The 109215-nt window shown below is 64.7% G+C and carries 116 protein-coding genes, 1 tRNA gene and 1 pseudogene (1 of these 118 only partly in view); 73 read left to right on the top strand and 45 right to left on the bottom strand.

Features of this window, described 5'->3' with window-relative positions:
• The 22 genes and pseudogenes from tuf to rplO form a co-directional block, all read left to right on the top strand.
• A pseudogene (gene tuf, locus ACT6Q8_RS13685) lies at positions 1-323 on the top strand (elongation factor Tu); the annotation flags it as partial.
• Between the two features lie 106 nt (positions 324-429).
• Positions 430-738, top strand: a complete 309-nt coding sequence (gene rpsJ / locus ACT6Q8_RS13690) for a 30S ribosomal protein S10 (protein WP_029013602.1) — start codon at positions 430-432, stop codon at positions 736-738.
• Positions 739-803: 65 nt separating this feature from the next.
• Positions 804-1508, top strand: a complete 705-nt coding sequence (gene rplC / locus ACT6Q8_RS13695; protein ID WP_054168366.1) for a 50S ribosomal protein L3 — start codon at positions 804-806, stop codon at positions 1506-1508.
• A gap of 3 nt (positions 1509-1511) precedes the next feature.
• Positions 1512-2132: a 50S ribosomal protein L4 gene (rplD, locus tag ACT6Q8_RS13700; protein WP_054168365.1), complete on the top strand. Its 621-nt coding sequence runs from the start codon at positions 1512-1514 to the stop codon at positions 2130-2132.
• Positions 2129-2443 carry a 50S ribosomal protein L23 gene (locus tag ACT6Q8_RS13705; protein ID WP_054168364.1) on the top strand — a complete coding sequence of 105 codons (315 nt, stop codon included), beginning with the start codon at positions 2129-2131 and terminating at the stop codon, positions 2441-2443. Before rplD ends, ACT6Q8_RS13705 begins: the two co-directional genes overlap by 4 nt.
• Positions 2444-2453: 10 nt before the next feature.
• Positions 2454-3278 carry a 50S ribosomal protein L2 gene (gene rplB, locus ACT6Q8_RS13710; RefSeq protein ID WP_444733300.1) on the top strand — a complete coding sequence of 275 codons (825 nt, stop codon included), beginning with the start codon at positions 2454-2456 and terminating at the stop codon, positions 3276-3278.
• Between the two features lie 12 nt (positions 3279-3290).
• Positions 3291-3569 carry a 30S ribosomal protein S19 gene (gene rpsS, locus ACT6Q8_RS13715; RefSeq protein WP_054168362.1) on the top strand — a complete coding sequence of 93 codons (279 nt, stop codon included), beginning with the start codon at positions 3291-3293 and terminating at the stop codon, positions 3567-3569.
• A 2-nt stretch (positions 3570-3571) separates the two neighbouring features.
• Positions 3572-3970, top strand: coding sequence for a 50S ribosomal protein L22 (gene rplV, locus ACT6Q8_RS13720; RefSeq protein ID WP_054168361.1), 399 nt, complete (start codon positions 3572-3574; stop codon positions 3968-3970).
• Complete coding sequence (gene rpsC, locus ACT6Q8_RS13725) at positions 3970-4647, top strand: 30S ribosomal protein S3 (protein ID WP_054168360.1); 678 nt, start codon at positions 3970-3972, stop codon at positions 4645-4647. Before rplV ends, rpsC begins: the two co-directional genes overlap by 1 nt.
• Positions 4648-4689: 42 nt before the next feature.
• On the top strand, positions 4690-5115 hold the full coding sequence (gene rplP / locus ACT6Q8_RS13730; RefSeq protein ID WP_054168359.1) for a 50S ribosomal protein L16: 426 nt from the start codon (positions 4690-4692) through the stop codon (positions 5113-5115).
• A complete protein-coding gene (gene rpmC, locus ACT6Q8_RS13735; protein ID WP_054168358.1) occupies positions 5112-5318 on the top strand; it encodes a 50S ribosomal protein L29 in 207 nt (68 codons plus the stop codon). Before rplP ends, rpmC begins: the two co-directional genes overlap by 4 nt.
• 13 nt (positions 5319-5331) lie before the next feature.
• Positions 5332-5589: a 30S ribosomal protein S17 gene (rpsQ, locus tag ACT6Q8_RS13740; protein WP_054168357.1), complete on the top strand. Its 258-nt coding sequence runs from the start codon at positions 5332-5334 to the stop codon at positions 5587-5589.
• An 18-nt stretch (positions 5590-5607) separates the two neighbouring features.
• Positions 5608-5976, top strand: coding sequence for a 50S ribosomal protein L14 (gene rplN / locus ACT6Q8_RS13745; protein WP_054168356.1), 369 nt, complete (start codon positions 5608-5610; stop codon positions 5974-5976).
• Positions 5973-6290, top strand: coding sequence for a 50S ribosomal protein L24 (gene rplX, locus ACT6Q8_RS13750; RefSeq protein ID WP_444733451.1), 318 nt, complete (start codon positions 5973-5975; stop codon positions 6288-6290). Before rplN ends, rplX begins: the two co-directional genes overlap by 4 nt.
• 8 nt (positions 6291-6298) lie before the next feature.
• The gene (rplE, locus tag ACT6Q8_RS13755) at positions 6299-6859 is read left to right on the top strand and encodes a 50S ribosomal protein L5 (protein WP_054168354.1); all 561 of its coding nucleotides are present in this window, start codon (positions 6299-6301) and stop codon (positions 6857-6859) included.
• A complete protein-coding gene (gene rpsN, locus ACT6Q8_RS13760) occupies positions 6852-7157 on the top strand; it encodes a 30S ribosomal protein S14 (protein WP_054168353.1) in 306 nt (101 codons plus the stop codon). Before rplE ends, rpsN begins: the two co-directional genes overlap by 8 nt.
• 13 nt (positions 7158-7170) lie before the next feature.
• Complete coding sequence (gene rpsH, locus ACT6Q8_RS13765) at positions 7171-7569, top strand: 30S ribosomal protein S8 (RefSeq protein WP_054168352.1); 399 nt, start codon at positions 7171-7173, stop codon at positions 7567-7569.
• Positions 7570-7582: 13 nt separating this feature from the next.
• Positions 7583-8116, top strand: a complete 534-nt coding sequence (gene rplF / locus ACT6Q8_RS13770; protein WP_054168351.1) for a 50S ribosomal protein L6 — start codon at positions 7583-7585, stop codon at positions 8114-8116.
• Between the two features lie 11 nt (positions 8117-8127).
• Positions 8128-8490, top strand: coding sequence for a 50S ribosomal protein L18 (gene rplR / locus ACT6Q8_RS13775; protein WP_054168350.1), 363 nt, complete (start codon positions 8128-8130; stop codon positions 8488-8490).
• Positions 8491-8500: 10 nt separating this feature from the next.
• Positions 8501-9118, top strand: a complete 618-nt coding sequence (rpsE, locus tag ACT6Q8_RS13780; protein ID WP_054168349.1) for a 30S ribosomal protein S5 — start codon at positions 8501-8503, stop codon at positions 9116-9118.
• Positions 9119-9310: a 50S ribosomal protein L30 gene (rpmD, locus tag ACT6Q8_RS13785; RefSeq protein ID WP_054168348.1), complete on the top strand. Its 192-nt coding sequence runs from the start codon at positions 9119-9121 to the stop codon at positions 9308-9310.
• A gap of 35 nt (positions 9311-9345) precedes the next feature.
• Positions 9346-9816 (top strand): 50S ribosomal protein L15, encoded by a 471-nt coding sequence (rplO, locus tag ACT6Q8_RS13790; RefSeq protein WP_054168347.1) that lies wholly within the window; start codon positions 9346-9348, stop codon positions 9814-9816.
• Positions 9817-10204: 388 nt separating this feature from the next.
• Here the strand turns inward: rplO and ACT6Q8_RS13795 are convergent, their stop codons facing one another.
• Positions 10205-10642, bottom strand: coding sequence for a MarR family winged helix-turn-helix transcriptional regulator (locus tag ACT6Q8_RS13795; protein WP_054168346.1), 438 nt, complete (start codon positions 10640-10642; stop codon positions 10205-10207).
• Positions 10643-10702: 60 nt separating this feature from the next.
• Here ACT6Q8_RS13795 and ACT6Q8_RS13800 point away from each other — a divergent pair, with 60 nt between their 5' ends.
• The 3 genes from ACT6Q8_RS13800 to ACT6Q8_RS13810 all read left to right on the top strand — a co-directional run bounded on the left by ACT6Q8_RS13800 (position 10703) and on the right by ACT6Q8_RS13810 (position 13343).
• On the top strand, positions 10703-11080 hold the full coding sequence (locus tag ACT6Q8_RS13800) for a VOC family protein (RefSeq protein WP_444733301.1): 378 nt from the start codon (positions 10703-10705) through the stop codon (positions 11078-11080).
• Positions 11081-11358: 278 nt separating this feature from the next.
• Positions 11359-12702, top strand: coding sequence for a preprotein translocase subunit SecY (gene secY, locus ACT6Q8_RS13805; protein ID WP_054168344.1), 1344 nt, complete (start codon positions 11359-11361; stop codon positions 12700-12702).
• Positions 12699-13343 (top strand): adenylate kinase, encoded by a 645-nt coding sequence (locus tag ACT6Q8_RS13810; protein ID WP_054168343.1) that lies wholly within the window; start codon positions 12699-12701, stop codon positions 13341-13343. The genes secY and ACT6Q8_RS13810 overlap by 4 nt, the downstream gene beginning before the upstream one ends.
• A gap of 99 nt (positions 13344-13442) precedes the next feature.
• On the opposite strand, the gene ACT6Q8_RS13815 is transcribed toward ACT6Q8_RS13810, so the two are convergent.
• The 13 genes from ACT6Q8_RS13815 to ACT6Q8_RS13875 all read right to left on the bottom strand — a co-directional run bounded on the left by ACT6Q8_RS13815 (position 13443) and on the right by ACT6Q8_RS13875 (position 26591).
• Positions 13443-14468, bottom strand: a complete 1026-nt coding sequence (locus ACT6Q8_RS13815; protein ID WP_444733302.1) for a Rieske 2Fe-2S domain-containing protein — start codon at positions 14466-14468, stop codon at positions 13443-13445.
• Positions 14469-14764: 296 nt separating this feature from the next.
• Positions 14765-16558, bottom strand: a complete 1794-nt coding sequence (locus ACT6Q8_RS13820; RefSeq protein ID WP_444733303.1) for an acyl-CoA dehydrogenase — start codon at positions 16556-16558, stop codon at positions 14765-14767.
• A gap of 98 nt (positions 16559-16656) precedes the next feature.
• Positions 16657-18111: a TrkH family potassium uptake protein gene (locus ACT6Q8_RS13825; protein WP_054168340.1), complete on the bottom strand. Its 1455-nt coding sequence runs from the start codon at positions 18109-18111 to the stop codon at positions 16657-16659.
• Between the two features lie 158 nt (positions 18112-18269).
• Positions 18270-18533 (bottom strand): DUF2312 domain-containing protein, encoded by a 264-nt coding sequence (locus ACT6Q8_RS13830; RefSeq protein WP_054168339.1) that lies wholly within the window; start codon positions 18531-18533, stop codon positions 18270-18272.
• A 93-nt stretch (positions 18534-18626) separates the two neighbouring features.
• Positions 18627-19304: an FkbM family methyltransferase gene (locus ACT6Q8_RS13835; RefSeq protein WP_444733304.1), complete on the bottom strand. Its 678-nt coding sequence runs from the start codon at positions 19302-19304 to the stop codon at positions 18627-18629.
• A gap of 77 nt (positions 19305-19381) precedes the next feature.
• A complete protein-coding gene (locus ACT6Q8_RS13840) occupies positions 19382-20281 on the bottom strand; it encodes a DMT family transporter (protein ID WP_444733305.1) in 900 nt (299 codons plus the stop codon).
• A 91-nt stretch (positions 20282-20372) separates the two neighbouring features.
• The gene (gene fusA, locus ACT6Q8_RS13845) at positions 20373-22514 is read right to left on the bottom strand and encodes an elongation factor G (RefSeq protein WP_054168336.1); all 2142 of its coding nucleotides are present in this window, start codon (positions 22512-22514) and stop codon (positions 20373-20375) included.
• A 400-nt stretch (positions 22515-22914) separates the two neighbouring features.
• Complete coding sequence (gene rplQ / locus ACT6Q8_RS13850) at positions 22915-23343, bottom strand: 50S ribosomal protein L17 (RefSeq protein ID WP_054168335.1); 429 nt, start codon at positions 23341-23343, stop codon at positions 22915-22917.
• 155 nt (positions 23344-23498) lie between these two features.
• The gene (locus ACT6Q8_RS13855; protein WP_054168334.1) at positions 23499-24515 is read right to left on the bottom strand and encodes a DNA-directed RNA polymerase subunit alpha; all 1017 of its coding nucleotides are present in this window, start codon (positions 24513-24515) and stop codon (positions 23499-23501) included.
• Positions 24516-24647: 132 nt separating this feature from the next.
• Positions 24648-25046 (bottom strand): 30S ribosomal protein S11, encoded by a 399-nt coding sequence (gene rpsK, locus ACT6Q8_RS13860; protein ID WP_054168333.1) that lies wholly within the window; start codon positions 25044-25046, stop codon positions 24648-24650.
• Positions 25047-25064: 18 nt separating this feature from the next.
• A complete protein-coding gene (gene rpsM, locus ACT6Q8_RS13865) occupies positions 25065-25433 on the bottom strand; it encodes a 30S ribosomal protein S13 (RefSeq protein WP_054168332.1) in 369 nt (122 codons plus the stop codon).
• Positions 25434-25782: 349 nt separating this feature from the next.
• Positions 25783-26259, bottom strand: a complete 477-nt coding sequence (locus ACT6Q8_RS13870) for a thermonuclease family protein (RefSeq protein WP_444733306.1) — start codon at positions 26257-26259, stop codon at positions 25783-25785.
• A gap of 155 nt (positions 26260-26414) precedes the next feature.
• Positions 26415-26591: a succinate dehydrogenase assembly factor 4 gene (locus ACT6Q8_RS13875; RefSeq protein ID WP_444733307.1), complete on the bottom strand. Its 177-nt coding sequence runs from the start codon at positions 26589-26591 to the stop codon at positions 26415-26417.
• A gap of 133 nt (positions 26592-26724) precedes the next feature.
• Here ACT6Q8_RS13875 and htpX point away from each other — a divergent pair, with 133 nt between their 5' ends.
• Complete coding sequence (gene htpX, locus ACT6Q8_RS13880; RefSeq protein WP_444733452.1) at positions 26725-27684, top strand: zinc metalloprotease HtpX; 960 nt, start codon at positions 26725-26727, stop codon at positions 27682-27684.
• Here htpX and ACT6Q8_RS13885 read toward each other — a convergent pair whose 3' ends face one another.
• The gene (locus ACT6Q8_RS13885) at positions 27685-28842 is read right to left on the bottom strand and encodes a serine hydrolase domain-containing protein (protein WP_444733308.1); all 1158 of its coding nucleotides are present in this window, start codon (positions 28840-28842) and stop codon (positions 27685-27687) included.
• A gap of 12 nt (positions 28843-28854) precedes the next feature.
• Positions 28855-29739: a ribose-phosphate diphosphokinase gene (locus tag ACT6Q8_RS13890; protein ID WP_444733309.1), complete on the bottom strand. Its 885-nt coding sequence runs from the start codon at positions 29737-29739 to the stop codon at positions 28855-28857.
• Between the two features lie 254 nt (positions 29740-29993).
• Here ACT6Q8_RS13890 and ACT6Q8_RS13895 point away from each other — a divergent pair, with 254 nt between their 5' ends.
• On the top strand, positions 29994-30986 hold the full coding sequence (locus ACT6Q8_RS13895) for a protein phosphatase CheZ (protein ID WP_054168327.1): 993 nt from the start codon (positions 29994-29996) through the stop codon (positions 30984-30986).
• A 6-nt stretch (positions 30987-30992) separates the two neighbouring features.
• The gene (locus tag ACT6Q8_RS13900; protein ID WP_444733310.1) at positions 30993-32267 is read left to right on the top strand and encodes a pentapeptide repeat-containing protein; all 1275 of its coding nucleotides are present in this window, start codon (positions 30993-30995) and stop codon (positions 32265-32267) included.
• Between the two features lie 304 nt (positions 32268-32571).
• Here the strand turns inward: ACT6Q8_RS13900 and acs are convergent, their stop codons facing one another.
• Positions 32572-34512 carry an acetate--CoA ligase gene (gene acs / locus ACT6Q8_RS13905; RefSeq protein WP_444733311.1) on the bottom strand — a complete coding sequence of 647 codons (1941 nt, stop codon included), beginning with the start codon at positions 34510-34512 and terminating at the stop codon, positions 32572-32574.
• A gap of 281 nt (positions 34513-34793) precedes the next feature.
• On the opposite strand from acs, the gene ACT6Q8_RS13910 reads away from it, so the two are divergent.
• Positions 34794-35015, top strand: a complete 222-nt coding sequence (locus ACT6Q8_RS13910; RefSeq protein ID WP_054168324.1) for a hypothetical protein — start codon at positions 34794-34796, stop codon at positions 35013-35015.
• Positions 35016-35021: 6 nt separating this feature from the next.
• On the opposite strand, the gene ACT6Q8_RS13915 is transcribed toward ACT6Q8_RS13910, so the two are convergent.
• From ACT6Q8_RS13915 to msrA, 4 genes are all read right to left on the bottom strand, one after another.
• Entirely contained in the window at positions 35022-35360 is a 339-nt protein-coding gene (locus ACT6Q8_RS13915) for a Rieske (2Fe-2S) protein (protein ID WP_054168323.1), read from the bottom strand.
• On the bottom strand, positions 35357-35770 hold the full coding sequence (locus ACT6Q8_RS13920) for an EVE domain-containing protein (RefSeq protein WP_444733312.1): 414 nt from the start codon (positions 35768-35770) through the stop codon (positions 35357-35359). Before ACT6Q8_RS13920 ends, ACT6Q8_RS13915 begins: the two co-directional genes overlap by 4 nt.
• 114 nt (positions 35771-35884) lie before the next feature.
• Positions 35885-36163 (bottom strand): YciI family protein, encoded by a 279-nt coding sequence (locus ACT6Q8_RS13925; protein WP_054168321.1) that lies wholly within the window; start codon positions 36161-36163, stop codon positions 35885-35887.
• A 75-nt stretch (positions 36164-36238) separates the two neighbouring features.
• Positions 36239-36748, bottom strand: a complete 510-nt coding sequence (gene msrA, locus ACT6Q8_RS13930) for a peptide-methionine (S)-S-oxide reductase MsrA (RefSeq protein WP_054168320.1) — start codon at positions 36746-36748, stop codon at positions 36239-36241.
• Between the two features lie 136 nt (positions 36749-36884).
• Between msrA and ACT6Q8_RS13935 the strand changes: the two genes are divergently transcribed.
• A complete protein-coding gene (locus ACT6Q8_RS13935) occupies positions 36885-38207 on the top strand; it encodes an RsmB/NOP family class I SAM-dependent RNA methyltransferase (RefSeq protein ID WP_054168319.1) in 1323 nt (440 codons plus the stop codon).
• A 1-nt stretch (position 38208) separates the two neighbouring features.
• Here the strand turns inward: ACT6Q8_RS13935 and ACT6Q8_RS13940 are convergent, their stop codons facing one another.
• Entirely contained in the window at positions 38209-38592 is a 384-nt protein-coding gene (locus tag ACT6Q8_RS13940) for a YraN family protein (RefSeq protein ID WP_054168783.1), read from the bottom strand.
• Positions 38576-39535, bottom strand: coding sequence for a 16S rRNA (cytidine(1402)-2'-O)-methyltransferase (gene rsmI, locus ACT6Q8_RS13945; protein WP_444733313.1), 960 nt, complete (start codon positions 39533-39535; stop codon positions 38576-38578). The genes ACT6Q8_RS13940 and rsmI overlap by 17 nt, the downstream gene beginning before the upstream one ends.
• Positions 39536-39566: 31 nt before the next feature.
• Here rsmI and ACT6Q8_RS13950 point away from each other — a divergent pair, with 31 nt between their 5' ends.
• On the top strand, positions 39567-40898 hold the full coding sequence (locus ACT6Q8_RS13950) for a penicillin-binding protein activator (protein ID WP_444733314.1): 1332 nt from the start codon (positions 39567-39569) through the stop codon (positions 40896-40898).
• Between the two features lie 8 nt (positions 40899-40906).
• Positions 40907-41476, top strand: a complete 570-nt coding sequence (locus ACT6Q8_RS13955; protein ID WP_444733315.1) for a L,D-transpeptidase family protein — start codon at positions 40907-40909, stop codon at positions 41474-41476.
• Positions 41477-41482: 6 nt separating this feature from the next.
• On the opposite strand, the gene ACT6Q8_RS13960 is transcribed toward ACT6Q8_RS13955, so the two are convergent.
• Positions 41483-42646 carry an iron-containing alcohol dehydrogenase gene (locus ACT6Q8_RS13960; protein WP_444733316.1) on the bottom strand — a complete coding sequence of 388 codons (1164 nt, stop codon included), beginning with the start codon at positions 42644-42646 and terminating at the stop codon, positions 41483-41485.
• A 174-nt stretch (positions 42647-42820) separates the two neighbouring features.
• Between ACT6Q8_RS13960 and cdd the strand changes: the two genes are divergently transcribed.
• Positions 42821-43234: a cytidine deaminase gene (cdd, locus tag ACT6Q8_RS13965; protein ID WP_444733317.1), complete on the top strand. Its 414-nt coding sequence runs from the start codon at positions 42821-42823 to the stop codon at positions 43232-43234.
• A 1-nt stretch (position 43235) separates the two neighbouring features.
• Positions 43236-44015 (top strand): deoxyribose-phosphate aldolase, encoded by a 780-nt coding sequence (gene deoC, locus ACT6Q8_RS13970; protein WP_444733318.1) that lies wholly within the window; start codon positions 43236-43238, stop codon positions 44013-44015.
• On the opposite strand, the gene ACT6Q8_RS13975 is transcribed toward deoC, so the two are convergent.
• The 4 genes from ACT6Q8_RS13975 to ACT6Q8_RS13990 all read right to left on the bottom strand — a co-directional run bounded on the left by ACT6Q8_RS13975 (position 44009) and on the right by ACT6Q8_RS13990 (position 47050).
• Positions 44009-44653: an ATP-binding cassette domain-containing protein gene (locus ACT6Q8_RS13975; protein ID WP_444733319.1), complete on the bottom strand. Its 645-nt coding sequence runs from the start codon at positions 44651-44653 to the stop codon at positions 44009-44011. The two genes, deoC and ACT6Q8_RS13975, sit on opposite strands and share 7 nt — an antisense overlap.
• Entirely contained in the window at positions 44646-45344 is a 699-nt protein-coding gene (modB, locus tag ACT6Q8_RS13980; protein ID WP_444733320.1) for a molybdate ABC transporter permease subunit, read from the bottom strand. The genes ACT6Q8_RS13975 and modB overlap by 8 nt, the downstream gene beginning before the upstream one ends.
• Complete coding sequence (modA, locus tag ACT6Q8_RS13985) at positions 45344-46111, bottom strand: molybdate ABC transporter substrate-binding protein (RefSeq protein ID WP_444733321.1); 768 nt, start codon at positions 46109-46111, stop codon at positions 45344-45346. Before modA ends, modB begins: the two co-directional genes overlap by 1 nt.
• Positions 46112-46441: 330 nt before the next feature.
• Positions 46442-47050, bottom strand: a complete 609-nt coding sequence (locus ACT6Q8_RS13990; protein WP_054168910.1) for a DUF938 domain-containing protein — start codon at positions 47048-47050, stop codon at positions 46442-46444.
• A 156-nt stretch (positions 47051-47206) separates the two neighbouring features.
• On the opposite strand from ACT6Q8_RS13990, the gene fdxA reads away from it, so the two are divergent.
• From fdxA to ACT6Q8_RS14010, 4 genes are all read left to right on the top strand, one after another.
• Positions 47207-47539: a ferredoxin FdxA gene (gene fdxA, locus ACT6Q8_RS13995; protein WP_054168789.1), complete on the top strand. Its 333-nt coding sequence runs from the start codon at positions 47207-47209 to the stop codon at positions 47537-47539.
• A gap of 353 nt (positions 47540-47892) precedes the next feature.
• The gene (locus ACT6Q8_RS14000; protein ID WP_054168790.1) at positions 47893-48393 is read left to right on the top strand and encodes a CarD family transcriptional regulator; all 501 of its coding nucleotides are present in this window, start codon (positions 47893-47895) and stop codon (positions 48391-48393) included.
• A gap of 147 nt (positions 48394-48540) precedes the next feature.
• Positions 48541-49359, top strand: coding sequence for a hypothetical protein (locus ACT6Q8_RS14005; RefSeq protein ID WP_054168791.1), 819 nt, complete (start codon positions 48541-48543; stop codon positions 49357-49359).
• Positions 49360-49458: 99 nt separating this feature from the next.
• The gene (locus tag ACT6Q8_RS14010) at positions 49459-50346 is read left to right on the top strand and encodes an RNA polymerase factor sigma-32 (RefSeq protein ID WP_054168792.1); all 888 of its coding nucleotides are present in this window, start codon (positions 49459-49461) and stop codon (positions 50344-50346) included.
• A 7-nt stretch (positions 50347-50353) separates the two neighbouring features.
• Here ACT6Q8_RS14010 and ACT6Q8_RS14015 read toward each other — a convergent pair whose 3' ends face one another.
• The 5 genes from ACT6Q8_RS14015 to typA form a co-directional block, all read right to left on the bottom strand.
• Positions 50354-51124, bottom strand: coding sequence for a hypothetical protein (locus ACT6Q8_RS14015; RefSeq protein WP_444733323.1), 771 nt, complete (start codon positions 51122-51124; stop codon positions 50354-50356).
• Positions 51121-52401: a hypothetical protein gene (locus ACT6Q8_RS14020; protein WP_444733324.1), complete on the bottom strand. Its 1281-nt coding sequence runs from the start codon at positions 52399-52401 to the stop codon at positions 51121-51123. The genes ACT6Q8_RS14015 and ACT6Q8_RS14020 overlap by 4 nt, the downstream gene beginning before the upstream one ends.
• A gap of 154 nt (positions 52402-52555) precedes the next feature.
• The gene (locus tag ACT6Q8_RS14025; protein ID WP_444733325.1) at positions 52556-52858 is read right to left on the bottom strand and encodes a type II toxin-antitoxin system RelE/ParE family toxin; all 303 of its coding nucleotides are present in this window, start codon (positions 52856-52858) and stop codon (positions 52556-52558) included.
• A 3-nt stretch (positions 52859-52861) separates the two neighbouring features.
• Positions 52862-53107, bottom strand: a complete 246-nt coding sequence (locus tag ACT6Q8_RS14030) for a ribbon-helix-helix domain-containing protein (protein ID WP_444733326.1) — start codon at positions 53105-53107, stop codon at positions 52862-52864.
• 142 nt (positions 53108-53249) lie between these two features.
• Positions 53250-55073 carry a translational GTPase TypA gene (gene typA, locus ACT6Q8_RS14035; RefSeq protein WP_054168911.1) on the bottom strand — a complete coding sequence of 608 codons (1824 nt, stop codon included), beginning with the start codon at positions 55071-55073 and terminating at the stop codon, positions 53250-53252.
• A 379-nt stretch (positions 55074-55452) separates the two neighbouring features.
• Between typA and ACT6Q8_RS14040 the strand changes: the two genes are divergently transcribed.
• From ACT6Q8_RS14040 to glcF, 4 genes are all read left to right on the top strand, one after another.
• Positions 55453-57264 carry an autotransporter assembly complex protein TamA gene (locus ACT6Q8_RS14040; RefSeq protein WP_444739393.1) on the top strand — a complete coding sequence of 604 codons (1812 nt, stop codon included), beginning with the start codon at positions 55453-55455 and terminating at the stop codon, positions 57262-57264.
• Between the two features lie 7 nt (positions 57265-57271).
• The gene (locus tag ACT6Q8_RS14045) at positions 57272-61633 is read left to right on the top strand and encodes a translocation/assembly module TamB domain-containing protein (protein WP_444733328.1); all 4362 of its coding nucleotides are present in this window, start codon (positions 57272-57274) and stop codon (positions 61631-61633) included.
• A 67-nt stretch (positions 61634-61700) separates the two neighbouring features.
• Entirely contained in the window at positions 61701-62879 is a 1179-nt protein-coding gene (locus ACT6Q8_RS14050) for an FAD-binding protein (RefSeq protein WP_444733329.1), read from the top strand.
• On the top strand, positions 62879-64162 hold the full coding sequence (gene glcF / locus ACT6Q8_RS14055; protein ID WP_444739394.1) for a glycolate oxidase subunit GlcF: 1284 nt from the start codon (positions 62879-62881) through the stop codon (positions 64160-64162). The genes ACT6Q8_RS14050 and glcF overlap by 1 nt, the downstream gene beginning before the upstream one ends.
• A 57-nt stretch (positions 64163-64219) precedes the next feature.
• Here glcF and ACT6Q8_RS14060 read toward each other — a convergent pair whose 3' ends face one another.
• A complete protein-coding gene (locus tag ACT6Q8_RS14060) occupies positions 64220-65050 on the bottom strand; it encodes an inositol monophosphatase family protein (RefSeq protein WP_054168799.1) in 831 nt (276 codons plus the stop codon).
• Between the two features lie 223 nt (positions 65051-65273).
• A complete protein-coding gene (gene efp / locus ACT6Q8_RS14065) occupies positions 65274-65840 on the bottom strand; it encodes an elongation factor P (protein ID WP_054168800.1) in 567 nt (188 codons plus the stop codon).
• Between the two features lie 203 nt (positions 65841-66043).
• Here efp and lspA point away from each other — a divergent pair, with 203 nt between their 5' ends.
• The 7 genes from lspA to ACT6Q8_RS14100 all read left to right on the top strand — a co-directional run bounded on the left by lspA (position 66044) and on the right by ACT6Q8_RS14100 (position 71964).
• Positions 66044-66610, top strand: coding sequence for a signal peptidase II (lspA, locus tag ACT6Q8_RS14070; RefSeq protein WP_444733331.1), 567 nt, complete (start codon positions 66044-66046; stop codon positions 66608-66610).
• Positions 66611-66683: 73 nt separating this feature from the next.
• On the top strand, positions 66684-67187 hold the full coding sequence (locus ACT6Q8_RS14075; RefSeq protein WP_444733332.1) for a DUF3035 domain-containing protein: 504 nt from the start codon (positions 66684-66686) through the stop codon (positions 67185-67187).
• Positions 67188-67333: 146 nt separating this feature from the next.
• The gene (locus ACT6Q8_RS14080; RefSeq protein ID WP_444733333.1) at positions 67334-68137 is read left to right on the top strand and encodes a class I SAM-dependent methyltransferase; all 804 of its coding nucleotides are present in this window, start codon (positions 67334-67336) and stop codon (positions 68135-68137) included.
• A 2-nt stretch (positions 68138-68139) separates the two neighbouring features.
• Complete coding sequence (gene ubiB, locus ACT6Q8_RS14085) at positions 68140-69687, top strand: 2-polyprenylphenol 6-hydroxylase (RefSeq protein ID WP_444733334.1); 1548 nt, start codon at positions 68140-68142, stop codon at positions 69685-69687.
• 80 nt (positions 69688-69767) lie between these two features.
• Complete coding sequence (mobB, locus tag ACT6Q8_RS14090) at positions 69768-70289, top strand: molybdopterin-guanine dinucleotide biosynthesis protein B (protein WP_444733335.1); 522 nt, start codon at positions 69768-69770, stop codon at positions 70287-70289.
• Complete coding sequence (locus ACT6Q8_RS14095) at positions 70279-71505, top strand: molybdopterin molybdotransferase MoeA (protein ID WP_444733336.1); 1227 nt, start codon at positions 70279-70281, stop codon at positions 71503-71505. Before mobB ends, ACT6Q8_RS14095 begins: the two co-directional genes overlap by 11 nt.
• A gap of 195 nt (positions 71506-71700) precedes the next feature.
• A complete protein-coding gene (locus tag ACT6Q8_RS14100) occupies positions 71701-71964 on the top strand; it encodes a YjhX family toxin (protein WP_444733337.1) in 264 nt (87 codons plus the stop codon).
• A 47-nt stretch (positions 71965-72011) separates the two neighbouring features.
• Here ACT6Q8_RS14100 and ACT6Q8_RS14105 read toward each other — a convergent pair whose 3' ends face one another.
• Entirely contained in the window at positions 72012-73673 is a 1662-nt protein-coding gene (locus ACT6Q8_RS14105) for an electron transfer flavoprotein-ubiquinone oxidoreductase (RefSeq protein WP_054168806.1), read from the bottom strand.
• 157 nt (positions 73674-73830) lie between these two features.
• On the opposite strand from ACT6Q8_RS14105, the gene ACT6Q8_RS14110 reads away from it, so the two are divergent.
• Positions 73831-74703 carry a uracil-DNA glycosylase family protein gene (locus tag ACT6Q8_RS14110; RefSeq protein ID WP_444733338.1) on the top strand — a complete coding sequence of 291 codons (873 nt, stop codon included), beginning with the start codon at positions 73831-73833 and terminating at the stop codon, positions 74701-74703.
• Here ACT6Q8_RS14110 and ACT6Q8_RS14115 read toward each other — a convergent pair.
• Positions 74686-75153, bottom strand: a complete 468-nt coding sequence (locus ACT6Q8_RS14115) for a GNAT family N-acetyltransferase (protein WP_054168808.1) — start codon at positions 75151-75153, stop codon at positions 74686-74688. The genes ACT6Q8_RS14110 and ACT6Q8_RS14115 overlap by 18 nt on opposite strands.
• A 126-nt stretch (positions 75154-75279) precedes the next feature.
• Entirely contained in the window at positions 75280-76158 is an 879-nt protein-coding gene (locus tag ACT6Q8_RS14120) for an N-acetylmuramic acid 6-phosphate etherase (protein ID WP_444733339.1), read from the bottom strand.
• 144 nt (positions 76159-76302) lie between these two features.
• Between ACT6Q8_RS14120 and ACT6Q8_RS14125 the strand changes: the two genes are divergently transcribed.
• From ACT6Q8_RS14125 to ACT6Q8_RS14145, 5 genes are all read left to right on the top strand, one after another.
• On the top strand, positions 76303-77178 hold the full coding sequence (locus ACT6Q8_RS14125; RefSeq protein WP_444733340.1) for a BadF/BadG/BcrA/BcrD ATPase family protein: 876 nt from the start codon (positions 76303-76305) through the stop codon (positions 77176-77178).
• Entirely contained in the window at positions 77175-77942 is a 768-nt protein-coding gene (locus ACT6Q8_RS14130; protein ID WP_054168811.1) for a GntR family transcriptional regulator, read from the top strand. Before ACT6Q8_RS14125 ends, ACT6Q8_RS14130 begins: the two co-directional genes overlap by 4 nt.
• A 16-nt stretch (positions 77943-77958) precedes the next feature.
• The gene (locus ACT6Q8_RS14135; protein WP_444733341.1) at positions 77959-78999 is read left to right on the top strand and encodes an SIS domain-containing protein; all 1041 of its coding nucleotides are present in this window, start codon (positions 77959-77961) and stop codon (positions 78997-78999) included.
• On the top strand, positions 78999-80177 hold the full coding sequence (nagA, locus tag ACT6Q8_RS14140; protein WP_444733342.1) for an N-acetylglucosamine-6-phosphate deacetylase: 1179 nt from the start codon (positions 78999-79001) through the stop codon (positions 80175-80177). Before ACT6Q8_RS14135 ends, nagA begins: the two co-directional genes overlap by 1 nt.
• Positions 80178-80297: 120 nt before the next feature.
• On the top strand, positions 80298-80570 hold the full coding sequence (locus tag ACT6Q8_RS14145) for a transposase (RefSeq protein WP_444733343.1): 273 nt from the start codon (positions 80298-80300) through the stop codon (positions 80568-80570).
• A 3-nt stretch (positions 80571-80573) separates the two neighbouring features.
• Here ACT6Q8_RS14145 and ACT6Q8_RS14150 read toward each other — a convergent pair whose 3' ends face one another.
• Genes ACT6Q8_RS14150 through thrC form a run of 3 tightly spaced genes read right to left on the bottom strand, consistent with a single transcriptional unit; the run spans position 80574 to position 83953 of the window.
• On the bottom strand, positions 80574-81182 hold the full coding sequence (locus tag ACT6Q8_RS14150) for a GNAT family N-acetyltransferase (RefSeq protein WP_054168815.1): 609 nt from the start codon (positions 81180-81182) through the stop codon (positions 80574-80576).
• 60 nt (positions 81183-81242) lie between these two features.
• Positions 81243-82526, bottom strand: coding sequence for a M16 family metallopeptidase (locus tag ACT6Q8_RS14155; RefSeq protein WP_444733344.1), 1284 nt, complete (start codon positions 82524-82526; stop codon positions 81243-81245).
• Positions 82527-82543: 17 nt separating this feature from the next.
• On the bottom strand, positions 82544-83953 hold the full coding sequence (gene thrC, locus ACT6Q8_RS14160) for a threonine synthase (protein ID WP_444733453.1): 1410 nt from the start codon (positions 83951-83953) through the stop codon (positions 82544-82546).
• Positions 83954-84249: 296 nt separating this feature from the next.
• Between thrC and ACT6Q8_RS14165 the strand changes: the two genes are divergently transcribed.
• Both ACT6Q8_RS14165 and ACT6Q8_RS14170 read left to right on the top strand, forming a co-directional pair.
• Entirely contained in the window at positions 84250-84813 is a 564-nt protein-coding gene (locus tag ACT6Q8_RS14165; protein ID WP_102113083.1) for a hypothetical protein, read from the top strand.
• A gap of 8 nt (positions 84814-84821) precedes the next feature.
• Positions 84822-85355: a hypothetical protein gene (locus ACT6Q8_RS14170; protein WP_444733345.1), complete on the top strand. Its 534-nt coding sequence runs from the start codon at positions 84822-84824 to the stop codon at positions 85353-85355.
• Between the two features lie 49 nt (positions 85356-85404).
• Here ACT6Q8_RS14170 and ACT6Q8_RS14175 read toward each other — a convergent pair whose 3' ends face one another.
• On the bottom strand, positions 85405-86034 hold the full coding sequence (locus ACT6Q8_RS14175; RefSeq protein ID WP_444733346.1) for a 2-hydroxychromene-2-carboxylate isomerase: 630 nt from the start codon (positions 86032-86034) through the stop codon (positions 85405-85407).
• Positions 86035-86224: 190 nt separating this feature from the next.
• On the opposite strand from ACT6Q8_RS14175, the gene ACT6Q8_RS14180 reads away from it, so the two are divergent.
• From ACT6Q8_RS14180 to ACT6Q8_RS14215, 8 genes are all read left to right on the top strand, one after another.
• Positions 86225-86300: transfer RNA gene (locus ACT6Q8_RS14180), tRNA-Ile, on the top strand.
• 443 nt (positions 86301-86743) lie between these two features.
• Positions 86744-89038 carry a TonB-dependent receptor gene (locus tag ACT6Q8_RS14185; RefSeq protein ID WP_082372440.1) on the top strand — a complete coding sequence of 765 codons (2295 nt, stop codon included), beginning with the start codon at positions 86744-86746 and terminating at the stop codon, positions 89036-89038.
• A gap of 182 nt (positions 89039-89220) precedes the next feature.
• A complete protein-coding gene (locus tag ACT6Q8_RS14190; RefSeq protein WP_054168820.1) occupies positions 89221-89790 on the top strand; it encodes a nuclear transport factor 2 family protein in 570 nt (189 codons plus the stop codon).
• Positions 89790-91160 (top strand): spinster family MFS transporter, encoded by a 1371-nt coding sequence (locus ACT6Q8_RS14195; protein WP_444733347.1) that lies wholly within the window; start codon positions 89790-89792, stop codon positions 91158-91160. Before ACT6Q8_RS14190 ends, ACT6Q8_RS14195 begins: the two co-directional genes overlap by 1 nt.
• On the top strand, positions 91157-92056 hold the full coding sequence (locus tag ACT6Q8_RS14200; protein ID WP_054168822.1) for an SDR family oxidoreductase: 900 nt from the start codon (positions 91157-91159) through the stop codon (positions 92054-92056). Before ACT6Q8_RS14195 ends, ACT6Q8_RS14200 begins: the two co-directional genes overlap by 4 nt.
• Positions 92057-92159: 103 nt before the next feature.
• Complete coding sequence (locus ACT6Q8_RS14205) at positions 92160-92882, top strand: response regulator (protein ID WP_054168823.1); 723 nt, start codon at positions 92160-92162, stop codon at positions 92880-92882.
• Positions 92879-94453 carry a hypothetical protein gene (locus ACT6Q8_RS14210; RefSeq protein WP_444733348.1) on the top strand — a complete coding sequence of 525 codons (1575 nt, stop codon included), beginning with the start codon at positions 92879-92881 and terminating at the stop codon, positions 94451-94453. Before ACT6Q8_RS14205 ends, ACT6Q8_RS14210 begins: the two co-directional genes overlap by 4 nt.
• Positions 94454-94705: 252 nt before the next feature.
• Entirely contained in the window at positions 94706-96124 is a 1419-nt protein-coding gene (locus ACT6Q8_RS14215; protein ID WP_444733349.1) for a mannose-1-phosphate guanylyltransferase/mannose-6-phosphate isomerase, read from the top strand.
• A 13-nt stretch (positions 96125-96137) separates the two neighbouring features.
• Here the strand turns inward: ACT6Q8_RS14215 and ACT6Q8_RS14220 are convergent, their stop codons facing one another.
• On the bottom strand, positions 96138-97139 hold the full coding sequence (locus tag ACT6Q8_RS14220) for a glycoside hydrolase family 113 (RefSeq protein WP_444733350.1): 1002 nt from the start codon (positions 97137-97139) through the stop codon (positions 96138-96140).
• Between the two features lie 74 nt (positions 97140-97213).
• On the opposite strand from ACT6Q8_RS14220, the gene ACT6Q8_RS14225 reads away from it, so the two are divergent.
• The 8 genes from ACT6Q8_RS14225 to ACT6Q8_RS14260 all read left to right on the top strand — a co-directional run bounded on the left by ACT6Q8_RS14225 (position 97214) and on the right by ACT6Q8_RS14260 (position 107298).
• Positions 97214-99253, top strand: a complete 2040-nt coding sequence (locus tag ACT6Q8_RS14225) for a cellulose biosynthesis cyclic di-GMP-binding regulatory protein BcsB (protein ID WP_444733351.1) — start codon at positions 97214-97216, stop codon at positions 99251-99253.
• Positions 99254-99259: 6 nt separating this feature from the next.
• Entirely contained in the window at positions 99260-101173 is a 1914-nt protein-coding gene (locus ACT6Q8_RS14230; protein WP_444733352.1) for a glycosyltransferase family 2 protein, read from the top strand.
• The gene (locus ACT6Q8_RS14235; RefSeq protein ID WP_444733353.1) at positions 101170-102729 is read left to right on the top strand and encodes a hypothetical protein; all 1560 of its coding nucleotides are present in this window, start codon (positions 101170-101172) and stop codon (positions 102727-102729) included. Before ACT6Q8_RS14230 ends, ACT6Q8_RS14235 begins: the two co-directional genes overlap by 4 nt.
• Position 102730: 1 nt before the next feature.
• Positions 102731-103684: a response regulator gene (locus ACT6Q8_RS14240; RefSeq protein ID WP_054168830.1), complete on the top strand. Its 954-nt coding sequence runs from the start codon at positions 102731-102733 to the stop codon at positions 103682-103684.
• A gap of 3 nt (positions 103685-103687) precedes the next feature.
• On the top strand, positions 103688-104485 hold the full coding sequence (locus ACT6Q8_RS14245) for a hypothetical protein (protein ID WP_444733354.1): 798 nt from the start codon (positions 103688-103690) through the stop codon (positions 104483-104485).
• 18 nt (positions 104486-104503) lie between these two features.
• Positions 104504-106147 carry a diguanylate cyclase domain-containing protein gene (locus ACT6Q8_RS14250; protein WP_054168832.1) on the top strand — a complete coding sequence of 548 codons (1644 nt, stop codon included), beginning with the start codon at positions 104504-104506 and terminating at the stop codon, positions 106145-106147.
• Positions 106148-106267: 120 nt separating this feature from the next.
• The gene (locus tag ACT6Q8_RS14255) at positions 106268-106600 is read left to right on the top strand and encodes a YbjQ family protein (protein WP_054168833.1); all 333 of its coding nucleotides are present in this window, start codon (positions 106268-106270) and stop codon (positions 106598-106600) included.
• A complete protein-coding gene (locus ACT6Q8_RS14260; protein WP_054168834.1) occupies positions 106597-107298 on the top strand; it encodes a heavy metal-binding domain-containing protein in 702 nt (233 codons plus the stop codon). Before ACT6Q8_RS14255 ends, ACT6Q8_RS14260 begins: the two co-directional genes overlap by 4 nt.
• Positions 107299-107302: 4 nt before the next feature.
• Here the strand turns inward: ACT6Q8_RS14260 and ACT6Q8_RS14265 are convergent, their stop codons facing one another.
• Both ACT6Q8_RS14265 and ACT6Q8_RS14270 read right to left on the bottom strand, forming a co-directional pair.
• Positions 107303-108370 carry a PepSY-associated TM helix domain-containing protein gene (locus tag ACT6Q8_RS14265; RefSeq protein ID WP_054168835.1) on the bottom strand — a complete coding sequence of 356 codons (1068 nt, stop codon included), beginning with the start codon at positions 108368-108370 and terminating at the stop codon, positions 107303-107305.
• Positions 108370-109215, bottom strand: the 3' end of a protein-coding gene (locus ACT6Q8_RS14270) for a TonB-dependent receptor (protein ID WP_054168836.1). The gene runs 1293 nt beyond the window's last position; the window shows 846 of its 2139 coding nt (coding positions 1294-2139); the start codon falls outside the window, past its right edge; the stop codon is at positions 108370-108372. Before ACT6Q8_RS14270 ends, ACT6Q8_RS14265 begins: the two co-directional genes overlap by 1 nt.

The raw sequence follows: 109215 nt of genomic DNA on the forward strand, positions 1-109215 counted from the left end.
AGCGCGGTCAGGTTCTGGCCAAGCCCGGCTCGATCAACCCGCACACGGACTTCGAGGCCGAGACCTACATCCTGACGAAGGAAGAAGGCGGTCGTCACACCCCGTTCTTCGCCAACTATCGTCCGCAGTTCTACTTCCGCACCACGGACGTCACCGGTTCGGTGACCCTGCCGGAAGGTACGGAAATGGTGATGCCCGGCGACAACATCCGCTTCGCCGTGAAGCTGATCGCCCCGATCGCCATGGACGAAGGCCTGCGCTTCGCCATCCGTGAAGGCGGTCGTACCGTCGGCGCCGGCGTTGTGTCGAAGATCGTCAAGTAAGCCTATCGCTTCGACGCATCACAGCAATGTGGTGGGGCCGGCCCGAAAGTACTTGGGGTCGGCCCACTCTTTGGGTATAAACCCTGCTCTTTTTGGGGTCTAGGACATGGACAATCAGAATATCCGGATCCGCCTTAAGGCGTTTGATCATCGCGTGCTCGACCAGAGCACCAGCGAGATCGTCAACACCGCGAAGCGGACCGGTGCGCGCGTCCGCGGTCCGATTCCGCTGCCCACGCAGCTGGAAAAGTTCACGGTGAACCGCAGCCCGCACATCGACAAGAAGTCGCGTGAGCAGTTCGAGATTCGCACCCACAAGCGTCTGCTGGATATCGTCGATCCGACGCCCCAGACGGTTGATGCGCTGATGAAGCTCGACCTGGCTGCCGGCGTCGACGTCGAAATCAAGCTGTAATCTAGTTTGGTGGAGTACGGGACCTCTCCCGATCTGAGGATGTCCCGAGTTATGGAGAAAAACAGATGCGATCCGGATTGATCGCGCAGAAGGTCGGCATGACCCGCGTCTTCACAGACGAGGGTGAAAGCGTGCCGGTGACTGTGCTGAAGCTGGACCAGGTCCAGGTCGTCGCCCACAAGACGGAAGAGAAGGATGGCTACACCGCCCTCCAGCTCGGCGCCGTCAAGGCCAAGGTGAAGAACGTCGCCAAGGCCCAGCGTGAGGTGTTCGCCAAGGCCAAGGTCGAGCCGAAGAAGAAGCTCGTCGAGTTCCGCGTGGCTCCCGCTAACCTGATTGAGGTTGGTGCTGAGCTGACCGCGGATCATTTCGTTTCCGGCCAGTTCGTGGACGTGCAGGGCACTACCCTGGGTAAGGGTTTTGCCGGCGGTATGAAGCGCTGGAATTTCGGCGGTCTGCGTGCGACCCACGGCGTGTCCGTGTCGCACCGCTCCATCGGTTCGACCGGTGGCCGTCAGGATCCCGGTAAGACCTTCAAGAACAAGAAGATGCCCGGTCACATGGGTGTCGACACCGTCACCGTCCAGAACCTGAAGGTCGTGTCGGTCGACGCCGAGCGCGGTCTGATCCTGGTCAAGGGCGCTGTCCCGGGCCATGAGGGCGCTTTCGTCCTCGTCAAGGACGCCGTCAAGAAGAAGCTGCCCGAGGGCGTGCCGTTCCCCGGCGCCTTCCGTGCTCCGGCTGCTGAAGCTGTCGCGGCGGAGGGCTGATAAATGAAGACGTCCATCAAGAATCTGAACAACGAAACCGTCGGCGAGATTGAGCTGTCGGAAGACGTGTTCGGCCTCCCGGCCCGTCAGGACATCCTGGCTCGCATGGTGCTGTGGCAGCTGGCCAAGCGCCGCGCTGGTACCCACAAGGCCAAGACGATCTCCGAGATCTCCGGCACCACCAAGAAGCCGTGGCGCCAGAAGGGCACCGGTCGCGCCCGTCAGGGTTCGCTGCGTTCGCCGCAGTTCCGCGGTGGCGCGCGTATTTTCGGGCCGGTCGTTCGTTCCCACGAACATGACCTGACCAAGAAGGTCCGCAAGCTGGCCCTGAAGACCGCCCTGTCGGTCAAGGCCGCCGAAGGCAAGCTGGTCGTGCTTGAGGCCGCTAAGGCCGATAGCCACAAGACCAAGGTGCTGTTCGGTCAGCTGCAGGCCCTGGGTCTGAAGTCGGCGCTGATCATCGACGGTTCCAACGTTGATGTGAATTTCGCCCGTGCCGCCGGTAACATCCCGCACATTGACGTGCTGCCGGAACAGGGCGCCAACGTGTACGACATCCTGCGCAGGGACGTTCTCGTCCTGACGCGCAACGCTGTCGAGCAGCTGGAGGCTCGCCTGAAATGAGCACGAGCAAGAAGACAATCTCGGCCGAGCGCATGTACGACGTCGTCGTCGCGCCCGTGATAACCGAGAAGGCCACCATGGGTTCCGAGCACAATCAGGTCACCTTCAAGGTGCGCATGGATGCGACGAAGCCCGAGATCAAGGCCGCGGTTGAAGGCCTGTTCAAGGTGACGGTCACGGCGGTGAATACCTCCGTGGTCAAGGGGAAGACCAAGCGCTTCCGTGGGACGATCGGTCGCCGGTCGGACTACAAGAAGGCCGTGGTTACCCTCGCCGAGGGCAGCTCCATCGACGTGACCACCGGCGTGTGAGGGTAGAGCTATGGCTTTGAAGACTTTCCGTCCGATTACGCCGAGCCTCCGCCAGCTGGTACTGGTGGACCGTTCGGAACTGCACAAGGGCAAGCCCGTCAAGATGCTGACCGAGGGCCTCTCCGGCTCCGGCGGTCGCAACAACACGGGTCGCATCACCGCCCGCCGCATGGGTGGCGGTCACAAGCGCACGTACCGCATCATCGACTTCAAGCGTACGAAGTTTGATATGCCGGCGACCGTTGAGCGCCTGGAATATGACCCCAACCGTACCGGCTTCATCGCTCTGGTGAAGTACACGGACGGCACCCTCTCTTACATTCTGGCTCCGCAGCGCCTGAAGGCCGGTGACGTTGTCATCTCCGGCGAGAAGGTGGACGTGAAGCCCGGCAACGCGATGCCGCTGAAGAACATCCCCGTCGGAACCATCGTCCACAATGTGGAGCTGAAGGCCGGCAAGGGTGGTCAGCTGGCTCGTTCCGCCGGCACGTACCTGCAGCTGGTCGGTCGCGACCAGGGCTATGCTCAGCTGAAGCTCCCCTCGGGCGAGCTGCGCATGGTCCGTGGCGAGTGCATGGCCACCATCGGCGCTGTGTCCAATCCGGACCAGTCCAACGTGGTCATCGCCAAGGCCGGTCGTAACCGCTGGCTGGGCAAGCGTCCGTCCGTTCGCGGCGTCGCCATGAACCCGATCGATCACCCGCACGGTGGTGGTGAAGGCCGCACCTCCGGTGGCCGTCACCCGGTTACGCCGTGGGGCAAGCCGACCAAGGGTAAGAAGACGCGTCAGAACAAGGGCACGGATAAGCTCATTATCCGCCGCCGCGCTAAGTAAGGGAGTGCTGCCGTGACTCGTTCCGTTTGGAAGGGGCCGTTCGTTGACGGCTACCTGTTGAAGAAGGCAGACAAGGCGCGTGCGTCGGGCCGCAACGAGATCATCAAGATCTGGTCGCGTCGTTCCACGATCCTGCCGCATTTCGTTGGTCTGACCTTCGGCGTCTACAATGGCCAGAAGTTCGTGCCGGTGCTGGTGACCGAGAATATGATCGGTCACAAGTTCGGTGAGTTCTCGCCGACCCGTACGTTCTACGGCCATGCGGCCGACAAGAAGGCGAAGAGGAAGTAATCATGGGAAAGCCGGCTGCAGAACGGCGCCTCAGCGAGACTGAGGCCAAGGCGTTCGGCGGAATGATCCGCACGAGCCCGCAGAAGCTGAACCTGGTTGCACAGCTGATCCGTGGAAAGTCCGCTGGTGAAGCTGTCGCCCTTCTGACATTTTCCAAGCGTCGTATCGCTGGCGAAGTGAAGAAGGTCCTCCAGTCCGCCATCGCGAACGCCGAGAACAACCACCAGCTGGACGTTGACCGCCTGTTCGTGTCCCACGCGACGGTCGGCAAGGCTCTGGTCATGAAGCGTTTCCATGCCCGCGCTCGCGGTCGTGGCGCCCGTGTCGAGAAGCTGTTCAGCAACCTGACCGTGATCGTGCGTGAGCGCGCTGAGGACAAGGCCGAGGGGGCCGCTGAATAATGGGTCAGAAAGTCAATCCGATCGGCCTGCGCGTCGGTATCAACCGGACGTGGGACAGCCGCTGGTACGCTGGTCGTGACTATGCAAAGCTGCTCCATCAGGATCTGAAGCTGCGCGGTTACCTGCAGACTCGTCTGCAGGCAGCCGGCGTCAGCCGCGTCATCATCGAGCGTCCGGCCAAGAAGGCCCGCGTCACCATCCACACGGCCCGTCCGGGTGTGGTGATCGGCAAGAAGGGTGCGGACATCGAAAAGCTGCGTCTCGAACTCAGCAAGATGGCCGGTTCCGAGGTCAATCTGAACATCGTCGAGATCCGCAAGCCGGAGCTGGACGCCCGCCTGATCGCCGAGAACATCGCCAGCCAGCTGGAGCGCCGCGTGGCGTTCCGTCGCGCCATGAAGCGCGCAGTGCAGTCGGCGATGCGTCTGGGCGCCCAGGGCATCCGTATTAACTGCTCCGGCCGTCTGGGCGGCGCGGAAATTGCGCGTATCGAATGGTACCGCGAAGGCCGCGTTCCGCTGCACACCCTGCGTGCTGACATCGACTATGGTGTTGGCACCGCGAAGACCACCTACGGCACCTGCGGTGTCAAGGTGTGGGTGTTCAAGGGTGAAGTGCTGGCCCATGATCCGATGGCGCAGGACAAGCGCGCCGCGGAACAGACGGCTGCTCGCTGATCATCCGGATACTGGCAAGGGATATAGAGAAGGCTACATGCCATGCTGAGTCCGAAGCGTACTAAGTACCGCAAGGCGCACAAGGGTCGTATCCACGGCGCCTCCAAGGGCGGTACCACACTGAATTTCGGCGCTTTCGGCTTGAAAGCTGTCGAGCCGATGCGTATTACGGCCCGTCAGATCGAGTCGGCGCGTCGCGCTATCACCCGCCACCTGAAGCGTCAGGGCCGCGTTTGGATCCGGATTTTCCCGGATCTGCCCGTGTCCTCGAAGCCGGCGGAAGTGCGCATGGGTTCCGGTAAGGGTTCGCCCGAATTCTGGGCCGCGCGCGTTGCGCCGGGCCGTATCATGTTCGAAGTCGATGGTGTGCCTGCTGAGCTGGCCACCCGCGCTTTCGAGCTGGCTGCTGCAAAGCTGCCGATCAAGGTGCGTATGGTCACCCGTCTGGGTGAAGGGGGTGAGGCATGACGAAGGCTACTGACCTTCGCGGCAAGAGCACGGACGAGCTGAACGATCAGCTCCTCCAGCTCAAGAAGGAACAGTTCAACCTGCGTTTCCAGAAGGCTTCCGGCCAGCTGGAGAATACTGCGCGGGTTCGTGTGGTGCGTCGCGACATCGCCCGCATCAAGACCATCCTGGGCCAGCAGGTTTCTGCTGCGTCCGCGTCCTGAGGAGGGGTTAACGATGCCCCGTCGCGTCCTGCAGGGTACCGTGGTGTCCGACAAGGGTGACAAGACCGTCACCGTGCTCGTCGAACGTCGCGTTATGCATCCTGTGTATAAGAAGTTCATCAAACAGTCCAAGAAGTACGCCGCCCACGACGAGGCGAACGCGTTCAAGATCGGCGACACCGTCCAGATCGAAGAATGCCGTCCGATCTCCAAGTCGAAGCGGTGGACCGTCGTCGTGGCTCCGGCCGCTGGCGACACTCCGAACGCCTGAAGATAAGGAAGACATTCCATGATTCAGATGCAAACCAACCTGGAAGTCGCGGACAATAGCGGCGCGCGCCGGGTGCAGTGCATCAAGGTGCTGGGCGGCGCTGGTCGTCGCTTCGCCGCCATCGGCGATGTTATCGTCGTGTCGGTGAAGGAGGCCATCCCGCGCGGCCGTGTTAAGAAGGGTGACGTGCAGCGCGCGGTCATCGTTCGCACCGCCAAGGAACTGCGCCGTGAGGACGGTTCCGTCATCCGCTTCGACCGTAACGCTGCCGTGCTGATCAACAAGCAGGGCGAGCCGATCGGTACGCGCATTTTCGGGCCCGTGACCCGTGAGCTGCGTGGCAAGAAGTTCATGAAGATCATTTCGCTGGCGCCGGAGGTGCTCTGATGGCTGCGAAGATCCGTAAGGGCGACAAGGTCGCTGTCATCACCGGTAAGGACAAGGGCAAGACCGGCGAAGTTATTGCCGTTCTGCCATCCGAGGGCCGTGTCAAGGTGCGCGGTGTCAACCTGGTGAAGAAGCACCAGCGTCAGACCCCGATGCAGCAGGGCGGCATCGTCGAGATCGAAGCGGCACTGGACCTGTCCAACGTCGCCATTCTCGACCCGAAGACCAACAAGCCGACCCGCGTCGGCTTCCGGACGCTGGAAGACGGCCGCAAGGTCCGTTTCGCCAGGGCTTCCGGCGAAGTGATCGAGTGAGGCGCGCCATGGCTGCTCGTATGAAAGAACGCTACGACGCGACCCTGCGTGCAAAGTTGAAGGCGGAGTTCAACTACGCCAACGACATGCAGATTCCGCGTCTCGAAAAGATCGTGATCAACATGGGCGTTGGCGAAGCCGCCAGCGACGGCAAGAAGGTGACGCAGGCTGCCGCTGAGCTGGCTGCGATCACCGGCCAGAAGCCCGTGATCACGAAGGCTCGCAAGTCCATCGCCCAGTTCAAGCTGCGCGAAGGCATGCCGATCGGTTGCAAGGTCACCCTGCGCGCCGATCGCATGTATGAGTTCCTGGATCGTCTGGTCACCATCGCGCTGCCGCGCGTCCGCGACTTCCGCGGTATTAACGGCAACGCGTTCGATGGCCGCGGGAACTACGCGCTGGGCCTGAAGGAACAGCTGATTTTCCCGGAAATCGACTACGATAAGGTGGACGATATCCGCGGCATGGACATCATCTTCGTCACCACGGCCAAGACCGACAAGGAAGCCAAGGCTCTCCTGAAGGGTTTTGACATGCCTTTCGCCGGGGAGGCGGGGACCAATGGCTAAGAAGAGCTCTATCGAGAAGAACAAGCGCCGCACCGAACTGGCGGCCAAGCACCGGGAAAAGCGCACCGCCCTCAAGGCGACCGCTAAGAACCGCGAACTCTCCGATGAGGAGCGTTTCACGGCTGTCCTGAAGCTGGCGCAGCTGCCCCGCAATGGCAGCCGTACCCGCATCCGGAACCGTTGCGAGCTGACGGGGCGTCCGCGCGCCTTCTATCGCAAGTTCCGTTTGTGCCGTGTCGCCCTGCGTGATCTCGCCAGCAATGGCCAGATCCCGGGCATGACCAAGTCCAGCTGGTAAGGAGGGTCGGGTAATGAGCCTGAGCGATCCCCTGGGCGATATGCTGACCCGTATTCGTAACGGTCAGAAAGCCCGTATGTCGGTCGTGACGAGCCCCGCGTCGAAGCTCCGCACCAATGTGCTGGAAGTCCTGAAGCGTGAAGGTTACATCCGCGGTTATGCCGTGGAGGAAGACCGTCCCGGTGTGCAGTCCCTGCGCATCGAACTGAAGTACTTCGAAGGCGAGCCGGTTATCAAGGAAGTGCACCGCGTTTCCAAGCCGGGCCGCCGCATCTATTCGAAGATCGCCGATCTGCCGCGGGTCTATAATGGCCTCGGTATTTCGATCCTGTCGACGCCTCGCGGCGTCATGTCTGATGTAGAGGCCCGCGCTGCCAATGTTGGCGGCGAAGTCCTCTGCAAGGTGTTCTAAGGAGCACGGCCACATGTCCCGTATCGGAAAGCATCCGGTGCCGGTGCCGGCCGGCGTTACCGTCCAGGTCACCGGTCAGACTGTCACCGCCAAGGGCAAGCTGGGTCAGCTCAGCTTGAACTTGATCGACGAAATCGAGGCCAAGCTGGAGGGCGGCAATGTTGTCGTCCTGCCGCGGACCGAAACGGTCCGCGCTCGCCAGAACTGGGCCACCGCCCGTACCAACGTTGCCAACCTGGTGACCGGTGTGGACAAGGGTTTCACCCGCAATCTCGAAATCACCGGCGTCGGCTACAAGGCCGCCGTTGCTGGTTCGGAGCTGGTGCTGAACCTGGGTTTCTCGCACGACATCCGCTACCCCATTCCCGCGGGTATCACGATGAAGTGCGACAAGCCGACGTCCATCTCGATCAGCGGTGCTGACAAGCAGCAAGTTGGTCAGATCGCTGCGGAGATCCGCTCCTATCGTCCGCCTGAGCCCTACAAGGGCAAGGGCGTCAAGTACGATAATGAGACGATCATCCGCAAAGAAGGCAAGAAGAAGTAAGGCGGACGACGATGAGCAAGCAAAAAGATCTCAACCAGCGCCGCAAGGCGCGGGTGCGCGCCCGGCTCCGCAAGGTCGGCAGCGGGCGCGCTCGTCTCTCGGTCTTCCGGTCGAGCCAGCACATCTATGCCCAGATCATCGACGACGAGGCCGGCCGTACGCTGGTTTCTGCGTCGACCCTGGAAAAGGATCTGCGCGAAGGCCTGAAGACCGGGGCGGACACCGAGGCGGCAAAGTCCGTCGGCAAGCTGATTGCCGAACGCGCTGTCGCCGCAGGCGTCACCACCGTTTACTTCGATCGTGGTCAGTACCTGTATCACGGGCGTGTGAAGGCTTTGGCCGACGCCGCCCGCGAAGCCGGCCTGCAGTTCTAAGGGGGTTAGCATGGCTCGTAATGAGAACAGCGCGGCCGGCGGCGAGAATGAGCGGCGTGGCCGCGATCGTGGCGAGCGCCGCGATCGCGACAACCGTGATCGTCGTGAGGAACGCGAGGGCGATGATCTCGTCGAAAAGCTCGTCGGGATCAACCGCGTCGCCAAGGTGGTCAAGGGTGGCCGTCGCTTCGGCTTCGCTGCCATTGTGGTTGTCGGCGACGCGAAGGGTCGCGTCGGCGTCGGTTCGGGCAAGGCCCGCGAAGTGCCGGAGGCCATCCGCAAGGCTACTGAGCAGGCCAAGCGTTCGATGATCCGCGTGCCGCTGCGCGAGGGTCGCACGTTGCATCATGACGTTTTCGGTCACTTCGGTGCCGGCAAGGTCGTGCTCCGTGCCGCTCCTCCGGGTACCGGCATCATCGCGGGTGGCCCGATGCGCGCCATCTTCGAAGCCCTGGGCGTGGCGGACGTGGTGACCAAGTCGGTCGGTACTTCCAACCCGCACAACATGATCAAGGCGACCTTCGACGCTCTGACGCAGTGCGTCAGCCCGCGTTCGGTGGCTGCCCGTCGTGGTCGTCGCGTGTCCGATATCCTGGGCAAGCGCGAAGGCGAGAAGGAGGCCGCGTAAATGGCTGACAAGAACACCGTCATCGTGACCCAGACGGGGAGCCCGATTGGCCGCCAGGGCGACCAGCGTGCGACCCTGATCGGTCTGGGTCTCAACAAGCTGAACCGCACCCGCGAGCTGGAAGATACGCCGGCTGTTCGTGGGATGATCAACAAGGTTCGGCACCTCGTGCGCGTCGAGGAGGCCTCGTAAGAGGTTTCCCCGATACGGCCTGAAGGATCAAGACCATGAAGCTCAACGAAATCAGTGAAAACCCGGGCGCACGCAAGCTTCGCATGCGCATCGGTCGCGGTATCGGGTCCGGTAAGGGCAAGACCGGTGGCCGTGGCGTCAAGGGTCAGAAGTCCCGTACGGGCGTCTCGATCAAGGGCTTCGAAGGCGGCCAGATGCCCCTGCATCGCCGTCTGCCGAAGCGTGGCTTCTCCAACGTTCCGTTCGCCAAGGATTACTCCGTGGTCAACGTGGGCGCTGTGCAGAAGGCCATCGATGACGGTCGTCTGAACGCTGCCGAGACGGTAAACGCCGAAGCGCTGGTCAAGGCCGGCCTGGTGCGTGTCTCCGCCGACGGCGTGCGTCTGCTGAACAAGGGCGCCATCAAGGCCGCCGTGACCTTCGACGTGGCTGGCGCTTCCGCCGGTGCCGTCGCCGCGGTCGAGGCTGCTGGTGGCAAGGTGAACCTGCCGGCCGTTGAGGCCTGATCGGTTCTGCCAACGCCGTTGGTAAAGTACGTGACAGGGCCCCGGAGCGATCCGGGGCCTTGTTGCGTTTCGGCCCTCCGCCCCGGCCAAGCAGGCATGTGACATTCGATGCCACTATGATAAACGACTTGACGTTAGTAAGTTGCTTATGTTGTTATCAAGGCGTGGCACCGATGGTGACGCACTGGGGCGGCAAAGGCGGCAAACACCGCTAGGCACTGCCCGGTCACCATCCGCATCGGCGCATTACAGCCGAGGCATTTGGAGTGCCCAGCATGTTTGGCGTTCAAGATTTCAAATGTGGCGGGAATTCTTGAGATATGGCTGCGAAGGGCGCCCGGCTTGATTGAGCCGGGCGTCTTTGCGTTTGGCATTCATGGATGGCGCGTCAGCGCAGAACGCGCTCCAGAATCTCCACGCCACGCTGCAATACCTGCCGCTCTTCCACCGTCAATGGCGCCAGTCGCGCCTCCAGTGCGGCAACCCGGCGGGCCCGTCCGGCCAGGAGCAGGGCGCGTCCGGCCTCCGTTGCGGTGATGCGAACCCCGCGCCGGTCTGTCGGGTCGGGATCACGGCTGACCAGTGCCGCCGCCGCCAGCGCATCGACGATCCGGCTCATGGTGGGCGGGCGCACCTGTTCCGCTGCCGCCAACTCGCCCAGGGACCGGGGCCCCCCGAAGACCAGCACCGACAGCGCCGACAGACGTGGTGCCGTCAGACCGCTATCATCATCTTCTCGCCGCAATAGCCGCAGCAGCCGGATAGACGCAGCATGCAGCCGCTCGGCAACGCTGTCCGGCCAATCATGGGGATGCTTTACGGACATTGTTAGCTTTGCTAATAATTATCTTCAGCTAAACATTATCATCCGGCGGGTAGGTGATCCATGGGCTTGAACCCCTCGCATATCGTGCAGGTCGCCGTTCCGGTTCAAAACCTGGACCGCGCCCGCGCCTTTTACCGGGATGTGTTGGGGCTTACGCATCTGTTCGACGCGCCGCCGTCGCTGGCCTTCTTTCAGTGCGGCCAGACCCGCCTGATGCTGGGGCCGCAAGAAGGGCAGGAGCAGGTTGCCGGCCCCATCCTTTACTACAACGTACCCGACGCAACGGCAGCACAGGCCGCGCTGGAGGCTGCCGGCGCGCCCGTCATACAGCCGGCCCACCTCATTGCACGGGTTGGCGGCAAGGATATCCATCTCTCCATCTGCCGCGACAGCGAGGGGAACATGGTGGGCCTGATGAGCGAGACTGACGCGGCCTGAACCCCTCCCCCGCATGATCGGCACAAGATGCCGCAGCCCCTACATTGGTGGCATTGACCCTGCCGCGCGATGGCCTTACCCCTATGGTCGGAAAGAATAACGGCGGTTGACAGCCCGGATGCCGGGTCCGGTGGTGTAACGGACACCTGCCAGATGCACATGGCATACTGGTGCTGGTGTTTTTCATGTTGACCACATGCCCCTATGTCCTGTTGATACGCGTGAGAGTGGCCGGCCCTCCGTTTCGGCCGGACCAGTGACTTGCCAAGAGGCCTTTTATGGCATCCGCCGCTGAACAGCTTGCCGCCAACATCAATTTCGGTGCCTTCTCGAAGGCCACGGAACTGAAGAAGCGGATTTGGTTTACCCTGGGGGCGTTGATCGTCTACCGCCTGGGAACCTACATTCCTCTGCCGGGTATCGATTCCGGCGCCTTCGCCAGCTTCTTCGCCAATCAGTCGGGCGGCATCCTGGGCATGTTCAACATGTTCGCTGGTGGTGCCGTTGAGCGCATGTCGATCTTCGCGCTCAACATCATGCCCTACATTTCGGCGTCGATTATCATCCAGTTGATGACGGCTGTTGCCCCGTCGCTGGAGACGTTGAAGAAGGAAGGCGAGTCGGGCCGCAAGCGTCTGAACCAGTATACCCGCTACCTGACGGTGGCTCTTGCCCTGGTGCAGTCCTATGGCCTGTCCTTAGGCCTGGAGGGCATGAACCAGGCTGGCGGCGGTGTGGTGATCGATCCGGGCTGGTTCTTCCGCCTGTCGACCGTCATCACCATGGTCGGTGGCACCATGTTCCTGATGTGGCTGGGTGAGCAGATCACGGCCCGGGGCGTTGGCAATGGCATTTCGCTGATCATCTTTGCCGGCATCGTGGCCGCGTTGCCGGGTGCCTTGGCGCAGATTCTGGAGCTGGGCCGCACCGGTGCCATGAGCACTTGGTTCATCCTGGGCCTGCTGGTTCTGGCGGTCATCGTGATCACGGGAATCGTGTTCTTCGAACGCGCACAGCGCCGCCTGATCGTGCAGTATCCCAAGCGCCAGATGGGCAACAAGATGTATGGCGGGGAGGCTTCGCACCTGCCGCTGAAGCTGAATACCGCTGGCGTCATCCCGCCCATCTTCGCCTCGTCGCTGCTGCTGCTGCCGCTGACGGCGGTCGGTTTCTCGTCGGCCGGTGGGCCGGAATGGCTGGCCACGATCACCCGCTTCGTCGCGCATGGCACGCCGCTCTACATGGTGCTGTACACCGCGCTGATCGTTTTCTTCTGTTTCTTCTATACCGCCATCGTCTTCAACCCGACCGAAACGGCCGAGAATCTGAAGAAGTATGGCGGGTTCATTCCGGGCATCCGGCCCGGCAAGAACACGGCCGATTATCTGGACTTCGTGCTGACCCGTTTGACGGTGGTGGGGGCCGCCTACATCACGGTGGTCTGCTTGCTGCCGGAAATCATGATGGCGGAATATGGGGCCGCTTTCTATTTCGGTGGTACCAGCCTGCTGATCATGGTCACGGTGACCATGGATACCGTGGCGCAGATCCACTCCCACCTGCTGGCGCATCAGTATGAAGGACTGATCAAGAAGGCCAAGCTGCGTGGGAGACGTGGATGAACCTCATTCTGTTGGGTCCGCCGGGCGCCGGTAAGGGGACGCAGTCCCAGCGTCTGGAGAAGAAGTACGGTACCGTACAGCTTTCGACGGGCGACATGCTGCGCGCAGCCGTGCGCAGCGGGTCGGAGCTGGGCCAGCGCGCCGATGCCATCATGAAGGCGGGGCAGTTGGTGCCGGACGAGGTCATGATCGCGATGATCTCCGAACGGATCGATCAGCCGGACTGTGCCAAGGGCTTCATCCTGGACGGTTTCCCGCGTACCGTGCCGCAGGCCGCCGCGCTGGACAGCATGCTGGCCGATAAGGGCCTGAAGCTGGATCATGTGATCGAGATGAAGGTGGACGGGGCTGCCCTCGTCACCCGCGTCACGGGCCGCTTTACCTGCGCCAAGTGCGGTACCGGCTATCACGATACGTTCAAGCCGACGGCGGTCGCGGGTACCTGCGACAATTGCGGCTCGACGGAGTTCACGCGCCGTGCCGATGACAATGCCGAAACCTTTGGCAAGCGTCTGGCCGCTTACGAGCGCGATACGGCCCCCATCCTGCCCTACTACGCCTCTCGCGGCGTGTTGAAGCAGGTGGACGGCATGGCGGAGATCGATGAGGTTACCCGTCAGCTGGAAGCTATCATAGGCTGATCCGTCGGGTCGGTTGAGGGAATGAAAAAGGGGCGGTCGCCGACATGGTGACCGCCCCCTTTTTTTTTATCCGCGCTACGCTACGGGGATCGCAAAGCCCTAACTTCTCCAGCGCAGAACCGTATCCTTCACCGGATTGACAAAATCCCGTCCTTCGGCCCGTGCGCGCTGATACTCGTTTTTCAGCTGGTGATACCAGCGTGCCTGGGTGTCGGCATCCTTGATCAGCATCAATGTCGGGTCATGGGCCAGCCCCTTCTGCTGCATCACCACCACGTCACGATCCTGGCCCAGGAAGCGGCGCACGAAGCGGCGCAGGATCGGCCTGGCCAGATCGGCCCAGCCCAGGGTCCAGTAGAAGCTGTTGGTGACCTCGGTGTTGTTGGCGTCCAGTGGCGTGACGGTGGTCAGGTTGACGATGCGGTGCCGACCGGCGGCGATATGTTCGGTCCGCACACCGGGAAGCCGGAAGGTGATCTCCGTCTCCGGTGCGCCCCCTAGCAGCTTATAGGCGGCGGAGTTGGAGGAGGGCCGGTGCCGTTTCATGGCAAAGCCGAAAGGGGCGGGACCGAAGGCCTTGGCCTTTTCATGGATGGAGCGGGAGGACCGCCAGAACCAGCTTTGATGCACGAAGGGCCCATGGGCCGGGTCCATAAGACCGATGACGGCATGATCGACGGGGCAGGGGAAATGCATGACCTCCGTCAGGTTGGGCACCCTTCCTTCCATATCGGGCATCTGCGGCGGCTCACCCTCCGGTTCGCTATCGCCCATCCAGATCCAGAGATTGCCCTGCGCCTCTGCCACCGGATACCGGCGAACCTTGATACGGCTGAAATCGAAATCCTGGTCCGGGACCAGGGAGGGGATGGCGGTGCATCCGCCACCGCCGTCAAAGCGCCAGCCATGATAGCGGCACTCCACCTCCCGGCCATCGAATCGGCCACAGGACAGGGGAATGCCCCGGTGCGGGCAGATATCGCGCAGCGCGAAGGCGTTGCCGTCATTGTCCCTGGCGAACAGGACCGGCTGTCCTAGCAGAGTCTTCGCCTGCATCCTTCCCCGCTTCAGGGCGGCGGATGGCAGGGCGAAGTACCAGATATCGGTAAGGAACAAGCTGGTCATGAAGCATCACATGAGCGGCGGGGGAGCGTCGCACCATAGCAGGACAGGGACCGCAGGTCAGGCGGCACAGAGGCCCGAACTGCTGACTTCCCGTGCGATCCCTGATACAATGCGACGCATCAACGCCATTCCCATGTCTGTGCGCACCGAAAGCCATCGGCTTTCGCGATGGCAAGGGTGTACCCCATGTAACACCCCCTTGTTTTCTGTTTCATCTGGTTGCACGAAGCCCAATCCGCCCGGAGCCGAGCCTTTGTGACCTCCGAATTCAGCTCCGCGTAAAAACGGCTCTGCCCTTACAGCCACGCCGTCTCCACATCCAGGACGGTGCGGTCCAGACTGGTCAGGATGGCGGCCTGGGTGACGGTCTTGGGCAGTTCGTGGGCGAAGAACCAGCGGCAGGCGGCCAGCTTGCCATTCAGATGGTTGGCATCGCCCTTGCCATCCGTCAGCCAGGCATCGGCCACCAGGGCCTGGCGCAGCCAGATCCAGGCCATCACCGTGTGTCCGAACATTTCCAGATAGGTGGTGGCATTGGCCAGTGACAGCGCCACCTGACCGCCGGCCCGCACCGTACCCAGATGCGCGGTCACGGTGGCCACCCGGCTCAGCGCTTCGCCCAGGCAAGCGGCATGGGCGGCAAGGGTGGGACGAGCGGTTGCCGCAGTAATCGTGGTCGCCATTTCAGTGGCCAGCGCCTCAAACGCGGCCCCGCCATCCATGAACACTTTGCGACCCAGCAGGTCGTTGGCCTGGATGCCGTAGGTGCCCTCATGGATCGGGTTCAGGCGGTTGTCGCGGTAATACTGTTCCACCGGATAATCGCGGGTGTATCCATAACCACCCAGGATCTGGATGGCCCATTTATTGGCCTCCAGGCAGTGCTCCGACGGCCAGGACTTGGCGATGGGGGTCAGCAGTTCCAGCAGCAGGCTGGCGCGGCGGCGACCGGCTTCCTCATGGGCCGTCCTCTCCTCGTCCACCAGCCGGGCGCAGAGCAGGCACAGCGCGATGGCGCCTTCCGATGCCGCCTTCTGCTGCAACAGCATGCGGCGGACGTCGGCATGCTCAATGATCGGCACCATGGGGCTGGTCGGGTCGCGCGCCTCCAGCGGGCGACCCTGTGGGCGCGTGCGGGCATATTCGGCGGAGTAACGATAGCCGGCATAGCCAAGGGCGGCAGCGCCCAGCCCGACTCCAATCCGCGCCTCGTTCATCATCTGGAACATGTAGGACAGGCCGTGATGGGCTTGCCCCACCAGGAAGCCCTGACAGCGCCCTTCCTCGCCAAAGGACAGGATGGTGCTGGTGGTGCCGCGATAGCCCATCTTGTGCAGCAGGCTGACCAGCCGCACGTCATTGTCGGGGCCAAGCGTACCGTCATCGTTCACACGGATGCGGGGAACGATGAACAGGCTGATGCCCTTCACGCCCGCCGGCGCACCCTTGATCTTGGCCAGGACCATGTGGACGATATTGTCCGACAGTTCATGCTCACCGGCGCTGATCCATTGCTTGGTGCCGGTGATGGCGTATGAACCGTCGGCATTGGGCGTGGCGCTGGTGCGGATATCGGCCAGGCTGCTGCCCGCCTGCGGCTCCGACAGGGCCATGGTGCCGAAGAACCGGCCGGTCAGCATGGGGTCTAGGAACTTCGCCTGCTGTGCTTCGCTGCCGAAGCTGCGGATCAGGTTGCCGGCGCCGATGGTCAGGAACGGATAGGCCGCGGTCGCGATGTTGGCCGTCTGGAAGAAACTGAAGGCCGCCTGCACGATGCACCAGGGCAGTTGCAGCCCACCCAGTTCCTCATCGTGATGGGCGGCCAGGAACCCTGCCTCGGCAAAGGCGTCAACAGCCTCCTTCACGGCGGGCAGCATCACGACCTTGCCGTTGATCCGGTCGGGTTCGTGCTTGTCGGCCTCGTGATAATGCGGCCCGAACTTCTCATCTGCCAGACCGGCGGCGGTGTCCAGAACCTGGGACAGGGCGTCACGGTCCAGATGGCTGAAGCGGGGGCGGGACAGCAAGCTGTCCAGGTCCAGCAAGCCATCCAGGATGAAATCGATCTCGCCACGGTCCATCCGGCTCATGCCCGCATCCTCCCGATATCTGTTCACGGCCCCCGAGTCGTGCTCAGGCCTTCAAACAGATGTTTAAATTGTCGGGGCGTGCCTGTCGAGAGGCTGTGTCAGCGGCGCCAGAAGGAGGGGCTGAGCAGCACGAAGACCGTGAACAGTTCCAACCGGCCCAGCAGCATGGCCAGCGACATGATCCAGACCGCGAAATCATGCAGCGGCTCGTAATTGCCGACCGGCCCGATCATGGGGCTGAGGCCGGGACCGACATTGCCCAGGGCCGTGGCGGCGGCCGAAATGGCGGTCACATAATCGAGCCCCGTCAGGCCCAGCAGCACCGCAAAGATCAGGATCAGGGCGATATAGAGGAAGGTGAAGCTCATCACGGAGATGATGACATCATTATCGACGGGCTTGCCGTTATAGGTCAGTGGGATAACCCGGTTCGGGCTGAACAGCCGGTTGATCTGCATACGTAGGGCCAGCCACAGAATCTCAAACCGGAACATCTTGATCCCGCCGGAGGTGGAGCCCGTGCATCCCCCCACCAGGGTCAGGATAAAAAACAGGGCCACGGGACCATGGCCCCAGGCGAGATAATCGGTAGAGGCAAAGCCCGTCGTGGTGATCAGGGAGACGCAGTTGAACACCGAATGGCGGATCGCCTCCATCGGGTCCAGATGGTCCTTGGCGATCACATAAAGGGCCAGTAAGCCCGAAACGATAAGGGTAAAGGCGGTGTAGTTCCGGACCTGGCTGTCATGCCACAGCGCCTTGGTATCGCCCTTGATCATGGAGATGAAGCGGACAAAGGGCAGGCTGCCCAGGAACATGAACAAGGCCAGGGTCCATTCCACGCCGGCATTCTGGAAATAACCGACCGAGGTATCCTTGGTAGAGAAGCCCCCGGTGCCCAAGGCGGTCATGGAATGGTTGATGGCGTCGAACATCGGCATGCCGGCCAGGCGCAGCATGATGATGCAGGCGATCGTCAGCGCCAGATAGACCCAGCCAAAGCCCAGGGCCATGTCGGCGGCTCTCGGCACCACCTTGTCCGACTTGTCCGATGACTCGCTGCGGAATAGCTGCATCCCGCCAACCCGCAGGAAGGGCAGGATAACGATGCCCATGCCGACAATGCCGATCCCGCCCAGCCAGACCAGCAGAGACCGCCACAGCAGCAGGCCGGGCGGCAGGGTCTGCACCGTGGCATAGGCGCTGGCGCCCGTCGTCGTAAGGCCGGACATGGCCTCGAAATAGGCGTTGGCGTAGGTCAGGCGCTGTTCAGCCAAGGTGAAAGGCAGGGCGGCAAAAGCACCTACAACAATCCATGCGAACGTGGTCAGCACAAAGGTCTGACGCAGCGAAAGGGCAATGCGTTCCGCCCGATTCGTCAGCATCAGCAGCACGCCGAAAAACAATGTCAGGCCCGAGGAGACGGCAAAGACCCGCCAATCATCCTGCCCCGCCGCCAGATCGGCAATCATCGGCGCCACCATCGCAACCGCGATGACGGACAAAAGCGCACCGATCACATAGAAGATGGGACGGACGTCCAGGGAGAGCATGGCACTCCGGCGGCTTGACGGGAAACCGCAGCCGGTCTGGCGCGGAACACGGACACACCCTTGTTGAAGGCGGCATGGCAGTCAAGCCCGCTTTGCCGGCCCGGAAAGGCAACGGCCGGGGAAATCCCCGGCCGTCACGGACAATCAGGTCGCTGGGGTCACTCGATCCCCAGGGCTGCCTTGTACAGTTCCAGAAGCGCGTCCATTTCCTGACGGTCTTCCTTTTCCATCCGGCGGATGCGGATGATCTGGCGCATCACCTTGGTATCAAAGCCGGTGCCCTTGGCCTCGGCATAGATGTCCTTGATATCGTCCTGGATGCCCTTCTTTTCTTCCTCCAGGCGCTCGATGCGCTCAATGAAGGAACGCAGGCGGTCGGCCGCGATTCCGCCGACATCATTGGAGGTTGCGGCGTCAGACATGGTGTCTCTTACCTTGGCAAGTATGTTGGAAAGTGCCGGGACCTTATCCAGCCGGGGCCGGGGACGCAAGCTGGTTGCGAGCAGGCCCCCTCGTCACCGCCCCCAGCGCCGGTCTGTGTAGCGGCATAGAAAGGCGTTGCCGGCACCGCCGCCGCCTGCACCGTCCCCGATCATCGTCATTTCCACCAGGCGAAAGCCGAACATTTTCAGGAACATAAAAAGATCTTCCATCGCCACGTCATTCTCGTACGTGTCACCCAGTCCGATCTCCGTGTAGATATAGTCGATGTGTTGAAGGGTTCTGGTTGCGCCCTTCAACACACTCAACTCCGCCCCCTGCACATCCATGTATAGCAGGCTTAAATTGCCGGAGAGATCCGGGCGGTGGTGATGAACGGTGTCCATGACCCGGTCCAGGGTGAAGCTGGTCAGCTTCTGTTCGGCCACGAAATCCACATGCGGATAATCCTCCAGATGCCCGAGCGGCTTCAGCGTGCTGGAACTCGCGCCGAAATTGTTAGCGACGTGGAATGTCACGTCCTCCCCATCCCTCGCACCGCACACCGCCTGGATGGGCAGATAGCCGGGCACCGAAGCGCATAAGCGCTGCAAAACAGTGAAGGGAGCGTCCAGCGGTTCGATGAAAACGCCCTGATGCACGCCGGCATCGTAAAAACTTTGCAGTTCCTGACCTGCATTGGCGCCAACCTGGACTACGCCCTTCGGCATCGGGCATCGCAACTTCGCGATGATTTCCAGAGCTGACAGCATTCAGTATCTCCTGTGGCAGCCGGTCCTTGATCGGCGTGGCTAGGCTACTACAGGTCCTGATGACAGCGAACGGTTACTTATCCACGCCGCAGCACCAGTGCCACGCCAACCGCCGTGATGGCCATGCCACCCAACGCCAATGGCCCCAGCTTCTCCCCGAACAGGGCCCAGGCCATCAGGGCCGTGACGGGCGGGACCATGTAGAACAGGCTGGCCACCTTGGAGGCGGCACCCCGCCGGATCAGGGCGAACAGCAGGAAGATGGCGCCGACGGACAGGACCAGACACAGCCAGGCCAGCGCGAACACGAAATCAGCGGTCCAATTGACCTGCATCGTCTCCAGCATGGGGGCCAGCACGGCCAGTACCGTTCCGGTGGCGGCATACTGAATGGTGGTACCCGTACGCAGGTCCATGTCGGCGCAATAGCGTTTCTGATAGAGCGTGCCGATGGAGATGCCCAGCAGGGCCGCCACCGACAAGCCGATGCCCAACGGCCCGCCAATATTCAGCGACAGCTTCTCCCACACCACCGCCGTCACGCCGGCTAGACCCAGGGCAAAGCCCAGCCATTGCCGGCCCGTGATGCGCTCCCCCAGCAGGGGCCCCGCGACCAGCGCCGTCAACAGGGGCTGCAAGCCCACGATCAGGGCCACGCTGCCGGCGGGTATGCCCTGCTTCAAGGCACCGAACACGCCCCCCAGATAGACGCCATGCACCAGCAGGCCCGCCACGGCGATATGCCCGACAGTGCCCCAGGAGCCGGGCCAGGGAGCCTTCTGCCAAGCCGACAAAGCCAGCAGCACAACGGCCACCAGCGCCATGCGCCAGAGCAGGAAGGTCAGCGGCTCCGCATGCGGAAGGCCCAGCTTGCCGCCGATGAAGCCCGTGCTCCACAACAGCACGAACAGGGCAGGTGCCAGCCTTCCCCAATCGGGGGCGGTCAGGCTACCGGAGTGGGAGGAGGGGGTGTTCATTCAAAACATCCTGAAACGGCAAACGGCCGCCCCGGTTGAGGGAGCGGCCGTCGACCTTACGCACGGATCTGATAACGCGAGGTTATCGGGATCAGCCGTTGTTCTTGCCCTGCTTGGCAACGATTTCGTCAGCGACGTTCCTCGGCACCGGATCGTAGTGCGAGAATTCCATCGTGAACGAACCACGGCCCGAGGTCATGCCGCGCAGCTGACCGATGTAACCGAACATGTCGGACAGCGGCACATGAGCTTCGACGGCGATGTTGTTGCCACGCTCCAGCTGACCCAGGATCGTGCCACGACGACGGTTCACGTCGCCGATCACGTCACCCAGATAATCTTCCGGAACCACAACCTCGACCTTCATGATCGGTTCCAGCAGAACGGGCCCTGCCAGCTTCATGGCTTCGCGGAAGCAGGCCTTGGCGGCGATTTCGAACGTCAGGGCGTTCGAGTCGACGTCATGGTACTTACCGTCGATCAGGGTGGCCTTGAAGTCCACAGTCGGGTAGCCGGCGATGACGCCGTCTTCCTTCTGCATCTGCAGGCCCTTGTCCACCGAGGGGATGTATTCGCGGGGAACGGTACCACCGACGACTTGGTCGACGAAAGTATAGCCCTGACCGCGCTCCTGCGGCTCGAACACGATCTTCACTTCTGCGAACTGGCCCGAACCGCCGGTCTGCTTCTTGTGGGTGTAGATGTGCGTGACGTTGCGGGTGATCGTCTCGCGATAGGCGACCTGCGGACGGCCCATGACGCCTTCCACACCATATTCGGTGCGGACGCGGTCCAGGGTGACTTCCAGGTGCAGTTCTCCCATGCCGCGCAGCAGGGTCTGACCGGTTTCACGGTCGGTTTCCAGACGCAGGGACGGATCGGCACGGACCATCTTGCCGATAGCGGCGCCGAACTTATCCTGGTCAGCGCGGTTCTTCGGCTCGATCGAGACGGAGATCACGGGCTCGGGGAAGCGCATGCGCTCCAGCACCACGGGGGCGGTGGCATCGCACAGCGTATCACCGGTATCCGTTTCGGCCAGCGACACGAAGGCGACGATGTCACCGGCGCGGCATTCTTCCAGATCGTTGGTGTCCTTGGCGAACATTTCCACGATACGGCCGATACGCTCGCGCTTGCCACGGGTGGTGTTCAGCAGGGTCGTGCCCTTGGTGACGACGCCCGAGTAGACGCGCACGAAGGTCAGCGAACCGTACTTGTCGTTCAGCACTTTGAACGCCAAGCCGGAGAACGGCTCGTCGTCAGAGCACAGACGCTCGCCATTCGGGTTACCATCGGGGTCCACCGTCTTGATGGCTTCCACGTCGGTCGGGGCCGGCAGGTACCAGACAACGGCGTCGAGCAGCTGCTGCACGCCCTTGTTCTTGTACGAGGAACCGCACAGAACCGGCACGAAGGCGCCGTTCAGCGTGGCCTTGCGGATGCACTCGCGCAGCTTCTCAGCCGACGGCTCGGTGCCTTCCAGATAGGCTTCCATCGCCGCGTCGTCCTGCTCCACGCAGGCTTCGACCAGGTCCTGACGGTACGTGGCGTACTGGCTCAGCAGCTCGCGGTCATAGGCGTTGGTGATCTTCAGCTTGTCAGCCAGATCGTCCGTAACGTCCCAGATTTCCCACTTGCTGTCCTTCTCCTCGGAGAACCAGACATAAGCCTTCATCTCGACGAGGTCGATCATGCCGTGGAAATCGTCTTCCGAGCCGATCGGCATCTGCAGGCAGATGGGGCGGGAGCCCAGACGGTCAACGACCATCTTCACGGTACGGCGGAAGTTCGCGCCCGACCGGTCCATCTTGTTGATGTAGCACATGCGCGGAACCTTGTAGTTGTCCGCGAGGCGCCAGTTCGTCTCGGTCTGCGGCTCCACGCCGGCCACACCGTCGAACACCACAACAGCGCCGTCGAGCACGCGGAGCGAGCGGTTCACCTCAATGGTGAAGTCCACGTGGCCCGGGGTGTCGATGACGTTGATCTTCTTGCCCTTCCAATGGCAGGACACGGCGGCCGACTGAATCGTGATGCCGCGCTTCTGCTCCTGCTCCATGTAGTCGGTCGTCGTCGACGTCTTCAGATCCTTGGTATCATGAACGTCGATGATCGTGTGCTTACGACCGGTATAGTACAGGATGCGCTCAGTCGTGGTCGTCTTGCCGGCATCGACGTGGGCGATGATGCCGATATTCCGGATATCAGAAAGCGGGGTAGTGCGGGGCATAAGAAGGGCTCCGTCGTCCAGCGTCGTGTCAAAAGATCAACCGACCCGGCGTGGTGAGGTCGAGTGCGTGGATGAGGCGGGAGGAACCACGATGCCGCAGCGCCCATCCCGCACGAAAAAAACCGGGGTGCCGTCAGCGCCAAGCGCCTCGGTTCCCCGGTGGCGGCCTATGTAGCGCGGATGCGCCCTTATGCCAAGGGGGGATATGGCATGACGGGTAAGCGCGTGGGCGATGGTGTTATTACGGCATCGCGATGTTGCCGGATACTCACCAGTACCGCCACGCCGTGGCCTCTCGCGGCGCTCGTGTCTGTTCTGGTGATCCGTCGGGTGAAAACGAAAAACCCCGCCGGGATCGCTCCCGGCGGGGTCTCTCTCAACCTTTTACGGTCGGCCTGGATCAGGCGGCGGCTTCTTCGCCGTCCTCGTCCTTCACCAGCACCGGGCCGCTGTCCTGGCCCTTGGCGGCCGTGTCGCGGTCAACGAACTCGATGATGGCCATCGGGGCGTTGTCGCCGTAACGGAAGCCAGCCTTCAGGACGCGGGTGTAACCACCGTTGCGATCCTTGTAACGCTCGGCGATGACGGTGAACAGCTTGTCCACAACGGCATTGTCGCGCAGCTCGGCATAGGCCAGACGCTTGTTGGCGAGGCCGCCCTTCTTGCCCAGCGTGATCAGCTTTTCGACGATCGGACGCAGGTCCTTGGCCTTCGGCAGGGTCGTCTTGATCTGCTCGTGCTTGATCAGGGCGTTCGCCATGTTGGAGAACATGGCCAGACGGTGGGAGGTGGTGCGGCTGAACTTACGCCCGGACATTCCATGACGCATGGGTACTCTCCTTCATAGCATGGCCCCGCTGGGCGGAACCGATGGCGATCCCCGCAAGCGCCGGTACCCGCATGGGCCAGTACGGCAGGGGTGGGCGGAATGCCCAAAGTGAAACAGGGGGCGGAACCTAGACGGCCCCGCCCGTAAAATCAAGCTCAGTACGGCTCTTCCAGACGCTTGGCCAAGTCCTCGATATTCTCGGGCGGCCAGTTCGGGATTTCCATGCCGAGATGCAGACCCATCTGGGCCAGCACTTCCTTGATTTCGTTCAGCGACTTGCGGCCGAAGTTCGGGGTACGGAGCATCTCCGCCTCGGTCTTCTGCACCAGATCGCCGATATAGACGATGTTGTCGTTCTTGAGGCAGTTGGCCGAACGAACCGACAGTTCCAGCTCGTCCACCTTGCGCAGCAGGTTCTTGTTGAAGGGGATCTCGTCCGCCTTCGACTCGGCCACGGCTGCCTGCGGCTCTTCGAAATTGATGAACATCTGCAGCTGGTCCTGCAGGATGCGGGCGGCGATGGCCACCGCGTCTTCCGGCGTGACTGCGCCGTTGGTCTCAACGGTCAGCAGCAGCTTGTCATAGTCCGTGGTCTGGCCGACGCGGGTGTTTTCCACCTTATAGGCGACCTTGCGGACGGGGGAGAAAATGCTGTCGACCGGGATCAGGCCGATCGGAGCATCTTCCGGACGGTTCATGGAGGCCGGGATGTAGCCCTTGCCCGAATGAACGGTCAGTTCCATGTTCAGGCGCGCGCCGGCATCCAGCGTGCAGATGACGTGATCGGGGTCCAGCACCTCGATATCGGCGCCGGTGTCGATCATGCCGGCAACGACGTTGCACGGGCCTTCGGCGCGCAGACGCATGCGGCGGGGGCCTTCGGCACCCATCTTCAGCGCCATGGCCTTAATGTTCAGGACGATGTCCGTCACATCTTCGCGCACGCCGGGGATCGACGAGAATTCATGCAGCACGCCGTCGATATGGATCGACGTGACAGCGGCACCCTGCAGAGAGGAGAGCAGGACGCGACGCAGCGAATTGCCCAGCGTCAGAGCGAAACCACGCTCAAGCGGGCCGGCAACGATCAGGGCTTCACGCTTCGGGTCGTTACCCGGCGTGATTTCCAACTTGTTCGGCTTTTCGAGAGTCTGCCAGTTCTTCTGGATCACGGCTGTGCCTCATGCCATCGGGGACAAAACAACGTCCCGGAACAGGGATATCCGCTCTATTCTGGGCTGCCACGATGGCGTGTGGCGGCCTTTCCCGAACGGATGCTGTTCCGGGACGATGACTAACAGAAATCAGACGCGACGCTTCTTCGGCGGGCGAACGCCGTTGTGCGGGATCGGCGTCACGTCGCGGATGGACGTGATCTGGAAGCCGATCGACTGCAGCGCGCGCAGAGCCGATTCACGGCCCGAACCCGGACCCTTCACTTCGACTTCCAGCGTCTTCATGCCATGTTCCTGGGCCTTGCGGCCCGCGTCCTCAGCAGCCATCTGGGCGGCGTAGGGCGTGGACTTGCGCGAACCCTTGAAGCCCATCGTGCCCGACGAGGACCAGGCAATGGTGTTGCCCTGGGCGTCGGTGATGGTGATCATGGTGTTGTTGAAGCTGGCGTTCACATGAGCGACGCCAGAGGTGATGTTCTTGCGCTCGCGACGGCGAAGACGTGCGGCGTTGGCATTGGGCTTGGCCATTTGGTCTTACTCCGTCTCTTACTTCTTCTTGCCGGCGATCGGCTTGGCCGGGCCCTTACGGGTGCGCGCATTGGTATGCGTGCGCTGACCACGAACGGGCAGGCCCTTGCGGTGACGCAGGCCACGATAAGCCACCATGTCCATCAGACGCTTGATGTTCATGGCGGTTTCGCGACGCAGGTCGCCTTCGACCTTGTAGTCGGCGTCGATCGTCTCGCGGATGCGCAGAACTTCGTCGTCGGTCAGCTGATTGACACGACGCTCAGCCGGGATGCCGACCTTGGAGCAGATGTCAGAAGCGAACTTCGGGCCGATGCCGTGAATGTACTGAAGGGCGATCACCACACGCTTTGCGGTGGGGATATTGACGCCAGCGATACGCGCCACGTGTCTTCTCCTCGTTATGTCCGGCCACGATGACCGGACGATCTTCGTCCACATCCCGCCTGCCGGCTCCGGTACCCGTGGCGGGGCGTCCGGTCGGCTTCGGGACATCTCATCCGAAGAAACCCGGCGGATGCCAGGGCCTCCAAATGCATACGCACGACATGATCCTCCCCCAGCCTTTCCAGGCTGACGGGCGGGCATGATCGCGCGCGTCCAATCCCTTTGGATCGGGATCAGAGGCGCGGAGTATAGGCAGGGGCAAATCGGAGTCAAGCCGCAACAATGTGCGGGAAGCATGGGCGGACAAGGGTTTGCCGCATGGCTGAACCCCTGCGGCTGCCTGTCGGTATCACGTTCCCGCGCACCAGGGCTGGCGCTTGCCGCCCTTGTAGGGGCGGGCATGGCCGGCCTTGATCATGGCCTGGGCCAGATCGGTGCCGTCGGCCAGGCTCACCCGTGCCCGCACCCGCCCGCCAAACTTGTCATATTCGACATCATGCAGGCGGATGGTGCCATCGCCTTTGCCTTCCGTGGCGGGAGCCACCAGGGTCGCCAGTTTCTGCCGCGCCTCCTGCGCCATGCGCTTTTCATCAGCGCAGTCGGACCGGCTTTCCGGTGTGTCGATGCCATCGACACGGACCCTGGTCGTCACTTCCTGGTCCAGCCAGATGGTGACGCGCACACCCAGCGTATCGCCATCCACGACTTCCGTCACCCGCGCCGCCAGCGGGCCGCTGACCCGGCTGACCGCCAGCGACGGCACCGCGCTCAGCATCAGCAGGGCAACGGCCAGGGCCGACAGCAGCAGAGGGCGCGGGCGCAACATGGGTATCGGCGATCTGTTAATGGGGCTTTCGCATAATCTAAGCTGAAGCCGTCCGGAACGGAACAGGAATTTAAGACCCTCGTCCTAAATTGAATACACTTAGGATCATTAGCGCAAAACGAACCCACTAGTAGGCGTTAATGCAACCGGAAAGATCAGAAGTCGCTGCAACGCCCCTTGAATTCCCAGTCGCCAAAGCGTGTCGGCTCCGGGCCGGTGGGGCCGCCAATCTCTCCCGGCGGCTGCTTGACGGGCGGCTTGCGGACTGGGGACTGGTCTGCTGCGGACTGTTCCAGGGTCTTCTTTTCGTCGGTCATGGCGCTCTCCATCATCTTTCTCCGCAGATATGGCGCGTGACCGTTACCCTGCCAAGCCTTGATGCGGGCAGGGCAGGGGCCATATCAGGAAAGGCGGTCGGTTGGGCCGCTTAACGGATCAGGCATGAAGGAGCCTTGGGGTAAGAACATGAACGGCTATTTCCGCACCGCCATGCTGCTGGCTGGGTTGACGGGCCTTTTCCTGGCCGTCGGCTTTATGCTGGGCGGGCAGTCGGGCATGGTCATCGCGCTGGGCGTGGCCGTGGCCATGAACGCCTTTGCCTATTGGAATTCCGACAAGATGGTGCTGCGCATGTATGGCGCGCGCCAGGTGGATGCCGCCACGGCCCCGCAATTCTACACAATGGTACAGCGTCTGGCGCAGCGGGCCGAACTGCCCATGCCCAAGGTCTATATCATCGATAATGACCAGCCCAACGCCTTTGCCACGGGCCGCAATCCAGAGAATGCCGCCGTTGCCGCCACCACCGGCCTGCTGAACCGCCTGTCGGCGGAGGAGGTGGCGGGCGTGATGGCGCATGAACTGGCGCATATCAAGAACCGCGACACGCTGATCATGACCATCACGGCGACGCTGGCCGGTGCCCTGTCCATGCTGGCCAATTTCGCCATGTTCTTCGGCGGCTCCCATTCCAATGATGGTGAGAACCGCAGCAACCCGCTGGGCTTTGTCGGCGTGATCCTGGTCTCCATCCTGGCGCCGATTGCCGCCATGCTGGTGCAGATGGCCATCAGCCGAAGCCGCGAGTATGAGGCCGACCGGATGGGGGCGGAGATCAGTGGCCGGCCCGACTGGCTAGCTGATGCGCTGGAGGGTATCCAGGGCACGGCGGCCCGCGTGACCAATCAGGCGGCGGAGAATAATCCCGCCACCGCCCATATGTTTATCATCAACCCGCTGCATGGGCGGGGCGTGGACAGCCTGTTCTCTACCCACCCCAGCACGGCGGAGCGTGTGCGCCGCCTTCGCAGCATGGTGATGGGCGGCTCTGTCCCGCCGCAGCGTCCGGCCAGCACGCCCACCCGCCGGGGCGGCACCGTTCCGGATGCGGGTGGTACGCGTAAGCGTGGTCTGCCCTGGGGTTGATTACCGCGCGGGGGCGGCGGACGGTGTGGTGCCCAACGCCGCCCCGACCGCCGCCATGAAGGTGCTGGCCACGTCGAAACTGTCGGGATTGGCCGCATTGGCGCTGAAACCGATGGTCAGGTCGATGGAAGGGCAATGCACCACCAGCGCCGCGTAATAGCCGCCCAGACCCAGACAGGAATGCGGCCCCACCTTCTCTGGCGCGAACAGGGCCGGACGCGCCTGCATCATATAGCCCTCGCCTGATTGTGCGCTGACCAGGGTCAGGGCCGAGGCCAGGGTGGCGGGGGTCCGAAAGACATCGCCTTGCAGGATGCCCCGGAACAGCCGTCCAACATCATCAAGCGTGGAGACAAGCCCGCCACCGCCATAGAGATCATAGGATGGGTCTGCCGCCGTCATGTCGACGCCGGATGCATATTGATGGGCGCGTGGCCTTACCCCCGCCGGTGCAGGCTCCAGGCTTTCCAGCCAAGTGTGCCTCAACCCCAGTCTTTCATAGGGCAGCAGTTGGCGTAGGGCCGGCCCCATGCCCTGCCCCGTGGTCCGCTCCAGGATCTCGCCCAGCAGGGAGTAGCCGGTATCCACATAATGGAATCGCTCGCCCGGCGCGCCATGGGCGGGGCCGACCTTCATGGCGATGGCGATCTGCTCGGCCCGGCTCCAACGCCGCTGCGGCTGTGACAGCATGGCCTTTTCATAGGCGGGGTCATCATAGAAATCGCGCAGGCCGCTGGTATGGTCCAGCAATTGCCGAACCGTGATGCGGTCGGGATCGTAGCCGCCGCTGCGCAGCAACGCCGCTGTTTCCGGCGCGATCAGCGGGGCGATGGGCTGCGCCAGTGACAGCTTGCCCTCTTCCTCCAGCCGCAGGACGGCGGCCCCGACAAAGGCCTTCGTGATGCTGGCCACGCGGAACGGATGGTCGGGCGTCAGGGCCGTGCCTGCCGGATCGGCCTTGCCGACGGCACCGCGCCAGTCGATGCCCCGGCGGGGTGCCTGCACCATCACCGCGATGCCGGGGCTGTCGGGCAGGGCAGTCGCGGCCTTTTCCAGCGCCTGCTGGAAAACAGGCGTCAGGTCCGTCTGCGCCCGCGCACCGGCAGCCACGAATGTCAGCGCAATACCCGCCAGAAACCACCGCAGCCGCCGCACCATGCTGTCACCCCTTCAAAGAATGGCCAGACAATCGGCAATCAGGTCCGACAGGCCGATGGCGTTGGTCGGATGCGGGATGCCGTCGGCAGACACGACAGTGTCAATGCCCGCCGCCTTGAAGGCTTCCAGCCGCTCCATCGGGAAGACGGCATGCACCGTGGCCGCCAGGACGCGGGCGGCCCCATGGGCATAGGCCACCTTTGCGGCATCGATCAGCGTGCCGCCGGAACTGATGATGTCATCCACGAACAGGATCGTACGCCCCGTCAGGTCGGTGCCTTCCGGTAGGCCGACCGAGACGTCATGGTCGCCGCGCCGCACCTTCAGGCCGACAATGCCCTGCACGCTGGCGGCCCTGGCGGCCCCTTCCACCAGATGGTCCGATTCTTCATCGGGGCCCAGGACGATCCAGCCCTGGTCCGCCGCGCCCTGCGCCCTGGCCCAGGCGCCCAGCAGGGGGCCGGCGGTCAGGGCGGCGGAACGACCACCGGGAAATACCTCACCCAGATCATGGGTGCGGTGCAGATGCGGATCGACGGTGATGATCCGGTCGAACAGCCCACCCAGCCAGCGGCCCATGATGCGCTGGCTCACCACCTCGCCGGGCCGGAACTCCATATCCTGGCGCATATAGGCCAGATAGGGGGCGACCAGGGTTAGTTCCTTGGCACCCCGTTCCCGCAGGGCGCCGGCCAGGAATTGCAACTCCACCAGCTTGGCGTTGGGCTGATCCAGCGACCGCACAATGATGGCGCGTTCGGGTGCCGCCTCCAGCCGGACAAGGCTTTCACCATCGGGGAATCGGTGCAGCGAAACCTGGTGCAGGGGAAGGCCCGTGCGCGCCGCAAGGTTGCCGGCCAATGCCGCCCCTTCGGGAAAGCCGATCAGAATATCCATGCTTGTTCCATCCCCACCCGGCCGCTCTTGTGACCTACGGGGCAAATTACACCGGAGCGGCCCCGCGACGCACGCCCGAAGCGGGGGATGGCAAATGAGTATGGCGAAATTTGGCGTTTTTAATTATCGACTGTAATATCCAGGGGCGTGGTTCATACTTCGGCAATTGTTCCGGGGACCGCTGACAGGCGGCTTGCTTCGGTCGTTGCGTTAGCGGCATCTTTGCTCTGGCGTCGTTTGAAAGGGGTGGCCCGATGTGGGGGCTTGGCGGTAGCAGCGGCATGGATCCGTTGGAACTCTCCGACAAGGAGTACGCTGCCCTGGAGGAGGCGCTGATGGCGTCCGCCCGTGGTCGCGCTTTCCTGCGTCAGCGCGACCGGCAGACACGCATCGTGGCCCAGGATGACTGGCGCGCGCTCTTGTCCAGCATGACGGAACAGGTGGGCCGCCTGCAGGGGATCGGCGGTACCGGCGGCGCTGCTGCTGCTGCGGTGGCCGACCAGAGCCCGCATATCCACATCATGCGGGAGGAGCTGAAACAGCTCTCCAACTATATCGAGCAGACGCGGCAGGAGATTGCCCAGCTGCGCCCCATGGATGCCGGTGCCAACCGCATCATGGCGGCCACGAACGAACTGGACGCCATCGTCACCGCCACCGAGCGCGCCACCTCCGATATTCTGAATGCGACGGAACGCATTCAGGCCCTGGTTTCCCGTCTGCCGTCCAGCGACATCACCAACGATATCGATGCCCAGACCATCGAGATCATGACTGCCTGTTCGTTCCAGGACATTACCGGTCAGCGCACGACGAAGGTTGTCAACACGCTGCGCTATATCGAGCAGCGCGTGAACACCATGATCGAGATCTGGGGCGTGGAGGATACGGAGGTCGGCAGCAAGAAGGTCGGTTCCGACGGCCTTATCGCCCTGCGCCCCGACGATGACCGCCCGGACAAGCACCTGCTGCACGGTCCCGCGCTGGAGGCCGTCAGCCAGGCCAATATCGACGCCCTGTTCGACAGTCTGGATGGCCCGGCGACGCCCGCCAAGGCCGATGCCAATGATGATCTGAACAATATGGACGACTGGGGATTGTCGGAGGAAGAGATGGCGCCACCGCCCCCTCCGCCGCCGCCTCCCCCACCACCACCTCCTCCTCCGCCGCCTCCCCCACCACCCCCGCCGCCACCGGCAGCGGGTGCGACGGTGTCGCAGGCCGATATCGACGCCTTGTTCGGGTAAGCCGCCATGTCCGCAGACGGCAACAATGTCGCTCCCCGCGTGCGCCTGTCCCAGGCGCAGCTGGACCGCGCGTGCGAACGGCATCTGGCCTACCTGTCGGGCATGCAGGGCGGGGCGAAGCTGAGCCTGCCTTTCTTCGACCTGTCGGGCATGTCCTTCAATGCCCGCAACCTGACCAATGCCAACCTGTCGGGCGCCATCCTACGCGGCACCAGCTTTGTCGGGGCCAAGCTGGACTATGCCGACTTGTTCGGTTGTGACCTGTCCAATGCCGATCTGTCGGGCGCGCAGCTGATGCGGACCGACCTGCGTGCCGCCAGCCTGCGCGGGGCCATCCTGCGCGGCGCCAAGATGGTGGAATGCGATCTGCGCGACGGCAACATGGCCGTCAGCACGCGCACCGATTTCAAGGTGCTGGGGCTTGAGATCGGGCCCGCCGACATCTCATCCGCCGTCATGATCAATGCCGACCTGACGCGTGCCCGCCTGACCGGTTCTTGCGCGCGGGAGGCGGATTTCTCCGGCGCCACCATGGCCGGCGCGCAACTGGCCCGCGTCGACATGCGCAATGCCCAGTTCAAGTCGGCCAATCTGGATGGGGCCGACCTGGCCGATGCCGACCTGCGCGGGGCCGACCTGTCGGGTGCCAAGGTTTCGGCCCAGGCCCTGCAGGCCGCCATCCGCACCGATGAGGAAGCGGCCCAGCGCGGCGTCGGGCCTTCGCCCGACATGCCACCGGCGCCCCCCCCGCCGGAGGAGGTGCCCAACAGCCCGCCGCCGCCCGAACGGCTGGACGCCATGCTGCGCGCCCATGCGCAATGGGTGGCGACTGGCGGGCAAGCCGGCCATCAGTTGGATATCAGCGGCCTGGACCTGTCAGGCACCGACATGGCAGGCCGCGTCCTGACCTTAATGAAGGCCACGGGGGCCAATCTGCGCGGCGCCGACATGCGCGGTGCCCAGATGCAGGCGGCACAGCTGTCAGGGGCTGACCTGCGCTCCACCAATCTCAGCTTCGCCGATCTGCGCGGCGCCTGCATGGACCGCGCGAACCTGATCGACGCCAATATGGAAAAGGCCAACCTTTCCAAGCTGAAGACGGCGCGCGGACACGAACTGCGCACCTCCCTGGTCCGTGCCCGACTGGCCGCTGCCATCCTGCGCGGGGCCGACCTGACCCTGGTCGACTTCACCGGTGCCGACCTGTCTGCCACCGTCCTGGACGGTGCCGACATGGCCGGCGCCACGCTGGAGGCGGCGCGGGGGATCAATCTGGGCTGAGGTAAGTCAAAGGTCGTTCTATTCGAGGCCTACCCTGTCAGAGGCAGGGGTTGCTTTTGTTGTCTTCGACCTGCTGAATTCGGAGCTGCCTGTCAGGCAACTCCAGCCAGATGCAACCAGATGAAACAAAAAATAAAGGGGCGTTTCACCGTTCACGGCCCGCCGACATCGATGCCAGATGCATCGACGGGGGCTGAGCGCAGGAATGGTGTTGGGGAGCAGATTGTAACAAAGACGGTGACCAAAGTCAGCAATGGCGGCGGGGTTGCCCCCGCCGCCTGCCTTTCTCAAGACCTCTTAAGCCTCAGCCGCGGTTCATGCGGCTGTTGACCAGATCGTGAACGACATTCGGGTCGGCCAGCGTGCTGGTGTCGCCCAGGGCTTCATGTTCGTTGGCAGCGATCTTGCGCAGGATGCGGCGCATGATCTTGCCCGACCGGGTCTTGGGCAGGCCCGGTGCCCATTGGATCAGGTCCGGTGTGGCGATCGGGCCGATTTCCTTGCGCACCCAGGTGACCAGTTCCTTACGCAACTCCTCCGTCGGGTCCTCCCCGGCGTTGAGCGTCACATAGGCATAGATGCCCTGGCCCTTCAGGTCGTGCGGGTAGCCGACCACGGCAGCCTCTGCCACCTTGGGATGTGCGACCAGGGCGCTTTCGATCTCGGCGGTGCCCAGGCGGTGGCCGGAGACGTTGATCACGTCATCGACGCGGCCCGTGATCCAGTAATAGCCATCCTCATCACGGCGGCAGCCGTCGCCCGTGAAATACTTACCCTTGAAGGTGCTGAAATAGGTCTGGATGAAGCGTTCATGATCGCCGAAGACGGTCCGCATCTGGCCGGGCCAGCTATCCACGATGCAGAGATTGCCCTCAGTGGCCCCTTCCAGGATCGTGCCTTCATTATCCACGACCTGCGGCTGGACACCGAAGAAGGGCAGGGTGGCCGATCCCGGCTTCTGACCGATGGCGCCCGGCAGCGGGGTGATCAGGATGCCGCCGGTTTCCGTCTGCCACCAGGTATCGACGATGGGGCAGCGGCCATCGCCCACCACGCCGTGATACCACAGCCAAGCCTCCGGATTGATCGGTTCGCCCACTGAACCCAGCAGTCGCAGCGACGCACGGCTGGTCTTCTTCACCGGGCCTTCACCTTCGCGCATCAATGCCCGGATGGCGGTGGGGGCCGTGTAGAAGATATTGACCTTGTGCTTGTCGATCACTTCCCAGAAGCGGCTGACCGACGGGTAGTTGGGGATGCCCTCGAACATCAGGGTCGTGGCGCCGTTGGCCAGCGGGCCATAGACGATGTAGCTGTGGCCCGTGACCCAGCCCACATCGGCGGTACACCAGTAGATGTCGCCGTCATGATAGTCGAAGACATATTGATGGGTCATGGCGGCATAGACGAGGTAGCCGCCGGTCGTGTGCAGCACGCCCTTGGGCTTGCCAGTCGAGCCGGAGGTATAGAGGATGAACAGCGGGTCTTCGGCCCCCATCACCTCTGGCGCATTATCTGCGGAAACCTTGGCCGTTTCCTCATGATACCAATGGTCGCGACCGTCCTTCCAGGCGATGTCGCCGCCCGTGCGCTTGACCACGATGACCGAGGTGACGCCCGGCGCCTTCTCCAGCGCCTTGTCGACATTGGCCTTCAGCGGCACCTTGCGGCCACCGCGCAGGCCTTCATCGGCGGTGATGACCAGCTTGCTGTCGCAATCGACGATGCGGTCATAAAGGCTGTCGGGCGAGAAGCCGCCGAACACGATGGAATGGATGGCGCCGACGCGGGCACAGGCCAGCATCGCATAGGCTGCTTCCGGGATCATGGGCAGGTAGATGGTGACGCGGTCACCCTTCTTCACACCCTGTGCCTTCAGCACATTGGCCAGACGGCAGACCTTCTCATGCAGTTCGCGATAGGTGATGTGGGCCGATTCCGCCGGGTTGTCGCCTTCCCAGATGATGGCCGTTTGATCGCCGCGCGTGGCCAGATGCCGATCGACGCAATTGTAGGAGACGTTGGTGGTGCCATCCTCGAACCAGCGGATGGAGACATCGCCCTCAAAGCTGGTGTTCTTCACCTTGGTGTATGGGGTGAACCAGTCGATGCGCTTGCCATGCGCGCCCCAGAAACCTTCCGGGTCCTTGACCGACTGTTCGTACATCGCCTTGTACTTGGCTTCGTCGACCCAGGCGCTTGCGGCCACATCTTCCGTGACAGGAAAGAAGGTTGGGCTGCTCATGGCGTTGTTTCTCCCAAGGTTGGCGGGCGATTACCGGTCCCGCTTATCTCTTGAACCGAACCCCGGCTTTTTGCGTGTACCGCGCCTGTGGGTTCTGTCCGTTCACGCAATTTATGTAAGCATCGGCGTTCAAGTTTGGAACATGTACATTCGTCGCGTGCGCATTTCGACGCATTCAACGGTTTTTCCGGGGAAATGTTGGGGCCGCCATACTGCGTGCGGGCCATTGCACAGCATGGTATGATTTACATAACACTGCATGGAAACAGGGCGGACAGGGGATGAGTGGGGTGATTCCCGAAGAGGGCGGCAGTCAGGGCCCCGGCGATGACCCGGCGCGGCTGGGTCTGCGCACCAGTCTGATGACCTTGAACCTGCTGCTGTCGTCCCTGCCGGTGGGCGCGTCGGGCTTTGCCGATGCGGCGGCGGACGCGCGCTGCCTGTCGCGGCGTATTGCCACGGCGACGGATGATTTCAGCGATGTGATGCGAAAGGCGGGGTGACGGGAGCTACTCCCCCACCGCCACCACACCATCCGTTACGGTCAGCGGCACTGACCGTAACGGGCGACCGGCGCAGGGGCCGATGACGCACATGCCGTCTTCCACCCGGAACTGGGCACCGTGCGTGCTGCACTGAAGCCAGCGGCCATCAATGCTCATGAAATCGTCCTGGTCCATTTCCAGGGGCACGCCGACATGCGGGCAGGCATTGCGGTAGCCGAAGACCCTGTCGCCCTTGCGGGCCACCAGGATCTTCACCTTCACCTCACCCTTCGGCCAGTCGAAGCCGCGTGCCGTGCCGTCGGGGATCTCCTCCACCCGGCACAGAACGTGGCCGCCGCTCATGCCGGCACCCCGGCCAGGGCGCAGATATGGGTCCATTGATCATCGGTGACGGGGCAGACGGACAGGCGCGACTGCTTGATCAACTGCATCTCGGCCAGGGCCGGATCACCCTTCATCTGCTTCAGGGTGACGGGGTTTTTCACGGGCATCACGGGCTTCAGATCGACCATCACGAACCGACCGGCGGGATCGGACGGGTCGGGATAGGCCTCGCGCACGATCTCCGCGATGCCGACAATCTCCAACCCCTCGTTCGAGTGATAGAAGAAGGCCCGGTCGCCCACCTTCATGGTCTTCAGGTTCAGGGCTGCCTGATGGTTGCGCACGCCATCCCAGTGGGTGCGGCCATCGGCCACGAACTTGTCCCAGGCGTATTTGAACGGTTCGGACTTCACCAGCCAATAGGCCATGATATTTTTCCTTTGCTCCCTCATGCGCCGGGCGCTGCCATCCGGCAACTTGGCTTACGCGCCACGCGGCGCGGGCCGGCGGTCGCCAGCCTGCACCCTCCGGGTGCCACGGCCTTACGGCAGAACCTTGCGATAGGGGCGGATGCTGACCGACTGGAACAGCCCGGCCTTGGCATAGGGGTCGCCGGCGGCAAAGGCCTCGGCACTGGCCTTGTCGGCGAAATCCATGACCAGCAGGCTGCCCACCGGCTTTTCCCCGGCATCATCCAGCAGTGGGCCGGCGACGACGATCTGCGCCAGATAGGAATTCAGATAGTCCAGATGCGTCGGGCGGTTGGCCAGCCGCAGGTCCAGGGAATTCGGATGATCAAGGCAGGAAATGGCGAACAGCATGGGGTGACCCTGTCGGTTACGATGTCCACCCCATGCTTTAGCCGCAGCGGCGCGCCCCGTCCAGGGGCAGCGCCATTACCGCCCCGTCAGTACCCAGTCCGGGCGCACCCAGTGGCAGGTATAGCCGTTGGGCGTTCGTTCCAGATAATCCTGGTGGAAATCTTCGGCCTCCCAGAAGGGGCCGGCATCGGTGATTTCCGTCACCACCTTGCCGGGCCAATGGCCGCTTGCATCCACCTCCGCCTTCACATGGCGGGCGGTTTCGGCCTGGGCGGCGTTTTCCACGAAGATGGCGGAACGGTACTGGCTACCGATATCATTGCCCTGACGGTTGCTGGTCGTCGGGTCATGGATCTGGAAGAAGAATTCCAGCAGGCGGCGATAGGTCAGCTTCTCATTGTCGAAACTGATCTCGATGGCCTCTGCATGACCGGTGCGGCCTGTCTTCACATCCTTATAGGTGGGGTTTGTCAGGGCGCCGCCGGTATAGCCGACACGGGTGGCGACGACGCCCGGCACCTTGCGGATCAGATCCTGCATGCCCCAGAAGCAGCCGCCGGCCAGGATGGCGCGTTCGATGGCCATGATCTCATTCCTTTCAGCTTAACGCTCGGCCCGTACATGTGGTGCCTTGTGGTGATTAAGTCCAGTATGGGGCGGCGGGCACCTTTGCGTCATCGGCGTTCGACAAGCGCGGCGGGGCGGGGTACATCCCCACGCCATGAATGATGCGACCACCAGCCCGGCCGATAGCGCGCTTGCGACGCGCGGGGCGGCCCTTGACCTTTTGTTCAACGTGCTGGCCAAGCGCGTGCCGTTTGACGACGCCTGGGACGCCAGTCGCGCTTTGCGCGCGTTGGAGCCGCGCGACCGCGCCTTTGTGCGGATGCTGGTGGCCACCACCCTGCGCCGTCTGGGCCAGATCGACGCCGCCATCCAGGGCAGCCTGAACAAGCAGGGCCAGCAATTGAAGGCCGTGGTGCAGGATATCCTGCGTCTGGGTGCGGCCCAACTGCTGTTCCTGGGCACGCCGGCCCATGCCGCCGTCGATACGGCGGTGGAACTGGCGGTAGCGCGCAAGCAGCATCCCTATAAGGGTCTGATCAATGCCGTGCTGCGCCGGCTGGACCGTGAACGGGTCAGCATCCTGGCCGAACAGGATGCAGGGCGTCTGAACACGCCCGACTGGCTTTGGCTTTCCTGGCGCAAGACCTATGGCACCGCCCTGACCCGTTCCATCGTCGAGACGCATCTGGGCGAGGCGCCGCTGGATATCACCGTGAAGGGCGATGCCGCCGCCTGGGCCGAACGGCTGGAGGCGACCGTGTTGCCCACGGGCAGCCTGCGCCGTGCCGCCGGTGGGCAGGTCACGGAACTGTCCGGCTTTGATGAGGGCGGCTGGTGGGTGCAGGACGCGGCTGCCGCCATTCCGGCCCGGCTGTTCGGTGACCTGACGGGTCGTGATGCCATCGATCTGTGCGCGGCACCCGGCGGCAAGACAGCGCAACTGGCCGCCGCCGGTGCCCGTGTCGTGGCTGTGGACCGGTCCGACAAGCGGCTGGTCCGCCTCACCGAGAACATGGCCCGCCTGGGTTTGGCGGCACAGGTGACGACGGTGGCGGCGGACGCCACCGAATGGCGGCCCGATGCCGTGGTGGATGCCGTCCTTCTGGACGCCCCCTGTTCGGCCACCGGCACCATCCGCCGTCACCCCGACGTGGCGCGACTGAAGTCGGAAGAGGATGTGGAGAAGCTGGGCCGTATCCAGTCCCGCCTTCTCTATCGTGCTGTCGACATGCTGAAGCCCGGTGGCACCCTGGTCTATTGCACCTGCTCGCTTCAGGCGGAAGAGGGCGAGAACCAGATCACCAACCTGCTCTACCGTCGGCCCGAGATGCAGGTGGTGCCGGTGACAGCGGACGAGGTCGGGGGTTTGTCCGACCTGATCACGGCTGACGGCTATGTCCGCTGCACGCCGGGCCATCTGGCCGAGATCGGCGGCATGGACGGGTTCTTCGCGGCGCGGCTGCGGCGGGTTTCGTAAGTTACGGCCCCTCCGCCCGCCACACATCCTTCACATGCCGGGGCAGACGCCGGGGCAGGACGGCCATCAGGTCAAAGCGGATGGCGTAATGGGCCAGATGCGGGCGGTGGGCCACGAACTGGCTGATGGCTGCATAACGCCGGCGCCAGCTGGTGCGCGGCAGGGAGGACAGGGCCAGGACCATGTTCCGCCGCGCCTTCACCTCCACCACCGCCAGCACGTTGCGCTTGGTGGCAATGATGTCGATCTCACCCATGGGCAGGCGCAGGCGCGTGGCCAGGATACGGTAGCCCTTCAGCCACAGGACCAGACAGCACAGCCATTCGGCGATGCGGCCCAGCCGTTCGGCGCGGCGGCGGTCAAGCTGGTCACGGGACCGCGCCATCGCCCCCCGTCCCCAGTTGCAGGGCCCGCGCATAGACCTGTTTCTTGGGCTGGCCCGTGATGGTGGCGACATGGGCGGCAGCGTCACGCACACTCATCCCGCCGGATAGAGCCTGTTTCAGCAGGCTGTCCATGTCGGCGGCGTCGCTGGCGGCGGCGCCTTCGGCGGGGGGGCCGATGACCACAACCACCTCGCCCTTGGGCGGCCCCTTCTCGGTATAGTGCGCGGACAGGTCGGATGCCGGACCCCGCCGCACCTCCTCGAACAGCTTGGTCAACTCCCGCGCTACCGCGACCTCGCGGTTGCCCAGGCTGGCGGTCACATCGGCCAGCATCTCGGCCAGACGCTGGGCCGATTCATAGAAGATCAGGGTGGCGGGCAGGGTGCGGAACAGCTCCAGCTCCGTCCGCCGTGCCGCCGATTTGGCGGGCAGGAAACCGCCGAACAGGAAGCGGTCGCTGGGCAGGCCCGACAAGACCAGGGCCGTGATGGCGGCATTGGCACCGGGCAGATGGGTCAGGGAAAGGCCCCTGTCCTTCGCCTCCCGCACCAGCTTGAAGCCGGGATCGCTGACCAGCGGGGTGCCGGCATCCGACACCAGCGCAATGGCCTGTCCGTTGGCCACCTTGTCCAGCAGGACCGGCCGCATCTTCGCCGCGTTATGGTCATGATAGGGCAGCATACGGGTGCGGATGCCGTATCGGCGCAGCAATTTACCGGTGACGCGCGTATCCTCGCACGCGATCGCATCGACACCGCGCAGGATGTCGAGCGCGCGCAGGGTGATATCACCGGCATTGCCGATGGGGGTGGCGACGATGTAAAGCCCCGCCCCAGGTTTACGGATGGCGCTGCTGCCGGTAGGCTGCGCCACCACATCATCATCGCCTTCCTCGGGGAATTCCCCGTCCAGGTCGGCGTCTTGGTCGGGTTGGTCGTCCATGCTGGGTGACGTCAAAGGGAAGGGGTTCCGAATGCGTGGGATGGAAGATCGGCGCGGGGCGTCGTGGCTGGTGACGCTGGCGGCCTGCGTCGGGCTGCTGGCGGGGTGCGCCAGCCCTGGCAGCGTACCGGCCCCGGCCCCCACCCCGCAACCCCCGCCGCAGGTGGCCCCGCCCCCCGTTGCCCCGCCGCCGCCCGTGACCGCACAGCCGACGGCCCCCAAGGATGACAAGATCCGCGTCGGCCTGCTGCTGCCCTTGACGGGTGCCAATGCTGCCCTGGGCCAGTCCATGCTGGACGCCGCACAGATGGCGCTGTTCGATCTGGGGGACGATAAATTCACCCTGTTGCCCCGCGATACGCAGGGCAGCCCCGGCATCGCCGCCACTGCTGCACAAGGTTTGATCGAGGAAGGGGCGGGCGTGATCCTGGGGCCCCTGTTCGGCGCGGAAGCCGCGGCGGTCAAGCCTGTGGCGGCCCAGGCCGGCAAGCCTGTCCTGTCCTTCTCCAGCGACTGGAACGTGGCGGGCGGCGGCGTCTGGACGCTGGGTTTCCAGCCGCAGGAACAGGTGCGGCGTGTGGTCGGATTGTCGATGGCGCGCGGCCTGATGCGGTTCGGCGTGGTGGCCCCGTCCACCCCCTATGGCGATGCGGCGGTGCAGTCGCTGCGCGACGCGGTGGAGCAGGCGGGCGGCACGGTGACCAAGGTCGAACGCTACACGGCGGGCGCCACCAACTTGACGGAACTGGTCAAGAACCTGTCGGATTTCGATCAGCGTCAGGCCGCATTGGGTGCCGAACGGGCGCGCCTGACCGCGCTGGGCGATCCCGAGTCGCTGGCGGCATTGCGCCGCTTGTCCAATGCCGACACGTTCGGGCCGCTGCCCTTCGATGCCGTTTTGATTGCCGAAGGCGGGCAGACCTTGCGCGAACTGGCGGCCCTGTTCCCCTTCTTCGACATCGATCCGGGTCCCGTCCGCATGCTGGGCACAGGCCTGTGGGATGAGGCGGGGCTGGGCCGGGAGGCAGCACTGGTCGGTGGCTGGTTCGCGGCCCCCGCCCCGGAAGGGCGCGACGCGTTCGAGGTGCGGTTCCAGCAGACCTTCGGCTATCGCCCGCACCGACTGGCCACGCTGGCCTATGACGCTACGGCGCTGTCCGCCGTGCTGGCCAAGGGTGGGGCGGGCTTTACCGTGCCGGCCCTGACCAATGCCAACGGCTTTGCCGGGGCGGAGGGGATTTTCCGCCTGCTGCCGACCGGCACGGCGGAACGCGGTCTGGCCGTGATGGAGGTGACGCGCACCGGCACCACCCCGGTCGACCCCGCCCCGCAGACCTTCGCCCCCGCCGCCCCGACTTCTTGAGGGTGCCCATGGATATCCATGTCGCCAAGGCCGCTGACGGCCAGCACATCCTGACCTGGAACGGCACCAGCGTGCGCTGTGCCGTGGGGCGGACGGGCATCCGGCTGGATAAGCGGGAAGGGGATGGCGGCACGCCTGTTGGGGCCTTCACCCTGCGCCGCGTGCTCTACCGCGCCGACCGGCTGGCCCCGCCCGTGACGGGTCTGCCCGTGTCGGTAATCAACCGGGATGATGGCTGGTGCGATGACCCCGCCCATCCCGACTATAACCGCCCCGTGAAGCTGCCCTTTGCGGCCAGCCGGGAGGAATTGTGGCTGGACAGCCTTGTTTACGACATCGTCGTCATCCTGGGTCACAATGACGACCCGCCGGTGCCGGGCATGGGCAGTGCGGTGTTTTTCCACCTGACCGACGCCGGCTACGGCCCCACGGCGGGCTGCGTGGCGGTACAGTTGGGCGACATGCTGCCCATCCTGGCTGTGACCAAACCGGGTGATCGTATGGTCATTGCACCGTCACCGCAGGCCATGGTGGCCTGTGATCCAGCGGGTGGGCGGGGGCCTGACTGCTTTTTGTAGGCAGGGTCAGACCCAGCTTTCCCGATACAGCGCCACCATCTCCGCCACGGTTGGCACGCGTGGGTTGTTGTTGGGGCTGCCCGATGCCAGGGCCTGTTCGGCCATGAGGGGCAGCAGACTGTCCCAGCGGGCGGCATCGATGCCGTACTGTTTGGGTGTGGGGACCTGCAGGTCCGCGTTCAGGCGGCGCAGGGCCGCGACCAGTTCGCCTGCCGCCGCCTTATCATCCTGTCCCGGTTCCGCCGCCCCGATGGCGCGGGCGCAGTCGGCATAGCGGGTGATGGCGCCCGGCAGTGACCAGGCCGTGACGGCGGGCAGCAGCATGGCGTTGGACAGGCCGTGCGGCACATGGAAGAAGGCGCCGATGGGCCGGCTCATCCCATGCACCAGGGCGACCGATGCGTTGGAAAAGGCCATGCCGGCCAAGGTGGCGCCCAGCATCATATTCTCCCGCGCGGCCCTGTCGGCAGGATCGGCGCAGGCAGTGCGGATCCAAGGCGCGATATGGCCCATTGCGGCGATGGCCATGGCATCGGTGAAGAGGCTGGCCTTCACGCTGACATAGGCCTCAATCGCGTGGGTCAGGGCGTCGATGCCGGTATCGGCGGTCAGGCGCGGGGGACAGGACAGGGTCAGCTCATAATCGATGATGGCGGCGGCGGGCACCAGACCCGGCCCCGCAATCAGCATCTTCTCATCTGTTTCGGTGTCGGTGATGACGGTGAAGCGCGTCACCTCCGACCCGGTGCCGGCGGTGGTGGGGATGGCGATGACGGGCATGCAAGGCGTCGGGATCGGGTTCGGCACCTTGTAGTCGCGCATGCGGCCGCCATTGGCGGCCAGCACGGCCATGGCCTTGGCGGTGTCGATGGGCGACCCGCCGCCCAGCGCGATCATCCCGTCATAGCCGCCATCGCGCAGCAGGGTGGCACCGGCGGCGATGACATCGGTGGTAGGATCGGGCACGGTGTCGGCGAACAGGCCGGGATTGAGGCCCGCGTCCCGCAAAGGGACCAGCACCCGGTTGGCATGGCCATGGTCGCGCATGAAGGGATCGGTGACCAGCAGGGGCCGGCGCACACCCAGCCGGGCCAGAACCCCCGCCAGCCGCTGCACGGCCCCGCCGCCGATTTCCATGATGGGTGGCACCAGGATGGTGGCGATCATCATTTGCTCCCCTGCCTTGTCTGATTTCCGCCTGGCATGTTCGGCCCTGCCAGCAGGCTTGCCAAGTCCCCGGTGCCGGGAATGGCACATCGGGTGATGAGGTTTGTTCATGTATGGAACGTGGCGGCCCGAGCGCCTATGCTGCGCCCCTGACCATTTCGATCCCTAAAGGTTCTCATGACCAGTCCTGCCCCCGACCTGTTCGCCGCCGCCCTCGCCACCCGCGCCTATTCCCATTCCCCCTATTCAGGGTTCAAGGTGGGGGCGGCCATCCGGTCGGAAAGCGGGCGCATCCATGCCGGCTGCAATGTCGAGAATGCTGCCTATCCGCAGGGCCAATGCGCCGAGGCCACGGCCATCGGTCTGATGGTGGCCGCCGGCGACCGCCGCATCGCCGAGATCGTGGTGGTGGGTGGGGAAGCCGGGTCCGGCCTGATGTGCACGCCCTGCGGCGGTTGCCGTCAGCGCATCCGGGAATTTGCCGGCCCCGACACGCCCATCCATGTCTATGATGCCGGCGGCCATCGCCGCAGCTTTACCCTGGGCGAGTTGCTGCCCTTCAGCTTTGGTCCCGACAATCTGGGATTCTAATATGTCCGGTACCGAAATGACCCTTGTTGATATTGCCCTTCGTGTCCTACCATTGTTGGATCTGACCAGCCTGAATGACGCGGATGACGCCGACAGCACCGCCGCCCTGTGCGCCAGGGCGGTGACGCCGGCGGGGAATGTGGCGGCGGTCTGCCTTTGGTCATCCTTTGTTCCGCAAGCGAAACAAACATTGATCGGCAGTACTGTGAAGGTGGCGACGGTGGTCAATTTCCCCGGCGGGTCGTTGCCGGCGGAAAAGGTCGTGGACCAGATCGCCCGTGCCCTGGCCGATGGGGCGGACGAGATCGACGTGGTCATGCCCTATGCCGCCGTCATGGCCGGGATGGGCGGTGACCAGCGGGCCTTGGACCATCTGGCCGCCTGCCGGGAGGCCTGTGGGCCTGCGACTATGAAGGTCATCCTGGAAAGCGGGGTGCTGGCCAAGCCAGCCCTTATCGAACGCGCCGCCCAGGTGGCGGTGGCTGCCGGGGCGGATTTTCTGAAAACCTCCACCGGCAAGGTGCCGGCGGGCGCCACGCCGGGGGCGGCCCGCATCATGCTGACCGCCTGTCGCGAGGCCGGGCGGCCCGTGGGCTTCAAGGCGTCGGGCGGCATCCGCGATGTCGAGACGGCGGCGCAGTATCTGGCCCTTGCAGATGATATCTGCGGGCCGGGCTGGGCCTCGCCCGCGACCTTCCGCTTTGGCGCATCGGGTCTGCTCGACGCGCTGCTGGGGGTGCTGGGGCATGGGCCAGAGACGAGGGTGACGGTGGGTTATTGATCCATCGCCACCACCCCCTGTTCGACCCGCAGCCACGCCGTGGCCAGGGCCGCCACCTCCTCGCGTTGGTGGGTGACGTAGAGCATGGGCAGGCCGGTGCCGTCGCGCAGGCGCTGCAGGTAGGGCAGCAGTTCGGCCTTGCGGGCGGGGTCCAGGGCCGAAAGAGGCTCGTCCAGCAGCAGCAGCGACGGGTTGGACAACAGCGCCCGGCCGATGGCCACGCGTTGGCGTTCCCCGCCCGACAGGTCGCGGGGGCGGCGGTGCAGAAGCGGCGCGATGTCCAACAGGTCGATGATGGTATCCAGGGTCGGTCCGTCCCGCCCGCGTCCGCCAAACAGCCGTCCATAGAGAAGATTGTGGCGGACATTCAGGTGGGGGAACAGGCGCGCCTCCTGAAACACCTGCCCGACATGGCGGCGGTGGGGGGGCAGCCAGGTCCGGTGACCCGTATCGACCAGGACATTTCCATCCAGCACGATCCGGCCCGCAGAGGGGCGCGACAGGCCCGCGATCAGGGATAGAAGCGTGGTCTTGCCGGCACCGGACGGGCCGGTGATGGCCGTGACGCCGGGGCCGATGGACAGGTCGGCGGTTAGCGTGAAGGTCCCGATACGGTGGGTCAGCGACAGGTCAAGCATCGCGTCCCTCCACCCGCCGGCGCACGCGGCGCGCCAGCAATTCGCTGGTTGTCACCGCGATGACGGCGATCAGGGCGGCGACCAGGGTCAGGCGCAGGGCCGCCGCGTCGCCGCCCGGCACCTGCGTCAGCCCGTAAATGGCGGCGGGTAGGGTCTGTGTGACGCCGGGAATGGCCGCGACGAAGGTGATGGTGGCCCCGAATTCCCCCAGCGCCTTGGCAAAGCACAGGATGGCGCCGGACAGGATACCGGGCAGGGACAAGGGCAAGGTGACGGTCAGGAACACGGCCCAGGGCGGGGCACCCAGCCCGGCCGCCGCATCCTCCAGCCGTGTATCCACAGCCTCCATCGACAGGCGGATGGCGCGGACCAGCAGGGGAAACGCCATGACCGAACAGGCCAGGACCGCCCCGGTCCAATTGAAGGCGAACACGATCCCGAATTCGGCCAGAACCTGCCCCACCGGCCCCTTGCGCCCGAACAGCAGCAGCAGCAGGTAGCCCGTGACAACCGGCGGCAGGACCAGGGGCAGGTGTACCAGCGCATCCAGCAGGATACGGCCCGGAAAGGACCGGCGGGCCAGCAGCCAGGCGACCAGGATACCCGGCCCCAGGCTGATGGCGGTGGCCCAGCAGGCCACCTTTACCGACAGCCAGATGGCCGTCATTTCCTCCGCCGTGAAGGTCCCCATTATTTGGTCAGCACCGTGAAGCCCTGATTGATGAAGTGACGCCGCCCTTCGTCTGTCTTCAGGAAATCCAGCAGCGGCTGGCTGGCGGCCTTGTCCGCCCCCTTCAGCAGGGCAACAGGATACTCGATCGGGGCGTGGCTGTCGGCGGGGAAGACGCCGACAATGGCCACGCCGGGTTCAACCCGCGCGTCGGTGGCATAGACGATGCCGGCCCCGGCCTCCCCCCGCGCCACCAGCGCCAGGGCGGCGCGGACATTCTCGGCGGGTGCCAGCTTGTCCGATACCTGGGACCACAGGCCCAGCTTGGTCAGCGCCGCCTTTGCATAGCGGCCCGCCGGTACGGCCTTGACATCGCCCACGGCCAGCCGCCGGCCATTCAGCAGGGCGGCGATATCCAGATTGCCGTCAATGGTCAGGCGCCTTGCCTGCGACCGTTCCATGACCAGCACCAGTTGATTGCCCAGGAAGGTGAAGCGGCTGTCGGCCTGTACCAGCCCGGCCTTGACCAGATGATCCATCCATTCCTGATCGGCGGAGATGAAGATATCCGCCGGTGCCCCCGCCTCGATCTGTTTGGCCAGGGCAGAACTGGCGGCATAGGCGGCGGTGGCGGTGCTGCCCGTCTGCGCCTTGTAGGCCACCAATGCCTCATCCAATGCCGTCTTCAGGCTGGCTGCGGCATAGACGGTCGTGTCCTTTGCCCAGACTGCCGGTGCGAAGGCCAGGGACAGGGCAAGGAGGAGGGAGGAAAGGCGGAAACGGGCCATGGTGCATCCTGACCTGACGGAAGGTAGCAGCAGATTATCGTTATGTCTGATAGAATACAACGAGGCTGTTGGCGCGATCATGATCCCGTGCAACCAGATGCAACAGAAAACATAGGGGTGTTTCAGAGTTCGGGCCTTCGCCCCTCCGAGTGCGGGTGCCCCTGCAACCAGATGTAACAGAAAATAAAAGGGTGTTTCATGGTTCATGCCTTACCCGATCCGAACGCCAAGCGCGTCGGATTGCAGCGGACAGGGGAAGGGCGTTGAGAAAGCCATTGTAGCAGAGACCGGCCAGAAAGTCAGCCATTCCACCGCCTCTGCCGTCCCCGGTCAGGTGCGGCGGAAGATGACGGTCAGGTTGTTGGCGGGCATCTGAATGATCTCCGGCCCGGTGAAACCGTTGGCGGCGGCGAGGTCCGTCACCTGCTCCAGATCGCGCACGCCCCAGGCCGGGTTGCGGGCCTTCAGATCGGCATCGAAGGCGGCGTTGCTGTCAGCCGTATGATGCCCACCCCGTTTATAGGGGCCATAAAGGCAGAGCGGCGCACCTGGTTGCAGCAGACGGCCCGCACCCGTGAACAGGCCGATGGCGGCATTCCAGGGTGCGATATGGATCATGTTCACGCACAAGATAGCGTCGGGCCGTATATCGGGCCAAGTATCGGGGCGGGCGGCGTCCAGGGCCAGCGGTGGGCACAGGTTGGGCAGGCCGGATTCCCCCGCCCAGGCGCGAATGCTGGCGCGGGCATCTTCGTCGGGGTCGCTCGGCTGGAAGGTCAGGGCTGGCAGGTTCTCGGCCAGGAAAACCGCATGTTCCCCGCTGCCGCTGGCAATTTCCAGCAGCAGGCCGGTTTCCGGCAGATACGGGCGCAGGGCATCCAACAGCGGTTGCCGGTTACGCAGCGTGGCGGGGGCGTGGCGTTTTTCATCGATCATCATGGGGCCAAAGGTAGGGGGCGGGGGCCGGTGCGCCAAGCCCATTTCGTCCTGCATGCCGGGTCAGACCAAGCAAGCAGTTGCGCGCGTCTGCCGGATTGTCTACCTGTGGCGCTGATTATATCGATTGCGTGCGTCACGCTTTTTGGAGTTCCGGGGATGCCCTACGTCGTTACCGAGGCCTGCATCAAGTGCAAGTACACTGACTGCGTTGAAGTCTGCCCCGTCGACTGCTTCTACGAGGGTGAGAACACGCTGGTCATCCATCCCGATGAATGCATCGATTGCGGCGTGTGCGAGCCGGAATGCCCGGCGGAGGCCATTCTGCCCGACACCGACCCGCGCGCCGAACAGTGGCTGGCCATGAACCGCGAATATGCCGGGCAGTGGCCCGTCATCAATCGTCGCAAGGACCCGCTGCCCGACGCCGACGCCTGGAAGGGCGTGCCCGACAAGTTCGAGAAGCATTTCAGCCCCAAGCCGGGGAAGTAAGGATATGGACGGGCCACCGGTTTCCCCGGTGGCCCGCGCGTACCGGCAAAAATTATTGACCGGTCGTTAAGAAGTCCGCTAATGCCCATGCGATGGGCGCATGACCGACATAACGCGCTCTGCGCGGAACTTATGGCGAACAACGCGTTCCGCCTCTGTCATGTGGACGTAACATCGACTATATTCAGTCGAGCGAGGATCGGCACGGCGCCCGTGATCGTGGCTTGATGTGCCGACCGCTTTCGCCATCGTAGTGTTTCGTCAGGAGAGGTCCCGCTGCCTGTGCGGTCGGGGCCCCTATCATTTTTGTTCCCGTGGCGCGCAGCCCCGCGCGGAAGAAGAGAGCAACCGACATGTCCGAAAGCCTAGATTTCACCACCGGGGATCACGTTGTGTATCCGGCCCACGGCGTGGGACAGATCATCGGGATCGAGACCCACAGCATCGCCGACATGAGCGTGACGCTGTACGCCATCCAGTTCGAAAAGGAACGGATGACGTTGAAGGTTCCGGTGGCGAAGGCCAAGGCCTCCGGCCTGCGCCGCCTGTCCACCAAGGACCGGATCAAGGCCGCCATGGAGACCCTGCAGGGCCCCAGCAAGATCAAGCGCATCATGTGGAGCCGCCGCGCCCAGGAATATGAAGCGAAGATCAATTCCGGCGACCCGGTTTCCATCGCGGAGGTCGTGCGCGACCTGTATCGCGGTGAAGACCAGTCCGACCAGTCCTACAGCGAGCGTCAGATTTATCATGCCGCTCTGGAGCGTCTGGCCCGTGAGCTGGCCGTCGTCGAGAAGATCGACGAGCGCAAGGCCACCGAAAAGCTGGAAGCCGTGCTGAGCAAGGCGGCTTGATCGGGGTACACCCACAAGATCAAGCATCCCGCTGTTAAAAAATCGGGATATTTAGTATGAAAGGGGCGTTCACTTGTTGAACGCCCCTTTTTTTGCGCCGCCGCACGCCCTACACTGGCTTTGCCAAGAAAAACCTGCCGGGACCCCATGTCGGATGATCGCAAATATGCCTTGCTGGGTCGGCCACGCCGCGTGTGGGCGGTGGGTGCCATCCATGGCGAGGCGGCGCGTCTGGCGGCCCTGCATGATGATGTCGGCAAGCGCTTCCTGCCCGGTGACCGTCTGGTCTATCTGGGTAACATGATCGGCCGGGGCGTGGCCGTGCGCGAGACGATTGAGGAATTGCTGTCCTTCCGGCGCGAGATCATGGCGCGGCGCGGCGTGGTGGCGACCGACATCGTTTACTTGCGCGGCGGGCAGGAGGAGATGTGGCAGAAGCTGTTGCAGCTTCAGTTCGCGCCAGACCCCGCCGCCGTGCTGCAATGGATGATCGGGCAGGGGCTGGACACCACGCTGGCGGCCTATGGCGGCAATGCCCAATATGGGCTGGTGTCGGCCAAGGAAGGGGCCGTGACGCTGGCCCGCTGGACCGGGGAACTGCGCGCCGCCATGCGCGCCGCGCCGGGCCATGACAATCTGCTGAGTGCGGTGCGCCGCTGCGCATATACCAGCGCGCCGGACGGGGCACCGACGGAGCTGCTGTTCGTTAATGCCGGGCTGGACCCCGCCAAACCGCTGCATATGCAGGCCGACATCTTCTGGTGGGGCGGCAGTTCCTTTGCCCGCATCGTGGAACCCTATAATGGTTTTCGCCGTGTCGTGCGCGGTTATGACCCGACCCATGGGCCGGGCCCGACCGTCACCGATTTCACGGCTAGCCTGGATGGTGGGGCCGGCTTCGGTGGCCGCCTGATCTGTGCCTGCTTTGCCCCCGACGGGCAGATGCTGGAATTGGCCGAAGCCTGAAAAATTTTCAGGACGGTTGATCCAACCGTCCTTCGCCTCCGTACCAAGGATCAAGCAAGGGCACATGCCCCCCCCTGATCCAGCGACGGAGAGTGACCGATGGCGTCCATCGACGATCCCGAAACCCAGCGTGCCAACCTGGCTTTCATCCGCGCCTCGATGAAAGAACCGCTGCTGGCCCGTGATCACGAGCTGGATCTGGCCCGCCGCTGGCGGGAGAAGGGGGACGAGAAGGCGCTGCATGAGCTGGTGCGTTCCTACACCCGTCTCGTGATCTCCACCGCTACGCGTTTCCGCCATTACGGCATTCCCATGGGCGATCTGGTGCAGGAAGGCAATGTCGGCCTGATGCAGGCGGCGGGCCGGTTCGAGCCGGAACGCGACGTCCGCTTCTCCACCTATGCCGCTTGGTGGATACGGTCGGCCATGCAGGATCATATCCTTCGCAACTGGTCCATCGTGCGTACCGGAACCACGGCGGCGCAGAAGTCGTTGTTCTTCAACCTGCGCCGCTTGCGCGCCAAGATCGCCGACAATCCCTCGTCCGATCATCTGTCCACCGACGCGCGCCAGCAGATTGCCCGAGAACTGGATATCGACGCCCGTGAGGTGGAGACGATGGAGATGCGGCTGGCCGCCTGTGACCAGTCGTTGAATGCCACCATGGTCATGGATGGCGAAGCGGAATGGCAGGACATCCTGCCCGACAGCCGCCCCAACCCCGAGGATGTGGTGATCGGCATGCGCGACGGGCGCATGCGGTCCAAGTGGCTGGCCGAAGCGCTGGGCGAACTGTCGCCGCGCGAACGCCAGATCATCGCCGAACGCCGCCTGCGCGACGAAGGGGCGACGCTGGAAGAGTTGGGCCGTGCGCTTGGCGTGTCCAAGGAACGCGTCCGCCAGTTGGAAAGCCGCGCCATGAACAAGCTGCGCGCCAGCATGATGAAGCGCGTGGCCGATGGCCGCGATCTGTTTATGGAAGCTTGAGGGGCGGTTATTCCCCGCCACCCCCATACCAGAGGCCGATGCTGATGCTGCTGGCGCCGCTGGCCTTCAGATAGGCGATCCAGAAATCCAGCACCCGGTTCTCCACGGGGCGGGGCAGCGCCTTGCGGCCAGGGTCATGGCCCCGGCCAAAGCCGAACATGTCGACCTGCACCTGTGTCAGCGGCGCCAGAAGCCGTTGATCGGTGACGGTGCGCAGGTTCTTCGCGGGCTGCCCCTCCGAGAGCGCCGTATAGGGTAGCAGGTCGGAATGTTCCAGAAGATCGGAGAAGACGATCATCCGGTTCAGCCCGCGCGGCTTCCAGGTTTCGGCGACATTGCCGATGGTGCGCAGGATTTCAGAGCGCGGATAGGCCTGCTTCTCCTTCAGCATGCCGATCAGAACCTGGGCCAGCCGGCGTTTGAACTCCCGGTTTTCCGCCTTGGCGACGGTCGGCTTGCAGGTGGCCATGATCCAGTCCGTCAGACCGCCGCCTTCGGGGCAGCCGGGCACGCATTCCTCAAACTTGCGGGCCGACGCCGCATAATCGTCGGTGATGGTATGGACCACCAGCCGGTCACCGGGCTTCAACTCGCCCACGAACCGGTCAAGGCCCGCGATCAGGATGTCGATATCCTGCTGATCATATGGGGTGGTGCGGTCCACCAGCAGGGCGACGGTGCCCGTGCCCTGCTTGCAGTAATCCTGCCGCGCGGCCAGGGCGGCGGGCGCCAGACCGGCCAGCAGCGCCAGGAGAAGCAGGAGCTGCCCCAGCCTCATCCCCGCACCGCCCGCAGCAATTGCGCGCTGATCTGCAAGGCGGATGGGATTTCGCGCAGGCAGGCGGGTGTGCCGTCGCTGCGGGCGCGCAGATTGCCGATGCGGTAATTGATCAGCCGGTTATGGCTGTTCATGCCCAGCTGGCGCAGGCTCTGTTCATAATCGGCGCCGGCGGATTTGCGGTCGGCCTGGATGGTGGCGATGTCCTTTTCCAGTTGTTCGATCTGCCGGTTCAGGGCGGCGATCATGTCGTCATATTTGCGCGTCGCCTGCATACGCTGCTTGTTATAGTCAGTTTCCCGACCGGTCACGCGCTTGCGGGCCTTTTCGGCCTTGCGGGTCAGGCGTTCATAATCCGGGTGCGGATCATGCCGCACGAAGGACGCGACGACGCCGACCGTCAGGATCACCAGATTGATGACCAGCAGGGTCCAGCCGGCGGAACCCAGTTCCGTGCCCGTCACCTGTGCCGCCGTGCTGGTCAGGTCGCCCTGGCGCAGCAGATCGGCGAAGGAGCTGTTGGTGTCCGCCTCCAGCAGGCGCAGGAAATGTTCGCGCACCGCCGCGATGAAATAGACCAGCGTGCCCGACAGTCCGGCCAGAACGGCGGCACCGGCATAATAGGAAAGCCGCGCCTGCATCCGTTCATGCTGGTTCGCCTGCTTCAGCCACAGGCCGATGAAATGCGCGAACAGGGCCAGCACCCCGCCGATGATCAGCGAGATGAACAGGGACAGAAGCGGCGTCTCCTGAAAGAAGAACTCGAACGCCATGCGGTTGACCGGCACCTCGGCCAGACAGACCAGCAGCATCAGAAACGGATAGGCCCAGACCATGGAGACGCGCAGGGGCCGGGCCAGTTCCGCCTGCAACCTGGCGACGGCGGCGACGGCTTCCGACTTGCGTTCGGTCAGGTCACGGAATTCGGGGCTGTCGGGCCCGACCTTGTGCGACAGGTCGTTCAGGGCGCGCTGTTTTTCATCCTGAAGGGTGCGGCGGCGATTGACCAGATCCTCGTCCCGTTCCTTCAGCTTCTGCTGCTCGGCGATGTCCAGTTCCGACAGATAGGTCAGGCGCGCCTTCTCATAGGCGGCGAAATCGGCGGTGACCTGGGCCAGAACCTGATCCTGCACGGGGTTCTGTGGCGCATCCAGCGGCGGAAAACCCTTCTCCCCGTCGCGGGCCCCGCGCGTCTCATCCGCCCGCCGCTCGCTGTCGCTATAGCTCAGATGCCGGCCGATATGCATGTCGGCCATCTGCTTCACCCGGTTCGCCATCCCGCTCCCCCGAAGGTCGAGGCGTGGTGCCCCTTTGAGGAAAAGAGCATTTCATGTCGATTATGGGGCGGCAAGGATGGGGCCGGGCCGGAAGGGGCCATTTAAGCCGGTATCCGGGAGGCCTTCCGCCATGATTTGGACGGATTTGGGGGCGTCATCCTTTCATCAAGGCGTCGATATCCCGATGCCCCTCTATAATGCTGATGATATGCAGACTGTCATCTTCATATCGGAAAAGAATGATATAGCCGCGATAGGCAAAGCTGCGGATGCCTGAGCGAATATCATCGCGGGGGCGTCCCAGGGTTCCCGGCAGTTCCGCTAGTTTCTGGCACTGCGCCCTCAGCCGCTGAACGAAATGCAGGGCTGGCTTCGTCTCACCTGCTCTTTCGGCTAGGTATGACAGGATATCGGCAAGATCGCGTGAAGCCGCACTTGTATAGAATAGCCGCCGCATGGCCTAAAGGCCGCTGGCCTGCAATTCCCTGATCCGTTCGGCAAGGACCGCGTCAACCTCTTCCTCCGAAAGCTCACCACCTTCTGCGAGGGCGTCGTCCACGATACGGCGCAATTCGGTTAGCCGGGCTTCACGGGATTTAAGTAGGGAAAGGCCCGCCGCGACAACGGCGTCCGGGCTGTCGAACTCGCCGGAAGCGACGGCCTCGTCAATAAACCCTGCCCAGGGTCCGGTAACAGATACCTGCATGATCGGCCTCCTTCGGGCACTGCCTTAGGACCGTATCATAACATTTCCTGCCACAGGACCAAGGCCGCCGCCCACCCCTAAAACAAAAAGGGGAGGCCTGTTTCCAGGCCTCCCCTTCGTCTTTTCAAACCAGAACCAGCGATCAGCCGGCTTCGGCCTGACGCTCGGCGCGCTTGCGGTCGTTCGGGTCCAGCAGCTTCTTGCGCAGGCGGATCGACTTCGGCGTAACCTCGACCAGCTCGTCGTCCTGGATGTAGGACAGGGCCTTTTCCAAGGACATGCGGATGGGCGGCGTCAGGACGACGGCTTCATCCTTGCTGGTGGTGCGGATGTTCGTGAGCTTCTTGCCCTTCTGAACATTCACTTCCAGGTCGTTCTCGCGGGTATGCTCACCCACGATCATGCCTTCATAGACCTTCCAGCCGGGCTCGATCATCATGGGCCCGCGATCTTCCAGGTTCCACAGGGCATAGGCCACGGCCTCGCCCTCGGCGTTGGAGATCAGCACGCCGTTGCGGCGGCCGGGGATCGGGCCCTTGTAGGGGGCGTAATCATGGAACAGGCGGTTGATGACGCCGGTGCCACGGGTGTCGGTCAGGAACTCGCCCTGGTAACCGATCAGGCCGCGCGAGGGGACGTGGAACACCAGACGGACCTTGCCGGCGCCCGACGGACGCATTTCCAGCATCTCGCCCTTACGCTCGGCGATCTTCTGCACGACGACGCCGGAGAAATCCTCGTCCACGTCGACGACGACTTCCTCGATCGGCTCCAGACGCTGACCATTGGTGTCGGTCTTCATGACCACGCGCGGACGGCTGATCGACAGCTCGAAGCCTTCGCGGCGCATGGTTTCGATCAGGATGCCCAGCTGCAATTCGCCACGGCCCGCCACTTCGAACGCATCGGCATTCTCGGTTTCGCGGATGCGCAGGGCGACATTGCCTTCGGCTTCGCGCATCAGACGGTCGCGGATCATGCGGCTGGTGACCTTGTCACCTTCGCGACCGGCCAGGGGTGAGTCATTGACCGAGAAGGTCATGGCCAGGGTCGGCGGGTCGATCGGCTGCGCCGGCAGGGCGTTCTCGACGCTCATGTCGACGATGCTGTCGGCAACAGTGGTCTTCACCAGACCGGCGATGGCGACGATGTCACCGGCCTGCGCCTCTTCGACCGGCACGCGCTCCAGACCGCGGAAGGCCAGAACCTTCGACGCGCGGCCCTGCTCGATCAGCTTGCCGTCGCGGGACAGGGCCTTGATGGCCATGTTGGTCTTGACGCGACCGGACTGGATGCGGCCCGTCAGGATACGGCCCAGATACGGGTTGGCTTCCAGGGTGGTGGCCAGCATGGTGAACGGCTCGTCCACGCTGCCGACCTTGGGGGCCGGTACGTGGTTGACCACCAGCTCGAACAGCGGGGTCAGATCCTTGCGCTCGTCATCCAGGCTGTTGACGGCCCAGCCATTGCGACCGGAGGCGAACAGGGTCGGGAAGTCCAGCTGCTCGTCGGTGGCGTCCAGCGAGGCGAACAGGTCGAAAATCTCGTTATGCACTTCGTCGGGACGCGCATCCTGACGGTCGATCTTGTTGACGACGACCATCGGGCGCATGCCCAGCTTCAGGGCCTTGCCCAGCACGAACTTGGTCTGCGGCAGCGGGCCTTCGGCGCTATCCACCAGCAGGCAGACGCCGTCCACCATGTTCAGGATACGCTCCACCTCGCCGCCGAAATCGGCGTGGCCCGGCGTATCGACGATGTTGATGCGGACGTCGTTCCAGACAACGGACGTGCACTTGGCCAGGATCGTGATGCCGCGCTCACGCTCCAGGTCGTTGCTGTCCATGGCGCGCTCGGCGACCTGCTGGTTTTCACGGAAAGTGCCGGACTGCTTCAGCAGCATGTCGACGAGGGTGGTCTTGCCATGATCGACGTGGGCGATGATGGCGATATTGCGCAATTGCATGGGTACGGTCCTGCGTGCCTGGTGCTGGTCGCGCGCCGCCCAATGACTATGTCCGCCGGATCGGGGTTCGCGCATGAAAAACGCCCGGCCACCCTGTCAGCGTTCGAAGGGAACGGGAACAAGGGTGGCCGGGCTGTTTCGCGACGCAATATAATCGTTTCGCAATGGCTTCGGTAGGGTGCAGAAGGTGGGGCTGCCCTGCGTTTCGTCGGATCGCGGTTAAGGTTCCTTCAAGGGGTTGGCGGGAAAGGCGTCAGGCATGCCACCATCCCCCGCCAGCCCATCCCATGCCCGTTGGCCTAACACCAAAGCGCCTGTGCCTTACCCCTGGAAAGCCGCCCCCGGCCCATGCCACCATGGCGGCAACCGGGGGAGGATAATGAGCCAAGGCAGATGGCAAAAATGGATGCTGATGGCGGCGGCTGCCCTGGCGGCGGAGCCCATCCATGCCCAGGAGACGAAGTATGAGGTGGTGATCGAAGGGGTGGATGATCATCCGCACCTGTCGAAACTGCTGACCGAAGTCTCCAGCCTTGTCGCCTTGAAGGAAGACCCGCCGCCTTCGCCCATCGGCCTAGGCCGTCGGGCCGATGCCGATCTGGACCGGTTCCGGGCCGCCTTACGGTCCGAAGGGTTCTATGACGCCATTGTCGATGCGGAGATCGATGTCGATGTGGTGCCCGCCAAGGTCCTGATCCGGGTGGAGGAGGGGGCACGGTACAAGGTGACAACGGTCGCCATTGCCGGGCCAAATGAACAGCCCCTGCCCGATGGCGCGCCCACACCGGACGCGCTGGGTCTTGCCATCGGGTCGGATGCGCGTGCCCCGGCAGTGGTGGATGCCGAAGGCCGCATCCTGCCGCGCCTGGCGGAAAAGGGCTATGCCTATGCCCGCCTGCTGGACCGCAAGCTGATTGTGGATCATGCCAAGCAGGGCATGGACGTCACCTATGTCGTTGATCCCGGACCGAAAGTGACGTTCGGCGATGTCACCTTCAACGGTCTGGACGAGGTATCGCAGCGCGCGGCCCGCCGCCGGCTGCCCTGGCGCGAGGGTGATGCCTATCACCCGGCCGCCATGGAGGAGGGGCGGCAAGCCCTGGCCGATCTGGGCGTTTTCTCCTCCGTCCGGCTGCGGCTGGCCGATCAGCCGTCGGGTGACCAAAAGGCACCCGTCCTGGTCGATCTGGCCGAACGGGAAATGAACTATGTCGGTTTCGGTGCCGATTACGGGACCGAGGACGGGTTCGGGGCCAATGCCTATTGGGGTGATCGCAACCTGATGGGCAATGCCGAGAAGCTGCGGGTCGATGCCTCGGTCGCCGGCATCTCCCGCCGCGGCGAAACCAGCGCCAGCGATTTCGATTACCGTCTGGCCGGTACCTATCAGCAGCCGGATTTCCTGTCCCGCCGCCAGTCGCTGAACCTGTCGGCGGAGGCTTTGTCGGAACGGCCCGATGCCTATCGCCGTCAAGCACTGGTCCTGACGGGTGCCGTGGAACGCAAGCTGGGCAAAGGCTTGAAGGCCAGCCTGGGCATGACGGCGGAACAGTCCAAGATCGAGGAAAGCCAGCAGACCACGCGCAACACCCTGGTCGGTATTCCCGCCGCCATCACGCTCGACCGGTCCAATGATCTGTTGAACCCGACCAAGGGTTTCCGCCTGTCGGGCGCCATCACCCCCTATCTGGCGGCCTTTGGGGACAGCAACAGTTTCACGGTCGCGCGGGTCGGCGGCAGCGCCTATTTCGATTTCAAGGATGATGGCTGGTATGTGGGCGCGCTGCGCGGCGTCTATGGCGCGGTGATCGGCGGCGGGCTGCTGGATGTGCCGGCTGACAAGCGCTTCTTCGCGGGCGGCGGCGGGTCGATCCGTGGTTATGGCTATCAGGAAGTGGGGCCGCGCGATGACAAGGGCGAGCCGCTGGGCGGCGTCTCGCTGCTGGAAATGTCCGCCGAGATGCGGGTGAAGGTGACGGCGGATATCGCGGTCGTGCCCTTCGTTGACGCCGGTAATGTCTACACGACCGAGTATCCCAAGCTGGGCCAGGGCCTGCGCTATGCCGCCGGTATCGGCGGACGCTATTACACCGTCATCGGCCCCATCCGCCTGGATGTGGCGGTGCCGCTGAACAAGCGCGACGGGGACAAGGCGTTCCAGTTCTACATCTCCATCGGCCAGGCGTTTTGAGGAGGGGATGATGAGCGATTTCAACCGCCTTCGCCCCATCCTGATCTGGATCGCCGCCGGTGTGGCCGGTCTGATCGGTCTGATCGTGCTGATCGCCGTATCGGCGGGCATCTGGCTGTCCACCCCGTCGGGCCGTGATTTCGTGCTGTCAAAGGCCGGGGAGGCCGCGCCGGAACTGACCGTGGAGGGCGCGGACGGGTCGATCTTCGACCTGCGCGCCGCCCGGATCACCATGTCTGATGCCAATGGTGTCTGGTTGACGGTGGACGGCGCGCATCTGGCATGGAACCCCTGGGCCCTGTTCTCCCGCACTCTGTCGGTGGCGGATCTGTCGGCCAAGGCCGTGACGGTATCGCGCCCGCCGCTGCCGAAACCGTATGATCCCAATGACAAGGGCGGTTTGCCGCGCCTGCCCGTTGCCGTCACCTTGTCGCGGCTGGCGGTGGAGAAGGTGACGCTGGGGCCAGACCTGCTGGATGGCAACCCGGCGGTGCTGACCCTGGCCGGGCAGGGGCGGTTGCCGGCGGGGGAGCTGGGCGGATCGGGGTCGCTGGACATCAAGCGCATCGATGACCGGCCCGGCACCCTGACCATTGCCGGCGATTACCGGCCCGGTCGCCGCCTGACCCTGACGGCGGAAGCGCTGGAACAGGGTAACGGGCTGATTGCCGAATTGCTGGACATTCCGGGCCGCCCGCCCGTGACCCTGACCCTGAAGGGCGATGGCCCGTTGACCGATTGGACGGGGACGGCCACGGCCAAGGCCGGCGATGCCGCCGATGCCAAGGCCGAATTCAGGATCAGGCCGTCGGGTACTAAGTTGACCTTCGGTCTGGACCTTTCGGGCAATGTGCAGGCCCTGCTGCCGCCCGATATCCGCCCCCTGGTGGGGCCGGACCTGCGCATCGGGGCCGGTGGTCTGATCGATCCGGGGGTGAAGCTGGCGCTGGATGGTGTCGGCATCCAGACGGCCGTCGGCAAGCTGTCAGGCGGCGGTGCGTTCGATATCAAGACCCGCGTCATCAATGTCGGCGCCTGGGTGGAGCTGCCGGATGCGGCCATCCTGTCACCCCTGCTGGGGCCGGCGCGGATGAAGGCGGCGCGCGGCAGCATCACCCTGACCGGTACGCCGGAGGCACCGGAACTGGCCACCGATCTGACCCTGGATATGGTTGGCCTGCCGGACCTGACGCTCAACAGTCTGGGCGTGAAGCTGTCGGCCAAGGGATTGGAGCAGACAGCGGTCATTGCGGCCCTGCATCTGGACGGCGCGTCAGGGGCGCTATCGGCCCTGACGGGACGCACATCCGATCTGGCCGCCGAACTGACCGTGACCCGCGCTAAGGGCGGGATCGATATTGCCAAGGCCGGATTCATCGGCACGGCGCTGTCGGCCACGGCCAGCGGATCGCTGACCGGCTGGGGCCGGGATGGCGAACTGGCCCTGACCCTGTCGGCCAAGGATCTGGCGCCGCTGTCCGGGGTGGCCGGGCGCAAACTGTCCGGATCGCTGGCGGTGGAGGGCAAACTGCGCCGGGCGGGCGGAAAGACGGCGGTAACGCTGCAGGGGGAGGGCAAGGAACTGGCGGCGGGCGTCGCGGTCCTGGACCCGCTTCTATCGGGCCTGACGGAGATTTTCGCCGATCTGGAGGTGGCGGGTGACGAGATGGCGCTGCGTCGCCTGTCGCTGACCAACCCGCAGCTGAAGATCGGCGGGGAGGGGCGGTACGGTCCCAAGGGCATCAATGCCGATGCGGTGGTGGAGGTGGCGGACCTGTCGCCCCTGTCGCCGGCGCTGGGCGTGGCGATGGCGGGCGGGGTCACGGCCCGGCTGAAAAGCCCCGGTGCCGACACGATGACGCTGGAAATGGTGGCGGACGGGCTGACCATGGATGGGTTGCGGCTGATCGATACGCGCCTGGATGCACGGCTGTCGGGCCTGCCCAAGGCGGCGAAGGGCCGGATTGACGTGGCCAGCAGCCTGAACGGGCAGCGCATCGCCCTGGGCAGCGAGCTGTCACAGACTGGTTCCACCCTGTCGCTGGCCGGGATCGAGGCGGTGATCGGCCTGAACCGATTCAATGGCGACCTGTCGCTGGATACCAGCACGGGGCTGGCGGCGGGGCGCCTGACCGGTACCGTGCCCGACCTGGGCATCCTGGCCTTCATCGCGGGGGATGAGGTCTGGGGCAATGGTACCGTCAATATCGCGCTCAGCCATGACAAGGGCCGGCAGTTCGCGGATGTGAAGGCCGATTTTAAGGAAATCTGGCGGCGCTGGCATGGGCAGAAGGTGGCTTCCATTGCCCTGTCGGCCCGTCTGGACGGGACCGACAAGGTGCCAAGCGTCGATGCGGGCTTCACCGTTACCGGTGTCGATGCCGGAACCCTGGACCTGGACAAGATTACGGGGGCGGCGCGCGGTCCGTTATCCGCCGTTTCCCTGTCCTTTGATCTGTCGGGCAAGCGCGGGTCGGCGCCGGTACGCTTGTCCATCGCGGGGCAGCTGGCGACGGGGGCCAAGGACGCGATCACGCGGGTGGGGCTGGGCACCCTGTCGGGGGCCTATGGTGATACGGAATTCCAATTGGCCAATCCCGCCACCCTGTCCTTTGGCGAGGGCGTGGTGGGCGTGCAGGGACTGGTGGTTCTGGCCGGTGACGCGCGGGTGGAGGTGACAGCGGACCTGTCGCCCAGGGCGCTGGGCGGGCGGGTGTCGCTGACCAAGCTGCCGCTCAACTGGGTGCGCCTGATCGATCCGACCCTCACGCTCTATGGCCATCTGGACGGCACGGCCAGCCTGTCGGGCACCGTGGCCGATCCCAAGGGTGTGATGTCGCTGAAACTGTCGGAATTTGCGCTGGCCCCGCAGGTCCTGAAAGGACCGTCGCCGCTGGGCGCCACCCTGAATGCCGATTGGCAGAAGGGGCGTGTGGCGCTGAATGCCAGGATCGACAGCGCGGGATCGGGTGTCGGCCTGTCGGCGCGTGCCGACCTGCCGCTGGAAATGCGAGGGTCGGCGACAAGCATCGCCATGCCCACCGACAAGCCGGTCAGCGGCCGGCTGGAGGGCAATGTCGCGCTGCGCCGGCTGAACGATCTGCTGGCGACAACGGGTGACCGGCTGGGCGGGCAGATGGTGCTGGACCTGACCTTGGGCGGCACCCTGGCTGACCGGCAACTGACGGGCAGTGTCATGCTGAACAATGCCCGCTACGAGAATCAGCGCTGGGGCACGCAGATCACCGATATCGAGGCGGTGTTGAAGGGTGATCCCGAAGGGCTGGTGATCGACCGGTTTGAGGGCAAGACGCCGGGCGGCGGCACCGTCACCCTGGCCGGCAGCGTCGGCCTGCGCCCCGAACGCGGCGACCGGCAGATCGACCTGCGCCTGACCGCGAAAAAGGCCAAGCTGGCCGGGATCGACATGGTGGAGGCGGTGGCAGGTGCCGACATCACTGTCACCGGCAAGCCGACACAGATGATGATCGCGGGACGCGTGGATGTGGCCAATGCCCATATCCGCATCCCGGACAAGCTGCCGCCCACAGTGGTGGAGGTGAAGGTGGTGGAGATCAACCATCCCCGCCGCATCGCCCCGCCCGGTGCCGTCAGCAGTGCCAATGCCAAGGCGGAGGGAGAGGTGCCACCGGCCCTTGTCATCGGCCTGAATATCGATGTGGAGGCGCCCAACCAGATCTATGTCGCAGGCCGTGGGCTGGACGCGGAACTGAAAGCGTCGTTGAAGCTGCGCGGGACAGCGGATCTGCCGCTTTTGTCGGGCAACGTGTCGCTGGTCAAGGGTGAGATGGGGCTGCTGGGCCAGACCTTCACCCTGTCGCGGGCCAATGTCACCTTCCTGGGCGATGGCACCTTTGACCCCTCGCTTGATCTGGAGGCGCGCACGCAACGCGGCGACCTGACGGCCATTGTCGCCGTCACGGGCCGCCCGTCGAAACCGACGGTGAAACTGTCGTCGCAGCCGCCCTACCCGGAAGACGAAGTGTTGGCCCGGCTGCTATTCAACCGGGGGGCGGGGCAGTTGTCGGCGTTGGAGGCGGTGCAACTGGCGCAGTCGGCGGCGCAATTGTCGGGCCTGTTCGGCGGGGGTCCTGGCTTTGTTGACAATGTGAAACGCTCGCTCGGCGTGGACCGGCTGGAATTCCGGGGCAGCGAGGATGGCACGGGGGCCGGCACCGTGGCCGCCGGCCGCTATATCGGCGATAACATCTATGTCGGGGTGGAGCAGGAGCTGGGCACCGGGCAGAGCAAGGCGACCGTGGAATATGGCATCACCGACCATATCAAGGCGCGTGGCGAGGTCGGGACCGAGAGCAAGGTCGGCGTGCAGTTCCAATGGGATTATTGAGGGGGGTGACAGGCGGCCCGCCGCACCCCCAGAATGCCGCCGGATATGATCAAGGTGGCGGACACCCATGGCCGACAGGCTTTCTCCCTTCATCGATGCGGTGCGCGCCGGCCAGTCCCTGCGCCTGACCGGCGGCGGCAGCAAGCCGGGTCTGGGCCATGCGGTCGCGGGCACGGCCCTGTCGCTGTCGCCGCTGTCGCAGGTGGTGTCGTATGAGCCGGCGGAACTGATCCTGGTGGCCGAACCGGGGGTGACGATGGCGGAGCTGCGGGCCTTGCTGTCGGCCAAGGGCCAGGCCCTGGCGTTTGAGCCGCCGGACCTGGGCCCGCTTTATGGCCGTCCCGCCGGCACGGATACGCTGGGCGGGGTGGTGGCCACGGGCCTGTCGGGGCCGGGGCGGGTGAAGGCCGGGGCCGTGCGCGACCATGTTCTGGGCATGACCGCCATTGCCGGCGACGGGCGTGTTTTCCGGTCGGGCGGCAAGGTGGTGAAGAATGTCACCGGTTTCGACCTGCCCAAGCTGCTGACCGGGGCGCATGGCACGCTGGGCCTGATGACGGAGATTGTGGTCAAGGTGCTGCCGGCCCCGCCCTTGTCCAAGACCATGGTCCTGGCGGGGATCGAGGGCGCGGAGGCCAGCCGCGTCCTGGCCGATGCGCTGGGTTCGGCGGCGGAGGTGGGGGCGGCGGCGTTCACGCCATCCTACCTGCCGCTGGATGGGTTGCTGCCCGACCGAACACCCTGTGTGCTGCTGCGGCTGGATGGGGTTTCGGTGTCGGTGGCGGAACGGCTGTCCGCACTTGAACGGCTGCTGGAGGGGCGGGCGGCCATGGCGGTGCTGGAGGGGGACGAATCGGCCGCGCTGTGGGCATGTCTACGCGATGCGATGCCGCTGGCCGAACGGCCCGATCTGGATGTCTGGCGCCTGTCGGTGCCACCCATGACGGGGATGGGGGTGCTGTCCGCCATCCGGGCCGCGATCCCGCGTGCGCTGGGCTGGCTGGATTGGGGCGGGGGCCTGATCTGGGTCGGGCTGCCGGGCGGGATGGCGGATGCGGGGGTGGGTATCGTGCGGGGGGCGCTGGGCGGGGATGGGCATGCGACCCTGATGCGGGCACCCGATGCGGTGAAGGCGCGGGTGCCGGTGTTTCAGCCGCTGCCCGGCCCGTTGGCCGCCCTGACGGCGCGGGTGAGGGCACAGTTTGACCCGGCAGGCATCCTTAATCCCGGCCTGATGGGGGTGTGATGCAGACCCATTTCACCCTGGCACAACTGGCCGACAGCGGTACCGCAGAGGCGGAGAAGATCCTGCGAACCTGTGTGCATTGCGGGTTCTGCACGGCCACCTGCCCCACCTACCATCTGACGGGGGATGAACGCGACAGTCCGCGCGGTCGCATCTATCTGATCAAGGATATGCTGGAAAGCGGACGGGATGCGGGGCCGGTGGAAACCCACCATATCGACCGCTGCCTGTCGTGCCTGTCCTGCATGACCACTTGTCCATCTGGCGTGCATTACATGCATCTGGTCGATCACGCCCGCGCCCATATCGAGAAGACGGCCAAGCGCCCGGTGAAGGTGCGGCTGACGCGGGCGGCACTGGCGCTGATGTTGCCGCATGCGGGGCGGTTCCGGGTGGCGATGGGGCTGGCGAAACTGGCCCGCCCGTTCCGCGCCCTGCTGCCGCCCGACCTGCGGGGTATGCTGGACCTGGCGCCCGACCGTGTGCATCCGCGGCAGGCGCAGGAGGGGCCTAGCGTGTTCCCTGCGCAGGGAACACGGCGCATGCGGGTGGCGCTGCTGCCCGGCTGTGTGCAGCCGGCGCTGAACCCCGCCATCAATGAGGCGGCCATCCGGTTGCTGCCCCGGTTGGGGGCGGAGTTGGTGGTGGCGAAGGGGGGCGGCTGCTGCGGGGCGCTCACCCACCATATGGGGCGCGACGGGCACGGGTTCGCGGCGGCCAATATCCGCGCCTGGATGGAGGAGGTGGAGGGCGATGGCCTGGACGCCATCATCGTCACGGCCAGCGGTTGCGGCACCACCGTCAAGGATTACGGCCATATGTTCCGCGATGATCCGGTGCTGGCGGGGCCGGCGGCGACCGTGTCGGCCCTGGCGCGCGATGTGACGGAGGTCTTGGCGATGCTGGGCCTGCCGGCGGAGGTGAAGGTGCCCCGGCCCCTACGCGTGGCCTATCACGCGGCCTGTTCGTTACAGCACGGGCAGAAGGTGAAGGACCCGCCGCGCGACCTGCTGCGCCAGGCCGGGTTCACATTGCTGGAGGTGCCGGACGGGCATCTCTGCTGCGGGTCGGCGGGCACCTATAATTTGTTGCAGCCAGAGCTTTCGGGGCAGTTACGCGATGCCAAGGTGGCGGCGATCGAGGGGACGCGGCCCGACGTGATCGCCGCCGGCAATATCGGCTGCATGACCCAAATCGGGACGGGTACCGCCCTGCCTATCGTGCATACGGTGCAGTTGCTGGACTGGGCGACCGGTGGGCCGGCGCCGGATGGGTTGTCCTAAATCAAAAAGCCCCGTGAATGCGGACATCCACGGGGCTTTTTGGGGTAAAGGCTTGTGTCAGGCCTTCGGCTTTTCCGCCGGGGCCACCTTGGGCTTGCCGGCGTTGCGCAGGACGACGGCCAGGTGGGAATGCAGGTTGGCGTTGGCGGCCAGGATGGAGCCGCTGGCCAGCGGGCTCTTGCCGGGGCCGATCTCGCTGACGAAACCACCGGCTTCGGTGACCAGCAGCAGGCCGGCGGCCATGTCCCAGGGCTTCAGGTCGGCTTCGAAGAAACCGTCAAAGCGGCCGGCGGCGGTGTAGGCGAGGTCGAGCGAGGCCGCACCCCAGCGGCGGATGCCCGCCACCTGGCCCATCAGGGCCTCCAACTGCTGCAGGAATACCGGCGCATTGCCATGGCCGCGGAAGGGGATGCCCGTGGCAATCAGGCTGTCGGCCAGCTGACGGCGCGAGGAAACGCGCAGGCGGGTATGGTTCAGGAAGGCACCTGCACCCTTTTCGGCCCAGAACATCTCGTCATGCACGGGTTCGTAGACGACGCCGGCAATGATCTCACCCTCACGCTCCAGCGCGATGGAGATGGCCCAGTGCGGCAGGCCGTGCAGGAAGTTGGTGGTGCCGTCCAGGGGATCGACGATGAAGCGGTGGGCGGTGTCCTTGCCCTTGATCTCACCGGTTTCTTCCAGCAGCAGGCCGAAATCGGGACGCGCCTTCTGAAGCTCCTCGCGCACGATACGCTCGGCCTTCTGGTCGGCGGCGGACACGAAGTCGGACGGACCCTTGCGAGAGACCTGCAAGTGCTCGACCTCGCCGAAATCGCGCAGGATGGCCTTGCCGGCCTTCTCAGCCGCACGGGTCATGACGTTCAGGATGGCCGAACGGGCTGCCATGGTCGAACACTCCACAATGACGAAGAAACTGCGGGATCAATGCCCGCCTATTAAAAGCGAAACGCCCGCGCGTTTAAACCCGCGCGGGCGCTGCAACGGTAAGGGTCCGGGAAGACCCGGGAGGCTTTGCCTCCCGAGGCCGGCGACTGCCGGCCCGCGCCTCGTGGCGCGCAAGCCAAGCCCGCGGATGCGGGCGCCCGGCGCCTGAGGGAGCGTGTAACCCTTAATCCTTAAAGCGTTCCATGTACTCGCCGGTTTCGATGTTCACAACGATCTTGGTGCCAGCCTCGATATGCGGCGGGACCATGACGCGGGCACCATTTTCCAGAACGGCGGGCTTGTAGGAGGAAGAGGCCGTCTGGCCCTTCACCACCGGGTCAGCCTCGGTGATCGTCAGGACCACGGACTGCGGCAGTTCGACCGACAGGGGCGCGCCTTCGAAGGACTGCACCACGACTTCCATGCCGTCGGCCAGGAAGATCTTGCCGTCGCCGATGATGTCGCCGGAGATGGTCACCTGTTCGAAGGTTTCCTTGTCCATGAAGGTGAAATTGTCATCTTCAGCGAACAGGAACGTCATCTCGTGATCGTCCAGACGGGCGCGTTCCACGGCTTCGCCGGTGCGGAAGCGCTCGATATTCTTGTTGCCGGTCTTGACGTCCTTCATTTCCAACTGGATGAAGGCGCCGCCCTTGCCGGGCTGCACAATCTGGGTGCCGGTGATCACATAGAGACGGCCGTTATGCTCAAGGATATGACCCTTGCGCATGGTGTTCGCATTGACCTTCATGACAGGCTTCTCAAACTTTATAGGAATCGAGCGGCGCGGAACCTAACAGGTTGCCTCTCAACAGGCAAATGGCCAGTGTCCCCGCCCGCCGCATAGGCAACCGGCGGGCCGTGCAAGGGCCGCAGGGCGGAATTTTAACACATCCCCCGACCATTTGCCGCCTTTCCGCCGTGTTTAGGGTATAAGGCAGCGGGAAAGATGATGTGCTGCGCGGATGGATGATGGTTGCGGGTGAAGGGGTGATGAACGCGGCGCTGGTGCGCAAGTTGCGGCTGGTCACGGGCATCGTGGCGTTGGTGGCGCTGGTCCTGGACCAGATCAGCAAACAATGGGTGCTGACCAGTCTGCTGCCCTGTCTGTCGGGGCCGGCGGGGCCGGAATGCGCCGTCAACTCCCCCTTCATCGAGGTGACGGGCTTCTTCAACATGGTGGTGGCCTGGAACTTTGGCGTCAGCTTCTCAATGTTCTATAGCCAGCATGATCTGATGCCCTTCGTGCTCAGCCTTTTGGCTATCGGCATTTGTGGCGCGCTGCTCTGGTGGAACCGCAGCAATGACCGCAAACTGGTGGCGCTGGCCACCGGCATGGTGGTGGGCGGCGCCATCGGCAATGTCATCGACCGGTTCCGCTTTGGGGCCGTCGCCGATTTCCTTGACTTTCACGTCGCGGGCTGGCACTGGCCGGCATTCAACGTGGCGGATTGCTGCATCGTGGTTGGGGTGGGCCTGTTGTTGATCGACGGGCTGTTCTCCGGCGACGAGCGGCGCTAGAGTGCGAACCGGCAATCGCGCGGGTCGGCCTCTGTTAGACTCTGCTCCTCGTTCAAAGGGTACGGATCGGACCATGGTTGTGTTGAAGCAAGTGCGCAAGGCGGCCGTTCCGGCCATCACCGTCCTGATGATGGGCGGCCTGCTGTCGGCCTGTGGCCTGTTTGGCGGGCATGACGCGCCGGATGAGTTCATGGTCGTGTCGCGCGCCCCGCTGGAGGTGCCGCCCGACTTCTCCCTGCGTCCGCCGCAGCCGGGCAGCCCGCGCCCGCAGGAAATGGAACGCGACACCCGTTCGCAGTCCAGCGTGTTCGGCGCCAGCGGTGCCGGCTCCGCCGCCCTGGTCGATCCGCGCACCAGCCCGAAGCAGACCAGCGGCGAAGGCGCCCTGCTGGCCCAGGCCGGTGCAGACGGTGCCAGCCCCGATATCCGCGCAATCGTCGACCGGGAGAATCCGGGCGTGGTGGTCGGCAGTCCGACCTTCCTGGACAAGCTGATGTTCTGGAAGGACGACCAGAACCCGGAAGTGCTGCCCCCGCCCGGCGGCGCGCTCTCCACGACGCGTGAGGCCGGCAAGTAAGTTTGGTTGCCGTCACGGTTGATTGAACCAATGCCCCGCCCCACCGGCGGGGCATTGTGATTTTGTGGGTTCAGGCAACCCAAACATGCCGTGGCGCGGCATCGCGCCCGCTTCCCAAGGGGCGCTGTCCGGCCTATGTTCCGGCCATGACCGACGCGAACACGACCCACCCCGCCGCCGCCACAGGCACGCCCCCCAGGCCCCAAGCCGGGGAGGAAGGGCGTTTCTTCGGTTATCGGGAAATTGACCCGACCGAAAAGGCATCCCTGGTCCAGGGCGTGTTCGGCAGTGTGGCCGGCAAATACGATCTGATGAACGACCTGATGTCGATGGGCGTCCACCGGCTGTGGAAGGATGCGTTCGTCGATCTGGTCCGCCCGCGCGATGGCGAGGCGCTGCTGGATGTGGCCGGCGGTACCGGCGATATCGCCTTTCGCCTGAAAAAGCAGGCGCCGGGCGCCAATGTCACCGTCTGCGATCTGACCGAATCGATGGTGCGGGTGGGGCGTGACCGGGGCCTGGATGGCGGCATGCTGTCGGGTATCGACTGGACCGTCGGCAATGCCGAGGATCTGCCGTTCCCGTCGCGGTCCATGGATGCCTATACGATCGCCTTTGGCCTGCGCAATGTGACGCGGATCGACAAGGCGCTGGCCGAGGCGCGGCGCGTGCTGAAGCCCGGTGGGCGCTTCTTCTGTCTGGAATTCAGCCATGTCGTGATCCCCGTCCTGCGGGATATCTATGACGGCTATTCCTTCCACCTGCTGCCGCGCCTGGGCCAGATGGTGGCGGGGGACAAGGACAGCTATCAGTACCTGGTGGAAAGCATTCGCCGTTTCCCCGAGCAGCAGGCCTTGTGCCGCCGGATTGAGGCGGCGGGCTTCACCGGGGCCAGGGCGCGCAACCTGTCGGGTGGCATTGCCTGCATCCATTCCGGCTGGCGCGTCTGAGGATGCTGCGCGCCATCCGCAATCTGGGCCGCATGGTCAGCATCGGTCGCACGCTGGGCCGCCATGGCGCCCTGCCGGTCGATCTGTTCCGCGACAGTGCCCCGTTCCTGGCCTTCATCCTGTCGCTGGGCAACCGCAACAAGGCGCCGGGGCGACCCGGTCAGCGGCTGGCGGCGGCGTTGCAGGCGCTGGGCCCCAGCTTCATCAAGCTGGGTCAGGTCCTGTCCATCCGCGCCGATCTGGTGGGCGAGGAGGTGGCCAACGATCTGGCCGAACTGCGTGACAGGCTGCCGCCCTTTCCCGCCGACGATGCCCGCGCCATCATCGAGGCGGAACTGGAGCGGCCCATATCGGAACTGTATGCCCGGTTCGATGATCAGGCCGTGGCGGCGGCCAGCATCGCGCAGGTGCATTTCGCCGAGACGCCTGACGGGCGGCTGGTGGCCGTCAAGGTCCTGCGCCCCGGCATTGAGCGGGCGTTCCAACAGGATATCGACCTGCTGCTCTGGCTGGCCGATTGGGCTGTGCGGGTGCAGCCAAAACTGAAGCGGTTGAAACCCGTGGCGGTGGTGGAGACATTCGCCCGCACGGTTGCCCTGGAAATGGACCTGCGGATGGAGGCGGCGGCGGCCTCAGAGCTGGCCGGCAATTTCACGGGCGACGCCACGTTTGGCGTGCCCAGCATCGATTGGGACCGCACGGCCAAACGCGTGATGACACAGGAACGCGTCATCGGCTTTTCCATCGACAAGGTGGAGGAAATTCGCGCCGCCGGTTTGCAGACCGATCAGTTGCTGGCCCATGCGGCGGATGCGTTTTTCAATCAGGTGTTCCGCGACGGCTTTTTCCATGCCGACATGCATCCCGGCAATATGTTCGTGACGCCGCAGGGACGGCTGGTCGCCGTCGATTTCGGCATCATGGGCCGCATCGACCGGCAGACGCGCCTGTACCTGGCCGACATGCTGATCGGGTTTTTGAACCGCGATTATGATCTGGTCGCCAAGGTGCATTTCGATGCCGGCTTCGTGCCCGCGACCCAGGATCAGGAACTGTTCAAGCAGGCTGTGCGGTCCATCGGGGAGCCGCTGCATGGAAGGCCTTTGTCCGACATTTCCGTGGGCCGGCTGCTGGCCCAGCTTTTCGCGGTGACCGAGAAGTTCCAGATGGAGACGCAGCCGCAATTGCTGCTGCTGCAAAAGAGCATGCTGACGGCGGAGGGGATGGGCCGCGTCCTGAACCCGCATGTGAATATGTGGGACCTGTCGCGGCCCCTGATCGAACGCTGGATGATCGAGAACCGGGGGCCGGAGGCGCGCGTCGCCGACCTTCTGTCCAATGTCGCGGGCATTGCGCGCCGGTTGCCGACCCTGGTCCGCGACCTGGAACGCACCGCCAATATGCTGGCCGAGGGCGGGGGCCTGCGTCTGCACCCCGAGTCGGTTCTGGCCCTGGCGGCGGTGCGCGAGCGTGAGGGCCGGCGCTGGCGGCGGCTGGGCTGGGCGGCACTACTGCTGGCGGCGGTGGCGCTGGGCGTGGCGTTGAGCTGACGCCCGCGACCATCTTACCGTTGCCCTGTCTTTCCCCACGTCCTACCGTCATTCCCAATGGTGACGCATCGGGGGTGTGGATGATGGGGCTTCCCCCAAACCTGTTCGGACTGGCCGGGTGGAGCGGCAGTGGCAAGACCACGCTGATAGCGCGGTTGATCCCGGCCTTGTCGGCGCGGGGCCTGACGGTGGCCACCATCAAACATGCCCATCACGCGTTCGATATCGACCAGCCGGGTAAGGACAGTTACGTCCACCGCATGGCGGGCGCGCAGGAGGTGCTGGTGGCGTCGGCCAACCGTTGGGCCCTGATGCACGAAAACCGGGATGGGCCGGCACCGACCCTGGGCGAACTGGTCGCCAAACTGTCGCCTGCCGATGTCATTCTGGTGGAAGGGTTCAAGCGCGACGCGCACCCCAAGCTGGAGGTGCATCGCCCGTCCAATGGCAAGCCGCCGCTTTGGCCCGATGATCCGCGCATCGTGGCGGTGGCCAGCGATGAGACCCTGCCCGACTGCCCCTTGCCCGTGCTGGATTTGGGGGATGTGGAGGCGGTGGCCGACCTGATCCTGCGCACCATCGGGGTGGGGCATGGCGGGTAAGGATTGCTTTGATACCGGATCAAGGGTGCTGACCGTCGCCCAGGCTCTGGATCTTATCGCGTCGCGGTTCACGGCTGTTTCGGAACCGGAACAGGTGCCGTTAGGGCGGGTGCTGGGGCGGGTGCTGGCGGCGGATATTGTCAGTGTGCTTGACCTGCCGCCCTTTGATAATGCCGCCATGGATGGCTATGCGGTGCGGGCCACCGATCTGGGCCGCCGGCTGCCGGTGGCGGGTACGCTTTATGCCGGGTCGGCCCCGGTGGCGGCACCGAAGCCGGGGGCAGCCCTACGTATCTTCACCGGTGCCGTGATGCCCGATGGGCTGGATACGGTCGTCATGCAGGAAGAGGTGCGGGTGGAGGGCGATTTTGTCCACCTGCCCGCCGGCCTTTCCCCTGGCCTCAATGTGCGGCGGCGGGGGGAGGATGTGGCAGTGGGGCAGGTGGCCTTGCCCACCGGGCGGCGGTTGCGCGCGGTCGATATCGGGCTGGCGGCGGCGCTGGGGCAGGATTTTCTGACCATACGCCGGCCCCTGCGTGTGGCGCTGTTTTCAACGGGGGATGAGGTGACGGCACCGGGCCGTGCGCTGGCCCCTGGTGGGATTTATGACGCCAACCGGCCCTTGCTGTCGGCGCTGCTTTCGCAGATGGGCTGCGCCGTTACCGACTTGGGTATCCTGGCCGATGATGAGGGGGTGATCCGGGCGGCATTGGCGGCGGCGGCAGCGGATCATGATCTGATCCTCACCTCCGGCGGGGTGTCGGCGGGGGATGCCGATCATGTGAAGGCGGCGGTGAGGACGCTGGGCGGGCTGGACCTGTGGAAGCTGGCCCTGAAACCCGGCAAGCCGCTTGCGCTGGGCCATGTCGGGGCGGCGGCCTTTGCTGGGCTGCCCGGCAATCCCGTGGCCATGCTGGTCAGTTTTCTGGTCCTGGTTCGGCCCTTGATTGATCGTCTGTCGGGTGCCGTGCCCGCGCCCCTGCCGTTGCTGACGGCCCCCGCCGGCTTTGCGCATGCCAAGAAGGCGGGCCGGCGGGAATATCTGCGGGTCAGCATCGGGCCGGACGGCGTGGCCCATGCCGATCCGACGGAAGGGGCCGCCATGCTGGGCCACCTGACCCGCGCGGATGCGCTGGCGGAGTTGGGGGAAGAGGTGACGGCGGTGCGTCCGGGGGACCCGGTGCGGGTGCTGCCGTTGGGGATGCTGGGGACTTGATTATCTATCCGTAAGCGGATATATTCCGATATCCGCTTCAATAGGAGCTTTGATGTTCGGGATTGTTGTCATCCGCTGACCCGCCGCTGTTGGCCGGTCAGTTTTCGCGTAAGTCCATGCCCTGCCCCGCGGTTTGCCGGTGGTCGCGCATGGCTGCGTCAGCCCCTATGCTGAACGGACGACGACATCCCCATCATGAATATCTCAAAGCCGGAGCAGCGGACGCTGCACGCGCTGGCCCAGGGTGGCCGCATCAACCTGATCCGTAATGAGGCCGATTATCGCGATGTGAAGGCCGTGGAATGCCTGACGCGCGATGGCTGGCTGCTGGTGGATTGCACCCTGCCGGTGTTCCGCAAGCTCAAGTCCCGCCGCCTGATCGCATCGCGCGATGGCGGGCCATACCGCATTACCCGCGACGGTCTGGCGGCGGTCAGGTCGCAGTTGGATAACCGCTGAAATGAAAAGCCCCGGTGCTGACAACGGCACCGGGGCTTTTTTACCCGTCACATATTCGGGTAGTTCGGCCCCCCGCCGCCTTCCGGCACCGTCCAGGTGATGTTCTGGAGCGGGTCCTTGATGTCGCAGGTTTTACAATGGACGCAGTTCTGCGCGTTGATCACGAAGCGCGGATGCTGGCCATTATCGTCGCGCACCACCTCATACACGCCGGCGGGGCAGTAGCGCTGGGCCGGTTCGTCGTAATTGGGCAGATTATGCTCAATGGGGATCGACGGGTCCTTCAGCTTCAGGTGGGCCGGCTGGTTTTCCTCATGATTGGTGTTGGAGATGAACACCGAGGACAGGCGGTCAAAGCTGATCACGCCATCGGGCTTGGGGTACTTGATCTTCTTAGCCATGTTGGCCGGGGTCAGGCTTTCATGGTCGGCCTTCGTGTGGTGCAGGGTGTAGGGCAGGAATTTGCCTAGGCCCAGATCATGCGCCCACATCTGAATGCCGCCGTGGATATTGCCCAGCAGCAGGCCGGCCTTCAGGCCCGGCTTGACGTTGCGGACCTTGAACAGGTCCTCATGCACCCAGCTGTCCTTCCACGACGCCTCATAGGCGGACAGGGTGTCGCCATTGCCGACACCACCCGCCAGCTTGTCGAACGCGGCCTCGGCGGCCAGCATGCCGGTCTTCATGGCATTGTGGGTGCCCTTGATGCGGGGCACGTTCACGAAGCCGGCGGAGCAGCCGATCAGGGCGCCGCCGGGGAATGTCAGCTTCGGCACCGACTGCAACCCGCCCTCATTGATGGCGCGGGCGCCATAGGACAGGCGCTTGCCACCCTCCAGGTACTTGCGCACGAACGGGTGCTGCTTGAAGCGCTGGAATTCCTCAAACGGCGACAGATGCGGGTTGGCGTAATCCAGGTTCACCACGAAGCCGATGGAAACCTGGTTATCCTCCAGATGGTACATCCAGGAACCACCAGCCGTGCTGCTGTCCAGCGGCCAGCCCTGGGTGTGCATGACCAGACCCTGTTGATGCTTTTCGGGGTCGATCTGCCACAATTCCTTGATGCCGATGCCGTATTTCTGCACATCGCAGTCCGACCGCAGGTCGAACTTTTCCATCAACTGCTTGGACAGGTTGCCGCGCACACCTTCGGCAAAGAAGGTGTATTTGCCGTGCAGTTCCATGCCGGGGGTGAAGTTATGCGTCGGCTCCCCATCCTTGCCGATGCCCATGTCGCCCGTGGCGACACCCTTCACGCTGCCATCCTCATGGAACAACACCTCGGCGGCGGCGAAGCCGGGATAGATCTCCACGCCCAGCTCTTCGGCCTGCCCGGCCAGCCAGCGGCAGAGATTGCCCAGGCTGATGGCGTAGTTGCCGTCATTATGCATCAAGGGCGGCAGCAGGAAGTTGGGCACGCGGATGCCGCCCTTGTCCGACAGGATATAGAACCGGTCGTCGGTGACGGGCGTGTTCAGCGGCGCGCCCTTTTCCTTCCAGTCGGGGATCAGCTCGTTGAGCGCGCGCGGGTCGATGACATTGCCCGACAGGATGTGGGCACCCACTTCCGAGCCCTTTTCCAGCACGCAGACGCTGACCTCCTGCCCCTTTTCCGCCGCCAGCTGTTTCAGCCGGATCGCCGCTGACAGGCCCGACGGGCCTGCGCCAACGATCACGACATCATATTCCATCGATTCGCGTTCCATACCCATCCCACCGCTTGTTTTCAGCGCGCCTTTCGACCGTTCGTGCCTTTTTTGCAGGCCCGTATAATCCAGTCGCCGCGCCGCTGCCGGCCCGTCCAGCGGGGCCGATCCTCTACGACGCTGTTAAGACAGCATAGGCCGGTGGTAGGGTCAAACCATGATTGGCGTCGTCGAATCCGTCTCCGCCCTGCGGTTCCTGCTGGATTGTGGGGTTGATGAGGTGATCGGGGAGGAGCCGACCGATTGGTCGGCCCTGTCACCCCGTGCGCGCACCCAAAGTGCCGTAGCGTCACCTGCCCCGACACGGCCCGCAGCGGGGGGCGCAGCGCCCCAACCGTCCCCGCGACAAAATGTGCCGCCGCCCGTGGCGCGTGCGCCCGAACCTGGTCCGCTTGGGGCGGCAGAGGCCGGGCAGTCGGCCCGTCTGGCGGCGTCGGCGGCGCAGAACCTGGATGAGCTGAAGGAGTCGCTGGCCGCCTTTGACGGCTGTGCGCTGAAAAAGACGGCCACCAATCTGGTGTTCGGTATGGGCAGCCGGCAGGCGCGCATCATGCTGATTGGTGAGGCGCCGGGCGAGAATGAGGACCGGCAGGGCCTGCCCTTTGTCGGGCCGGCGGGACAGTTGCTGGACCGCATGCTGGGGGCCATCGGCCTGGACCGGCATGCCGATGATCCAGCCAAGGCCGTCTATATCACCAACATGCTGCCTTGGCGTCCGCCCGGCAATCGCAGCCCGACCGACAGTGAGATTGCCGCCTGCATGCCCTTCATGGTGCGGCATATCGAGTTGATGGCACCCGATATCCTGATCTTCGCGGGCGGGATCTCGGCCAAGGCCATGTTGAACCGGACAGAGGGGATCACGCGGCTGCGGGGCCGCTGGTTCGATTATGGCAGTGCCGGGTTGAAAAAGTCGGTGGCCGCGATGCCGATGCTGCACCCCGCCTATCTGCTGCGCAATCCCGATGCCAAGCGGGAGGCGTGGAAGGATTTGCTGGCGCTGAAGGTGCGGTTAGACGGGGGCGCGTAGCATCCCCCGGTAAAGGCCGGGTTCCGACCCGGCGATGGGGATGGCGTCCACGGCCTTTTGATAGAATTCCACCGGCCCGGCCCCGCCGATGACGGCATAGGCGTAACCATCGGCGGCCATGGCGCGCAGGCTGGCCAGTAGCAGCGCCTTGCCCAGGCCGGTTCCCCGCGCCCCTTCATCCACGCCCGTGGGGCCGAACAGGCCGCGCGCGGTCACGTCATGGCAGGCAAAGCCCAGCAGGGTGCCGGCATCATCATGCGCGATATGGATGTGGGTGGGGCAGGCGGACAGGGCCACGGCAGCCTCCGCCCGCCAACCTTCCCCAAACCGGGCCGCGATCCAGGGCAGGATCAAAGGCGCCTCCGGTGCCAGGGCACGGCGCAGCGTTATGCCGGGCGGCAGCGGATCGGGGCCGGGGGGCAGGGCGTAGAGTTTGACGAGCAGGTCCATGTGTTACGTTACTCCCTCAATCGCCGGGCGGGCGCATCCGCGCCCTTGGCTTGCGGCGCACAAGCGACGGGCTGGCGGTCGCCAGCCTCCAATCTGCCAAAGGGCAAGCCGTTTGGCAGATTGGCATTACCCCAACGCCCGGCGCAGATTGTCGCCCGCCACCGACAGGGACGCGCGCGCCGCATCCGGCGACAGTCCGCGCAGCAGGACCAGGGCTGCCGGTTTCAGCGCGCCGCCGCAATCGGCCAGGGCCTTTGCCGCCATGTCGCAATCGGCCCCCGTGATCTGTCGCAGGATGTCCAGCGCGCGGGCCTGCAGCTTCACATTATTGACCTGCAGATTGACCATCAGGTTCCCGTAAACCCCGCCGAGGCGCACCATCAGGGCCGTGGAGAACAGGTTCAGCAGCAGTTTCTGCGCCGTGCCGGCCGCCAGCCGGGTGGAGCCGGCGATCACTTCCTCCCCGCTATCGACAAACAACGGATGTTCGGCGGCCAGCAGTAGGGGGGAGCCGTCATTGCTGGCGATGCCGATGGTCAGGGCGCCGCCTGCCCGCGCCACATCCAGGGCGCCGACGGTAAAGGCGCTGCGCCCGCTGGCCGATACGCCGATGACGATATCGGCGGGGCCGGGGGACAAGGCTTGGACGCGGGTCGCGCCAGCATCGCCCGCATCCTCCACCGACCCATCAAATCCCTGGCGCAGGTCACCGATCCCGGCCAGGACCAGTTCCACCCGCGTCAGGGGGAAGCTGAAGGTGCCGGGCAGTTCCAAGCCATCCAGGGCGGCCAGCACCGCCGAGGACCCGGCCCCGACATAGATCAGGCGGCCTGTGGTGCCGATTCGTCCCGCCGCCGCATCCACGGCCCGGCTCAGCGCCGGCAGGGTGGCCAGACAGGCCGACACGGCCCGCGCCTGCCCGCCCCACAATGCCTCCAGAATGTCGGGCGTGGACCATTGATCCAGCCCCTGGAAGCGTTGGCCCACCTTCTCCGTCGCGGACATGTCCTGTCTCTGGTCTTGTTAAACTGTCTACACGACCATACCAGATGATTTTTTGATCGCCAAGTAAGGCTTGGGATATTGCTATCTGGTATTTATCTGGTATCGTACCTGTCAGAGATTGGATAGAGACCAAGAGACGCCTTCATGACCTCTCCCCTGTTCCTGGGCATCGATGGTGGCGGCACGCGCTGCCGGGCGCGGCTGGCCGATGCGGGCGGGCGCACGCTGGGCGAGGGTGTGGGCGGGGCCGCCAATATCCGCCTAGGCCTGGACGTCGCCTGGGGTGCCATCATGGAGGCGGTGGATACCGCCCTGGCGCAGGCGGGATTGGGACGGAAGGTTCTGTCCAACACCTATATTGGCCTGGGTCTGGCCGGCATCACCAATGCGGCCGATCAGCAGCGGGTGGCCGACAGCGCGCCGGTGCGCTTTGCAGGCATCCTGTCCGACACGGATGCTTACACCGCCTGTCTGGGTGCCCATGCCGGGGCCGATGGCGGCATCCTGATTTCCGGCACGGGCAGTGCCGCGCAGATCATCATCAATGGTGTAGGCCGGGGCATCGGCGGCTGGGGGTTCGAGGTATCGGACCTGGGCTCCGGCGCGTCCATGGGGCGCGACGCGGTGCGCGCTGCCCTGCTGGGGTATGACGGGATGGGGCCGCAGACGGATTTGACCCGGGCTGTGATGGCGGCGCTGGGCGGTGATCCGCCATCGGTTGTCGCCTGGGTTGGCACGGCCCGGCCGGGGGATTATGGCACCTTGGCGCCGCTGGTGCTGGATCATGCGCGCAAGGGCGACGTGGTGGCCGAACGGCTGGTGCGCGAACAGGCGGATTATCTGGTCATGCATATCCGCCGCCTGCTGCAACTGGGCGCGCCCGCCATCTGTTTGATGGGCGGGTTGGGTCCGGTGCTGCTGGACTGGATGGCGCCCTGGGTGCGGGATGTGCTGACGGAACCCAAGGGCGATGCCATGGCGGGCGGCGTGCTGCTGGCCATGCAGGCGGTGCCGGCATGAGCGTGACCGAACCCCTGTTCGATGGCGCGGCATTGTCCGCCGACAGCCCCCTGCCGCTTTACATGCAGCTGGCCCGGCATCTGAAACGGTTGATCAGCGACGGGACCCTGGCGGTGGAAGATGCGCTACCCGCCGAGCGCGATCTGGCCGAAGGGTTTGCGGTGTCGCGCGTGACGGTGCGCAAGGCGGTGCAGGCGCTGGTCGATGAAGGGCTGCTGCATCAGCGCCCGCGCGCCGGCACCTTTGTGGCCAAGGCCCCGCATGTTGAACAGCCGCTGTCGGCCCTGACCGGCTTTTCGGAGGATATGCGGTCGCGCGGGCTGGAGCCGTCGTCGCGTTGGCTGTCGCGCACGGTGGCCCCGGCCAGCCCGGAAGAGGCGATGGTGCTGGGCTTGGCGCTGGGGGAGAAGGTCAGCCGTCTGTGGCGTCTGCGTCTGGCCGACGATGCACCGATGGCGATCGAGCTGTCGGTGGTGCCGGCCCGCATCCTGCCGGACCCGATGCAGGTCACGGGATCGCTGTACGATGTGCTGCGCGGGTTGGGATATCCGCCGCACCGCGCCTTGCAGCGACTGTCCGCAGGCCTGCTGAATCCCGATCAGGCTGGCATCCTGCATGTGCCGGAAGGTACGCCGGCCCTGTTCATCGAACGCCGCAGCTTCCTGGAAAATGGCCGCCCGCTGGAATTCGTGCGCAGCCAGTACCGGGGCGATGCCTACGATTTCATTGTGGAGCTGAACCTGACCGCTCCGCCCAACCCGTGATGTTTTGAGACCGACCATGACCAAGCCCGACAGCACCAGCACCAAGATGGCCGTGGAAGCGGCGGAAAGTGCCGCCGCCATTCAGCGCCAGATCGAACGCTGTGGCCCCCTGTTCAGCGTTCTGGGGACCAAGCTGCGGGAGTTGAACCCGTCGCTGGTGGTCACCTGCGCGCGCGGCAGTTCCGATCATGCCGCCACCTATGGCAAGTATCTGATCGAAACCCATCTGGGCCTGCCCGTCGCGTCGGTCGGCCCGTCGGTCGTGTCGCTATACAATACCGACCTGAAGGTCGAAGGCGCCCTGTTCGTGGCCGTGTCGCAGAGCGGGCGCAGCCCCGACCTGCTGCGTCTGGCGGCGGCGGCGAAGAAGGGCGGGGCCTATGTCGTGGCCTTCGTGAATGACGAGACATCGCCGCTGGCCGAGGCTGCCGACCTGTTCATCCCGCTTTGCGCGGGGCCGGAGATCAGTGTGGCCGCCACCAAATCCTATCTGACGGCCTGCTTTGCCTTCCTGTCCATGGTGGCGGAATGGAAGGATGATGACGGTCTGCGCCAGACGGCAGGCCAGGCCCCGGCGGCCCTGACGGCGGCGGCGGAACTGGACTGGACGCCGGCCCTGCTGAACCTGACGGACAAGTCCGGCCTGTATATTATCGGGCGCGGCGTGGGGACGGGGGCCATCATGGAAATGGCCCTGAAATGCAAGGAAACCTGCCGCCTGCATGCCGAGGCGTTCAGTGCCGCAGAGGTGATCCACGGGCCGCTGGCCCTGGTCGGCCCCGATTTCCCCGTGCTGGCCATCAACCAGAATGACGCAACGGCAGAGGCGACGCGCGCGGCCATCGCCCGCTGTATCGATCTGGGAGCCCCGGTGTTCAGCAGCGATGACAGTGTGAAGGGGGTGATCCCGCTGCCGTCGGTGCCGGCGCTGGCCCCGGAACTGGCGCCGCTGGCGGCGGTGCAGAGCTTCTACATGGCCATCCATACGGTGTCGCAGCGCCGGGGCCTGAACCCCGATGTGCCGGCCAACCTGCGCAAGGTGACGGAGACGGTGTGATGACAGGCACCTTGCTGACCGGTGCGCGGGTCTTTACCGGCACCCGAACCATTGAGGCCGATCTTTTGATCCAGGGCGAGCGTGTCGCTGCGGTTCTGCCGCCCGGTGCCATGGCCCCTGCCGGCGTTGCGGTACGGCGGCTGTCGTCCGACATGCTCCTGGCGCCCGGTTTCATCGATACACAGGTGAATGGCGGCGGCGGGGTGTTGTTCAACGATACGCCGACGCGCGAAGCGGCGTTGGCCATTGCGCGCGCCCATCGCCGGTTCGGCACCACGTCCCTGCTGCCCACCTTCATTACTGATGCGGTGGCGGGGATGCAGGCAGCGGCACTGGCGGCGGCATCGGCCAGCGGCGTCATCGGGTCGGGTGTCATCGGCGTGCATCTGGAAGGCCCGTTCCTGACCCCTGAACGGCGCGGTGTCCATAATCTGGACCATGTGCGACAGGCGACCGAAAGCGATCTGGATTTCTTGGAAGGGCTGCCGGACCGGTTTGGCGCGCATGATGCCCGCGTGCTGCTGTCACTGGCCCCGGACCAGGTGGCTCCGGCGGAGATTGCGCGGCTGGTAGCGGCGGGCGTGATCGTGGCGGGCGCGCATTCGGCGGCCAGTTTTGCCCAGACCATGGCGGCGGTGGATGCCGGCCTGACGGGCTTCACCCACCTGTTCAACGCCATGCCGCCGCTGGCCAATCGCGAACCCGGCATAGCCGGGGCCGCCCTGTCGGCGCGTGATACGGTGTGCGGCATCATCGCCGATGGGGTGCATGTGCATCCGGCCATGCTGCGTCTGGCGCTGGCGGCCAAGGGGCCGGGCGGCTTGATGCTGGTCACTGATGCCATGCCGCCGACCGGGACGGACGCAACCAGCTTCCAGCTGTATGGGCAGACTATCCATCGCCGCGAGGGTCGTCTGGTCACGGATGATGGCACCCTGGCCGGGGCCGATATCGACATGGCACAGTCGGTGCGCAATGCCATCCGGTTGATGGGGGTGGATGTGGAGGAAGCGCTGCGCATGGCCTCGCTCTATCCCGCGCGCTTCCTGCATCTGGATCATCGCCTGGGCCGCCTTCAGGCGGGGTGGCAGGCGGATATCGTGCTGCTGGACAGTGCTTTGACGGTTACCGGCACCTGGGTCGCCGGGCAATGGCGGGATGCCAAGGACGGAGAGTGAGGAAGGGTGTCGCATGCGGTCCTTGGACCTTATGCGACCTACGAAGTCCATTGTAGGTCGCATAAGCATAGCGCATGCGACAGCGATTGTGGACAGGACCACCGATCAGGGAGCAGGGGGATGAACAAGCGTCGTTACACCGCCGAAGAGGTGGAGCAGAAGCTGGCCTTGGCCGATGCGCTGCTGAATGAAGGCTATAAGATCGTGGATATCGCCCGCGAATTGGGCGTGACCCGCGTCACCTATTACCGCTGGCGCCAGGATCAGGCTGGCGAAAAGCCGGCCATGGTGCGCCGCCTGGAACAGTTGGAGCGGGAGAATGCCGAGCTGCGCCGGCGTCTGGCCGATCTGCTGCGCGCCGGGTATCGGTCGGACACGGCGGTGGCGGCGTGAGGCCTACCCCCGCTCATGCAACCCCGCCGCCCAATCATCGCGCAGGATGGCGTAGAGGATATGGTCGGCCCATTTGTCATTGATGCGCAGATAGGCCCGCGCATAGCCTTCCTTGGTGAAGCCGACCTTTTCCAGCACGCCGCTGCTGGCCTGGTTGGACGGCAGGCACGCCGCCTCCACCCGGTGCAGCCCCAACTGCCCGAAGGCAAAGGACAGCATCAGGCGCGCCGCCTCTGACGTGTAGCCGCGCCGGGCAAAGGGGCGGCCCACCCAATAGCCCATAGACCCCATCTGCGCCACGCCGCGCCGTACATTGGTCAGGCCGATGCCGCCCACCACCAGTTCCGTGCGCTGTTCGAAGGTCAGGAAGCTGTAGGTCTCATCATCGCGCCATTCGGCGGCCTGGCGGCGCAGGCGGCGGTTGAATGCCGTCTGGGTCAGAGCGTCGGGCGGCCAGGTTGGTTCCCAGGGCACTAGGAACTCGCGGCTGGCCTCCCGGATTTCGGCCCATTGTTTCCAGTCGCGCGGCTGTGCCGGACGGATGAAGACATTGGGGCCGTCAACGCGCAAGGGCGGGGGGCTTAACAGACCATCAGGGATCAAACGGATCATCCTGTTCCTGGCCCCCCGGTTCGCGGTTTCTTGTTGGTCGGTACTTTAAGCGTGATCGCGTCAGGCCGCCAGACGGCTTGTCACGCTGTCCAGGCTTTCCAGACCATCCAGAGGCCCCAGCGCCGTCAGGGTCGGCTTGCTGCCAAATATGCGTTCCGCACAGGCGGCGACGGCGGCCAGATCAACGGCATCCAGCTTTGCCACCGTTTCGGCGGGCGGGATGACGCGGCCATAGGTCAGCAGTTGCGAGCCCAGCTGTTCGGCCCGGTTGGTGGTGCTTTCCAGGCCCATCAGCTGGCTAGCCTTCAGCTGCGCCTTGGCGCGGACCAACTCCTCGGTCGTCACGGTGCCCGCCAGCTTTCGCACCTCCTCACAGATCACGGGGATCAGTTCGGCGGTGCTGTCGGGACCGGTGCCGGCATAGATGCCGAACACGCCGCTGTCGGCCATGGACCAGTTGAAACTGTGGACCGAATAGACCAGCCCGCGCTTTTCGCGCACTTCCTGAAAAAGGCGGGACGACATGCCGCCACCCAGCAGGGTGGACATCAGCATGGCGGCATACAGGTCGGGGCTGTTGTTCGACACCCCGTCAAAGCCCAGCAGTACATGCACCTGTTCCAGGTCGCGATCCTCCCGGAACTCGCCCCCGTGATAGATGGCCTGCTCCGCCCCTGTCGCTTCCCCCGCACCGGCATAGGTGAACAGGCGGGCGGCCAGTTCCACGACCTGTTCATGGGTGATGTTGCCGGCGGCGGCCACCACCATGTTGGCAGGCACGTACCGGCCCGTCACATAATCCACCATGGCGGCGCGCGGCAGACTTTCCACCACGTCCGAGGTGCCCAGGACCGGGCGGCCCAGACGCTGTTTCGGGAAGGCGGTGGCCAGGAAATGGTCATAGACGATATCGTCGGGCGTATCCTCCGCCTGACCGATTTCCTGCAAGATCACCTGGCGTTCCTTGGCCAGTTCCCCCTCATCGAACAGCGGGTTCTGCACCATGTCGGCCAGAATACCCAGGGCCAGACCCAGATCCTCCTTCAGGACCTTGGCGTAGTAACAGGTCTGTTCGCGACTGGTATAGGCGTTCAGATGGCCGCCGACATTCTCAATCTCCGCCGAAATGGCGAAAGCGTCGCGGGTCGGCGTGCCTTTGAACAGCATATGTTCAACCAGATGCGCCACCCCGTTGGCGGCCAGCGGTTCATGCCGGCTGCCGACGCCGAACCAGACGCCGACCGATACGGTCTCGACATGGGGCATGCTGTCGGTGGCGACACGCAGGCCGTTGGGAAGGGTGGTGACGCGGGTGCCGGGGGCGGCGGGGAAGCTGTTGCTCACGTAATCTCTGATCCGTTTCAGGCTTGCGGCTGTGCGACACGGGCGCGGGCCCGCACATAGTCCTTCAATATCTGGATATCGTTGGGAAGGATATCCAGTCGTTCGGGCCGTTCGTACAGGTCGGCCAGATGGCGGGGCAAGGGCGGGCGCACACCGGTGGCCTTTTCAACGGCATCGGGGAACTTGGCCGGGTGGGCCGTGCCCATGACAATGACGGGAATGGACCTGTCCAGCCCGGCATGGCGGGCGGCGGCCACACCCACGGCACTGTGCGGATCGACCAGATAGCCAGAGCCGGCATAGGCGTCGCGCATGACATCCAGGGTCTGTTCGGTGTCGCAGCGATAACCCGCGAACAGTTCGCGCACGCGGGCCAGCTGACCCTGGCTGACTTCAAACCGGCCCGTTTCGCGGAAGCCGGCCATGCATTGGGCCACGGCGGCGCCGTCCCGGTCCATCAGATCGAACAGAAGCCGTTCGAAATTGCTGGAGACCTGAATGTCCATGGAGGGCGACAGGGTCGGCACCACACCATCGGCCTTCATCTCGCCAGAGGCAAAGAAGCGGGCCAGGATGTCATTCTCGTTGGTGCCGACGATCAGCTTTGCCACCGGCACGCCCATCTGGCGCGCGGCATAGGCGGCATAGACATTGCCGAAATTGCCGGTGGGCACGGCAAAGGCCACTTCACGATCGGGCGCGCCCATGGCGACAGATGCTGCCACGTAATAGACGATCTGGGCCATGATGCGGGCCCAGTTGATGGAATTCACCGCCGACAGGTTCAACGCATCGCGGAACGGCTGATCGTTGAACATGGCCTTCACGGCGTCCTGGCAATCATCAAACGTGCCGGCCAGGGCGACGTTATGGACGTTGGATGACAGGACCGTCGTCATCTGCCGGCGCTGCACCTCCGAGGTGCGGTTATGCGGGTGCAGGATGACGATATCGACGCGTTCGCGATCGCGGCAGGCCTCGATCGCCGCCGAACCGGTATCACCGCTGGTGGCGCCGACGATGGTGACGCGGCTGTCCTTCTTGGCCAGCAGATGGTCGAACAGCTGCCCCAGCAACTGCAACGCTACATCCTTGAAGGCCAGCGTGGGGCCGTGGAACAGCTCCATCATCCAGGCATTGGCATCAATCTGCGTCAGCGGCACGACCGCCTTGTGCTGAAACGTGCCATAGGCGGCGTTCACCAGACGCGTGAAATCCGCGCGGTCGATGGTGCCGCCCAGGAAGGGCAGCATGACCTCGACCGCCAGTTCCGCATAGGACAGGCCACGGAAACGGCGCAGATCATCCGGGGTCAGCTTTGGCCACGCCGCCGGGACGTAAAGGCCACCATCGCGGGCCAGACCCGCCAGCAGAACATCGTCAAACGCCAGGGCGGGCGCCTGGCCGCGCGTGCTGATATAGGACACCTTTACCTCGACCCGATGCGGCATAACTCCAAGGCGCGTACCCTAGCCAGGGTGGCCACGGGCCGCAAGGGGACGGGGCCGGTCGCGTTGTGTCATTGGCTCATGCCTGCCCCGACCGGGCGGGGCACCACCAAAAGCGGTAGGCGCACTCTATTCATCTTGTCGCAGCCCTGCGCTTAGGTGGTATCGGATCAACGGTTTCCTTCGAGACCGCGAACGTTTATCTTAAATGCTGGATAGAGTTTGAACCCAACGGTTGCATATTTATTGCGCAGACAAAGGGGAGTGCGGGAGCGATGGGGTGGACGCAGGCCTTGATGATGGGGATGGTGATGGGCCTGGGCGCCTATCTCTTTACCTATCTTATGGGCCGCTATGCCGAAAGCTCCCTGCAGTCCGGTCATGACCTGAAGCGGATTGAGGAAGTCTTGCCGCGCCGGTCCCTGCTGGAGGCGAAGTTCGACCTGCGCCGCAGTGACCGCAAGGCACGGCTGACCCAGCTTCAATCCGAACTGGCCGAATTGCGCCGTCGTCGCTTCCTTCAGGAAAAGGCCCTGGTCGATGCACGGCGGGAGGCAAATGCGCCCGTGCGTATCGTCGGACCGGAGGGGCAGGCCCTGTTGAAGTTCCGTGCCTGGATGGTGAACCGGCAGGTACAGCAAGCCCTGACCGACCGCAAGCGTCACCCGACCCTGGACATGGAATGGGCCAATCCGCAGGTGATCGAGATTTGGGCCGACAATCTGTCGGATGCCAAGCGCGATGCGGGCCGCATCTTCCCCATGCCGTTGGGCTTTTCCCTGCTGAACATCACGCTGGAAAGTGCTGCACCCACGGCGGATGCCGCCGTTGCGGGTTGAGGGGTGTCATGACCGGTCCCATCATGCTGGTGGTGATGATCGTGGCGGTGGCCTTTGCCATGGCGCTGGAACAATCCATGCGCCGCGTCCGCGATACGCGCCGCCGCGTCACCCAACTGGTCAATAAAAAGCAGCAGCAGGTGGAACGGTTGCGCGTGGCGGGCCGTGAAAGCATGACGCTTGGCCGGGAGGTACGCAACCAGCAGCGTACCGTGGATCACTTGATTGAGGAAATCAGCCAAGTGGAAGGCGAGTTGCTGCGGCTGGCCCACCCGGCCAACCGCACCTTCGTTCTGGATGAAAAGCGCGGGCCCGCCGATGCCGGCTGGCATGTGACGGTGGAGGCGCCGACCGTTTCCGTCGGTCGCCATGGCCCGCCCTGGGAGGGACAGCGCCGGTTCCGCGTCTGGGCGCCCGACGAACATGCAGCCCGCGCCAAGGTGGAAAAGCGCTACGGCATGGACCAGGGCTATTCCATCATCGCCGTATTCCCCGCCCCGCCGCCGGTCGCCAACCGTAATGGCGATCCGGCGATGGTGTAACCAGTATCGTTCCCTCAAACGCCGGGCGCTGCCATCCGGCAGCTTGGTGTCATCCCGCCGCCTTCGCCTCCAGCACGGCCTGCTTCAACAGAGGCAGGCGGTCATTGCCGAACACCATCTCGGTGCGATTGACGACAAAGCTGGGCACCCCGAAGCAGCCGGCGGCCACGGCGGCTTCGACATAGGTGCCCTGGATGCGGGCCGTCTCTGGATCGTCCAGCATCGGCTGGAACAGGTGCGGTTCGATGCCCGCCGTGTCATTGGCGATCTTGATGCACAGCGCGTCATCAGCCGGGCTGATCCCATCCACGAAGATGGCCTTCATCAGGGCGCGGGCAAAGACCTGCCCCGCGTCGAACCGGCGGGCGGCCACACAGGCCAGCGCCAGACGCGGCGGGTTCGGCATCACGACATCCTTATAATCGCGCAGCGGCACGCCATAGAGCTTGGCAAAGCGCGCGAGATCGGTGCGGCGATAATCGGGGCGGAACTGCCCGGAATGCGGCACGGCCTGTTCAATGTCGTAGCCGGCAGCCTTGATGATGGCGCGGGCCGACACGGGATACCAGTCCACCCGGCAGCCGGTTTCGATCTGCAGCTTCATCATCTGCGTCCCAGCCAGATAGGCATAGGGGCTGGCGGGCGAGAAATAGAAATCGACGGTGACGGGACCGGGCATGGCGGCCTTCATTTCCTGGGCTGACGGGACGGGTACGTGGCGCAAAGCCTTGCCAGCCTCGGGCCGCCCTTGCAAGGGGGATGCGGGCAGCCGCCACAGCTTTGACCGGAAAAGGGGAATTGCCGGCCCGAAAATCCCGTATTGCCAGGGCCCGCCCCTTTGGGGCATTGTGCGCCCCCGCGCATGGTGGGGGCCTGTAGCTCAATGGTTAGAGCCGGCCGCTCATAACGGTCTGGTTGGGGGTTCAAGTCCCTCCGGGCCCACCAGATCTGAAAGGCCGTCGGCATCTTGATGCCGGCGGCCTTTCTGCTTTCTGCCCTATTTCCGCATCCCTGATATGGCTCTGCATGCCTTTTTGTATACGAAGTTGGGGTTGTTATACCCGTATCGCGGGAAGCTGCCTGCTTCGGGGGTTTTAGCACCTTTGGGCGATAGATTGAGGAAAGTGCTTTCCCGGTCCGCCATCTGCGCACCGCATCGCCGCGTCCACACCGATTTTCCAACGCTTGTTACAAAAAAATTGCTCGACCAGACGATTTGGTCTTGCCGTCATGCATACACAGAACGTATAGAATTTATACACAACAAGCGATGGCGCCGGATGGATCAGGGGTTTTGCGGATAATTTCTCTTCCGCCCCCGATGTTTCGAGACCGGGTGCCGCACAGGACAGGGCCGGCCTTAACGGCCCTTCAAGGGGAGGTTCGAGATGTCTATGCGTGCGCAATTGTCGTGGCGTCCGTCCTTGCTGGCCGTGGGCCTGGCGCTGCTTTCGGGTGTGCTGCCGGCGGGCGCGCAGGAGAAGAAGGCGGATGCCGGCCCCATGCTGGACGAGATCGTGGTGGTCAGCCAGAAGCGTGCGGGTGCCGTGGATGTGCAGGCCGTGTCGGTCGCCATCACCGCCTTCGACGCCAACGCCATCGAGAAAAGCTTTGCCACCGATCTGGTGGATGTGGGCCGCATGGCGCCCAACATCCAGCTGAACCAGTCGGGTACCTTTGGCGGCTTCTCCAACTTCTTCATCCGCGGCATCGGGTCGTCCAATACGATCCGCACCGTGGACCCGGCTGTCGGCACCTTCGTTGACGGCATCTATATCGGCTTCGGCCCCGCCTCCATGCAGGACACGTTCGACATCGCCTCGGTCGAGGTGCTGCGCGGGCCGCAGGGCACGCTGTTCGGCAAGAATGTGACGGGTGGTGCCGTTTCCGTGATGTCCACCCGTCCGACCGGGGAACTGGGTGCCGATATCAAGGTCACCTATGGCAATTATGACCGCATGGACGTGTCGGCGGCGGTGCAGTTCCCCATCATCGAAGGTGAGCTGGCCGGCAAGATCGCCGCCATGTCGAAAAGCCGCGACGGCTATTTCAAGAACCTGACCACGGGCCGGACCAAGCCCGATGTCGATACCTCCATCATCCGCCCGACCTTCCGCTGGACACCCAATGAGGTGCTGACCGTCGATCTGATCGGTGAATATTACCGGGACAAGGGCGGGTCATCGGCGTCGCAGAACCGGGACAGCCGGGTCAATCCGCGCATGCTGCTGGTCAATGGCCAGCTGGTGGCCTCGCCCGCGACCGTGCAGCGCGTGTTCGGCTATACCCCGCCCACGGACAAGTATGACATCAACCATAATGACCAGGGCTATGTCGACACGACGGCGGGTCATGGCATCATCGATGCCAGCCTGGACCTGGGCCATGGGATCGTCTCGCTGGTCACCGGCTATCGCGAGGTGAAGTTCAACTCCTCCACCGATTTTGACGGCTCACCCTATGTGGTGTTCGAATTCCCGGACAACCGGGAGCGTCAGCACCAATATTCGGGCGAGCTGCGCTATGCGTCCAACTTCTCCGATACGGTGGAGTTCACGGCGGGCCTCTATTACTTCACGCAGGAAATGTACATTGCCGAACGCCGCGCGGCCTATGCCAGCGGTCCGGCAACCGCCCCCGTCATTTCCCGCACGGTCGGCATCGCCAAGACCGATGACAGTTCCTATGCTGTGTTCGGCCAGGGCTCGGTGAAGTTCACCGATCAGCTGTCGCTGATCCTGGGTGGGCGCTATACGGTGGAGAAGAAGGAGATCGAACTCTGCCCCTTCAACGCCGCCCTCTATACCAGCCTGAATTTCAACGCCTGTCCCGTGGCGCGTCTGAACGGCGATGACAAGTGGAACAGCTTCTCGCCCAAGGTCGGCCTGGACTATAAGGTCGATGATGATGTGCTGCTCTATGCGTCCTGGACCAAGGGCTTCCGCTCCGGCTCCTTCAATGCCCGCGCCACCAATGCCGCCGTGCTGGGACCGGTGGATCAGGAGACCGTGTCCTCCTATGAGGCGGGTATGAAGAGTGAGCTGATGGGAAGGCGTCTGCGGCTGAACACGGCGGCCTTCTTGTCGGATTACACCAATATCCAGCGCACCGTGTCCGATACGGTCATCGTCAATGGCCTGCCGACGGTGACGCAGGTGCCGCGCAACGCGGCATCGGCCACCATCTGGGGTCTGGAACTGGAAGGCTCCTTCCTGGTCACCGATGCCCTGACGCTGGATGCCTCGCTGGGCTACACCAATGCCGGTTATGACAGCTTCGCCAATATCGATACGAACCGGAACGGCGTGTATGAGCCGGCCATTGATGGTCCCATCGCCAAGGATCTGAAGTTCGAGCGCGTGCCGAAATGGCAGTATGCTGTGTCGGCCAGCTATGAGGTGCCGGTCTCGGACACGTCCTCGCTGCGCTTCCGCACCTCCTATACCTGGGTGGATGATCAGTTCATCGACACGCTGAACAGCCCGTCGCTGGCGCTGAAATCCTATGGTCTGTGGGATGCGTCGGTCAGCTACTCCCTCAATGACAGCTACACCGTGTCCCTGTTCGGGCGTAACCTGAACGATGCTGAATATTATGATTTCGGCTTTGACGGCGGCACGCACCGCGCCGTCTGGGGCGGCACACCGCGCACCTATGGCGTGGAACTGTCGGCGAAGTTCTGAGGGTAAACAGCGCCCCTCGCCCAAGATAGTGGGAGAGGGAGGGGCCCATCGCTGTGAAGCGATGGGAGGGTGAGGGAGCGGCGGTGCAAAGCTTGGTCCCCCTCACCCTCCCACCCGCGCAGAACGCGGGCGAGCCCCTCCCTCCCCTTCAAGGGGGAGGGGTGACATGAGAGGAAACACCCATGGCAACGACCCTGACCCTGGAACAGCGCATCGCACGGCTGGAGGCGCGGGCCGAGATCAATGATCTGGTGGCCCGGTACGGCCTGACGGTCGATGACCGTGACCTGGATGGGCTGGCCGACCTGTTCACCGAGGATGGTGCCTTCAGGTCCAAGGACGGGGTGTTGGACGCGCGGGGCCGGGCGGCGGTGATTGAGCAGTATCGCGGGCGGTTCGCGGCCCTGGGTCCCTGCAACCATTTCACCCATGACAAGATCATCGCCTTTGACGATGCCGACCCGGACCGGGCCACGGGCATCGTCACCTCGCATGCCGAGGTCTGGCGCAATGGTCAGGCCATGCTGACGGCCCTGCGCTATCAGGACGAGTATCGGCGCGGGAGCGATGGCAAATGGCGTTTCGCTGACCGGCTGCTGACCTTCTTCTATTATCTACCCGTGACGGAATATGCCGAGGCGCTGGGCGATCCGTTGCGCCAGCGCGCCTATGGCGACCGCCGCCCGGCCGATTTCCCGGAGGCGCTGCCGACCTGGCGGCTGTATCACCAGCAGGGGGGGAATGCCGACTGATGACCCACAGCCTGATGTCCGGCATCGAAACGCCCGAAACCAAGGCCGCCGCCCGGCTCGTGCCGCGTGACGGGCTTTACGCCTGGTATGTCACGATCCTGCTGACGGTCGCCTATGCGGTCGCCTTCGTGGATCGGCAGATCCTCAATCTGCTGGTGGAGCCGATCAAGGGGCAGTTCACCCTGTCGGACACGCAGATCAGCCTGTTGCAGGGCCTGTCCTTCACATTGGCCTATGTGTTGATGGGGCCATTGTTCGGGCGGTGGACGGATATCGGCAATCGCCGCACCATCATCTGGACCGGGGTCACCCTCTGGTCGGTCTTCACCATCTTCTGCGGCCTGTCCCAGACCTATTGGCAGCTGTTCGGGGCGCGGATGGGGGTGGGCGGGGCGGAGGCGTGCCTGATGCCGGCGGCATGGTCGCTGCTGTCCGATTATTTCAGCAAGGACAAGCTGCCGCGCGCCATGAGCATCTTTCTCATGGGGCCATATCTGGGCGGCGGATTGGCGTTGATCTTCGGCGGGCTGGTCATACAGCAGCTGGGCCATGTCGGGCCGGTGGATGCCGGTCCTTTCGGCCTGCTGGCGCCGTGGCATCTGGCATTCATCGTGGTGGGCGGGCCGGGGCTTTTGCTGGCGGCCCTGATGCTGACGGTGCGGGAACCGCCACGGGCCAAGGTAGCGGGGCAGGCGGAGCAGGAACGGTTCACGCTGGCACAGATCTGGCAGTTTCTGAGTGAACGGCGGGCCTTCTATGGCGCGTTCTATGGCGGCATGTCGCTGCATGTCATCGCGCTTTATGCCTTTCCGGCCTGGATACCCAGTTTCCTGATCCGGCATTACGGGGTGTCCATGGCCTCGGTCGGGCTTGAATATGGGGCCTCGGTTCTGATTGCCGGGTCGCTGGGCGTGTGGTGCGGGCCTTATGTCGCGAAATTCCTGGCCGCGCGCGGCTATGTTGATGCCGCCTTCCGCACGCCGGCCCTGACCACGCTGGGCGTGGTGCCGTTCGCGGTGCTGCTGCCCTTTTGCCCGACCTATGAGCTGGCGCTGGCGGCGGCGGTGGGGGTGACCTTCTTCTATACGCTGCCCATGGCCATGGCGGCGTCCTCCATCCAGATGGTGACGCCCAACCGCATGCGCGGGGTCGTTTCCTCCCTCTATGTCTTCACGGTTTCCATCGTGGGCCTGGGGTTGGCCCCCACCTTCATCGCGCTGATCACCGACCGGTTGTTTGGTGATCCGGGCATGGTGGGCTGGTCGCTGGCCCTGGTCTGTTCGGTGTCCAGCATCGGCGCCTCGATCCTGATGCTGCGCGGTCTGGGCGCGTTTCGCGCGGCCCTGGCCGAAGGGGAGAAGGTGTCGTGAAAGTTCTTGTCTTCGGTGCCACGGGGGATCAGGGCGAGGCGCAGCTGCGTCGACTGATCGCTGCCGGCCACACGCCCGTTGCCGTCGCGCGCGACCCGTCGAAACTGGGTGTTGCCGGTGTGGACAGCGTGGCGGCGGATTACCGCGACCCCGACAGTCTGGCTCGCGCCCTGGACGGGGTGGACGCGCTGTTTATCACTATGCCGTCCACATCGTTCCAGGCGGCAGACCCCCTGATCCGTGCCGTGGAGGCTATTGGCAAGGCCGCAGCGCGGCAGGGGCTGCGCATGGCTGTCTTCAACAGCTCCATGATCATCAAGGATGAGAAGCGGGGTTTCGCCGCCCATGATGCCCGCTGGGAGATGCGCGAAAGGCTGCGCGACAGCGGCGTGCCGACCGTATCCATCCAGCCCGTGATCTATCTGGATAATCTGCTGCGGGCCTGGGCACGGCAGCACATCCTGGAGGAAGGGCGCATTTTCTATCCCCATCATCCCGAACTGGATGTCTGCTGGATCTGTCAGGATGATGTGTCGGACCTGATGATCGCCGCATTGGACCGGCCGCATCTGTCGGGCCGTGCCTATAATGTCGGCGGGGCGGAGGCGATCCGGGGGCCGGATCTGGCCCGGCGGCTGGGTGTTGTGCTGGGCCGGTCCCTGCGGTTCGACCCGCGCCCGATTCCGGATTTCTGCGAGGCCATGGCCGGCGTGTTCAAGGATGTGACCACGCTTGACCGTGACCGCCTGACCGGCGAACTGCGCCGCATCTATGAATGGTACAATTTCGGGGAAGAGAAGCCCTTCTCCGTGGATATGGCGCCGATCCTGGCCGATCTGCCTGTGACGCTGACGCGGTTGGAGGATTGGGCCGTACGTCAGGACTGGCACGCCTGATCCATCCTCTTTCCTCTCCCACCCCGCCCTTGTTAATCTGGATAGGTAGGCAGCGGCGTCCAGGCCGGCATAGAGTGCCGGCACCGGGTGGGGAGGGGTGGGTATGATCCTGATTGTCGAGGATAGCGAGGAACAGCGCATCATCCTGTCGGCCATCATCGCCCATTCCAACCTGGGCCCCAGCCAGACCGTTGGAAGTGCCGAGGAAGCGTTGCAGGCGTTGGAGATTGACAGGATAGAGGGGCCCGCAGCCGATGTGCGCGCCATCCTGATGGATATCATGCTGCCCGGCATGGACGGGATAAGCGCTGCTGTCCGGATAAAGGCCAATCCGCGTCTGGCGCCGATCCCCCTGATCGTGATTTCGGCGCTTGAAGAAAGCGAAAGCCTGGCCGCCGCCTTTGCCGCCGGGGCCGCCGACTATATTGTGAAGCCGGTGCAGCCCGTGGCATTGGCCGCCCGGCTGCGCACCACCCTGCGCCCGCCGGCAGGAACACGGCTCAAATCGGTGGATTGTCGACAGGCGCTGGACGGGATTTTCGTGTCTGGCGTGCGCCTGGATGTTTCCATCGCCGACTGGCCGGAACTGAAGCTGGAACTGGGCCAGCATGGGGCCGACGAGATCCGGGAAAAGCTGATCGAGGCTTTTTCATCCGTCCATGAGCGGGCCGACAAATGGGTCTGCCGGGCGGGAGAGGGCGGCTTCTCCCTGCTGGTGGCGGGGGCGGAGAATGGCGGCGGCCTGTTGCAACTGGCTGAGGAGATCGCCTGCGACATGCCCTGGCCGGAAGTGCGCGTGACCCTTTGCCCCGTGGGGGCGGCATGAGCCCGGACGATATCGGCAAGACTGTCGCGGCCCTGGTTTCCCGCCTGCCCACCGGTGCGGCCCGCCTGCTCTATGGCGAACTGGCCGGGGCGGGGGAGGCGAATGCCAAGGTCGCCGTTGTCCGCCGCGCCCTGGTGGAACGGATCAACGCCTCACGCCAGCAGCATGGACGCCGGCTGTTCACGCAGCTGTTCGAGCCGTTCATCACGGCGGACATGGAAATGCTGCGCCCCGGCCATTCCGGCATCGGGGTGCTGCACACGGTCGATATCGGTGCCGTCTGGACCCAGGCGGCGGCGGGTCCGCTGGCCAAGCTGGCGGCGGAGATCGAGGCGAAACTACCCTCACTGGTGGCCGAACGACCGCTGGATCTGGTGCTGTCTTTGCCGGAAATTCAGGGATTGCAGGAACAGGCCCGTAGAGGGGTGCTGGAATGGCTGACCGGCGATGCGGCCCGGCTGCACAAGGTGCTGGCAGCACTGAACAACTGGCGGGCTGCGGAGCTGCGCCGGATGGGGGCGGATTTCACGCCGCGTTCCCTGACCACCGAAGACCTGATCACCCTGCGCGGCGCCCTGATCCATGGCGCCTCCCTGCGGCCCATCGCGCAGGCGGTGCTGGCCGACAGCGGGTCGGCGGAAACCATGGTGGAACTGGCCGGCAGCTTCGCGCTCCACCCGATCCAGTCGCTGACCACGCCGGAGGCGCGCATGGCGGCCTATCTGGTGCCGCTTTCGCTGCTGCACCGGCGGCGCGCCTATCGCTCCGTCGTGCCGTTCCTGCTGGATGGCTCGCCTGCGGTGCAGGCCCGCATTCTGGAGGCGATGGACAGCCATTTCGCCCGCATCTGTGCCCGGATCGGCAAGGAGGCGGGGATGCTGGCCGGTGCCGGACAGCCCATCAAGGGGCCGCTGGCCGCCACCACCCTGCGCCGGCTGGTGCTGGGGGAGGAATTGGGCCACCTGGATGCCATCCTCAGCATCTATGAAGAGTTTGAGATTCTGGACGATCCGCGCCTGGGTGCCCAGGCGCGCGATTACATGGACCAGATGGTGAAGGCGGTGGAGCGCACCCTCTACCCGGCCCTGATCGACCGCTGTATCGCGGCGGGCCGTGCAGTGGAACGCGCGCTGCCCGATCAGGATGCGCTGGAATGGGCGCTGGGCCTGTGTGTGCGCTGGCGGACGGTCATTGGCCGTGTCATGCATTGGGGCACGGGGCACAGCAATTTCAAGGAACAGGTGTTGGAGCTGGCCAAGGCGGGTTTCCAATCGGCCCTGTCGGACCCGCGTGCCCTGTCCCCGCCCGACCGGCTGGGTCAGGCGGTGCGCATGCTGCAAATCTCCAAACCGCTGGGCGGCGGGGCGGAGGGATGGATCACCCTGCTGGACAAGGGCCTGGTCCGCACTGTCAGCGACCGGTTGCGGCAGGAGGACCCCCTGCGCGATGGCGAGCGCGATCTGGCCGCCGCCCTGATGGTGCTGGTGCGTGACGAACTGCGCCGTACACGCCATTGGCGTGATACGGGGCTGGTCGCGCTTGACGAGCTGGCGCTGGCGGCGGGGCTTTGACGCCCTGCCGGATTAGGTCTTTTGGCAGGGTTTCCGCCTATCGAAATTGCGCTATTTCCAAATAGTTTCAATTTTACCTATTCTTCTGGATACGCATCCTGCGGTGGTCCTTGACGGTCCAATCCCGTAGAGATGGCGATACACGAAGAGTTCATTTTATTCCTTCCTGTTCAAAAGGTTAGTGCCTATCCGAAAGGCTCGGGTTTCTTCTCCTTTCCCGCCGTTTTCCCCCATCGACCAAGGTTTCCCCGCATGTCCCAGACGATCATTCCCGTCATCCTGTCCGGTGGCAGCGGTACGCGGTTGTGGCCGCTGTCGCGTGAACAATATCCCAAGCAGTTCCTGCCACTGGCCGGCAGCCGCAGCCTGTTGCAGCAGACGGTGGAACGCTGTCTGGCCGCCGGTCTGGGCACGCCGATCCTGGTGGGGGCGGAGGCGCACCGTTTCGTGCTGGCCGAGCAGTTCCGCGATATGGGCGTCACCCCGCGCGCCCTGGTTCTGGAACCCGCTGCGCGCAACACGGCACCCGCCATCGCCGCAGCCACCCTGCTGGCGCGGGAGATTGACCCGGATGCGCTGCTGTTGGTCCTGCCCGCCGATCATGTGATCCGGGATGGGGCGGCCTGGGCGGCGGCCGTGCAGGTTGCGGCCCAGGCGGCGGCGCAGGGTCATCTGGTAACCTTCGGCATCAAAGCGGAAACGCCGGAGACGGGTTTCGGCTGGATCCGGCCCGGTGCCGCGCTGGACGGGATCGAGGGTGCCTTCAAGGTGGACCGTTTCGTTGAGAAACCGGCCCTGCCCAAGGCGGAGGAATTGCTGCGCGAAGGCTGTTCTTGGAACAGCGGCATGTTTCTGTTCGCGGCATCCGCCATGCTGGAGGAACTGACGCGGTTTGAGCCGGCCTTGCTGTCGGCGGTGGCGGCGTCGGTCGCGGGCCGGGCCAGCGATCTGGATTTCGTGCGTCTGGCCGCCGATGCCTTCAAATCCGCCCCGTCGGTCAGCATCGATGACGCCATCTTTGCCCGCACCGAACGCGCCGCCACCGTGCCCTGCTCCATTGGCTGGTCCGATGTCGGGTCCTGGTCGGCGCTGCATGAGGTGGTGGAGAAGGACGGGGACGGCAATGCCACGCGTGGCGATGTCATCCTGCGCAATTGCCAAGGGTCCTATGTTCGCACCGATGGGGTGCTGACGGCGGTCCTGGGCCTGTCGGATGTGGTGGTGGTCGCAACGTCCGACGCCATCCTGGTGGCGCACAAGGATGCGGTGCAGGATGTGAAGGGCGTGGTGCAGAAGCTGAAGGCCGATAACCGCAAGGAGGCCGAAAGCCGCCCCCGCGTCTATCGCCCCTGGGGCTATTACCAGTCGGTGCATGCCGGCGACCGGTTCCAGGTCAAGCGCATTACCGTCAAGCCCGGCCACAAACTATCGCTGCAAAAGCATTTCCACCGCGCCGAACATTGGATCGTGGTGAATGGCACGGCCTTGGTCACCCGCGATGGCGAGGAGATCCTGGTGCGGGAGAACGAGTCCATCTATCTGCCGCTGGGCGCTGTTCACCGCCTGGAAAATCCCGGCAAGGTGCCGCTGAACCTGATCGAGGTGCAGTCGGGTTCGTATCTGGGCGAGGATGATATCGTGCGCCTGGAGGATACGTATGGGCGGGCGTGAAGAACCTCCGGGGTTACCGCCCGAAGTGCCGCTTCATCACCGCTTCCGCCGGCTTGCCCTGCAAGGTGAAGTCAGTGTCCTGCGGGCCGCCAGCGTCGGGATCGCTGAACCAGCGCCAGAGCAGGACATCGCGCAGCCCGTGGCGGTCAAGGGCGGTCAGCCAGTGATCCAGCACGCGGGCCTGCAAATCCACATCGGGATGGGCGTCGCGCTCTTCCGGGCTTTCCCAGGGTTTGGCCTGTCCGCCAACCGCGCTGCGCAGGCCCAATTCGCCGATCCAGAGCGGGCCTTGGCGGGCGAGATTGGCGGCCAGGGTGTCGATGCGGCCCGCCATTCCGGCATCATCATCGCCCAGCGGCGGGTAGAGGCTGATGGACGGGATGTCCAGCAGGGTGCGAAAGGGCAGGCGGTCCAACTCGCCATCCCAATGCGCGACATAGGTCAGGGTTCCCCGGAACCGGCCCCGCACATCGGCAATGATGCCCGCCCAGGCGGGATCGCCGCTGACGCCGCGCAGTTCGGTACCCAGGGCCAGCGCGTCGGCCCCTTCTTCCTGTGCCAGACCGGCAAGGTCGAGAAGCAGCGCGCGGTAGCGGCGCAGCCATTCTGCCTGATCGGCAGCATCACTGAATTCAATGGCCCCGGCCCAGGTCTGCGGCACCCAGACATGGGGCTTCAACAGGACCTTCAGGCCCAGGCCGCGCGCCTGCCGGATGCCGGCGCGCAGTTGATCCAGGCTGACGGCGTCGCCCAGCACGATCTTGGGATCGGCGGGTGCCGACTGCCACAGGAACGGGATCAGGGAAACGGCATTGCCGCCCAGACCGCGCAGGTGGCGCAGGGAGCGTTCGCAGGCAGGGGAACCCAGTGGCGCGTCGGGCGTTGCGATCAGGTTCACACCCCGCCAGGGCGGCGCGCCGGCACCCGTGCACGCCGCCGGCAGCAGACCCAGTCCCGCCAGAACCGCTCCCAGTTTCAGAATGCCGCGCCGCGAGGCGTATCGTTCCCGCCGCAATCCGCAACCCTCCGCCCTTTCACCGCCGGACGCCATCGGGCACCGGCCACGGCCCCCTGTCAATGGTAAGCCCCATGCGCCACGCCCTGATCGCCGCCTTGTTCACTGCAACCGCCCTGGTCGCCCCGGCCCTGGCCGCCGATCCGGCCAAACCCGACACACGCAGCGTCACGCTGCGCGACCTGGGCTATCCGGACGGGGTCACCCTGTCCGGCATCTCCGCCCGGCAGGATATCTTCTTCCCGCTGCCGGCCTGGGTCCCGACCGACAATCTGCAACTGGACATGAAGCTGGATACGGCCCTGGCCGAGGGGCAGCGGGCGTCGGTGCAATTGCTGCTGGATGATCAGCCGCGCTGGGCCGGGGCCCTGAAACCCGGCAGCCATGCGCAGTCGGTGACCACCAGCCTGAAACGCATCGACCTGCGGCAGGGCTTCACCAAGGCCACCATCGCCTGGGGCGCGCAATGGACCGATAATCGCTGCGTCGATCAGCGGCTGCCCGGCGGCTTCGCCACCCTGTCACCCGACAGCGCCGTGACCTACAGCATCGATCCGGCAAAGATCGACAGCGTCCGGGCCGCATGGTCGGCGCTGGGGCCGCGCGTCAGCATCTTCGTGTCGGCGGAAGGGTTGAACGCCACACAGTTTCAGGCCGTAACCCGTCTGGCCGCGACCCTGATCCGCGAAGGACGCCGCGTCCATATCATCCGTATTCCGTCGGGCAAGGCTGCTGCTGCCGATCCCAATGCCCCGAAGATCGACCTGCCGCCGCCCCCGCCCCTGCCGACCCAGGCGGAGATGGATACCGGCAGTGTCTTCGTGGCATCCAGGGCTGAGATCGAGAGCTTTATTGGTTTCATGAAGTCCAAGGCTGGTGGACAAGCCAATTACGCGCTGGATACCTATGGTGGTGCGGATATCGGGCTGTTGAAGGGCATGGGGGTCCCGTCCATCGCACTTCTGGATGGGATTGATGGCGAGAAGGTCCGCTTCCTGACCGATGGCTGGTCGCCCCTGGCCGATATGACCGCCAATGCCATCAACGCTGCCAAGCCGCAGCCGGCCAGCCTGATCGGCAATGACGGCATTCCCTTTGCCGCGCTGGGTCTAGGCCAGGGCGTGCAGGAACTGGTGGACCGGGCGGAATGGCCGCTGCGTCTGGATTATGCCCAGGTGCCGCAGGGACAGCGCCCGGCGGCGCTGGAGATCGAGCTGGCGCCCGGCAGCACCATGGGCGACAAGCCGCAACTGCTGCATGTCTTCGTCAACAACACCCTGCTGCGCAGCGTTTCCCTGCCCGATGGCGGCAAGGTGCAGCGCATTTCGGTGCCGCTGCCCGACGGTCTGTTGGGCCGGTCGAACGCCATCCGCATCGTGCTGCAGCGGCAGGCGTCGGGCGGAGATTGCCGGGAGGCACCGCTGGCCAGCCCGGCGCAGATCCTGCCCGGCAGCCGCGTCACCCTGACGCCCGACAGCACCAAGCCCGCCGATTTCTACGCCCTGTCGCCGTCCATGGCCAAGGGTGCGACCCTGGTGGTAACGCCGGATCAGTTGAAGGATGTGGCGGCGGTCAACCTTGCCGCCCGTATCGTGGCCGATCTGGTGCCGGCCCAGGCCCCGCTGTCGGTCATCGTCGGCGATGGCAAGGCCACGCCCGCCACGCCCTTCATTCAGCTGCCGGGTGCCAGCCTGCCGGGCAAGCCCGACCTGCCCGTCCGCCTGGATGGCGGGGCGGTTTCGGTCAAGGACCGGTCGGGTCAGACGCTGCTGGATGTCACGGGCACCCATGGCCTGATGACGGCGCAGTTGGCCAGCCATGACGGCACACCGGGCCTGTCGCTGGCGACCAGTGATGGCCGCATTTCACCCCTGATGCCGCGTCTGGCCTTTGACAAGGGCAATGTCGCCTTTGCCGATGATACCGGCGTCCTGATGGCCTTTGACACGGTGCGCGACCGCGCCGTGCGGGTCGTGGTGGCTGATGATGCCGGCTGGGCCGACTGGCTGGACCGGTTCCGCATCGTGCTGGTGCTGGGTGCCTGGGGTCTGTTGACCCTGGTCGGCGTCGGCGCGCTTCGCCGCTGGTACCGCAACCGCGCGCCGAAGGCTTGATCCGGCATGGCCCCCATTCCACCCTCTGCCACCCCCACCAGCGGCGACATTGTCCCCCCCATTGGCGAGCTTTTGCTGGCCAAGGGGTTGATGACCGTGGCGCAGGTGGAACGGGCGCTGGAACTGCAACGGCAATGGAAGGTGCCGTTCGGTGATGTCGTCATTTCCCAGGGCATGGTGAAAGCACGCGAATTCTACCGCACGCTGGCCGACCGTTTCCGCCTGCCCTTCATCGACATGATGGCCGAACGGCCGGAGGACGGGCTGGCGGACAAAAGCCGGGTGGATGAGTATAGCCGCCTGCTGCTGCTGCCTTGGAAAAAGGAAGGTGACATTGTCACTGTGGCCACCGCGGATCCGGGGCCGAAGGCCATGCTGTTCGCGCGCCAGACCTATGGTCCCAAGACCCGGATGGTGGTGACGTCGAAATTCGACATCGTCTGGACTTTGCAGCGCCTGTTCGAGGATGAGTTCAACCATCTGGCCGTCCACGCGCTGGCCGACATGGACCCGACCAGTTCGGCCCGGACCGTGGTGACGCCAGGCCAGATGCTGTTCCTTTATGGTTTGCTGTCGGTCTTCCTGCTGGGTCTGGCCTTCGCACCCATCGGTACGCTGATCACGGCCAATGTCATCATGGCCTTGTTCTATCTTGGCAATTTCTTCCTGAAGACCATCCTGGTCTGGTTCGGGTCGGATGCCAAACAGGTGGATCGCAAGGTGACGGATGCAGAGGTCGCGGCCCTGCATGATGATGACCTGCCCACCTTCACCGTCCTGGTGCCCATGTACAAGGAGCCGGAGGTGCTGCCCATCCTGGCGGCGGCGCTGCGGCGGCTGGACTATCCCATCGCCAAGCTGGATATCAAGCTGGTGCTGGAAGCCGGCGACCATGAGACGATCAATGCCGCCAAGTCGCTGGGCCTGGAAGGTATTTTCGAGATCATCCGCGTGCCGCCGACCAAGCCGCAGACCAAGCCCAAGGCCTGTAACTATGCCCTGCGCTTTGCCCGTGGCGAGTATCTGGTGATCTTCGATGCGGAGGATCAGCCGGAGCCGGACCAGCTGAAAAAGGTGGTCGTCGCCTTCCGCAAGGCCTCGCCCAATACCGCCTGCATCCAGTGCCGCCTGAACTATTTCAATGCCAATGAGAATTGGCTGACGCGGATGTTCACGCTGGATTATTCGCTCTGGTTCGATTTCATGCTGGGCGGGCTGGAACGGCTGAATATCCCCATCCCGTTGGGCGGCACGTCGAACCATTTCCGCATGGATGTGCTGACCAAGCTCCACGCCTGGGACCCGTTCAACGTGACGGAAGATGCCGACCTGGGCGTGCGGCTGACGCAGAAGGGCTATCGGGTCGGTGTCGTGAACTCGACCACGTTCGAGGAGGCGAATGTCTCCATCCCCAACTGGGTGCGGCAGCGGTCACGCTGGATCAAGGGCTATATGCAGACCTATCTGGTGCACATGCGCGACCCGATCCACCTGTACCGGTCGGTGGGGGCGGGCGGCTTCTGGGGGTTCCAGTTCTTCATCGGCGGCACCATGCTGTCGGGCCTGCTGAACCCCATCTTCTGGGGCTTCTACCTGATCTGGTTGCTGATCGGCGGGACCTGGCTGGACCCGCTGTTCCCCACGGCGCTGCTGTACCTGTCCTTGTTCAACCTGCTGGCCGGCAATGGGCTGTTCACCTACATCTCCATCATCGCACCGGTAAAGCGCGGCTGGACCAATCTGGCGCCCTGGGGCCTGACGGTCATCGGCTATTGGGCGCTGATGTCGGTGGCGGCCTATAAGGCGCTGTGGCAGTTGGTGAAGAACCCGTTCTATTGGGAGAAGACGCAGCACGGCCTGTCGCAGACCACCAAGCAGGAAGTGGCTAAGGCGCTGGCCAGCATGGGGCAATCATCATGAGTGCCGTTGCCCATGCCAGCCGCCCCTATGTGACACCGCAACTGGACAAGCGTGGGGCGCGGTCGGTTCCGCGCTGGCTGTTCGCGGTGTCGTTGGCCCTGCTGCTGCCGCTGATCGGGTTCGTGGCGTCCTGGCCGATGCAGGGGGGCTGGCTGGGTCCGGCCATGGCCGACCGCTGGACCCGCGCCCTGCTGGCCACCGCTGATGTCGGGGCGTTTCGTGACCTGACGGGCACGGCCTATCCGGTCCTGCCATTGACCTTCGACATGGGCATCGCCCTGATCCCCGGCCTGGGTGGGGTGCCGGCACCGCTGGTTGTCAATGTCCTGATCCTGTCCATCGCGGCTTCTCTGTGGGTGCGCATGCTGGTGGCGGGCGGGCACAGGGTGGTGCCGTCGCTGGTGACGGCGGGGCTGCTGGCCTGCGCGCCGTCCCTGGCGCTGACGGTGGCGGCGGGCGGGGCGGCGCCGCTGGGCGTGCTGGCCTTTACCGTTGCCGTCTCCTCTTCCCTGCGGCTGGTGCGGCGGGGAGAGGTGAATGCCATGATCGCGCTGGGCGTGTCGCTGGCCTGTCTGGCGCTGTCGGATGCGGCGGGTGCCTATCTCGTGCTGGCCGCCGTGCCCTTCATCGCCGTGATGCTGCCGGCGCGCATGGTGGCGACATCGGCGTCGGGCAGCTTGCTGTTGGTGATGTTCCCGCTGATGTTCGCCTCCATGGCCCTGTTCTATGCCAACTGGGTGTTCGGCGGCTCCCCCCTGGCCTTCGCGGCGGGGGTGGATGCCGCCATCCATGGATCGGCGGCGCATGTAGGGGACAGTTCCTGGCTGATGGGACCGGGCGGGACCATGGGCATGGCAGTCCTGGCGGGGGCTGCCCTGATCCTTGCCAATGCACCGCTGCTGCCGGTGGGCATGCTGCTGGGCGACAGCGGGGCGCGGCGTGTGTTGCTGCTGCTGACCGGCATGCTGCTGACGGCCCTGGTCCTGACGTCGGCCACATGGTTCCTGGGTGATCCGGGGCGGTTGCTGGCCTATCTGGCGCCGGTATCGGTGCTGGCGGCGGCGGTGACGGGGCGCAACCGTCTGCGTTCCGGACTGATGCCGCTGCTGGCGGCGGCGGGGTTGCTGGCCGGATGGTGGGCGCAAGGGCAGGTGGGCGATGCCGACACTGCCGGCTGGCGTCAGGCCGTGCTAGGTGCGGGCCAGGTGGAGGGGGATACGCGGGGCGAGCTGGCGCTGGGCAGGTTCCTGCGCGATCTGGATGATGTCGCCATCGATGGCTTGACAGCAGGCGCCGTGGTGCCGGGCCGGGGCCGTGCGGCGGGTCTGGTCCTGCCCAGCAATGACCGGCTGAAGGCCGATCTGATCGTCCGCCAACTGCGCACGAACTATGTCGCGCTGCGCGACCCGGTCAGTCCCGCCGGCACCCGTGACCGGATCGCACAGGCATTGCCCGATCTCTGGCATGATGCGGGCACTGGGGCGGTTCTGATATATGACCGGGGGGACTGGCGCGTCTGGCGTCTGCCGGCCGACAGCGGGAAAAGGGGTGAATGACATGATCCTGATTGTTGAGGATCTGGAAGAAGTCCGCGAATTGCTGTCGGCCCAGCTGACCGCCTGCGGCTATGGCCCCATCATCAAGGCGGGCAGTGCGGAGGAAGCGCTGACGGCGCTGGATGTCGAACGCACCGAGGGGGAGGAATGCCCCATCGATATCGTGCTGATGGATATCATGCTGCCCATCATGGATGGGATCACGGCCACCTGTCTGATCAAGGAAAATCCCCGTCTGGCCGATGTGCCCGTGATCATGGTCTCCTCGCTGGAGGATGAGGAAACCTTGAACCAAGCCTTCATCGCCGGTGCCTTTGACTATGTCGTGAAGCCGGCGACGCTGGTGGCTCTGCGCGCCCGCGTGCAGTCGGCCCTGCGCTGGCGCACGGAGGCACGCCGCCGCCGGGCGCGCGAAGGTGAATTGGCAGAACTGACCGCCGACCGCCGCCATACGCCGGCAGCCGACCCGCGCGCGGTGACGGGCCTGGGCTGGCCCGGACCCACGCAATGCGGACAGATGCTGGCCGAACGGGCGCAGCGCCGCCATTCCGGCGCCGTCCTTTACGCTGCCATTGATGATTTCGGCCGGCTGGAAGAGGTGGATGGCGCCGATCCGGCGGCGGCATTGACCCGCCGCGTCATGGAACTGGCGGCGGGCCTGCCGGGGCGCATCGGCGATGTGCTGACCATGGCCGGCGACGGAAGGCTGGCTGTGCTGTTTGAGAATAATGACGCGGCTGCCGCGCGGGACATTGCCGAACGGCTGGTCGATCTGGTGGCCCGTGCCCGCATTCCGCATCCCCGTTCCAATGCCGGCCCGCATGTCAGCCTGTCTGTCGGGTTCGCCACGGGGGTGGAGGCTGCCAGTCTGGCGCGCCGCGCCCTGGACCAGGCCCGCGCCCATGGCGGGGCCCGCATCATCGACGGCGCCAGCCTGCCGCCGGAGGACAATTGACCCATGTTTCTGCGCAAATGCCTGACCCTCTTGTCCCTGCCGCTGCTTCTGTCCGCCACGCCCGCCTTTGCCGGGGCCTGGCCGCAGGCGGCGGGAACCATGGAGGTGATTGCCGGTGCCACCTACTCGGAATCCGATAGCGGCTTTGACGGTCGCGTCGGCGGCACCGATCCGAAATTCCGCAAGCTGGAGGTGGCGCCGCTGATCTCCTGGGGTGTGGGCAGCGACACCACGATCAGCGTCCAGCCCTCCTGGCAGCGGCTGAAGGCCGACAATGCCGCCGGCGGCAGTGACAAGGGATCGGGGCTGGCAGATGCGGAATTCGCCGTCCGCCGCACCATCTGGCAGGACGGTGGCCACATCGTCGCGCTGGCGCCGCTGATCCGTGTGCCGCTTGGCTATGACAAGGGGGATCAGCCGCCGCTGGGGTCGGGCAAGGTCGATGCGGAGATGCGTGCCCTGTACGGTCATGGCTTTGAGAACGGGTTCTTTGACGCGCAGGTCGCGTACCGTACCCGTGGCGGGCCGGCGGCGGATGAACTGCGACTGGACCTGACGGCGGGGGTGCGGCCCGATGCTGACTGGCTGCTGTTGGCGCAGAGTTTCAATGCCGTCAGTGTGGGCACGCCGGGCGCCGGCTATGGCGATGTCCGCCGCTATAAGCTGCAATTATCAGCGGTGCGCAAACTGACCGATGATGTCAGTCTGCAATTCGGCCTGTCCAAGGCCATTGGTGGCCGCAATGCCGGTGGGGAGCGTATGGCATTGCTGGCCCTGTGGTGGAATTTCGGCGGGCGGTAACCGAAGGGGGAGGGCGGGATGGTGATCCTCAGCCTGCGTAATCTGATGGGGGCGACCACAGGTGCCATCGTGGCGCTGCTGGCGGTTGTCCATGGCAGCCTGTCCGGTTGGGAAGCCGAACGTGTCCTGAACCATGAGGTCGGCACCTCGCTTGCGGCTGTCGCAGAGGGATTATCCTCCCGGCTGAATGGTGACATGCAGGCCCGCGCCGCCCTGACCCAGGTGCTGACCCAGGTGGAGGCGCTGAGCGACCCCGCAGTGGCTCAACGCATCGTGGATCAGATGGGCGATCAGGACCCGGCCCTGGCCTGGGCCGGGATTACCGACAAGGATGGCAAGGTTGTGGCCGGCACGCGCGGCATCCTGGTCGGCCAATCCATCGCCCAGCGCCCCGTCTATGTGGAAGGGATCAAGGGATCGTTTCTGGGGGATGTGCATGAGGCGGTGCTGCTGGCCAAGCTGTTGCCGAATGTCACCGGGGAGCCCCTGCGCTTCGTCGACGTGTCCGCCCCTATCAAGGGCCAGGATGGTTCCGTGAACGGCGTTGTGGCCGTGCATTACAGCTGGGACTGGGCTCGCCGGCTGGTGAGCGATCCGCTGTCGCCAATGCAGGGCCGCTCGGGCCTGGAGACCATTCTGGTCGCTGCCGACAACCGCGTGCTTCTGGGCCCGCGTGAATTGCTGGGCAGCCTGCTGCCGCTGGAAAGCACCCGGCGGGCGCGGGAAGGCATGGTGGGCTGGCGCGTCGAACGCTGGCCGGACGGCAAGGAATACATGACCGGTTTCGCTGCCGATCAGCGTCAGCGCGTGGTCAAGGGGCTGGCCTGGACCGTGCTGGTCCGGCAGCCGGTTGCCATTGCCTATGCGCCGGCAGACCGTATCCGTTACCTTATTTTCTGGTCTGGTCTGGGGCTGGCCCTGTTGTTTGGGACGGTGGGCTGGCTGGCTGCGAACCGCATCGCCAGACCGCTGCGCGCCATTGCCCAAGCGGCGCGGGCCATAACCAAGGGGGCGCCGGGTGCCGTGATCCCCGCCGTCGGCGGGGCAAAGGAAATCAACATCCTGTCGCACAGCCTGCGGGAACTGGTCACCAGTCTTCGGGCATCCAACCGCGCGCTTGTGGATAGCAATGCCGCGCTGGAACGGATGGAAAGCATCGCCTATCAAGACCGGCTGACGGCCCTGCCCAACCGCCGCTTCTTTGAACAATATCTGGATGCGGCGCTGGCCAATGCCCGTGGCACAGCGGGCCGGCTGGTGATCCTTTACCTTGACCTGGATGGGTTCAAACCGGTCAATGACCGGCTTGGCCATGATGCGGGGGATGAGGTGCTGCGACAGGTCGGCGTGCGTCTGGCCTCCAGCCTGCGGCAGCAGGATATGATCGCCCGGATCGGTGGCGATGAATTCGCCTGCATCCTGATCCTGGCGGAGACGGAGAGCCATCTGGCGCGGGAGGTGGCTGAACGCCTACGAGTTGCCCTCGAACCACCCATATCGGTGGCGGGACAGGACGTGCAGGTCGGCTGTACCATTGGCGGCGCCTTCTGGCCCCAGGATGGGGAGGATCTAGGCGAGGTGCTGCGTCTGGCCGATGCTGCCCTGTACCGGGCCAAACGCCAGGGTGGCAATCAGGTCGCCTTCTACGAAGACACGAACTGAACCACCCCGTCCGGTGATGCGGATGGGTCCAATTCCCATCGCACACATCCGGCCCGGCCTTGCCGCACCACCCGGCCCCTGCCATCCTAGCCATGGGGATGACGCCAAAGGGGGGAGCCGATGATCCTGTCAACGCTGGAGAACCCAGCCGGATACCGTGTCGTGCGGCATCTGGGGCTGGTGCAGGGCAGTACGGTACGGTCCAAGCATGTGGGCCGGGACATCATGGCCGGGCTGAAGGAAATCGTGGGCGGCGAACTGCGCGGCTATACCGAGCTTCTGAACGAGGCGCGGGAAGAGGCGACGGCCCGCATGCGGGCAGCGGCAGAAGAGCTGGGCGCTAACGCCATCATCTCCATCCGCTATGGCACCGCCAATATCGGCAGCGGGGCGGCGGAGGTGCTGGCCTATGGCACCGCCGTTGAGATCGTGGCGGAACAGGCCGCATCGTGAGCGGGCCGGAATCCGATCTGCCCCCCGGCTTTGCGTGGCTGGAGATTCTGGAGGATCTGGGCAACGGGGATGATCTGGATATCAGCCTCTGGCTTGGCGGCGTGTTGGCGGCCTTGCTGTTCAATGCCGCCGTCTTGCTGCTGGGGGCGTGGCTGGAACGCCGCCATGACCGGCGGTTGCTAGATATGGAGGCGGCGATGGCCAGCGTTCGGGTCTTCACGGGCCGGCCACCGCTGGATGTCGTGGGGAAACCGCAATTGGTGCAGGCCGCCATCGTCATGGCACCGGCGCCGCTGGGCCGTCTGATGCTGTTGATCCGGCGGATCATCGGGGGACGTGTGGTCACGCGGCAGCGCGACATGCAGCGTACGCGGCGTCTGGCCCTGCTGCGCCTGCGTGAACAGGCGCACGGTCTTGGGGCGGGTGTGCTGGCGGGGGTGGACATCTGTCAGATCGGGCTGGGTCGGGGCCGCTTCGCCATGCTGGCCACCGGCACGGCCCTGGTTGGCGCAGAGCCGGGGCCGCTGCCGCAGGTGACGGAAGCGATCGGCGCGGAGCCGCCCCGGCGGCGGCGGGAAATCGTCATCGCGCTGGCCGCCTTGGTCCTTGCCGCGGCGGCCACGGCAGAAATGGACTATCTGGTCGATACCTATTTCGGCAATTTCTGGAAGCGCTGGGTCTTCCATATCAAGGAATGACGGCTCAGGCGGGCCGGGCCGCCTGTTTCTTTGGTCGCTTGAACCAGAAGGTCCAGACGGCCAGCGTCCCCAGCAACGCCATGCCCAGACCCGACAGGGTCATCAAGAGACGGTAGGCAAAGCCGCCGACCTTGGCCGCATGCAGGGGATAGACCTTTTGAAAGGCCTGTTGCCCCACCGGCATGGACAGGGCGTCGCGCATGTCCATAACCCGGCCATCGGCAGGGTCGAACCAGATCAGGGTGCGGCCATTGGGCAGCCATTCGTCCGGCTGCTTCAGGCGCAGGGAAATCAGATCGCCGGCTTTGCGCGGCAGGGCCAGGACCCGGAATTCCGCCCCCGGAAAGCGTGCCTGTGCTGCCGACAGCATGGCGTGCCAGTCGGGGTTTTCGGCCAGCGCCCCGCCCTTCACCATGGGGGCTGCCGTCGCGGCACGCCATTCCTTGGCAGGGCCCAGCGGGCTTAACACGAAATCGGCCACGGGCCGCAGGGTCAGCATGGCGCCTGTCAGACAGGACACGAACAGCAGCGGGGCCAGAACCACGCCGATATCCCGGTGATGGCGAATGATGGCGGGCCGCGACATGCGCGCGGGCCAGGCCTTGAACTGGAACGTGCGGCGTAGCTTCCACCACAGGATGAAGCCGGAGATCACGAAGAACAGCCCGACCAGCGCCACGATGCCCAGGAACGTCTCCCCCACCTCGCCCGCCAGCAGATAATGGTGCAGGTCGAACAGCCAGAGTTCCGGACGGTCCCAGATGCTGTCCCACGACGCCACGACCGTCCCGGCCTGATCGGCATAGGCACCGGCCCCCTTGGCCGTGCGCAGCCGGTGCAGGCCGAAACTGTTGCTGGCGAAGATAATGCTTTCCGGGCGGGCCGGGTCGGCGAAAATCTTCCCCACCGCCGCGGCGACAGGGCCGGCATCGCGCACCAGCGCGTCGCCGGCACCGGGGGCCATGACCCAGGCATCCTTATGCACCAGCAGGGCACCGGTCAGGCCCATCATGGCCAGGACCAGACCCAGGATGCCGCCGGCCCAGCGGTGGAGAAGGTCGAGCGTCTTCATCAGAAGCTGTAATCCCAGCCGACGGTCAGGGTGCGGCCACGGCCTGCATAATAACTCTGATTGTTGGTCAGGCGCTGGGTCTGGCTGTTATAGTCGATGAACTGCCGGTCCAGCAGGTTCTGCACCGACAGTGTCACCCCACCGACGGGCAGTTCATAGCGGATGGAGCTGTCGACCACAGTATAGCCGCCGAAATGGGCGAAGGTATTCGTGGCCACATTCCCGACATCGCCCGACAGATAGGTCTGCGTCTGCACCCGTGCCGTGATCTTATCCTGCGCGTATGTTGCTGCCAGGTTCAGGCGGTCGGGGGAGATGTTGGCGCCGTCCAGCTTGCTGTCGACCTTGCCGTCATCGTTGCTGTCATTCAGCCCCTTCAGATGAGCATAGCCGCCCGACAGGGTCAGGCCGGGCAGCGGCGTCTCGTAGGACAGGTTCAGTTCCAGCCCTTCGATCTCGATCCGCTGGCGCTGTGCCTCATAAACACCGTTGATGAAAACCAGCAACTGGCCCTTGCTGGAGCTGGACCAGAAATAGGTGGCGCTGCCCTTGAACGGGCCGTAATCGCCCTCTACCCCGATCTCCTTGTTGTTGGAGATGATGGGGCTGATATCCAGGTAATTGTCCAGGTCGATACCGGGCTTGCCGATGGCGCGGGTGATCCGGCCCACATCGGGCACCGTGTAGCCCTCGGCATAGGAGGCGTAGGCACGCAGGCCGTCCACCGGCTCCACGATCACGCCGCCATTCCACAGCGTATCGCTGAAACTCGGGCTGCCGCCGGAGACGAAGTGGGAACCGTAGGAGGCGAGTGTCGTGTAGTCATCGATGGTGATGCGGGCATT

Origin of the sequence: Niveispirillum sp. (assembly GCF_052437035.1) — a bacterium.
Taxonomy (GTDB): domain Bacteria; phylum Pseudomonadota; class Alphaproteobacteria; order Azospirillales; family Azospirillaceae; genus Niveispirillum.

What these genes read in the sequence shown, in the direction of transcription:
- ACT6Q8_RS13830 (WP_054168339.1), bottom strand. Translation starts at nt 18,533, where the DNA reads ATGTCTGACGCCGCAACCTCCAATGATGTCGGCGGAATCGCGGCCGAC.
- rplO (WP_054168347.1), top strand. Translation starts at nt 9,346, where the DNA reads ATGAAGCTCAACGAAATCAGTGAAAACCCGGGCGCACGCAAGCTTCGC.
- rpsE (WP_054168349.1), top strand. Translation starts at nt 8,501, where the DNA reads ATGGCTCGTAATGAGAACAGCGCGGCCGGCGGCGAGAATGAGCGGCGT.
- ACT6Q8_RS14050 (WP_444733329.1), top strand. Translation starts at nt 61,701, where the DNA reads ATGGCCGACAGGCTTTCTCCCTTCATCGATGCGGTGCGCGCCGGCCAG.
- glcF (WP_444739394.1), top strand. Translation starts at nt 62,879, where the DNA reads ATGCAGACCCATTTCACCCTGGCACAACTGGCCGACAGCGGTACCGCA.
- ACT6Q8_RS13910 (WP_054168324.1), top strand. Translation starts at nt 34,794, where the DNA reads ATGAGTGGGGTGATTCCCGAAGAGGGCGGCAGTCAGGGCCCCGGCGAT.
- rpsJ (WP_029013602.1), top strand. Translation starts at nt 430, where the DNA reads ATGGACAATCAGAATATCCGGATCCGCCTTAAGGCGTTTGATCATCGC.
- rplN (WP_054168356.1), top strand. Translation starts at nt 5,608, where the DNA reads ATGATTCAGATGCAAACCAACCTGGAAGTCGCGGACAATAGCGGCGCG.
- ACT6Q8_RS14205 (WP_054168823.1), top strand. Translation starts at nt 92,160, where the DNA reads ATGATCCTGATTGTCGAGGATAGCGAGGAACAGCGCATCATCCTGTCG.
- rplF (WP_054168351.1), top strand. Translation starts at nt 7,583, where the DNA reads ATGTCCCGTATCGGAAAGCATCCGGTGCCGGTGCCGGCCGGCGTTACC.
- ACT6Q8_RS13950 (WP_444733314.1), top strand. Translation starts at nt 39,567, where the DNA reads ATGCGTGGGATGGAAGATCGGCGCGGGGCGTCGTGGCTGGTGACGCTG.
- ACT6Q8_RS14025 (WP_444733325.1), bottom strand. Translation starts at nt 52,858, where the DNA reads ATGCGGCGGCTATTCTATACAAGTGCGGCTTCACGCGATCTTGCCGAT.
- nagA (WP_444733342.1), top strand. Translation starts at nt 78,999, where the DNA reads ATGACAGGCACCTTGCTGACCGGTGCGCGGGTCTTTACCGGCACCCGA.
- rpsH (WP_054168352.1), top strand. Translation starts at nt 7,171, where the DNA reads ATGAGCCTGAGCGATCCCCTGGGCGATATGCTGACCCGTATTCGTAAC.
- rplV (WP_054168361.1), top strand. Translation starts at nt 3,572, where the DNA reads ATGGGAAAGCCGGCTGCAGAACGGCGCCTCAGCGAGACTGAGGCCAAG.
- ACT6Q8_RS13955 (WP_444733315.1), top strand. Translation starts at nt 40,907, where the DNA reads ATGGATATCCATGTCGCCAAGGCCGCTGACGGCCAGCACATCCTGACC.
- ACT6Q8_RS14150 (WP_054168815.1), bottom strand. Translation starts at nt 81,182, where the DNA reads ATGATCCGTTTGATCCCTGATGGTCTGTTAAGCCCCCCGCCCTTGCGC.
- ACT6Q8_RS14265 (WP_054168835.1), bottom strand. Translation starts at nt 108,370, where the DNA reads ATGAAGACGCTCGACCTTCTCCACCGCTGGGCCGGCGGCATCCTGGGT.
- ACT6Q8_RS13900 (WP_444733310.1), top strand. Translation starts at nt 30,993, where the DNA reads ATGTCCGCAGACGGCAACAATGTCGCTCCCCGCGTGCGCCTGTCCCAG.
- ACT6Q8_RS14020 (WP_444733324.1), bottom strand. Translation starts at nt 52,401, where the DNA reads ATGGCGAACCGGGTGAAGCAGATGGCCGACATGCATATCGGCCGGCAT.
- secY (WP_054168344.1), top strand. Translation starts at nt 11,359, where the DNA reads ATGGCATCCGCCGCTGAACAGCTTGCCGCCAACATCAATTTCGGTGCC.
- ACT6Q8_RS14000 (WP_054168790.1), top strand. Translation starts at nt 47,893, where the DNA reads ATGTCCGAAAGCCTAGATTTCACCACCGGGGATCACGTTGTGTATCCG.
- rplB (WP_444733300.1), top strand. Translation starts at nt 2,454, where the DNA reads ATGGCTTTGAAGACTTTCCGTCCGATTACGCCGAGCCTCCGCCAGCTG.
- ACT6Q8_RS13940 (WP_054168783.1), bottom strand. Translation starts at nt 38,592, where the DNA reads ATGGCGCGGTCCCGTGACCAGCTTGACCGCCGCCGCGCCGAACGGCTG.
- ACT6Q8_RS14170 (WP_444733345.1), top strand. Translation starts at nt 84,822, where the DNA reads ATGACCGGTCCCATCATGCTGGTGGTGATGATCGTGGCGGTGGCCTTT.
- ACT6Q8_RS14195 (WP_444733347.1), top strand. Translation starts at nt 89,790, where the DNA reads ATGACCCACAGCCTGATGTCCGGCATCGAAACGCCCGAAACCAAGGCC.
- deoC (WP_444733318.1), top strand. Translation starts at nt 43,236, where the DNA reads ATGTCCGGTACCGAAATGACCCTTGTTGATATTGCCCTTCGTGTCCTA.
- ACT6Q8_RS14255 (WP_054168833.1), top strand. Translation starts at nt 106,268, where the DNA reads ATGATCCTGTCAACGCTGGAGAACCCAGCCGGATACCGTGTCGTGCGG.
- ACT6Q8_RS13885 (WP_444733308.1), bottom strand. Translation starts at nt 28,842, where the DNA reads ATGGTGCGGCGGCTGCGGTGGTTTCTGGCGGGTATTGCGCTGACATTC.
- ACT6Q8_RS14075 (WP_444733332.1), top strand. Translation starts at nt 66,684, where the DNA reads ATGGTTGTGTTGAAGCAAGTGCGCAAGGCGGCCGTTCCGGCCATCACC.
- ACT6Q8_RS13835 (WP_444733304.1), bottom strand. Translation starts at nt 19,304, where the DNA reads ATGCTGTCAGCTCTGGAAATCATCGCGAAGTTGCGATGCCCGATGCCG.
- ACT6Q8_RS14110 (WP_444733338.1), top strand. Translation starts at nt 73,831, where the DNA reads ATGATTGGCGTCGTCGAATCCGTCTCCGCCCTGCGGTTCCTGCTGGAT.
- htpX (WP_444733452.1), top strand. Translation starts at nt 26,725, where the DNA reads ATGAACGGCTATTTCCGCACCGCCATGCTGCTGGCTGGGTTGACGGGC.
- ACT6Q8_RS13825 (WP_054168340.1), bottom strand. Translation starts at nt 18,111, where the DNA reads ATGCTCTCCCTGGACGTCCGTCCCATCTTCTATGTGATCGGTGCGCTT.
- ACT6Q8_RS14225 (WP_444733351.1), top strand. Translation starts at nt 97,214, where the DNA reads ATGCGCCACGCCCTGATCGCCGCCTTGTTCACTGCAACCGCCCTGGTC.
- ACT6Q8_RS14125 (WP_444733340.1), top strand. Translation starts at nt 76,303, where the DNA reads ATGACCTCTCCCCTGTTCCTGGGCATCGATGGTGGCGGCACGCGCTGC.
- ubiB (WP_444733334.1), top strand. Translation starts at nt 68,140, where the DNA reads ATGCTGCGCGCCATCCGCAATCTGGGCCGCATGGTCAGCATCGGTCGC.
- ACT6Q8_RS14030 (WP_444733326.1), bottom strand. Translation starts at nt 53,107, where the DNA reads ATGCAGGTATCTGTTACCGGACCCTGGGCAGGGTTTATTGACGAGGCC.
- msrA (WP_054168320.1), bottom strand. Translation starts at nt 36,748, where the DNA reads ATGGCCATCGAACGCGCCATCCTGGCCGGCGGCTGCTTCTGGGGCATG.
- ACT6Q8_RS13990 (WP_054168910.1), bottom strand. Translation starts at nt 47,050, where the DNA reads ATGATGATCGATGAAAAACGCCACGCCCCCGCCACGCTGCGTAACCGG.
- ACT6Q8_RS13820 (WP_444733303.1), bottom strand. Translation starts at nt 16,558, where the DNA reads ATGAGCCGGATGGACCGTGGCGAGATCGATTTCATCCTGGATGGCTTG.
- rplQ (WP_054168335.1), bottom strand. Translation starts at nt 23,343, where the DNA reads ATGCGTCATGGAATGTCCGGGCGTAAGTTCAGCCGCACCACCTCCCAC.
- ACT6Q8_RS13975 (WP_444733319.1), bottom strand. Translation starts at nt 44,653, where the DNA reads ATGCTTGACCTGTCGCTGACCCACCGTATCGGGACCTTCACGCTAACC.
- ACT6Q8_RS13840 (WP_444733305.1), bottom strand. Translation starts at nt 20,281, where the DNA reads ATGAACACCCCCTCCTCCCACTCCGGTAGCCTGACCGCCCCCGATTGG.
- rsmI (WP_444733313.1), bottom strand. Translation starts at nt 39,535, where the DNA reads ATGGACGACCAACCCGACCAAGACGCCGACCTGGACGGGGAATTCCCC.
- ACT6Q8_RS14105 (WP_054168806.1), bottom strand. Translation starts at nt 73,673, where the DNA reads ATGGAACGCGAATCGATGGAATATGATGTCGTGATCGTTGGCGCAGGC.
- ACT6Q8_RS14235 (WP_444733353.1), top strand. Translation starts at nt 101,170, where the DNA reads ATGAGTGCCGTTGCCCATGCCAGCCGCCCCTATGTGACACCGCAACTG.
- fdxA (WP_054168789.1), top strand. Translation starts at nt 47,207, where the DNA reads ATGCCCTACGTCGTTACCGAGGCCTGCATCAAGTGCAAGTACACTGAC.
- ACT6Q8_RS13920 (WP_444733312.1), bottom strand. Translation starts at nt 35,770, where the DNA reads ATGGCCTATTGGCTGGTGAAGTCCGAACCGTTCAAATACGCCTGGGAC.
- ACT6Q8_RS14045 (WP_444733328.1), top strand. Translation starts at nt 57,272, where the DNA reads ATGATGAGCGATTTCAACCGCCTTCGCCCCATCCTGATCTGGATCGCC.
- ACT6Q8_RS14240 (WP_054168830.1), top strand. Translation starts at nt 102,731, where the DNA reads ATGATCCTGATTGTTGAGGATCTGGAAGAAGTCCGCGAATTGCTGTCG.
- ACT6Q8_RS14120 (WP_444733339.1), bottom strand. Translation starts at nt 76,158, where the DNA reads ATGTCCGCGACGGAGAAGGTGGGCCAACGCTTCCAGGGGCTGGATCAA.
- ACT6Q8_RS14135 (WP_444733341.1), top strand. Translation starts at nt 77,959, where the DNA reads ATGACCAAGCCCGACAGCACCAGCACCAAGATGGCCGTGGAAGCGGCG.
- ACT6Q8_RS14015 (WP_444733323.1), bottom strand. Translation starts at nt 51,124, where the DNA reads ATGAGGCTGGGGCAGCTCCTGCTTCTCCTGGCGCTGCTGGCCGGTCTG.
- ACT6Q8_RS14230 (WP_444733352.1), top strand. Translation starts at nt 99,260, where the DNA reads ATGGCCCCCATTCCACCCTCTGCCACCCCCACCAGCGGCGACATTGTC.
- ACT6Q8_RS14040 (WP_444739393.1), top strand. Translation starts at nt 55,453, where the DNA reads ATGAGCCAAGGCAGATGGCAAAAATGGATGCTGATGGCGGCGGCTGCC.
- rpsN (WP_054168353.1), top strand. Translation starts at nt 6,852, where the DNA reads ATGGCTAAGAAGAGCTCTATCGAGAAGAACAAGCGCCGCACCGAACTG.
- rplD (WP_054168365.1), top strand. Translation starts at nt 1,512, where the DNA reads ATGAAGACGTCCATCAAGAATCTGAACAACGAAACCGTCGGCGAGATT.
- ACT6Q8_RS14245 (WP_444733354.1), top strand. Translation starts at nt 103,688, where the DNA reads ATGTTTCTGCGCAAATGCCTGACCCTCTTGTCCCTGCCGCTGCTTCTG.
- modA (WP_444733321.1), bottom strand. Translation starts at nt 46,111, where the DNA reads ATGGCCCGTTTCCGCCTTTCCTCCCTCCTCCTTGCCCTGTCCCTGGCC.
- ACT6Q8_RS14005 (WP_054168791.1), top strand. Translation starts at nt 48,541, where the DNA reads ATGTCGGATGATCGCAAATATGCCTTGCTGGGTCGGCCACGCCGCGTG.
- ACT6Q8_RS13925 (WP_054168321.1), bottom strand. Translation starts at nt 36,163, where the DNA reads ATGCTGTTCGCCATTTCCTGCCTTGATCATCCGAATTCCCTGGACCTG.
- ACT6Q8_RS14130 (WP_054168811.1), top strand. Translation starts at nt 77,175, where the DNA reads ATGAGCGTGACCGAACCCCTGTTCGATGGCGCGGCATTGTCCGCCGAC.
- ACT6Q8_RS14210 (WP_444733348.1), top strand. Translation starts at nt 92,879, where the DNA reads ATGAGCCCGGACGATATCGGCAAGACTGTCGCGGCCCTGGTTTCCCGC.
- ACT6Q8_RS13895 (WP_054168327.1), top strand. Translation starts at nt 29,994, where the DNA reads ATGTGGGGGCTTGGCGGTAGCAGCGGCATGGATCCGTTGGAACTCTCC.
- ACT6Q8_RS14190 (WP_054168820.1), top strand. Translation starts at nt 89,221, where the DNA reads ATGGCAACGACCCTGACCCTGGAACAGCGCATCGCACGGCTGGAGGCG.
- fusA (WP_054168336.1), bottom strand. Translation starts at nt 22,514, where the DNA reads ATGCCCCGCACTACCCCGCTTTCTGATATCCGGAATATCGGCATCATC.
- ACT6Q8_RS13800 (WP_444733301.1), top strand. Translation starts at nt 10,703, where the DNA reads ATGGGCTTGAACCCCTCGCATATCGTGCAGGTCGCCGTTCCGGTTCAA.
- ACT6Q8_RS14185 (WP_082372440.1), top strand. Translation starts at nt 86,744, where the DNA reads ATGTCTATGCGTGCGCAATTGTCGTGGCGTCCGTCCTTGCTGGCCGTG.
- rplC (WP_054168366.1), top strand. Translation starts at nt 804, where the DNA reads ATGCGATCCGGATTGATCGCGCAGAAGGTCGGCATGACCCGCGTCTTC.
- ACT6Q8_RS14115 (WP_054168808.1), bottom strand. Translation starts at nt 75,153, where the DNA reads ATGGACCTGCTCGTCAAACTCTACGCCCTGCCCCCCGGCCCCGATCCG.
- ACT6Q8_RS13935 (WP_054168319.1), top strand. Translation starts at nt 36,885, where the DNA reads ATGAATGATGCGACCACCAGCCCGGCCGATAGCGCGCTTGCGACGCGC.
- ACT6Q8_RS13705 (WP_054168364.1), top strand. Translation starts at nt 2,129, where the DNA reads ATGAGCACGAGCAAGAAGACAATCTCGGCCGAGCGCATGTACGACGTC.
- rplP (WP_054168359.1), top strand. Translation starts at nt 4,690, where the DNA reads ATGCTGAGTCCGAAGCGTACTAAGTACCGCAAGGCGCACAAGGGTCGT.
- ACT6Q8_RS13875 (WP_444733307.1), bottom strand. Translation starts at nt 26,591, where the DNA reads ATGATGGAGAGCGCCATGACCGACGAAAAGAAGACCCTGGAACAGTCC.
- ACT6Q8_RS13870 (WP_444733306.1), bottom strand. Translation starts at nt 26,259, where the DNA reads ATGTTGCGCCCGCGCCCTCTGCTGCTGTCGGCCCTGGCCGTTGCCCTG.
- efp (WP_054168800.1), bottom strand. Translation starts at nt 65,840, where the DNA reads ATGAAGGTCAATGCGAACACCATGCGCAAGGGTCATATCCTTGAGCAT.
- ACT6Q8_RS13815 (WP_444733302.1), bottom strand. Translation starts at nt 14,468, where the DNA reads ATGACCAGCTTGTTCCTTACCGATATCTGGTACTTCGCCCTGCCATCC.
- ACT6Q8_RS14060 (WP_054168799.1), bottom strand. Translation starts at nt 65,050, where the DNA reads ATGGCAGCCCGTTCGGCCATCCTGAACGTCATGACCCGTGCGGCTGAG.
- ACT6Q8_RS14100 (WP_444733337.1), top strand. Translation starts at nt 71,701, where the DNA reads ATGAATATCTCAAAGCCGGAGCAGCGGACGCTGCACGCGCTGGCCCAG.
- rpsK (WP_054168333.1), bottom strand. Translation starts at nt 25,046, where the DNA reads ATGGCCAAGCCCAATGCCAACGCCGCACGTCTTCGCCGTCGCGAGCGC.
- ACT6Q8_RS14175 (WP_444733346.1), bottom strand. Translation starts at nt 86,034, where the DNA reads ATGCCCGGTCCCGTCACCGTCGATTTCTATTTCTCGCCCGCCAGCCCC.
- ACT6Q8_RS14095 (WP_444733336.1), top strand. Translation starts at nt 70,279, where the DNA reads ATGGCGGGTAAGGATTGCTTTGATACCGGATCAAGGGTGCTGACCGTC.
- ACT6Q8_RS14080 (WP_444733333.1), top strand. Translation starts at nt 67,334, where the DNA reads ATGACCGACGCGAACACGACCCACCCCGCCGCCGCCACAGGCACGCCC.
- ACT6Q8_RS14165 (WP_102113083.1), top strand. Translation starts at nt 84,250, where the DNA reads ATGGGGTGGACGCAGGCCTTGATGATGGGGATGGTGATGGGCCTGGGC.
- rplR (WP_054168350.1), top strand. Translation starts at nt 8,128, where the DNA reads ATGAGCAAGCAAAAAGATCTCAACCAGCGCCGCAAGGCGCGGGTGCGC.
- ACT6Q8_RS13890 (WP_444733309.1), bottom strand. Translation starts at nt 29,739, where the DNA reads ATGGATATTCTGATCGGCTTTCCCGAAGGGGCGGCATTGGCCGGCAAC.
- typA (WP_054168911.1), bottom strand. Translation starts at nt 55,073, where the DNA reads ATGCAATTGCGCAATATCGCCATCATCGCCCACGTCGATCATGGCAAG.
- ACT6Q8_RS14145 (WP_444733343.1), top strand. Translation starts at nt 80,298, where the DNA reads ATGAACAAGCGTCGTTACACCGCCGAAGAGGTGGAGCAGAAGCTGGCC.
- ACT6Q8_RS13795 (WP_054168346.1), bottom strand. Translation starts at nt 10,642, where the DNA reads ATGTCCGTAAAGCATCCCCATGATTGGCCGGACAGCGTTGCCGAGCGG.
- cdd (WP_444733317.1), top strand. Translation starts at nt 42,821, where the DNA reads ATGACCAGTCCTGCCCCCGACCTGTTCGCCGCCGCCCTCGCCACCCGC.
- ACT6Q8_RS13810 (WP_054168343.1), top strand. Translation starts at nt 12,699, where the DNA reads ATGAACCTCATTCTGTTGGGTCCGCCGGGCGCCGGTAAGGGGACGCAG.
- rpsQ (WP_054168357.1), top strand. Translation starts at nt 5,332, where the DNA reads ATGCCCCGTCGCGTCCTGCAGGGTACCGTGGTGTCCGACAAGGGTGAC.
- mobB (WP_444733335.1), top strand. Translation starts at nt 69,768, where the DNA reads ATGATGGGGCTTCCCCCAAACCTGTTCGGACTGGCCGGGTGGAGCGGC.
- rpsC (WP_054168360.1), top strand. Translation starts at nt 3,970, where the DNA reads ATGGGTCAGAAAGTCAATCCGATCGGCCTGCGCGTCGGTATCAACCGG.
- ACT6Q8_RS14010 (WP_054168792.1), top strand. Translation starts at nt 49,459, where the DNA reads ATGGCGTCCATCGACGATCCCGAAACCCAGCGTGCCAACCTGGCTTTC.
- ACT6Q8_RS14250 (WP_054168832.1), top strand. Translation starts at nt 104,504, where the DNA reads ATGGTGATCCTCAGCCTGCGTAATCTGATGGGGGCGACCACAGGTGCC.
- ACT6Q8_RS13915 (WP_054168323.1), bottom strand. Translation starts at nt 35,360, where the DNA reads ATGAGCGGCGGCCACGTTCTGTGCCGGGTGGAGGAGATCCCCGACGGC.
- ACT6Q8_RS13960 (WP_444733316.1), bottom strand. Translation starts at nt 42,646, where the DNA reads ATGATGATCGCCACCATCCTGGTGCCACCCATCATGGAAATCGGCGGC.
- modB (WP_444733320.1), bottom strand. Translation starts at nt 45,344, where the DNA reads ATGGGGACCTTCACGGCGGAGGAAATGACGGCCATCTGGCTGTCGGTA.
- rpmD (WP_054168348.1), top strand. Translation starts at nt 9,119, where the DNA reads ATGGCTGACAAGAACACCGTCATCGTGACCCAGACGGGGAGCCCGATT.
- ACT6Q8_RS14215 (WP_444733349.1), top strand. Translation starts at nt 94,706, where the DNA reads ATGTCCCAGACGATCATTCCCGTCATCCTGTCCGGTGGCAGCGGTACG.
- rplE (WP_054168354.1), top strand. Translation starts at nt 6,299, where the DNA reads ATGGCTGCTCGTATGAAAGAACGCTACGACGCGACCCTGCGTGCAAAG.
- rpmC (WP_054168358.1), top strand. Translation starts at nt 5,112, where the DNA reads ATGACGAAGGCTACTGACCTTCGCGGCAAGAGCACGGACGAGCTGAAC.
- acs (WP_444733311.1), bottom strand. Translation starts at nt 34,512, where the DNA reads ATGAGCAGCCCAACCTTCTTTCCTGTCACGGAAGATGTGGCCGCAAGC.